The sequence below is a fragment of the Arthrobacter sp. KKT183 genome, assembly GCF_055657625.1.
The window spans coordinates 3,365,182-3,480,524 of record NZ_CM145770.1; the positions used below are offsets into that span (position 1 = coordinate 3,365,182).

The following is a 115,343-nucleotide window of genomic DNA, read 5'->3' on the forward strand; positions in this document are numbered from 1 at the left end:
GATCTTCGGCAACCTGTGCGCTGATGACTGCCTCGCCGCGCTCCAAGCCCGCGGGCGCGAGCTCTCCCTCGGGATCGGCAGCGAAAACTGCCACGTTGGCGGTCCCGCCGGACTCCAGCCGGGTCTGCGTGATGCCAAGCGGTTCTGCATGGCTCACTCCGTCAGCCTGCACCCATGCGTTCACCTGCTCGGAGGTGACCTGTGATTCGGTGTAGGAAGCCTTGGGTTCGTTACCGGACGGGGCGCCGAACGCGATGGTCGTAGCGTTCAGCTGCTCAATGCCCGACGTCGACTGGTTGGCCAGCCCTGCCGTGAGACCGGAGAGCATCACCAGCAACAGGCTGATCAGCGCCACCACCGATCCCATCAGGGCGAACCTGCCCTTGGCAAAGCGGATATCCCGCAGAGCTAGATACATCCCGTATCACTTCTTCCGATCTGGTTTCGAGTTGCAGTTTCGGCATTTGTTGCCTCTTCAACTCTCGGCCAGTTCGGGTGTGCTTACATCGGGAGGCCGGTTGATTCGCGGCTTGTCCGTCGGTTGATGTGCAGATCAACCGAATGGTTGATGCCTGCCCGATCGGCAGCGCTATCCGGACAGGTGGCTCGGAAGGCTGCTCCCCGGCGCCCGGCCCCGGATTTCGAGCAGTTCACGGGCGTGCGCAGCGAGTCGCTTGTCCTCGTCCGAGACCGGAATCCATTGCGGAACGGGGACGGCGGTGCCCGTCTCATCCCGGGCCACCATTACCGTGAGGCAGTAGGTGGTCAGCTGCATGTCCCGTCCCGTGGGCTTGCCGGAGCGGACGTGCACCGCAATGTGCATGCCCTTGTTTCCCGTGTACACGAGGCGTGCTTCCACCTCGACCAGGTCTCCGATCAACAGCGGCCGGTAGAATCGCACGCCGCCGGAGAAGACCGCCACCGTGTCCTGGCCGCAGTAGCGCGTGGCGCAGACGTAGGCCGCTTCGTCGATCCAGTCCATGACGGTTCCGCCGTGAACCTTGCCGCCCCAGTTCACGTCCGTCGGCGCCGCAAGGAAACGCAGCGTGACGCGCTCGGCGGTTCCGGCGTCGGTATATTGCTGCCCGCTCATGGCGGCGACGATCGAATCCCGTACTTCTATCCGGGCAACCGCCTGGTCACGAAGCTCTGTTTCCACAGCTGTTACGGGCACAAACTGTTGCACCGGTACAGGCTTGCCGTCCGGCCCCACGGCAACAAAAATCACGAGGCACTGGCTGCGCATCGTTGCCGCGCCGCCCTTGACCTCGCCCGAGGAGACGACGGTCCGGATGTGCAGCGAGGACCTACCGGTGTAGACGATTGTCGCTTCGACCTCGACCATGTCGCCGATGTTCACCGGGTCCGCGAAGTGGATGTTCCCCACGTACGCCGTCACGCAGTAGCTCTTGGCCCAGCCGACGGCCGCCGCATAGGCCGCTTTGTCCACCCACTCCAGCACAGTGCCTGCGTCCACGGAGCCGCTGTGCCCAAGGTCCGTCGGTGCGGCCAGGAACCGCAGCGTCACTGAATGCGGGTTGGGGCGGGCGGTCGCGTCGACGCGTCCTTGCGTCTCGTTGTCCATGGTTGTTCACGCTAGCTGAACCCGGAACTTTTGCGCATTTATGGCGACTTCACGACGCCCTCGACCCACCGGACCTGCACAAAACTTCCGGGTGGAGAAGGGCGGAAACTCCAACGCAATTCTCAGGTTACGGGTGTAGCGTGGCGCGCAGGACCGCATCCCAGAACCACCACCAGAACGAGGAAGTTCGCAATGACTCGTACAGGGCGAAAATCATGGCGTCAGTGGACGCCGGCAGTCGTTGCCGCCGGGGCGGTGGGCGCCGCAGCGCTCGTGGCCCCCTTCACCGCCAACGCGGCGGTTGATCTTCCTGACAAGACCGCCGCCGAAGTCCTCGCGCTGCTCCAGGAGAAAGACGCTGACGCCTTCTCCGGCACCGTGGAACAAAGCTCAAACCTCGGCCTTCCGGACCTCTCCGCTCTCGGCGCGATGAGTCCTGGCGGCGGGACAACAGGCGGAACAACTAACGACGACGGCGGCGAACCCTCCCCGGCCAGCGCCGCCATGGGGCTCATCAACGGATCCCACACCGCCCAGGTTTTCGTCAATGGTCCTGATCAGGCCCGCCTTCAGGTGCTCGATCCGCTTGAAGAACGCAACGTCGTCCGCAACGGAGATGACCTCTGGTACTACGACTCGGATGAGAACGAGGCCATTCACGCGACGCTTGATGACCATGAAAAGCCCGACGGCGCCACGTCCGCCCCGAACGACGTCGCCGCCCACTTCCTCGAGAAGATCGACCCGTCCACCGAGGTCACCGTCGGCTCGGACCGCATGGTCGCCGGGCGTGCCGTCTACGATCTCGTGCTGACTCCGCGCTCCACCGAGACCCTCGTGGGTTCGGTCAGCATCGCAGTCGACGGCGAAACCGGCCTTGCCCTCGGGGTCACCGTCGCTGCCGCCGGCTCCACCGACCCGGCGTACAGCTCCACGTTCACCGAAATCAGCTACGAGGAACCGTCAGCAGAACTGTTCGCCTTCACCCCGCCGGAAGGCGCAACGGTCACCGAGGTGGATCCAGGCGATCACAAAGCCGAGCACCAGCGCGAGCACGCTGACAAGGAAGCTGCAGAAAAGCCGACAGTGGTAGGCGAAGGATGGGACGCCGTCGTCGTTGTTCCTGCCGGTCAGCAGGAGATTCCAGCGGAACTGATGCAGCTCAGCACAGCAGTCGACGGCGGTCAGCTCCTGTCCACCGCGCTGGTGAACGTCCTCATCACTGACGACGGCCGCATCCTCGCCGGCTCCGTCACCGTTGAACGCCTGCAGGCAGTAGCTTCCGGACAGTGAGCGGGGCCGCCGACCTCGTCATCGAGACAGCAGGCCTGACCAAGCGGTTGGGCGGCCGGGACGTGGTCAACGGCATCGATCTCGCGGTGCCGCGCGGATCAGTGTTCGGTTTCCTCGGCCCCAACGGTTCCGGAAAGACCACCACTATCCGCATCCTGCTCGGCCTCGCGTCAGCAACGTCCGGGGAGGTCCGGGTACTCGGGCAAGACATCCCGCGAGCTCTGCAGGAGGTACTCCCCCGGGTCGGCGCGCTCGTGGAGGGCCCGGGTTTCTACCCCTTCCTCTCCGGTACCGCGAACCTCCTCCGCCTCGACGCCGCTGACCGCTACGTCTCCCCCTCCACACGCCGGCAACGTGTTGAGACCGCACTCGAACGGGTGGGGCTTTCGCAGGCCGCCGGCAAAAAGGTAGGCCGCTACTCGCTCGGGATGAAGCAGCGTCTCGGCATCGCCAACGCGCTCCTCACGCACCGCGACCTGATCGTCCTGGACGAGCCCACCAACGGCCTTGACCCGCAGGGCACCCGCGAAGTCCGGCACCTCGTGCGCTCCCTCACCGAGGAAGGCACTACCGTTTTCGTGTCAAGCCACCTGCTGACGGAGGTCGAGCAGATCTGCTCCCACGCCGCGGTGCTCAGCGCCGGCTCGCTCGTGGCGCAGGGCAGCCTCGATGAACTGCGCCGCTCCGGCGAGCCGCGCATCCGTGTGAACACGCCCGATGTGACCCAGACTTCCGCTGTGCTCCGCCGGTTGGGAACAACACCCAACGACGACGGCGCCTCCTCCGGCGCGCATAGCGTCACCGCGCTGCTTCCCGCGGGGCTGGCACCGGACCGGGTGGTGCGCGAGCTGGTCGAGGCGGACGTGCGGGTGAACGGGTTCAGCGTGGACCAGGCCGGGCTCGAGGATCTGTTTGTTGCGCTCACCGGGGAGGGGTTCGACGTTGTCCAGTAGTACAGCTGTTTCAGCACCCCGCAAGAGTGCCGGGGGACGTTTCCTGGCGTCCGAACTGTCCGTTTTGTTCCGCCGCCGCCGCACCTGGGCGCTGCTGGCTGCACTCGCGGCCATACCGGTGCTGATCGCCGTTGCCGTGAGGTTGTCCTCCGGTCCGTCACCCGGGCGAGGGCCCGCATTCCTCGATCAGGTGAGCCAGAACGGGCTCTTCGTTGCCGTCGTCGCGACCATCGTTGCGATCCCGCTGTTCCTGCCGCTGACCGTCGGAGTGGTTGCGGGTGACACCGTCGCGGGTGAAGCAAGCACGGGCACCCTGCGGTACCTGCTCATGTCTCCCGTGGCACGGGGGCGGTTGTTGGCAGTGAAGTATGTGGGCGCCGTCGTCTTCTGTCTGGCTGCGACCTTCACGGTAGCGATAGTCGGCACCCTCATGGGAGCGCTGCTGTTTCCGATCGGGCCGGTGACCCTGCTCTCCGGCACCAGCATCGGCGTGCCGGAAGCGCTGCTGCGCATTGCGCTGGTGTGCCTCTACGTGACGCTGTCGCTGCTCGGACTGTGCGCCGTAGGGCTCTTCATGTCCACGCTCACCGACGTTCCGGTGGGCGCGATGGCCGCGACCGTCGTGGCGTCCGTCGTCAGCCAGGTGATGGGGCAGCTTCCGCAGCTCGAGTGGATTCACCCGTGGCTGCTGACGCAGTACTGGCTGGGCTTCGCGGACCTGCTGCGGGATCCGATTGTGTGGGACTCGTTCGCCGCGAACGCCCTGCTTCAGATTGGTTACGTGGTGGTGTTCGGCGCCCTGGCCTACGGCCGGTTCAGCACCAAGGACGTTCTGGCCTGAGCGTCATGCAAACAGGCTAAGGCCGCTCAGCCCGCCACGCCTCTATCTCGGCAAGAAGCTCCCTGCGCCGCGCGTCTGTGATGAACGCGGACCGCACGGAATTCGCGGCAAGCTGCGCGAGCTGGTCGTCGTCGAAACTGAAGACTGACTGCAGCTGGATGAAGTTGTCGTCCACATATCCGCCGAAGTAGGCGGGATCATCCGAGTTCACCGAGACGTTCAGCCCCCGCTCAAGCATGCGGGGCAGCGGGTGATCGGCGAGGGTATCGACAGCGCGCAGGCGCACGTTCGACAGCGGGCAGACCGTCAGCGGTGTCTGCTCGGCGGCAAGCCTCTGCACCAGTTCCTCGTCCTCCATGCACCGGATGCCGTGATCGATCCGCGCCACCTTCAACAGATCGAGCGCCTCCCGGATGTACTCCGGCGGTCCTTCCTCTCCCGCGTGCGCGATGCACTTCAGCCCCGCCTCATGTGCCCGCTCATAGAGGGCAACGAAGTCGCGCGGAGGATGCCCCACCTCCGCGGAATCCAGCCCGATCCCGATGATCGGAGCCTCCATCGCCAGCAACTGTTCGAGCACGGCGAGCGCTTCCTCCGCGGGTTCATCACGAAGGAACGCGGCAATGAGTTCGGTGCTGATGCCGAACTCCTCCTCGCTGCCCGCAAGCGCCGACGCGACACCGTTGACGCAGGTGGCCAGCGAAATGCCGCGGGATAGGTGCGCCTGCGGATCCATCATGATTTCGGCGTGCCGAACGCCCGCTGCCTGAGCGCGGGCGAGGTACGCCCGCGTCATGTCCGCGAAGTCCTGCTCCGTCTGCAGGACAGCCATGTTGCCGTAGTAAAGGTTGAGGAAGGACTGCAGATCCGCAAACTGGTACTGCCGGCGCAACTCCTCAACGTCCGAATAGGGCAGCTCAATACCGTTGCGCCCGGCGAGTGCGAAGATCAACTCCGGCTCGAGCGTCCCTTCAATGTGCAGATGCAATTCGGCCGTGGGCAGCACAGACATGACAGCTCTCTTTCCGGTGTGTAGGCGGATACTCAAGCATCCATGTGCCGGAGTACGGCTACGCTAGCGCGCCCACCGCAAGGGTGAAAGGATCGCCCTCATGACGGACAACACCACTGACGGTACCCAAGCGCACGACGACGACCGCCGCGAGGCGGTCCTGGAACCTGATCCGCGCGCAGGAGACGCTGAAAACATCCGCGAGGAGCAGGGAACGCACGCGGCCGGCGCTGTCCCTGCGGCCTTCGTCGGCGGCGACCAACCCGGAGACAAACCGGAAGAAGCCGCCGACAACTCAGGCCACTGGGACGAAATGGGCCGGGAGAACCCGGCCCGCGAGCCCGGCGACGAGGAAAGCTAGAGCCTGAGGAGAGCTAGACCAGCGCGCCGTCCAGGACGGTCACTTCCACGTCCTTTGAGCGGTGGTCGTAGCGGAAGGTGACCACACCGCCGTCGTGCTGCAGTACGTGGTTTGCTCCATTGCTGATGCCGAACGCACCGTAGTTCTCTTCCCAGGAGCGGTCGATGGCGACCTTGAACTCGTAAGTGCCAGCGGGCAGCTGCGCGGTCAGTTCCCAGCTCTGGGATACGGGGCTGTACGCCATCTGCACCTGGTCGGCTGCGGGTGCCCAGTCCTCGGCACCCAGTCGGTGGCCGAAGTTACCGGCGAGCGCCACGGCGCCCGGCGCGGCTGCATAGCGGGAGCCCTCTTCGGTGATGGTCCATCCGGTGCGGCCCTTCAGGATCAGGCCTTCCTTGACCAGCGTGGCTGTCGCTGCGGACAGACGCTTCACGCCGCGTGCAACGCCGCCGCTGAGGACTTCGCTTTCCCACGCGCTGAGCGGCATCCGGGCAACCGCGGCTGCCAGCACATCGCTACCCTTCACCGGGGTGCCGGGCTCTTCCGCCAGGACCTGGACGATGGCCTTCAGGCGGGCTGCTGTGTTGTCTTGGGCACTCATGTGTGGACCTCTCAAATTTGCTGTACTTCCGAGAAAATTTTGACAGCCGATTGCTCCCGAACCGGGGAGCCCGGGCGCCCTGCGGCATGTCGTGTCGGAATGTGACCCAGCATTGGGAGAGTAATTCCGCTGGATGAAAAGAAAGTTTCATCGAAACTATGGCCCAAGTCACATTAGACTGCTAACGTCGTACAACGAAGCCAACGGCGGGCTCCAATCGGAGCTATCTACCAGGTGGACCTGCAAATCCCCATACCCCGCAGCAGTCTGGTCGCAGAACACCGCTGAATCGTTGGCGCCCGTGGACTCGAGTGATTGCTGCCCCACGTTCGGGAGAATCACCGTGACTACCACCACCAAAGAAGAGCAGTTCCTCTCCAGGGCAATTTCCCTGGCCACTGATAACGTCCACAACTCCGGCGGCCCGTTCGGTGCGCTCATCGTGACGCTCGACGGTCGGGCCTTCGAAGGAGCCAACCGGGTTACCGCCACCAACGATCCAACGGCGCACGCGGAAGTGATGGCTATCCGCAACGCCTGCACAGCGCTAGAAACCTTCGACCTATCCGGCAGCACCCTCTACACAAGCTGCGAGCCGTGCCCGCTTTGCCTTTCGGCCGCGCTCTGGGCACGGGTGGAGGCCGTCGTATTCGCAGCCGACCGCAACGACGCCGCCAAGGCCGGATTCGACGACGCCGTGTTCTACGACTACTTCGCCACCCCGGTCGAGAAGCGATCAATGCCGGTGCGTCAATACCTAATGACTCCCTCGGCGACTGTCACAGCTTCCTCACCGTTCGACGCGTGGAGCACTCTCGCCGCGCGCGTGGATTACTAGGGAGAACGCCATGGCAATCCTCACCGAGACCGGCGGCCACCCTGAACCCAGAGGTTCCCGCCCCGTCCGCCGGCCCGTACAACCCGGGACTCTCAGTCCGCTCGACAAGTTCTTCAAGATCTCCGAACGCGGTTCGACGAACAGCCGCGAGGTCCGTGGCGGCTTTGTCACGTTCTTCACCATGGCGTACATCGTTATCCTGAATCCGCTGATTCTCGGCGGCTTCAGCCCGGACGCCGCTGCACTCGACGTGGAAGGCGGCTGGCTTCAAGCCACACAGATTGCCGCCGTCACCGGGCTGACCGCCGGCGTCATGACCATCCTCTTCGGTGTGGTCGCGAATTTGCCCTTCGGCATCGCCGCCGGGCTGGGAATCAACTCGTTCCTCGCCGTCTCGGTGGTCGGTGATGTCACCTGGCCCGAAGCCATGGGGCTGGTGGTCATCAACGGCCTACTGATAGTCCTACTCGCTGTCACCGGTGCGCGAACTGCCATCTTCAACGCCGTCCCACGGCAACTCAAGGCCGCGATCACCGTGGGCATCGGTCTGTTCATCGCCTTCATCGGCTTCGTGGACTCCGGCTTCGTCACCCGTACCGAGGGCGGCCCGCCGGTTCAAATGGGCGACGGCGGCTCCATCACCACCGTGCCGACACTCGTCTTCATCATCGGCCTCGTGACCATGGGCATCCTGATCGCCCGGAAGGTCCAGGGCGGGTTGTTGATCGGCATCGTCGTCACGACCGTTATCGCGATCATCGTCGAGATGTCGCTGCGGCTGGGCGCCGGCGGTCCGGACAACCCGGCCGGGTGGCACCTCAACGCCCCGGTCATCCCTTCGAACATCGTTTCCCTGCCGGACTTCAGCCTGGTGGGAGCGTTCGATCTCTTCGGAGCCTTCGACCGCATCGGCATCCTCGCTGCGACCATGCTGGTGTTCACGCTCGTGTTTACGAACTTCTTCGACGCGATGGGCACCATGACCGGGCTGGCCAAGCAGGCGGGCCTGACGGACAAGCGCGGCAACTTCCCGCGCCTGAAGTCCGCCCTGGTGATCGAGGGCGTGGGTGCGGTTGCCGGCGGCGCGACGTCGGCCTCGTCCAATACCGTGTTCATCGACTCCGCTTCCGGCATCGGTGAAGGTGCACGGACCGGCCTTGCCTCAGTGGTGACGGGAGCTCTCTTCCTGGCCGCCATGTTCTTCACTCCTTTGACGGCAGTGGTGCCGCTGGAGGTAGCGGCGGCAGCTCTCGTCGTCGTCGGTGCCATGATGGTGGCGCAGATCCGCGAGATCGACTTCCGGAACTTCTCCATCGCGCTGCCCGCGTTCCTCACCATCGTGACCATGCCGCTGACCTACTCGATCGCCAACGGCATCGGCGCCGGCTTCATCAGCTGGGTCATCATCCGGGCGTCCTCCGGGAAGGCCCGCAAGATCCATCCGCTCCTCTGGGTGGTGGCAGCCGGGTTCCTCGTCTACTTTGCGCGCGGCCCGATCACGATCTGGATGGGCGGGTAACCCTTCCCACCGCTTGAACCGGTTTAGGCTTGCCCCGTGGAGCTGAGCTTCGAGGGCGAGATCTGGTACTGGAGGGGTCCGGCACCGTATCACTTTGTGACGGTGCCGGACCTCCAGTGCGTGGAGATCCGGGCGGTGTCGAAGATCGTCAGCTACGGCTGGGGGATGATCCCGGCGTCGGTGACGATCGGCGGCACCACCTGGACCACGTCCCTGTTTCCCAAGAACGGCGGCTACATTGTGCCGATCAAGGACTTCGTGAGGAAAGACGAACGGATTGACGACGGCGACAGGGTGACGGTTGCGCTGTCGATTGATGCTTGACCGCTTGAGACCGAGTGCGAGGAGTGGGCTGAGCGCACGGCTGCCAGGAGAGCCATGCTGGACAGCGCGTGATTGAGCGCGTGCGCCGGGACTGGCATGCCGTGCCGAACAGAAAATCCATGACACGTTATAAGCGGCTGTGGGATCCCATGTCCTGTGGGTGTCTTATTGTGGACGGGACCAGTGAGGGGGCCATTCTGCATGGCATGTAACGGCTGCGCGCCATCATCGAAACTCGACTTTGACTTCAGCATGGCCTTCCAACCCATCTATGATGCGGTTGAGCATCGCGTGTGGGGATATGAGGCGCTCGTCAGAGGCGTATCGGGCGAGGGCGCCTTCGACGTCCTGTCCAGGGTTTCCGCAGAGCAGAAGTACCGCTTCGACCAGGACTGCCGGGTCAAGGCAATCGAACTGGCATCGCGGCTGTTTCCTGCTGGCGAAAATCTGAAGCTGTCCATCAACTTCATGCCGAATGCGGTCTACGAACCCGCCGCTTGCCTCCGGGCGACCCTCCTGGCGGCAGAGCGATACAGCTTCCCGACGTCGTCAATCATGTTCGAGTTCACGGAGAACGAGGAGGTTGTGGACACCGCTCACCTCACCAACATCGTCACCGAATACCGCAAGCACGGCTTCACCACCGCCATCGATGACTTCGGTGCCGGACACGCCGGGTTGGGGCTACTGGTCGAGTTTCAGCCTGACCTCATCAAGATAGACATGAAGCTCGTCCGGGGCATCGACAGCAGTCCGTCCCGCCAAGCCGTGGTGACCGGCATTCTGGCAATGGCTCGGGCGCTCGGCATGACGGTTCTTGCAGAAGGCGTCGAGACGGAGGCGGAGTTCAGGCACCTGGCGGCCGGGGGCATCCGCTTGTTCCAGGGCTACTGGTTTGCGAAGCCCCTATTCGAGCAGCTTCCGCGAGTGCAGGTTGTCCCCGCCTGAACATCCGCTACCGTGAGCCCGGCGGCCGGAATCCGGCGGAGACAGCCGCCGCAGTTGCGGCCCGCCATCATCTGCCGCACCCGGTCCCGTATCACTTCGGGACGCTGCGGGACCTTCAGTGCGTGGAGCCTCCAGGCATCGAAAATTGTCAGCCCAAATTAGCCGAACTTCAGGCTAGAATAGGAGAATGAAAACGGTGCCGCTGAGTGAAGCAAAAGACAAACTCTCGTCTTTGGTCGATGAAGCGGACAGGACGCACGAGATCATCCAAATCACTAGGCACGGGCATCCGTCGGCCGTCCTGATGTCCGCTGACGATCTGGAATCTCTGCAGGAAACCATCTTCTGGCTCTCGCAGCCGGGCATAAGAGAAGATCTGGAGCAGGCCAGACGGGACATCGCGGAAAGCAACACAGTCAGCGGCGACGAACTGCGCCGTGAGTTAGGGCTGCCACCCGGTGAGTGAGGCACCATCGAACGGTCCCGGCCGATGGAAAATCGAAGTCACCAGTCCCGCATTGAAGGGGTTTCGTCAGCTGCCGGAAAAGGCTGCCGCCGCAATCGTCGAATTCGTCACCCGAGTCCTGGCCGATAATCCTCACAGGCTGAGCAAACCCCTCACGAATGAACTCCTAGGTATGCGTACCTCACGCCGTGGTGACTACCGTGTGCTGATCACCCTCGATGTCGAAGAGCACATCTTGTACGTTCATCGCATCGAACATCGGTCCAGCGTTTACAAGCCCCGGTGAATCGGCCTGAAGTTGACAACGCGCCGGGCTGCACCATCTAATTTGGTTGAGTCGATGAAGGCCCAGAAAGCCGCTTCAGCAGGTCCGCCGCCGCGCTCACGGCGATGACCGCCGGTGCTTTCCCAGTGACATCCGGCAGCCCGATCGGGCACTGAATCCGCCCGATCTCCTGCTCGCCATACCCCTCCGCCGCCAGCTTCTGCCGGAACCGCGACCACTTCGCCTTCGAGCCGATCAGCCCGACGCTCCCAAGATCCCCCCGCCGCAACGCGGCATCGCACAGCAGAAAATCCTCGGAGTGATCGTGGCTCATGATGAACACGTGCGCACCGGCCGGCAACTCACCCAGGAACGAGTCCGGCACCGGCGTATGCACCGGGTGCACGGTCGCCACACCAGAAGTCACATCCGCAAGTCGCTCGGGCAGCAACTGCTCGGCGCGGCTGTCCACCAGGTACAGGTTCATCGGCAGCCGCGAGAGCACCCTCCCGAGCTCATACCCCACATGCCCGACGCCGAACACCGCCACCGTGGGCAACGACAGGAACGGCTCCAGCAGCACCCGAACCTTCCCGCCGCAGCACTGCCTCCCGTGCTGCGTCACCGCGTGCTCGCTGAGCGAAAACTCGACGTTCTCGGCAGTTGAAACGCCGCCCGCCATCATCTCCCGCGCCCGATCGATCACGGTCGCCTCAAGGTTCCCACCGCCGATGGTCCCCCAACTCGACGACGACCCCACTAGCATCTTCGCCCCGGCTTCCCGGGGCGAATGCCCACGCACTTCGGACACGGTCGCCAGCACACCTGGCTGTCCCGTTGACCTCAGGCGTTGCAAAGCCTCCAGCCAGTCCATGTCACTGCGCTGAACTCGTGGACGTGACAAGGTCACCGGAACCCGAGGAAGAAGAGGACGACGACGGCGCGGACACCCGCTCGATCGCCCAGAACACCGCTTCCGGGGTGGCCGGGCTTGCGAGCTCCACTTCGACATCACCGGGCCCGAAGGCGGCGACCGCCTCCCGAAGAGCCTCCCGCACGCTGAATGCCAACATCAGCGGCGGTTCACCGACGGCCTTCGAGCCATAGACCACACCGCTCTCGGTCGCCCGCTCGAACAGGTGCACGTTGAACTCCTCGGGCATCTCGGAGAAACTCGGCAACTTGTAGGTGCTGGCGGACTGCGTGGTGATCCGGCCGCGGTTGGCGCCGTCGGATGCATCCCAGCGCAGATCCTCGAGCGTCAGCCAGCCCGCGCCCTGCACAAAACCGCCCTCAATCTGCCCAACGTCGATCATCGGAGAGAGGCTGTCGCCGACGTCGTGCACTATGTCTGTGCGCAACTGGCGGTAAGCACCCGTGAAGCGATCCACTTCCACCTCGGCGAGCGCCGCGCCGTAACTGAAGTACTTGAACGGTTCGCCCTGCATGCGGGCGCTGTCCCAGTGCAGTCCTTCCGTCCGGTAATACCCGGCCGCCCACAGGGAAACTCGCTGGAAGTACGCGTCACGTGCCAACTCCGCGAAGGTCATCGCCGAATCATGGAAGCCGATGCCGGTGACCTTTCCGTCATCGAACCGGACATCGTCGGGGTGGATGTTCAGCTTCCGCGCGGCCACTTCCGCCAGCCGTTCGCTGATCTGCTCGCACGCATTCTTGATCGCACCGCCGTTGAGGTCCGCTCCGGAGCTGGCCGCCGTCGCCGACGTATTGGGCACCTTGTCCGTCCGCGTTGGCGCGAGCCGGACGGAGGACAGCGGCACCCCCAGCGCAGTCGCCGCAACCTGCCGCATCTTGGTATGCAGGCCCTGGCCCATCTCCGTGCCGCCGTGGTTGATGAGCACCGACCCGTCCTTATACACGTGCACCAGCGCGCCGGCCTGGTTGAACGCGGTCAGGTTAAAGGAGATGCCGAACTTCACCGGGGTCAAGCCTAGCGCCCGCTTCACATTCGGGTGCGAGGCGTTGAACTTCGCGATCTCCTCGCGGCGCCGGGCAACGTCCGCACGGTCCGAGAGTGACTGCCAGATCGCCTGAAGGCGTTCGGCGTGCCGCACCGGCTGCCCGTACGGCGTGCTCTGCCCGGGCTCATAGAAATTACGATGACGAAGCTCACTCGGATCCAGCCCCAGCAACGGCGCGCACCGGCCAAGTAGATCCTCGATCACGAGCATCCCCTGCGGACCGCCGAAGCCTCGGAACGCCGTCTGCGACGTCTTATTGGTTTTCGCGATCCGGCCGTTCACCTCGATGTTCGGGATGTAGTAGGCATTGTCGATGTGGCACAACGCCCGCTGCAGCACAGGTTCGGAGAGGTCGAGGCTCCAACCGCCGTCGCTCGTGAGGGTGGCTTTCAGCGCCTGGAGGCGACCGTCGTCGTCGAACCCTGCCTCCCACGTGGCGTGGAAGGGGTGGCGCTTGCCGGACATGGTGATGTCCTGGGTGCGGTTCAGCCGCAGCCGGACGGGCCTGCCGGTAAGCGTGGCGCCGAGCGCCGCGATGGCCGCGAAGCCGTGCGGCTGCATCTCCTTGCCGCCGAATCCGCCGCCCATGCGGAGGCACTGCACTGTGACGTCGTGACTGGATAGGTTCAGCACGTGCGCCACGATTTCCTGCGTCTCGGAGGGGTGCTGGGTGCTGCACTGGATGAACACCTGCCCGGACTCGTCGATGTAGGCGAACGATGCGTGCGTTTCCAGGTAGAAGTGCTCCTGCCCGCTGAACTGGAACTCGCCACTGAACCGGTGCGCTGCATCCTCGAGCGCCTTGTCCGGCTCGCCGCGAGCAACCGTCGGGCGGTTCCCCTGGAAGCTCTCGGCCGCGATGGCTTCCTCAACAGTGATCAACGACGGCAACGGCTCGTAATCGACCTCCACCGCCTCCGCGCCGAGGCGCGCGGCTTCTAGCGACTCCCCCAGCACCCAGCACACGGCGTGGCCGTAGAACATCACTTCGCTGGGGAAGAGCGGTTCGTCATGCTTGATCCCGGCGTCGTTCACGCCTGGAACGTCCGTCGCCGTTAGTACCCTGACGACGCCCGGAACCTCCAGCGCGGGCTCGGTGCGCAGGCCAGCTATGCGGGCGTGAGCATGCGCCGACTGAACCGGCCAGGCATGCAGCGCGTTCGAGCTGCGGACAACCAGGTCATCCGTATACAGAGCCGTACCGGTGACGTGGGCTGCGGCGCTTTCGTGGGATACGGGGACACCGACCACGGGGTTTACTGGGCGATCCGACAGCGACTTCACTTGGCCACCTCCAGATCTTCAGCGTTCTCAGCATGGAATCTCAGCAGCGCCTGTCTCAGCATCGCCGAGCGGTACAGCGAGCTGGCCCGCATGTCATCGATCGGCGTTCCTTCACCCGCCATGACGACGGCGGCGGCGGCCACCGTGTCCGACGTCCAGGGTTGACCGACGAGCGCCTCTTCCGTCGCGAGAGCGCGGATTGGCGTCGCTGCCACACCGCCGAGTCCGATGCGCACGGAGGTTACGACGCCGCCGCTGAGTTGCAGTGCGATGGCCACGGACACACTTGAGATGTCGTCGAAGCGCCGCTTCGCGATCTTGTAAAACGCGGTGCTTTCGGCGAGCGGCAACGGGATGCGAATAGCGCGGAGCATTTCGTGCGGCTGACGAACACTCTGGCGGTAGCCGGTGTAGTACTCGGACAACGGAACTTCGCGCTCTCCGTCTGTGGAGGAGAGGACAATTCTTGCGTCGAGCGCCAGGAAAACCGGCGCGGAGTCGCCGATGGGCGAACCCGTGGAGAGGTTCCCACCGAAGGTCGCGGCGTTACGGATCAGCCGGGAGGCGAACTGCGGGAAAAGGTAACCCAACAGCGGGACGCGGCCGTCGAGTGCCCGCTCGACTTCAGAGAGTGTCAGCGCGGCGCCGATCTCGATGGAATCGGCGTCGAACGTCAGCGCCCGGAGTTCCTCCAGCCGATCAATCGCGAGGACCAGCGGCGGGCGGGAATGCCGCAGATTAACCTCAACGCCGAGGTCGGTCGCTCCCGCAACCAGCTTCACGTCCGAGTTCTCGCGCAATGTCTGGTGGACCTCATCGAGCGACTGCGGACGGATAAACTCCGATTCACCGCTGACACGGGTGTGCTGCGGCGCGGGGGCGGGCCGGTTCTGCCGTTCGAGCAGCGGATCCGAGCCCGAAGGTGTTTCGAGCGCGTAAGCAGCGTCGCGGATCGGCCGGTAGCCGGTGCAGCGGCACAGGTTCCCGCTGAGCGCATGGAGGTCAAACCCGTTGGGGCCGCATTCGTGGTCAGTTGCGTGCTCTTCACCGACGACGGCGGTTCCCGTTTCCTTGTCTTCCTGCGCGGGCGAGCGCTCCGGTCGGTAATATTCAGCAGCCATCGAGCAGACAAATCCCGGGGTGCAGTAGCCACACTGCGAGCCGCCGCGCTCCGCCATCTCGCGCTGCACGGGGTGGAGGTCCTCCGGCGTGCACGCATCAGAGACGTTCCCGAGACCCTCAGCGGTGACGATTTCCTGGCCGTCGAAGGCCACTGCCGGCGGGAGACACGCATTGACCGAGGTCCATCGGCTGCGATCGGATCCGTCCGGGCGGGCTACGAGGACGGCGCAGGCACCGCATTCCCCTTCAGCGCAGCCTTCCTTCGAGCCCGTAAGCCCTTCATCCCGCAACCAGTCGAGTAATCGAATGTGGGGGTTTGTTCCGCTGCAGTCCCGGACTTTGCCATTGACGGTTACCTTGATTCCGTCCATCATTCACGCTCCCGTACTAACCGGACCGACGCGCCAACCGAACTGCCTGAAGCGTGTCAAACTGTTCGTTACGTAGTTTCGGTGTGACCTAGCGTACACCCACCGAGCGGAACTTCGTTTCCACCATGCGATAGAAAGGAGCAAAGTTTTGAGCACAACAAGTCCTGCTGCCGAGGAAGAGCGGCGACTTCGGTTGTTGAAGTTCAGGGAGGCAGTGGATGCGGCATCGAGCGCTAGTGCCGCTGGCCATCGATACGAGACTGCCCTCTGGGAGCGTACAGAACTGGCTGACGTAGAGAAGTCACTGAACTAGACGGACCCAGTCGTACAGGAGTTGCGTGAAGACTCAACCAACCGGTAGTCTGTGAATCGCGTCACCTGTCAGTGACGCACGCTTTCGATCCGCGGCGGGAGAGTCCTGCCGGTACGTTCAGCAGGCGCCGTAGGAGCAAATCCTCCCCAGGAATCTCTCAGGCCCACGTACCGCCGCGGCGAGGCAACTCTGGAAAGCAGTCCGGGAAACCGGGCTCACCGACGGTGCAAGTGGATCCTGAGAACATCAGGAAAAACGGAAACTCTCAGGTCCAATACAGAGCGGGGAGGAACCCAAGTCATCGTGGTGTTTTGCGCCACCTGAGTTATGGAGTTCCTCATATGACAGTCCAGTCATTCGTCCCCACGTTCGCAGACCGCCACATCGGTGCGCGCCGCCAGGACCACATCGACACGATGCTCAAGGCTGTTGGCTATGACACCGTCGACGGCCTCGTTGACAGTGCGGTTCCCGACTCCATTCGTCAGGAAAGCCCGCTCGGGCTGGACAACGCGCTCAGCGAAGTCCAGGTGCTGGCCGAGCTGCGAAGGCTTGCCGGCAGGAACAAGACCGCCGTCCAGATGATCGGTCAGGGCTACTACGACACCGTCACGCCGGCAGTGATCCGCCGCAATATCCTCGAGGCGCCCGCCTGGTACACGGCCTACACGCCCTACCAGCCCGAAATCTCGCAGGGCCGGCTCGAGGCGCTGCTCAACTTCCAGACCATGGTGCAGGATCTCACTGCCCTACCGGTGGCCAACGCTTCCCTTCTCGATGAAGCCACCGCGGTGGCCGAAGCCGTGCTGCTCATGCGCCGGGCCAACAAGAACAAGGCCGTCAAGGACGGCAAAACGGTTCTCGACGCGGGCTGCCTCCCCCAGACCATTGCCATCGTCCTCGGCCGCGCAGAGGCGCTCGGATTCGAGGTTGAGGTCGCTGACCTCTCGCAGGGACTCCCGGAAGGCGACATCAACGGCGTCGTCCTCCAGCAGCCGGGCGTCTCCGGCCGTGTCTGGGACCAGACCTCCGTCATCGCAGAAGCGAAGGAGCGCGGTGCGCTGGTCACGGTCGCCGCTGACCTCCTCGCACTGACGCTCATCACCCCTCCGGGTGAGCAGGGAGCGGATGTCGCCGTCGGTTCCACCCAGCGCCTCGGTGTTCCGCTGTTCTTCGGCGGACCGCACGCCGCGTACATGGCCGTGCGCGACGGCATGGAACGCACCCTCCCAGGCCGCATCGTCGGCGTCTCGAAGGACAACGCCGGTGCTACCGCCTACCGCCTGGCCCTCCAGACCCGCGAGCAGCACATCCGCCGCGAAAAGGCCACGTCGAACATCTGCACCGCGCAGGCACTGCTGGCCATCGTGTCTTCCTTCTACGCCGTCTACCACGGCCCGGACGGACTGAAAGCCATTGCGCAGAACGTCCACAGCAACACCCGTGCGCTCGCCACCACCCTGAAGGCCGCCGGCTGGGAACTGACGAGCGACTCCTTCTTCGACACCCTCACCGTCCGCGTACCGCGCGACGCCGCCAAGGTAGTCTCCGCTGCCGAATCCCGCGGCATCAACCTGCGCCTCGTCAACGCCGACACCGTCGGCATCTCGGTCGATGAAACGACGACGCCGGAAATCCTCTCCGCCGTGTCCGCCGCCTTCGGTGCCGGTCAGGTAAGGGAAGCCGCGGGCTTCGAGCTGCCCGCCGCCGCGGTGCGCACCTCGGAATACCTTCAGCACCCGGTCTTCAACACGCACCGCTCGGAGACCCAGCTGCTGCGCTACATCCGCAGGCTTTCGGACCGCGACCTCGCGCTGGACCGAACCATGATCCCGCTGGGCTCCTGCACGATGAAGTTGAACGCCACCGCTGAAATGGAGGCCATCTCCTGGCCGGAGTTCGCTTCCATCCACCCCTTTGCCCCGGATTCCCAGACCGAAGGCTGGCGCGAGCTGATCGACGGACTCGAAGCCGACCTCGCTGAGATCACCGGGTACGATCAGGTCTCGATCCAGCCCAACGCCGGTTCACAGGGTGAGCTCGCCGGGTTGCTTGCTATTCGCGGTTACCACGCTTCCCGCGGCGAGGGCCAGCGCAACGTCTGCCTGATTCCTGCGTCCGCGCACGGCACGAACGCTGCTTCCGCCGTTCTCGCGGGTATGAAGGTCGTTGTGGTGGCCACGGCTTCGGACGGCACCATCGACCACGGGGACCTCCGGGCGAAGATCGAAGCCCACCGGGATGCACTCTCCGCGATCATGATCACCTATCCGTCCACCCACGGCGTGTACGACGCCGACGTCCGCGAAGTTTGCGATGCGGTGCACGAGGCCGGTGGACAGGTCTACGTCGACGGCGCAAACCTGAACGCGCTCGTCGGCCTCGCCCAGCCAGGCAAGTTCGGCGGCGACGTCTCCCACCTGAACCTGCACAAGACCTTCTGCATCCCGCACGGCGGCGGCGGTCCCGGTGTGGGCCCGGTGGCTGCAAAGGCGCACCTTGCGCCGTTCATGCCGGGCGACGCGAACAAGTCTGCGCATGAAGCCGGACACGGCGTTGCGATTTCCGCATCCCGCTTCGGTTCCGCGGGCGTCCTGCCGATCTCCTGGGCGTACGTGAAGCTGATGGGCGGCCAGGGCCTCACCGAAGCCACCAAGTCCGCCCTCCTGGCAGCGAACTACATTGCCGCCCGGTTGAACGAGCACTTCCCGGTCCTCTACACCGGCGAAAGCGGACTCGTTGCGCACGAGTGCATCCTGGACCTGCGCGAACTCACAGACCGCACGGGAGTCACGGCCGAGGACGTTGCCAAGCGCCTCATCGACTTCGGGTTCCACGCCCCCACGCTGTCCTTCCCCGTGGCGGGAACGCTCATGGTGGAACCGACCGAGTCAGAGGACCTCGCGGAAATCGACCGCTTCATCGAAGCAATGGTGACCATCCGCAAGGAAATGGAGCAGGTCGCCAGCGGCGATTTCACTATCGGGGAATCGCCCCTGCGCAATGCACCGCACACCGCTGCCGCCGTCGTCACCTCCGAGTGGGAGCGCCGGTACCCGCGCGAGCAGGGCGCTTTCCCCGTGCACTCACCCCGACAGGACAAGTACTTCCCGCCGGTCGGCCGCATCGACGGCGCCGCTGGAGACCGTAACCTGGTCTGCTCCTGCCCTCCCCTCACCGCTTTCGAAGACTAAGGATTCCGCGATGACTGAGAAGTACACAGCACTCTACGACCAGCACAAGCTGGCCGGCGCCTCATTCACCGACTTCGGCGGCTGGCAGATGCCCCTGAAGTACAGCTCCGAACTCGCCGAGCACCACGCAGTGCGCAAAGCGGCCGGGCTGTTTGACCTCTCCCACATGGGAGAAGTCTGGGTCACCGGCCCGGACGCCGCGGCCTTCCTTGACTACGCACTGGCCGGGAAGCTCTCAGCAGTGGCAGTCGGAAAAGCCAAGTACTCGCTGATCTGCCAGGAAGACGGCGGCATCATCGACGACCTGATTTCCTACCGCCGCGGGGAGGAGAAGTACCTGGTGGTGCCGAACGCCGGCAACGCGCCCGTGGTCGCCTCGGAATTGCTTGAAAGGGCCGCCAACTTCGATGTGACCATCGACGACGTCTCTGCCCAGACGTCACTGATCGCTGTCCAGGGACCCAAAGCCGAGGAAATCCTGCTCACGCTGGTGCCCGCCGAACAGCATTCACTCGTCACCGACCTCAAGTACTACGCGGCGGTCGAGGTTGAGATTCAGGGTGAGCAGTTGCTCCTTGCCCGCACCGGGTACACCGGCGAGGACGGCTTCGAGATCTACGTGCCGAACGAGGGTGCCCCGGGTCTGTGGGAAGCATTGCTGGAGACCGGGACCGGGCATGGCCTCATCCCCGCCGGCCTCGCGTCCCGCGACTCCCTGCGCCTTGAGGCAGGCATGCCGCTGTACGGAAACGAGCTCTCCCGCGAGGGCAACCCCTACGCCGCAGGTCTTGGCCCGGTCGTCTCGCTGGCCAAGGAATCCGACTTCATCGGCAAGACCGCGCTGGCTGACCTCAAGGCAGCCGGCGCCGGCTCCACCACCGGACGCAAGCTCGTAGGCCTCAAGGGCCTCGGACGCCGCGCAGGCCGCAGCCACTATCCCGTGCTGAAAGACGGCAACGTGGTGGGCGAAGTGACCTCCGGCCAGCCCTCCCCCACCCTGGGTTACCCGATCGCCATGGCCTACGTCGACGTCGAGCACGCTGAACCGGGCACGGCGCTGGATATCGACCTCCGCGGCAAGCCCGAGCCGTTCGAAGTGGTCGCGCTGCCGTTCTACAAGCGTTCGAAGTAGTCCTGCGGCACCTCCGCCAGAGTCGGCATTTTCACGCGTGCTGCTTCGCTTAACCCACGCTTTCGAAAATGCCGGCCCTGCCGGAGCCACCCAACCCACAGATTTCTCGTTGTAAAGGAAAAACACATGAGCAAGGTTATTGCCGACCTGAAATACTCCGCCGAGCACGAGTGGATTGCCGGCGACGGCTCCGGACCCGTCTCGATCGGCATCACCGCCGTGGCCACTGACGCCCTCGGCGACATCGTGTACGTGGACCTTCCCGAGGTCGGGGACACCGTCACTGCCGGTGAGACGTGCGGCGAGGTGGAATCCACCAAGTCCGTCTCAGACCTCTACGCGCCGGTCTCCGGCGAGGTCACCGAAACCAATGCCGACGTCGTCGACAATCCGGAACTGATCAACAGCGATCCGTACGGCAACGGCTGGCTGTTCAAGGTGGCCGTCACCGAAGAAGGCCCGCTGATGTCAGCTGAAGAGTACGCAGCAGCCAATGGCGGCGAGCTGTGAGCCCGGCAGGCACGAGCGGGGCCACGGTCGCTTTCGAGCAGGTTGTCTCACCGTCGCTCAACGCACAGCTGTCCGATCTGGACCCGGAGATCGCCGCCAAGATCGACGACGAACTGAACCGCCAGCGCACCGGTCTGGAAATGATCGCGTCTGAGAACCACACCGCGGCTGCCGTGATGCAGGCACAGGGTTCCGTCCTGACCAACAAGTACGCCGAGGGCTATCCCGGCAAGCGGTACTACGGCGGCTGCGAACATGTGGACGTCATCGAGCAGCTGGCGATCGACCGCCTGAAGGCCCTGTTCGGCGCCGAGTACGCCAACGTGCAGCCGCACTCCGGCGCCCAGGCAAACGCCTCGGTGATGCACGCGCTGATCAAGCCCGGCGACACCATCATGGGCCTGAACCTGGCCCACGGCGGGCACCTGACGCACGGCATGCGCATCAACTTCTCCGGCAAGCTGTACAACGTCATTCCGTACCAGGTCCGCGAGGATGACCACCGGATCGACATGGCGGAAGTGGAGCGGCTCGCACAGGAACACAAGCCGCAGCTCATCGTTGCCGGCTGGTCCGCGTACGCCCGCCAGCTGGACTTCGCCGAGTTCCGGCGGATTGCCGACTCGGTGGGCGCCTACCTGATGGTGGACATGGCGCACTTCGCCGGCCTCGTCGCCGCCGGGCTGCACCCGTCCCCCGTACCGCACGCGCACGTCACCACCTCCACCACGCACAAGACCCTCGCCGGTCCGCGCGGCGGCATCATCCTGAGCAACGACGCCGACATCGCCAAGAAGATCAACTCCGCGGTGTTCCCGGGCCAGCAGGGCGGACCTTTGGAGCATGTCATCGCGGGCAAGGCAGTTGCCTTCAAGATCGCAGCCTCGCCGGAGTTCAAGGAACGCCAGGAGCGCGTCCTTGCGGGCGCCCGGATCCTGGCCGTACGCCTGGTCCAGCCCGACGTCACTGCGAAGGGCATCAGCGTCATCTCCGGCGGAACCGATGTGCACCTCGTCCTGGTGGACCTGCGCAACTGCGAGCTCAATGGCCAGCAGGCCGAGGACCGCCTGGCGGAAATTGACATCACCGTGAACCGCAACGCGGTGCCTTTTGATCCCCGTCCCCCGATGGTGACCTCCGGTCTGCGCATCGGCACGCCTGCACTGGCTACCCGCGGCTTCGGCGCAGAAGCCTTCGCGGAGGTCGCGGACATCATTGCCGAGGCCTTGATTGCCGACGCCGGCGCTGATCTCTCCGGCCTGCGCTCCCGTGTGGAAGCACTCGCCGCCGCGCACCCCCTCTACCCCGACGTTGCCGACCTCGCCTGACCTCTGAACTTTTGTCCAGGTAACGAGAGTTCGGAGACGTTTAGGTCTCCATATCTGGACAAAAGTTCTGACCTTCCAAGCAGTAAGGAATGACCAATGGCTGTTGGAGTCTTTGACCTCTTTTCCATCGGGATCGGGCCCTCAAGCTCGCACACCGTCGGCCCCATGAGGGCTGCCGCCGTCTTCGCGGAGGAGCTCAAGGCCTCCGGCAGACTGGCGGAAGTGGCGTCACTGCGGGTGGACCTCTACGGGTCCCTCGCAGCGACGGGCCGCGGACACGGCACCATGACCGCCGTCCTCCTCGGGCTCGAAGGCTTCCACCCCGAGCTGATCCTGCCGGACGAAGTGGAGGAACGGCTGGCTGCCATCGCCGACACCGGCATGCTGCAGTTGGCCGGTGGCACTTCCCTGCCCTACGGCGTCGAAGACATGGTCCTGCGTCCGCTGACCGTACTGCCCCGCCACACCAACGGCATGACCTTCCAAGTGAAAAACGACGACGGCGAGGTACTCCACGAGGCAACGTTCTTTTCGGTGGGCGGCGGCTTCATCGTGCGGGAAGGCGAGGAAGATGCCGCTGCGGAACAGCTCGAGGAGTCGAAGGAACAACTGCCCTACCCCTTCCGCACTGCGGCAGAACTGCTGGAGCACTGCCGCAACACCGGCCTGGGGATCAGCGACATCATGCTCCTCAACGAGAAGACAACGCACTCCGAGGAGGAAATCCGCGACGGCCTGCTGCACATCTGGCAGGTGATGGAGGAGTGCAAGAACTCCGCGATCAAGCGAGAAGGCTTGCTTCCCGGCGGTCTGAAGGTCCGCCGTCGTGCTCCGGATTGGCATGAGCGGCTGCTCAAGGAGGACAAGGACCGGGATCCGAAGTACTGGCAAGAGTGGGTCAACCTCGTTGCCCTCGCCGTCAACGAGGAGAACGCGTCAGGCGGCAGGGTGGTCACCGCGCCCACCAACGGAGCCGCCGGCATCATTCCCGCCGTGCTCTACTACGCGCTGCACTTCGCGCCCGGCATGGAGAACGCGACGCAGGAGGACCGGGACGACGTCGTTATCAAGTTCCTGCTGACAGCCGCCGCGATCGGCGTGCTGTACAAGGAGCAAGCTTCCATTTCCGGCGCGGAGGTGGGCTGCCAGGGCGAGGTCGGGTCGGCGTCGTCCATGGCAGCGGCCGGCCTCGCCGAGGTGATGGGCGGCTCTCCTTCCCACGTTGAGAACGCGGCGGAAATCGCCATGGAACACAACCTCGGCCTGACGTGCGATCCCATCGGAGGACTGGTTCAGGTGCCGTGCATCGAGCGCAACGCGATTGCTGCCGCGAAGGCAATCAATGCTGCCAAGATGGCTCTTTGGGGAGATGGCTCGCACCGGGTATCTCTGGATGAAGTCATCGTGACCATGCGGGAAACCGGCAAGGACATGAGCTCCAAATACAAGGAAACGGCACTCGGCGGCCTTGCCGTGAACGTCGTCGAATGCTGAATCGGAAGTCGAAGGAAGAGAACCCATGACTCTGGCACCAGAAGGCCGCAAGCTGCTCCGCGTAGAACAGCGCAACTCTGCAGTACCGGTGGAACGCAAGCCGGACTGGATCAAGGCAAAAGTCCAGATGGGTCCGGAGTACGTCCAGCTCAAGAACCTCGTGAAGAAGGAAGGCCTCCACACCGTGTGCGAGGAGGCCGGCTGCCCCAACATCTTCGAGTGCTGGGAGGACAAGGAAGCGACGTTCCTCATCGGCGGTTCCGAGTGCACCCGGCGCTGCGACTTCTGCCAGATCGACACGGGCAAGCCCTCCCCGGTGGACCGGTTCGAGCCCACCAAGGTGGCTCGCTCGGTCAAGGCCATGCAGCTGCGCTACGCCACTGTGACCGGCGTGGCCCGTGACGACCTCGAGGATGAGGGCGTGTGGCTCTACGCGGAGACCGTCCGCAAGATCCACGAACTCAACCCGGGCACCGGCGTCGAGCTCCTGATTCCGGACTTCTCCGGCAAGCCGGAAAACATCCAGGCGATCTGCGATTCCAAGCCCGAGGTCTTTGCCCACAACGTCGAGACCGTGCCGCGCATCTTCAAGCGGATCCGGCCGGCGTTCCGTTATGAGCGCTCTCTCGACGTGCTCACGCAGGGTCGGGATCTCGGCATGGTCACCAAATCCAACCTCATTCTGGGCATGGGCGAAACCCGGGAGGAAATTTCGCAGGCGCTCTCCGACCTGCACCAGGCCGGCTGCGACCTGATCACCATCACGCAGTACCTGCGTCCGAGCGAACGCCACCTGCCGGTGGACCGCTGGGTCAAGCCCCAGGAGTTCGTCGACATCCAGCAGGAAGCGGACGAGATCGGCTTCCTCGGGGTCATGAGCGGGCCGTTGGTGCGCTCTTCGTACCGCGCCGGCCGGCTCTGGGCCACCGCGATGCGCAAGAAGGGGTGGGAGATCCCCGCCGAACTCGCGCACATTGAAAGCTCCGGCAGTACCCGCCAGGAAGCCAGCACCCTGCTGGCTGCACACGGCTGAGTTCCAGCCGGATCCTGATGCACTGAGAGGACCAATGATGTTCCCCACCAGAATTGAAATAATCCCTTCCGAGGGAATTGTTGAGCGGGTTGCCGCTGCGGTGGCCCCGAGTACCCCGATCACCGTGACCTGTCTTCCGCATCACGGCGTTGGACGGACGGTTCGCACCGCGACGCAGCTGGCTGGTCTCGGGTACACGGCGATCCCGCACCTCGCCGCGCGAAGCGTTCAGAGCAGGGCGGAGCTCACCGGGATCCTGCGGAACTGCAGCGACGCCGGTATCGGGGAAGTGTTTGTCATCGGCGGGGACCGGAAACATCCTGCCGGCCCGTATGACTCGGCGCTGCCACTGCTGGAAGACATCGAGCAGTATTCAAGCGGCCTGATCCGGGCGGGAATCGCGGGTTATCCTGAGGGCCACCCCTTCCTCGATCCGGGGGCGGGCGTGGATGCCCTGCTGGCCAAGCAGCACCTTGCGTCCCACGTAGTCACGCAGATGTGCTTCTCAGCTCCGCGGATCCTTGACTATGTCGCACTGCTGCGCCGGGTAGGAGTGCAGCTGCCCGTCTGGGCCGGCGTGGCAGGAGCGGTTCCGCGAACCCGCCTGGTGTCGCTGGCGGCGCAGATCGGCGTCGGGAGCTCCCTGAAGTTCCTCAGCCGCAAAGGGCCGCTGGCCCGCAAGCTGCTGGTCGGTGACCATTATGCGCCGGAGAGCCTGATAGCCGAGCTGAAAAGCCAGTCCGCGAGGCTCGCCGGTATCCATCTCTACAGCTTCAACAGCCTTGACCCGACGCCCTCCGGCACTGACCATGGGTCAGACATCAAAGGAGCATCCCGTGCTAACTGAAACCCCGCCGTCCCAGGAAGAGCATGTCCTCACGGTCGATTGCGTCGAGTCCCCCGGCATCGTCCACGCCATTTCGGGATTCCTGTTCGAGCACGGCTGCGACATCCTCGACATCAAGCAGTACGGGGACAAAGCGCAGCGGCACTTCTTCATGCGCGTCCACTTCTCCTTCGGGTCCTCTGGATCCCAAACTGACGCAGTCGCCACGGACCCCTTCACCACGGAGGACCTGCGCCGCGATTTCGCGCCGGTGGCCGAACAGTGGCAGCTGAACTGGCAGCTTGAGCCGCAGGGCCGCAAACGCCGTGTCCTGGTCATGGTGTCAAAGATGGGCCACTGCCTCAATGACCTGCTCTACCGCACCCGCACGGGCGAGCTCCCGGTAGAGATTGTCGCCGTCGTCTCCAACCACCGTGACCAGGAAGGACTGGTCGAATGGCATGGAATTCCGTTCTTCCATGTGCCCGTCACAAGGGACACCAAGCCGGAGGCCGAGGCAAGGCTCCTGGACATCGTCGACCAGTTCGATGTCGAGCTGGTGGTCCTTGCCCGCTACATGCAGGTCCTCAGCGATGAGCTCTCCAACAGGATGGCGGGCAGGGTCATCAACATTCACCACTCCTTCCTGCCGAGTTTCAAGGGCGCCAAGCCGTACCACCAGGCCTACGAGCGGGGCGTAAAGACCGTCGGGGCCACCGCCCACTACGTCAATGCGGAACTGGACGAGGGCCCGATCATTTCCCAGCAGGTTATCGAGGTGGACCACACCTACGGGCCGGAGGACCTGGTTGCCGTGGGCCGCGACGCCGAATGCGCCGCGCTGCGCAATGCGGTGCGCTGGCACTGTGAGGGAAGGATCGTGCTGCTCGGCAACCGCACGGTCGTTCTGCGGTAGCAGCGCCACTGGTGAACAAGTACTTTCCAAATCGTTAAGTGCTTGCTACCGTGGTGCCATGGCACGTCATGGGGAAGAGCCGAAGAGCACTGAGGCCGCGGAGGCGCGGCGGATGCTGCACGCCGCCGACGCCGGGTCCACACGTCTGCGCGCCACTTCCACGCGTGCCGAAGGTTTCTGGACCGTCCTGTGGGGAATCCTTCTCGGGCTTGGTCTCTTCACAGTGCTCCAGCGATTTGCCTGGTGGGAAGGTGCGGCAGGAATAGCGCTCTTGATCGCGTTCTACGTAGTGGTAGGAATAGTGAACTGGAGGCGATCAGCCGCCCGGACCGTCAGACCAAAATACTTTTCGCAGATGTGGCGAGCCGCGGGGATCTGGGCAGGCGTGATGTTGGTGGCCTCACTTTTCCTGACGCATGAAAGCGACGGGCAGGTAAATCTGTGGTGGTCGATTCTCTTGGCGGTACTGTGCGCGGCGCCGACTATCGCCTGCGGCATCTGGTTGGTGGCACGCGGGCGATGAGCCTCTCAGAATCGCGGGCCAAACTCGACGATGTGGTTCACTCACCGCTTCGGTTCTCCATCCTCGCCGCGCTGGCAAGCGTCGACAGCGCAAACTACCAAACACTGAAGGAAGCGCTGGACGTCAGTTACCCCCTGTTGAGCAAGCATGCCTCCGTTCTCGAAGAAGCCGGCTATATCAGCGTGGAGAAGTCATTCGTCGGCAAGAGGGCGCAAACGGTCTTTCAGCTCACCCGCGAGGGTGAAGCCGCTTTCAGGAAGCACCTCAGCGCGCTGCAGGAAATCGCGAACGGGCTGACGTAGCTGCAGCATCAGTTGCGCCCACTGTGATCCACGTCCCATTCGGAATAGTTGCCGGGGCAACTGCGCTTTCACAGTGAAAGCTTCCGCGAAAGGACTCCCCCCATGCTGTTCTCCCCGATCACCGTAGGCGAACTGAAACTGCCCAACCGCTTGGTAATGGCTCCGCTCACCCGCTGCCGTTCCGGCCAGGACGGCATTCCGGGGCCTATCGTCGTCGAGCATTATCGCCAGCGCGCGTCGCTCGGCTTGATCGTCAGCGAGGGAACTTATCCGAGCCACGCCGGCCAAGGCTTCCCAGGTCAGCCAGGGCTCGTGACGGACGAGCAGATCGAAGGCTGGACCAAGGTCACTGATGCCGTCCATGCCGAGGGCGGTCGCATCTTTGCCCAGGTCATGCATGCCGGGCGGGTTACACACGAGGACACCAACGGAGGCCGCACGGTCGTTGGACCGAGCGCCATCGCGATCGACGGCATGACCCGCACCTACAAGGGAAAGCAGCCCTATCCGGTCCCCCACGCGCTTACGGAAGACGAGCTTCCCGGAGTTATTGAGGAGTTTGTTCAGGGCTCACTGAATGCGATCAGGGCAGGGTTCGACGGCGTTGAACTCCACGGCGCCAATGGTTACCTGTTGCACGAATTCCTGTCTCCCGCGGCAAACCAGCGCGAGGACCAGTACGGCGGCTCACCGGAGAACCGCGCGCGGTTCGTCGTTGAGGTGGTCAAAGCCGTCGCTAAGGCAGTCGGAGCCGAGAAGGTGGGCATCCGCGTTTCACCCGAGCACAATGTCCAGGGCGCAACAGAGCTGGACCGCGAGGATCTCCGCCGGACCTACTCCGCCCTGACCCAGGCCATCTCACCGCTGGGACTGGCGTACCTCAGCGTCCTTCATAACGAGCCTGCCGGTGAATTGGTCCGGGAACTGCGTGAGCAGTTTGACGGTCCATTCCTCCTGAACACCGGCTTCAGCGTCATGACTACCCGGGATGAGGCCATCTCACTGGTCGAGAATGACCTGGCTGACGCCGTCGTCGTCGGCCGTGCGGCCATTGCCAATCCGGATCTGGTGTACCGCTGGAAGGAGGGTCTGCCGGAGAATGAGCCGAACATGGCTACGTTTTACACCAGCGGCGCTGAAGGCTATACGGACTATCCCGTCTATCAGCCGGCATGATGCCGTAGGGGCTGCTGGCATGGAGGCCCCACTGCGCGATCACGACCTCGTCCTCGTCCTCGGGGAAACCTGAAGGTAAGCGGGTGTCTGTACTGGCGGCACGCATTCGATTCTCATATCGATCAGTAACATGTGGAAATGGCGATCGGAACCGAGCGGGCATCTGGAACGCTGACTTCGTGGAACGACGATCGCGGTTTCGGGTTCATCTCCCGAACGGACACTTCCCAGAAGACGTTCGTGCACATCTCAGCGTTCCCGCCTCGGGCGCGTCGACCTCAGCTTGGTGAGGCATTCACATTTGAGGTTGGGCTCTCCCGTGACGGAAAACGGCGCGCAACGCGCGTGCAGCCGGTTGTTCATCCGCCAGCGCTAACGTCGTCGATGAGGCGAACGCCCAGAGCGGGAATACGGCGCAGATCGGGCAGGCTGACTTATCTGCCAATCCTCGGCCTCGTCATCGCATACTTGCTTGTCAACGCCATATGGCCCATCCCGCTGCGGGTGCCAGCACTGTATCTGTTGGCAAGCTGCCTCTGCTTTCTCCTGTACGCGGCCGATAAGGCCGCCGCCGTCTCCGGGGGGTGGCGGACTTCGGAGAGGGCGCTGCTCCTGTTAGGTGTCGTCGGTGGGTGGCCGGGCGGTATCGTCGCGCAGCAGGCGCTTCGCCACAAGACGCGCAAGGCGAGTTTTCGCTTTGCTTTTTGGAACAGCGTTGTCGTGAATCTGCTCGCCTTCGCCCTGTTCACTACGCCGCTATTCACGGTGTTTGCTCGATGGGGCAGCGCAATATTCGGGTAGATCGTCTGCTGAGTAACATCGACGATATTGCACTTAGTCGCTGCCCCCACGCTGACCCCTGAACTCATGGAGAAGCTTCCGCCACGACACCACTACCGGATTACGTGACTGACGATCTGAGCGCTCGTGATCTGTCCAAAGCGCAGAGCCGAGACTTCGCCTTGCGCAACCTCCCAGCACCGGACATACAGAACTGACACAATTCGAGCGGCCAGGTACAAAATAACGCTCCAGAAATGCCCTTGCTGAAGTGATGAATGAGGCACCCTCATTTGTAATTTGGGAGTTTTCAGCGATCGTGCCTAGCTCAACTTCGCGGTGATTCCACGCGGGATCACCGACTCACAGATTTCCGCTGCATGCATTCAACCGACGCCGGCGGCCTTCTGAATTGGACTACATGAATGCACCTGATGTCTTGCAACCCTAGGGTTGCAACACACTAGAAGGAGACAACCCCACTCCCCCGCCACTACTACTCCCTCTATGTCTTGCTACCATGTATCCTAAGTAGGGGTATCCATTCGTGACTGAGAAGTAGGTTGCGAGACGATTATGGGACGAATCGACATAGAGGAGCCGCATGGGCAAGCTGATCGGGTACGCGCGGGTATCAACTCGCCTCCAGGGCACCGACCGGCAAGTCGCCGATCTACTCGCCGCCGGCGTCCGCCGCGATGACCTGTACATCGACCACGGCGTCAGCGGTGCTCATGCGCGGCGTCCCCAGTTCGACAAAGCCCTCGACGCACTGCATGAAGGTGACACCCTGGTCGTCGCCACCCTCGATCGTCTCGGTCGTTCCACTTCCAACATGCTCGCGCTGGCCGATGAACTTCGAGCTCAAAAGGTGAATCTGCGAGTATTGAACCTCGGCGGCGGGAACGTCGACACCGGCACACCGATGGGATCCATGGTCTTCACCGTCATGGCTGCCCTCGCGCAGATGGAGCTCGAGATCAAACGCGAACGCGTCAACGACTCCAACACCAAACGCCGCGCCTTCGGCTTAGACCTTGGCGGACGACGGCCGATCTTCAGCGACAGCCAGATCGCCAATGCCCGCCGGCTCATCGAACAAGGACAACCGGCCTCCCATGTCGCCCGCGACCTCGGCATGTCCAGAGCCACCCTGTACCGCCGCATCGCCAACATTGAGGCCCGACAGTGGATTGCTACCCACCCAGATTCCACGAACGTCTAGGTTCCAGTTGAGGCCTGGCGGAGCCGTGGCTGGATACGGCCAGCCACGGCAAACTGATCTTCGATATGTTCATCCACAAGCGTCTTGATGCAGCCCGACCTGAATCCGTTACGGCTTAGAGATGAGACTGAGGAAAGGCTTACGAGCAATGGACGCAGAGCCAGCAATGCCCGAAATAGAGGGGCACCGCGCATACGTCGGCACGACCTCTGACGGGGAAGCCGCTGTGGGTCGCATAGCTATCTGGGCCGCGAGCGTGGAACAGAACCTTGTGGACCTGTGCGCCCGATTGATCAACAGCGACTCCGAAGTTGGCCATGCCGTGACTGCAAACATGAGTGCGTCATCGGTGATCCAGCTTGTAAGGAAATTGGTCACTGACTCAAAGACAGTCAGCGAAAAGGACAAGGCGGAAGTCCTGGAAATGCTCGCGGAAGCGAGAGCAGCCCTAGAGCAACGCAACAAGATCCTGCATGCGAGCGTGGGAGAACTTATGTTTGAAGGCAAAACGCTCTTCTTTCAACGGCGAAAAAGGGGAACCGTGCCGGTTGGGCAGGGTCCGGTCTGGGAATCCACTTTGCATGGATTAGAAGAGCTTGATGAGATCGGCGCACGGCTTTTCAAGGTCTCGGAGGACCTTTGGGGGTACGTCCATTTGCCGCCTGATTAGCCCGGTTTGGGCCCAGCTTGTCGCTACAGGGGCCTGGCCCATCGATCAGCGGGGTGAGTGCCCGGTCGAACTGCGGCCGAGGCTCGAGCGCCGGACACACCGTGATCAATATGAAGTCATAGCGACGTACTTCTGCGGCAGGAGATCCACCTGCTGCTGCTTTGATACGCGTGCTAGCCCGATGAGTTTCGTCATGCCTGCCTTCTGGACGCACGAACGCATCGCGAACCTGCTGGTACTGCCCGGTGCGTATGGGTGTACCCCACAGCAACACTCTCTGTCAGGAGCCCGACGAGGACTGCTGAAGTAACGAGCAACGCGGGCACCGGCAGGGTAGCTCACCTAGATCAGCTCCTCATTCACCGTTCCATCGACACTGAGGCTGGTGTCCACATTTCTTACCACGTTTTTGATTCGCCATAGGGAGCATCTTGAACGTGGTGCTGAAGAGCTTCAACAATCGCTCCTCAACGCATTCAGGATCAGCTCCTGGCGTGGTGGACCAACCGACCAGGAGTTGATTAGCAGCATCCTCGATCTGCCAAATTGCCCGTCCTCCACGGTGGGTGGTGTTCTCGCCTGCCCCATAGCGACGGTACAAATCCAACCTGTCCCGTAGGGCTGTTCCTCCGGCGATACCGCCAGCCTTCCCGAAGTACAACACGGGAGTGGGTAGCTCCCACCTTTGCCTGAGCTTGATGAGCGGATATGCAGGGTTCCTTTCTCGATGCCAGAAGCCGGTACTGCTGTCGCTGAGTAAGAGCGCCGAAGGCTCGGGACGGAGCACCACGTAAACGCCCGTCGACCATAACGCCGAGCCATATCGTTCTAGATCCGTAAACGGGACAAAGCCCCTAAAGCCGGCAGAGCGCAGTCCAGCCAGTGTGAATTCCATCCTGCTCCTTCCCCAAACGCCCCCGTCGCTAGGTCTACTGCTTGGCGAAGAAGCGCATGAGCGGTGCAGATCCCGCCTAATGCCCAACAAGCCGTGCAAGCGCTTCGTACTTGCTTACCGACCCTACTGATTCCCCTCGACATGTGGCGATAGATCGAGGTGGCAAATTCGGTCCTTTTTGCACGGCATCAATTCGAACGGCAGCGAACGCGCAAGGGTCGCCACCGGCGAGCTTTGACTGGGCTGATGTAGGGTCGAGGCCAAGGGGAGGTCGAGGATGACGACTGCAAGTTTCAAGGCACTCGTACAGGCCGTGCTCGGTAAATCAGAATCAAACACTTGGGACACTGCCGTCCTCGAATGGAAAGTCGTTGACTTAGAGGAAGATCCCGCGGGCCAGGGCGAGTGCGTTTGCGGTCAACCGCACTTGGTCCAAATGTTCACCATTAGGAATCTGCGCAACGGCGAGTCGCTGTACCCGATCGGCAATGTTTGCGTCAGGAAGTTCGGCCGCCAGGACCTGGACCTAGAGGTGGATCTTTTCAGCAGCATGCATGCCCTCCGAAAAGCGATAAACGCAGGCGAAGCTGAGTTCACGTCCAAGTACTTCTCACGCACTCTGCTAGAGCATCTTCACTCCGCTGGAGCGTTCACTCCTGACGAGTGGAATCACTACGACGGCGAAGAGGACTACAGCTTCCTACTGGATATGTTCAACAAGCGGAACAAAGATGCCCTGACCGCGAAACAACATCGCAAGATCAGTGTCCTGTTGAACAAGAAAGTCTTCCCTTTCATTTTGGCGACCAGTCAACCCAATATCTAGAGGGGAAAGGAACAACCGACGGATTAGGCGGGCGGCCGACGTTCCAAAACTTACCATCGACGCACAGCCCAGCTAAGCGCTTCATTACGTATGGTGGTAAGCATGCAGTCAGCCGTCAACAATTCTTTCCACCCAAGTGCATCTTTGGAAGCGGCACTCGTTAACCTAGCGAGGGCCGGTGCGAAAGGTAACCCCAGCACTGTGCGCAAGGTGGCGAACCAGTTAATTCGAAGGGTTCCGGATGGCGTCGCGGATGTGGAGAACTTCCGTAGCGCTCTTCACGAGGCAATTAGCACACCCCGTGATACCCAACTCACTTTCTCAACAAGCTCGCTGCCCATGGAAACTGGCGGAGCTGGCCCACTGGTGGAGCTCGTTGAGACACCCGACGGAACGACTTTGATCTTACCCGAGGTAGTTCAAGCTGAACTTGACGAGATTGTGCTCGAAAGACGGCAGATCAATTTGCTCGCTTCCAAGGGTCTGGAGCCCTCCCGATCCGCCCTGTTTTCCGGAGCGCCCGGGGTCGGGAAGACCCTCGCCAGTCACTGGGTAGCAGGTCAAATAGGTCTCCCTTTGGTTAGCCTCGATCTTGCTGCCGTGCTCTCGAGCTATTTGGGAAGCTCGGGGAGGAACATCAGAGCCGTACTTGAATTCGCAAAAGCAACGCCCTGCGTACTGCTACTGGACGAGTTTGATGCCCTAGCTAAAGCTCGTGATGATGACAGCGACGTCGGTGAGCTAAAGCGGATCGTGAACGTCTTGCTAGTCGAACTGGACCGATGGGACAGCCGAAGCTTTTTGATAGCAGCTACCAACCATGTGCAGTTGCTCGACCCCGCGATTGGCCGCAGATTTGATCGCATTGTTGACTTCCCGCTGCCTGGATTGAGGGAACGAGAAGCTCTCATTAACACGGTCGCTAACGGCAATCTAGAGGCCCCGATCGCGCGGGCCGTTGCCGAGCTAACCGATGGAAGTTCACCCTCCGATCTAACCCGGCTTCTGGAGAGAGCCGGCCGGCGGAGCATCCTGCGCAGCACCTCCTTCGAACGCGTCTTGTTGACTGAACTTCTTTCCATGCCTCTCGGACATGGAAAGTCGAGGAACCTGATCTGGAAGAGATTGCATAGGGAGTTTGGGTTATCGCTGCGCGCAATTGCAGACTTAGCTGGGGTCAGTCACCCGACTGTCTCCAACGCGGTACGCCGCATAGAAACAACTCAGGGGGAATAGATGGCCGAGTTTGGAGATGCTCAGCGCCCGTTTCTGTACAAGGGTGAAGCCCTGCGTACTGAAGCGGAGAAGCCACCAACCGGTGGCGGCGACAAGTATGAGCCACAATCCGCCGTTGAAGCCCGAGAAGCCCTTCTACCGCAGATAAGGTCCCTGCGTCAGGAGGTGTCAACGCTCTCTTCCGAGATGAAAATACCGGGGCATACGTTCATCGAAGCTAAGCTTCTTCCCAACTACCTGGCAGCGTCCTCATTCCCCGGCCAACTACTCAACCAGCTGGGCGCGATGCCCGTCGGTTCCAGGGCCGAGGAAGGCCTCTATGTGACCGCTTCGGCTTCCAAACGTGCCATAACGCGCCGCCTTGTACTCTCGGTTCCCGACGGTTCTTTAGCTGACCTGGAAAGTCTTATCGAGACGCAAGGGCGAGGTCGCAGTGAACGCGCCGCCTTCGAAGAAATCCGGAAACTGGATGAACTATCGCTCCCTACACAAGCTGTCACGCGCGCCCTGCAGGAGGTGGAAAGTGACGGAGACGATGTCATTCTTTGGGAAACGGTACTGAATCCTATCGGGCTCCAAGGAGAGAGCCTCATAGCGGCGGACGACGCTGTCGTAGATCATTGGCGTGCAGCAGTGGAGGCTGAGGGTGGCAGCATCGAAGCAAGCTTCGTGCGACGCGTCGGTGGCCTAACCTTCGTACCAGTACGGGCTGCAAAAAGCGCGTTAGAGAACCTTGCAGCGTTTAACGTCTTGAGGATCGTCCGACCTATGCCGGCGATCCCACCCCGGCCCATATTCGGTACAAGAGCAGCGACAGCGTGGCATGGGCCGACCTCGGAGGCCACACGGGATGACTCCTTCAAAGTAGCCGTCTTCGACGGCGGCTTAGACGAGGCCGCAAACTCCAACCGTCACATGGTCGCCGAATCTATCGATCTAACAGGCGAAACAGCACACGATGGTTCACTCATGCATGGAACAGCAGTTACAGGCGCCGCACTCTACGGCCTCGTACGGCCCGGTGGCCAAGCGGTAGTCCCACCCCTACCACTCGATAGCTTCCGTGTGTTGCCACCACCCGCCATCCCCGGTGACATGCACGGCTACTGGGTTCTGGATCGAATCAAAGAAGTTGTGTCACGTGACGAACACAAAATAATCAACCTGAGCCTGGGCCCAACCCTGCCAGTGAAAGACGACTCAGAGCCCAACCGATGGACAAGCGAACTCGACACCCTGGCGTGGGAACGAGATGTCATGTTCATCGTCGCCGCCGGCAATGATGGACACCTCGATTCACATTCCGGCAGGAACAGGGTGCAAGTCCCGGCTGACATGGTGAACGGCTTCAGCGTCGGTGCCTGCGATGTTTCCGCCCCAGGCGCACCTTGGAAGCGCTCCTCATACTCCTCAGTCGGCCCCGGAAGATGGGGCGGGCGGGTTCAACCCCTAGGCGTTCAATTTGGTGGATCCGACGCAGAGAAATTTCCCCTTCTGGCGGCAGACGGCACTTTCTTAGAGGCAACGGGCACGAGCTTCGCCGCACCCTTGGTCACGCACGCCATGTCTGAGCTAGCGATCAACATGCCAACGGTGAACACGAACGTCTTGCGGGCCTTCGGGGTCCACTTCGCTGAGCGTCCATCCAGCAGCCATAAGAAGCTGCAACCTGAAATAGGGTACGGGCGGATACCCTCGGATTTCCTCAGCACGCTCAACTGTTCTCCTGATGAAACCCACGTACTTTACAAAGATTCTGCCGAGCGCGGGGAACTGTCCGCCTATAGCCTCCCGATTCCTCGAGGGCTGGGGGGCAGGCTGAACATCCGGGTTACGCTCGCATACACATCACCTGTTGAACCTACGGAATCAACCGAGTACACCCGCGCCTCGCTCGACCTAGCTCTACGACCGCACGCGTTTATGCACAGGTTCACAAACCCGCAAAACAACCGGGACTCGAAAATTGTGGACCGCAGGAGCAACGACGCCTTCCAGCTCATACAACGAGGGTGGCGTGAAAGCCAAGAGCCAGTCACGAAACCATTAGGCTCCTCAAACGGGAAGAATGAGGCGAGCCTGCGTGAAGGCGGCAAATGGGAAACCCTACGCCACTACCGCTTCAGCCTCGATCCCAGCGAGATCGAGAATCCACGGATGGAGATGACCTACCTAACCAGGGGACGCGGTCAACTCGACAAATCACCGAGCAAACTACCATTCGCTCTCCTCATCTCAATCTCTGACACGTCCGGCGAGGGAAAACTGTACGACAGTGCAGTATCACAGTTCCGAGCACTCCAGCCTGCAACTCGAGCACGCACCAGGCTAGGGTTGCGCTCAGAAAGAACGCCTATCTGGGAAGAATAAATTGCCGATAACGGCCCATACGTCATCCTGCCGGGGACACGGAATGGTTGGCAACGATGTGGGGCGCACCATATCCGCAGGCATATGGGAAACGCCGGTCACGAGACCCGTCCAGGCGTTGTCTCGTGACCGGGCACGCGTTAGCGATCCTGAAGCACGGCGAGCCGCCCCTCTCCCAGCTGCCGGTGAGGAGCTATTTGGACATGTCCGCAGTGGACGTCGCCTTCTCGTCGACCTCGGATTCCTCGTCCCGGTCGTGTGGGTCGGCGGTGATCACCGGTTCGCCGTGGACCAGCCCGCGGGCGTTCTTGTTTCGGTCGCCGCGGGTCTTGAGCAGACTCGCGGCGGTCGCGACGACGATGGTGGCGGCGATGAAGAGCAGGGAGAGCCAGATGGGGATCTCGGGCACCCAGAGGAGCGGTTCGCCGCCGTTGATGAAGGGGAGCTCGTTGACGTGCAGGGCGTGGAAGACAAGTTTTACGCCGATGAAGCCGAGGATGACGGCCAGCCCCTGGGCGAGGTAGACCAGACGCTCGAGCAGTCCTCCGATGAGGAAGAACAACTGGCGCAGGCCCATCAGCGCGAACGCGTTGGCGGTGAAGACGATGTAGGCCTCGTTGGTCAGCCCGTAGATCGCCGGGATGGAGTCGACGGCGAAGATGAGGTCCACGAAGCCGATCGCGATGATGGTGAGCAGCATCGGTGTGACGAAGCGCTTCCCGCCCTGGATCACGGTGAGTTTGTCCTGGTGGTACTCGTTGGTGACGGGCAGGACCCGGCGCACGAGTGTCATGAACTTACCGTCAGCCGGGTTGGACTCGTGGCTGCTGAAGGCCTGCTTGTAGGCGAGGACGAGGAGCAGGGCGCCGAAGATGTAGAAGACCCAGGAGAAGTTTTCGATCAGGGCCGCTCCGATGGCGATGAAGCCGCCGCGCAGGATCAGGGCGATGATGATCCCGATCATCAGCACCTTCTGCTGGTACTTCTTCGGAACCGCAAACCCGGCCATCACAATGAGGAAGACGAACAGGTTATCGATCGACAGTGCCTTCTCGGTGAGGTAGCCGGCAAAGTACTCGCCTCCGAACTTCCATCCCGACACCATGCCGATTCCCACACCGAACAGCAGTGCGAGTCCGATGTAGAACGCCGACCAGCGCGCCGATTCCGCGATGGATGGCTCGTGGGGTTTACGCACGTGGGCGAAGAACTCGTAGACGAAGAACAGGATCGTCACAGCGATGGTGATGAGCCAGATCATAGGTGTGACCTGCATAAGGGTGGCTCCCAAGGGGTAGGCGTTGAACGGATACGCCAAGGTCTCCTCCGCCCGGACGAAACCGGAACCGACGACCCGAGATGCTTCAGTGCATCCGTAATGACGGGCCGATCACAGACGGGAGTACTCCCCTTGATGAGTAAATTCTAACCTATGCAAAACCGTCGTCCTAACCGACACGATCATGCCAGGGAGCATGCCGCATCGTATGACCGTGCGATGTTATTACTACCGTCGAACCCCACGGACGGCGGAGATTAGATCAAATATTTAGGTCTTTTTGATGAGGTTGGACTGGCCCACCGTAGGTATTGGAGCCGCCCGGCCCGGGCGACCGAAGCACGGAGGATCCCTGATGACAACGCATGTAGCAGAGTGCAGCGTAACCAACTGTTCGTTCAACGACCACTCTGCCTGCAATGCCGCCGCAATTACCGTCGGTGGCAGACAAGACCATGCCTCCTGCTCCACCTTTATCGGCACCGGCACACACGGTGGCCTGCCCAAGGTCCTAGCCGGTGTCGGGGCATGCCAGCGAGCCGAATGCGCGTCCACAACGGTCATTTGATGTGCACCGCGGCCGAAGTCCACGTCGGACCTGGTCCGGACAACGCCGACTGCCTCACTTACGCGCAAAATTAGGCCAGAAGCTGCACGACGAAAGAAAACTTCAGTTGGAGGATCCTGCTGCTCGTCTGGCTGCCAAACATTCGGTGATACCGAAGGGACTCCGCCGTCTGACAGTGGGCTGCTGGAGTGGCACCCCGCCCCCCCTTGACGCATGTCTGGTGCACTGGGTCGGCTAACCACCCCTGTTCCAAGTACTGTCCGCGTGACAGCTTCACTCGGCACAGGAATAACATGATGCGTTCTGGCGTGCGCCTGTTGGCTGCGGATAAGTGCCTGTGACTATTAACTTCGAATGGCGGCTTTTCATGACTTAGTTCAGCGGTCCCAGTCGTGATCGAATTTCTACTACGCTGTGTAGAAGAAATCACCAACAGCGTAAGGAGCGGCATGGCTCGCATCACCATTGCACTCGGCGTCGTTCTCATCGCCCTCGGCGTCACCGCTTACATCATCGCCGCCTTCGCCAGCTGGACGGCGCTGATCCCGGCCGTCCTGGGAGGTGTCATACTGATCTCCGGCCTCATCGGCCTGAAGAATCAGAAGATCGGCATCCACATCGCCCTAGTTGTGGCAGTGCTCGGCGTCCTCGGCACCACGATGAACGTCCTGCAGCTCGGCGCTCTCTTCGCCGGGGAGGCTGACCGTCCTGCCGCGGTGATCACCAGCACGATCACTTTCGTCCTGCTCATCATCTATGTGGTGCTCGGCATCCGCTCATTCATCGCCGCCCGCCGCCGGAAATCAGCAGCGGCTTGACCTCCGGTTCCGCCGCAGGCGGGATCAGATTACGGGCTCTTCGCAGAGGAAAAACGCTTCACGTATCAGGGTCAAGAATCGGCTTGCGGGGCAACGATCTGATACCCCTGCAACGTTCAGTCAGCTATCCCCAGTAGACGACACCCGGGACTGCCCCCGGTCTTGTTGGACTCCACAGTGGGTTGACCGGTTGCTACCCACCATGATTTTCGGCATCAGGGGGTGGAGTTGTTGCGGGCACCGGTCGCAGGATTGGGCTGTGCTCCGTACACTCCTACCCATGGATGCACTTGACGTGGGACGGATCGTGGCTGGGCTGGTGTTGCTGGTGCTGGGTGGGGAATTCCTGGTGCGGGGGGCTTCAGCGCTGGCCCGTCGCGTGGGGATTTCCTCGCTGGTGGTCGGGCTCACCGTGGTCTCGGCAGCCACATCAGCACCGGAGCTCGCCGTGACCATCGGCGCTGTCCTGCGCGACGAACCCGGGCTCGCTGTGGGCAACGTGGTCGGCAGCAACATCGTCAACGTCCTGCTCATCCTCGGACTTTCCGCACTGGTTGTTCCGCTTGCTGTGAAGCAGCGGTTGGTGCGCTTTGACCTGCCCCTGATGGTCGCCCTTTCAGTCGGGGTGCTCCTCGTGTCCCTGGACGGGAGGATCAGTGCCGTGGATGGGTTGGTTCTCTTCTGCGTCGTGGTGGTGCACACTGTGATGACCGTCGTTATCGGCCGCCGCGACGCGAAGATCCCCACGACGCCGGACCCGGCCGGGGGTTCGCCTACCGCCGATTCAGCTACCGCCGATTCGGCCGGAGAGAAAGAGGCGGCGCCTGCGGACTCTTTCGTCAAATCGCTCCTGCTCGTGCTGCTGGGGATCGCCTTACTGGTGGCCGGTGCCACACTGCTCGTGGAAGGCGCGGTGAGCATTGCCGCCACACTGGGCGTGAGCAGTCTCGTGGTCGGTCTGACTGTAGTGGCAGTCGGGACGTCGCTGCCCGAACTGGCGACATCCATCATTGCGGTGCGCCGCGGTGAACGAGACCTGGCCGTGGGTAACGTGGTCGGCAGCAACATCTTCAACATTGGGGTGGTGCTCGGACTGCCCGCCCTGATCTCTCTTGAGGGCATTCCCGTATCCGCTGCTGCGGTGGCCTTCGATATACCGGTGATGCTGGCAGCCGCGGTGGCACTGCTGCCCGTCGCGTTCACCGGCTTCGCGATCGCGCGTTGGGAGGGCATCCTGTTCGTGGGGCTGTACCTGGCCTACACCGGATATGTCGTTCTGACCGCTACCGCACACGATGCCCTGGAAGGGTTCACCGCAGCCATGGCCTGGTTCGTACTACCATTGATCGCAGCCACCCTCATCTCCTTCACAGCCTACGAAATCGGGCTCCACAAGGGCCGCCGGAACCCGGACCAGACCCGAACCTCGCCCTAGTCCGGAGTTGCTGGCCATTGCCAGCCGGCGGTGAACCGGACAAGGGGTGGCTGTCGGTCGAGGCGGTCCGTACGTAGACTGTCGATCTGGTGAGCTAAGGAAATCTAGTCGGCATGAGCACATTCGACGAACCCGCAGACCAAGGAGCCGCCCATGTCCAGCCACGACGACCCCACCACTGGCCCGGAGGATCACAGCCACGATAGCCTCCACCGTGGCAGCTACCGCGAGGTGCTCCGTGTCGGGGAGATCCTGCGTAAAGAGACCGTCGGGGGCATACTGCTGGTCGTTGCAGCACTGGCCGCCATCGTGTGGGCGAACTCTCCTGCCGCGGATAGTTACTTCGCCTTGCGTGACTACGAGATCGGTTACGAGCCCTGGAGCCTGCGGCTCAGCCTCAGCAAATGGGCGGCCGACGGGTTGCTGGCCATCTTCTTCTTCCTCGTGGGTCTGGAGCTGAAGCGGGAGTTCGTGGCCGGTGACCTGCGCCAGTTCAGCAAGGCCGTGGTCCCGGTCGCCGCAGCCGTCGGTGGGGTTGCTGTTCCGGCGCTCGTCTACGTTGCATTCAACGCTGTGAACCCGGAGACGGTCAGCGGGTGGGCTATTCCCACAGCCACCGATATCGCTTTCGCCGTGGCGGTGCTGGCCATCATCGGCTCCCACCTACCTCCCGCGTTGCGGTTGTTCCTGCTGACTCTTGCGGTGGTGGATGACCTGTTGGCTATAACAATCATCGCCGTCTTCTATACCGATGACGTAGCGCTCACGCCCTTGCTGCTCGCATTGGTCCCGCTGGCAGTCTTCGCCTTCTTCACGCATCGCTTCTCCCGGTTCTTCAGCCGGCACGCCTGGGCATTCTGGATCATCCTGCTGCCCCTGGCACTGGTGGTCTGGGTGCTGGTTCACGAGGCCGGCGTCCACGCCACCGTTGCCGGCGTTTTGCTCGGTTTCGCGGTCCCGGTGATGCGCAGCAAGGCCAGCGGCGGACCTGAGGCCGGCCCGGGTTTGGCTGAGGAATTCGAACACCGCTTCCGCCCCATCTCTGCCGGGTTCGCAGTGCCAGTGTTCGCCTTCTTTTCTGCCGGTGTGGCAGTGGGTGGCTGGGAAGGACTCACCACAGCCCTGACCGCCCCCGTCGCTGTGGGTATCATCGCCGGGCTCATCATGGGCAAACCGATCGGGATCGTCGGTGCCACCTGGCTCACCACCAAGATCACCCGCCGGCGCCTGGACCCGTCCTTCCAATGGATAGACCTGGTGGGCGTGTCCTTGCTGGCAGGGATTGGCTTCACCGTCTCCCTACTCATCGCCGAGCTGAGCTTCGCTGCAGGCAGTGTCAACACCGACTACGCCAAGGTCGCGGTCCTCACCGGCTCTGTGGCAGCGGCTCTGCTGGCCGGAGCGTTGCTGCAGGCCCGCAACCGCCACTACCGGGCTATCGAGAATCTCGAGTCCATCGACACCGACCACGACGGCGTCCCCGACATCTACCAGAACGATGAAGCCAGGGACGGGCGCCCGTAGGAGCGGCACTCAACACCTGATCCTCGACCGGAACGATCCCTGCACTCTCGGTTCCGGACCGCCCCCAGGGTTTTCACGATTCCCGGATTCGATAGGTCTCAGGCCGTAGAGTGCCGCGATTAAGTGTGGCTGATCGCTGGCCTCAGGGGGCTCCAGCCCGCCCTTCTCGCAGTTTTCGACCGTTCCCGGAGTTGTTGCTCCTCCGGCGCTCCGCCCATCATTGACCGGCGTGCTTCTCCTGGGTGAGTTCTGGGGAAGGACCCGGCACAGGACGTCGGAAAGGGTAACCACCCCGACGAAACGCCCGTGGTGCATGACGGCGGCGAGTTGCTCCCCGGCTGCCCGGATCTGGGCAAGGGCCTCGTAGACCGGTGTTCCGGCGTCGAGCGTGAACGCGGGGCGGGTCAGCTCACTAACCGGCCTTTCCAGCGATTCGAGCAGTGTGTCGCGGACGTGAACGACTCCGGGGATGCCCCCGTCCAGGTCCTCCACGAGGATGCGTAGGTGGCCCGAGCGGGCGGCGGCTTCCTGCACATGGGAGGCCGTGGCTGTGGCCGGCACCATGGTCGGCACGCCGCCCGGTGCGATCAGCGCTTGGATAGTGAGCTTCTCGAGCTCAAGGACACCGGAGAGCTGGGTGCGGAAGGAGGCGTCGAGGGCACCGACGGACGCAGAGTGCTCAACGAGGTGTCGGATCGTGTCGACGTCCTGGCCGCCGACGACCGCACGGTCCAACGGAGTTACTCCGCTGGCTGCGACCAGCCGGTTGGCGATCTCGTTGACCCAGCTCAGCAACGGTCGCACCAACCAGATGAAGCCGCGCGCGGGCACACCGATGAGCTTGGCCGAGGTTTCCGGGTGCGCGATCGCCCAGGACTTGGGCGCCATCTCGCCCACGACTAGATGCAGGAATGTCACGAACAGCAGCGAGAGGGCGAAAGCGGCGCCGCCGGCAAACTGTTCCGGAGTCCCCCAGGACGCGAGCACGGGGCCCAGCCATGCGTCGATGGCCGGTTTGGTAACCGCGCCGAGGGCGAAAGTGGCTGCGGTGATACCCAGTTGTGCACCGGCGAGCATGATCGTCAGCTCGTTGATGCCGCGCAGCGCCGCACGGGCAGACCGGTTCGTCGCAGCTTCGGGCTCCAGCCGGTGGCGGCGGGCACCGAGCAGTGAGAACTCGATAATGACAAAGAACGCGCTCAGTACGATGAGCAGCACGGTCACGGCGGTCACGATCAGCGGATCACTCATCGATCCTCCTCGGTCTCGGCCTCGGTGCCGATCGCGGTCTCATCCGTGCAGCCTGCGCCGTCAGCGGCGGTCCGGACAAGCCGCACGAGCAGTTCGCTGGGGACGTGCCGGGAAAGTTCCAGCACTTCAACCTCGAGCACACGGTGGACAGGTCGATCCAACACCAGATCACGAGGGTCGTCGGGCAGCTCGACCCGCAGCACCTCGCCGGTGACCGGCAGTTCACCGCGGTGGGCAATGAGCAGACCCGAGATGGTCTCGTAGTCACCGGCGGGCAACTCGTAGCCGACGGCGCGTTCGACTTCGTCGACGTGGATATCACCGCTCATCCGCCAGGTGTTCTCCTGCTCGGGCGTGATGACAGCGGGCGGATCGTCGTCATGCTCGTCAGTGAGTTCCCCGACCAGTTCCTCGGACAGGTCCTCGACCGTCAGGACACCCGCGAAGCCACCGTATTCGTCGATGATGCAGGCAAGCTCGTTGCGCGACCGCGTGAGCTTGGCCAGCGCGTCAGGCAGCGACATGAGCGTTGGCAGTACGAGCGGGGGCACCATGATGGAAGACACCGGGGCCTCCTCGGGCGCGCGGCTGCGGAGTAGGTCCGTGAGCTGGACGACTCCGAGCGGCTCCTCCGTCTCGGAGATCACCGGGTAGCGGGTGTGCTCCTGCGCCATGAGAGCGCGCAGCTGGCCCATGGTCGTGTCCGGTGTAACGGTGCCGACCTGTGAGCGCGGGATCATGGCGTGTTCAACGTTCCGGTCGGGGAAGTCGAGGATGCGATCAATGAGCACCGACAGCTCCTCGGGCAGGTCACCGCTCTCCCGGGAGTCAGCGACAATGCGTTCAAGATCTTCGGCTGTCGCGCTCGTGTCAACGTCGTGCACCGGTTCGACACGCACGGCACGCAAGAGAGCGTTAGCCGCGTGGTCGAACACCGTGATCAGCCACCCGAACAGCGCGAGATAAATCGTCGTCGACCGGGCAAGAGCGCGGGCGAGAGGTTCGGCGTTGGCGATCGCCAGGTTCTTCGGGTACAGCTCACCGAAAATCATCTGCACAACAGCGGCCACGACGAGCGCGCTCACCGTGCCCACCGATATGCTCAGCGCCGCCGGCACCCCGGCACCACCCAGCAGTACACCCAGGGACTCGCCCACCAGCGGCTCGGCGACATAGCCGATGAGCAGTCCGGTGACAGTGATGCCCAACTGTGCGCCGGAGAGCATGAACGAGGTGCGGCGCGTGACTTTCAGCGCGCGTTGCGCAGCCTTGTCGCCGGCCGCGGCGCGCGCTCCGAGGCTGGCGCGGTCCACCGACATGTAGGCGAACTCCTGCGCCACGAAATAACCGTTGGCCGCGATGATTGCAAGAATCACAATAATCCCGAGAAGGAGCGTCAATACCGCTTCGATCATCGGGTATTTTCCCCTACCCCAGGGAGGCCTGACCGGCGCCTGCGGCCGTTCTCAGATATCGCGGAAGTGGAACAACTATCGCCGGGGTCGTCGGACGACCCGTCTCTGGCGGCTGATCGACCCATGCTACTGCTCTACACTCTCCAAAAATTGACGGGTACGCTCCATGCTAAACCATTCCTACCGAGGTGATCCCGGCAGGAATGAGCGCGCGGTCCCGGCGAGACAGCTGCGGGAGCGGCCGCAACCGAATCCTGATGCGCCATGCACCAACCCGTGGGTCGTTCCTCGACGGCGCAACGACCACCGGTGTGCAGACGCTGTTCTATGTTACGAAGGGAAGCCCAACAAGGTGCCCCGTACGGCGTGCGTGGAAGGGCTACTGCCCCTGAGCCGAAATAGGACGGCTATCTTCACTGCACAACGCGTGGGAAGGACTGGATGCCGGCAACACGTCGTGTTCAATGATGTCGAGTTCTAGGAACGAACGGCACGGGAGGCGAGAAGGTTCGCCTCGGCCCCTTTCTGGAGCAGCTCCAGCTTCTTGCTTTGGCCGATAGTTATGGGCAATTGCTTCTGCCGTGCCGGCGCGTGGGGGGCTTGCTGCAGAAACGACCCGATAGGATCGGCGTCGAATGAGTCGTCGTCGGTGCCTGACAATGCACCTGAGTCACAGACGGAACTAAACGGACCCGGTCCGGGGAACTTGGGGGCACCTTCTATGATCGCGCTGCTGATCGCTGCGGCTGTGGCGTTGATACTGGCTTTATTTGGCACGCCGGTGCTCGCTCGCTTTCTGGTCCGGAAGGAATACGGGCAGTTCATCCGCGACGATGGCCCAACCTCTCACCACACCAAGCGTGGAACACCCACGATGGGCGGCGCGTGGATCATCGGATCGGTGATCATCGCCTACTTTGCAACGCACAGCATCATGATGTTGGCCGGCGCCTCCGATGGACCAACCGCTTCAGGCCTGTTGCTGCTATTGGTTACCGTAGGGATGGGCATCGTTGGCTTTTTCGACGATTACATCAAAATTTCGAGACAGCGCAGTCTTGGACTCACTGCCCGCGCGAAGATCGTCGGTCAGACGGTTGTCGGGGTGACATTCGCGGTCCTCGCACTCAACTTCCCCGACGCGGACGGACGTACTCCAGCCTCCACCGCAATCTCTTTTGTCCGCGACACGTCCGTGGACCTGGCCTTCGCAGGGTCCCTGATCGGCGCCATCTTGTTCATCCTCTGGTCGAACCTGATTCTCACCGCGACCTCCAACGGTGTGAACGTCACCGACGAGCTGGACGGTCTTGCCACCGGCGCGTCAATCTTTGTGTTCGGCGCATACATGCTGATGGGTTTCTGGCAGTACAACCAGCGGTGCAGCAACCCGGGTGTGCCCGCGAACATCTGCTACGAGGTACGAGACCCATTGGACCTGTCCCTGATCGCAGCCGCGCTGTGCGGCTCATTGGTCGGATTTCTCTGGTGGAACACGTCGCCCGCAAAGATCATCATGGGAGACACCGGGTCCCTAGCCCTTGGAGGCGCAATCGCCGGATTCGCTATCCTGTCCCGCACTCAACTTCTGCTGATCGTCCTGGCGGGACTGTTTGTCATGATTACCTTGTCCGTCATCATCCAGGTGAGCTACTTCAAACTTTCGGGGGGCAAAAGAGTCTTCCGCATGACCCCGCTGCACCATCACTTCGAGCTCAAGGGCTGGGAACAGGTAACCGTGGTGGCCCGCTTCTGGATCATCGCCGGTCTGTTCGTCGCCTTAGGACTGGGCATCTTCTACGCCGAATGGGTTGTACTGCTGTGACTGATCACTCCCGGCGACGCGTGGCTGCCAATATTGCCTGTCGACCGGGACTGAGGCGCATCTCTAGCCCTATAGTCGCCGTAGGCTTCGGTCCATGATCGACGAATCTGCAAAAGCACACCTTCATGAGCGCCACCAAAATGCCCGTGAACAGTTCGTAGAAAAACTCAATGGGCTAAACGAGTATGACGTGCGCCGGCCCATGACTCCCACCGGCACGAATCTCTTAGGCTTGATCAAACACCTGTCACTTTACGAGGCAGCCTATTTCGGTCACGCGTTCGGCCGCCCGTATCCGGAACAGCCCGTTCCCTCCCTCGATGGACAGTTCCGCAATCGTGACTTCATGTGGGCTACAGAAAACGAAACCCGCGATGAAATTATGACCGCTTACCAGCGCGCATGTCGGCACGCCGATACCACCATTGAGTCCTTACCCATCGACGCGATCGGACATGTTTCGTGGTGGCACTCGGACGTCACCCTCTTCGCCGTGCTGGTACATATGCTCACCGAGACCTCACAACATCTGGGCCACGCAGATATTATCCGTGAAACCCTCGATGGAGTTGCAGGCGAAGATGTCGAGTGGACAACTCATCGGGCAAGAATTGAAACTGCGGCTCGAAAAGCAGCGAAGATCTCGGGGTGAGTGCTCATAGCAAGTAGGAAACCTCCCTTTGGGAGCTTCATTCGACATCCGTGAGCAACCATGATGCTCGCCTGTCAGGGTGCCACAGCGTGTGTCCATCGGCCTCGCCCAGGCAGACACATCAGTGATTGCGTTGGAGTGCGGCGTAACGGGCAAAGTTGGATCCGGCCAGTTCTGCGTGACGCATGGCTGTGGCGGAGCTTAACCCGAGTAGTTCCGCGAGGACGCTTGGTGGTGCTTCTCTTACCATGTGTCGCCACGCCGCCGTGCGACCGAGCTGGGCTGGGATTCCACTTTCCTTAAGTCTCTCCGAAATGAGGGCTGCGGGAAGATGCTGGCCAGGGGCAGGACTAGGGAAGAGCCACCGGCTGTTGGCGTTGTGGGCTGCGGTTTGCAGGTTGGTTCGGTTGGCTGTCCACGTCCGCAGCAGCGATGCGAACGGCTCGGTGACTGGCAGCCATTCGGAGGTGAAGCAGAGCTCCACGCCCGCGCTGGAGATCCGTATCCGGTCAGTGGTTAGACTCGCAATCCGGTTCAGCGGCTGTCCGTAAAGAAGCACGAGCCCTGCGGCGATTCTCACCGCAGGTGAAAGCTTGTCTTCAGTCAGAATCGTCCGGATAGCAGTGATTCTTTCCCCGTGACCGAATACCTCAGTGCTGGCCGCTTTTCGGCGGGGTAGGTCCACTTTTCTGATGTGTTTGTGGGTCATCGCCCAATAGAGAAACACTTCCGCCAGGGCGTTAGTGGACGGGCCGGAAGCATACCAGCGGTCAACGATTCTCTGATCGACGTCGGCAAGGGTCCTGCCCTGCGCGGTCAGGCCATTGAGGAACTTCACGGCCACCGTGGTGCTCTGTTTGACACTGAGGAACAGGGCGCGGCTGACCGAACCTTTCGTAGCTGCTTCTTTGCGGAGACGTTTGAGCTGGTGCCAGCGGATGAATCGCTCGGCGACCGACCGGTGAGCCGGGTCGGTTACTGTCGTAAGTTTCGCCGCTGACCAGGTGCGGAACTTTGCCAGATAGATGTCCCGGGGAGGCAGTATCTCGTGTTCGACCAGGAGACCGCGGATGTACTCGGGTGTGCGTGAGTACGGAAGCGAATCCAGCGCTTCATGGGTAAGGTCGATGCGACCGGCGGCAAGGGATTGCAGCAACGTTGAAACATGCTTCTGCCTGATCCAGATCATCCCGCTATTTGGTCGGCGCATGCTAATAAGGGCCTCGGCCAAGGGGACAAGTTTGGTGGGAATTGAACCGTCCGAACCGGCAAGTGTTTGGCGGACTTGATCCTCCAGAGCGCACGCCCAGCACCGTCCGCCGGAATAGAGTTCACCTTCGGCGCCGCAGCGCCGGCAGTCCACGTTCAGGGTAATACCGGCGCAGGACCGGCACAGCGGCCCGGTCGGACTGACCCCCGGCAGGACGCCTTCATGCCCGCACTGCTCGCATGTTCCCCGGGTTCGTTTGGCCGCCATGTAGCAGTAGCCGCAGATTGTTCCATCAGGCCAGTTCGCGGCAGGTTCATAGGCGAGACGGCATCGGGCGCATGGAGGGTAAGTATCCGGTTGCGGGGCTTTACGGGGTCGGCTCACTGCTCATCGTCGATGATCCTGGCACGGCGTGGACGGAGCTGGGCATTGAGCTCAACCACCTTCGCGTTCCCGGTGGCTTCCTTGCGGGGGGCCGCCTCGACATAGGGTTCGATCAGGTCATTGGGTGTGCAGTCGAAGATGTCACACAGCGCGGCCAGTGTCCGCAGGGACAACCGTTCGGGTTCCTCGGCCACGAGGCGATAGATCTGGGCCGGCGAAAGGCTGATGCCCCGCTCTTTCAGGAGTGGCGCCAGATCCGGGGTCTTCCACATGTTGTGGGCGGCCATCAGCTGGCGCAGGTGCCATTTATAACCGATGCGTCGTCTGGTCATTGTGATCCTCGCTTGTTCAGTGCTTCCGCTATCCCGGCATCCAGCACCTTACGCAGGGTGCGTGTCTTGAAATCCGAGGAAACAGATGTGTATATCGCGGTGGTCGAGGCATGGGAGTGCCCAACCTGCTGCTGCACGAACAACGGGTCGAATCCGTCCTCGATCAGATGGGTGACATAGGAATGGCGCAGGCAGTGCAATCCGATCTCCTCAGGCAGCCCCACAGCATCCCGGTAGCGAGTGAACCTCCGGCCAAGCGACTCTGTGGTTACCCGGGCGCCGCGCTCACTGGGCCATAACGCTGAGCTGCGAGGTCCCGTATCAAAGAGCGCACGGTACGTATTGACCCATTCATCCAGAACCCCCACCGACCACGGAAACACCGTCAGGACCGAGCGGCGCCGCGGAGTGCCGCCCTTTGTGGCTTTGCCCCACCGAACGTAGACAACGCCGTGGCCGCCGAACTCGGGCGCGTGTGGATTGGGGCCGAAATCCTCCAGGTCCAGCATGGCCAGCTCCCGGCGTCTGAGCCCGTAGGCGTAGGCGGTCTTGAAAGCCGCCGCGTCCCGAAGCGCCGGCAGCCATCCTTTGCTGCCCGCCTTGCGCAGCCGCACGACTTCATCATCCATATGGTCGAACAGCTCCTGCAGCTCAGACTTGGTCAGAGCGCGGCGCTGCGGTCTGCCTTCGTAATCCGACGTATGCACGGCAGTGTTCCAGTCAAAGCAGATCTGCACCGGATGGGACGCAAACAGCCGTTCGCAGGTGGGCACCCATTGGTAGCGCGGATCGCAGATATAGTCGCAGAACAGCCGGATCGCCGATTGATACGCGCGCAAGGTGCTCATCGCAATCTGATGATCGCGGGTACGCAGCTCGGAGGTGAATTCCTCGACATCCGGTGCGGTCCAAGCCCACGGATAGTCGTTGGTGAACGCCTGGAACCGCGTAACCATACGGATCCGCGGTGCGATAGTGGACTGGTTCAGACCACGCGCCAGCTGTTGATCCCGCCACCCATCAACCATTGCGGTGAAGACCTGCTCCTCCGGCCGAAGAAGCACCGAATCATCGGCCCGCAAGAGCGCCGGAACGAAACCAGAAACAGATCCCCGACTCGACACATGGCTCCTTCACCACCGATTACCAGATGCCCAAATCATTCATTAGATGAATGATCAAATGCAAACGCGCAGGTCAAAGCGCTTCTCTTTCATCCATGAAGCTCGTGACATCGCCGCCCGCCCGGCTCCTTCAAGGCTGATAATCGCCGGAAACCATACGCGATCTCAGGCGGTGTCGTGTTCTCGCATCGGATGCAACTCGACATCCTTAAACGCCGATAACGGGGTGATATGTCACCCGGACACACCTGGCTCCGGTGAGAACTAGGCGGGCGCACTGGTGATTTGCTGATCGGTGCTATATCTTCTGCGGTAGAACGTGCGACTGCGGATCGGTCCCACGCTGATCAGGGGACACGCACACAGTGAATAATTCTTCTATCCTGCCCGGACGCTCGAGGCGGGTAATTGCTGCCTTCTGCGCCGTTTTAACGACGCTCGTTTTCTTTTCGTCGGCCGCTCCAGCTGTCGCCACGACCGCGGACCCTCCGGCGGCCAGCGACACCGCCGCATCGCCGCCGATGAGGTTCGAGGGCGAGGCCGTGGTCGGACGGACCCTGAATTTCGTCGCGGACATCGACCGGAGCAGGCGCTGGGAGCGGATCAGCTACGAATGGCTGGCGGACGGTCAGTTCTACGCCCACGCCGGCGCTTCGATGACAGTGTCGGAGTCGCAGTTCGGGCGTCGTATCTCGGTTCGTATGACGATGAAGGAGTTCGGCGCCGACCCGGTTGTGTACGTGTCCGAGGAAACACCTCCCGTCCGCGGATCCTTCTACGCCTCACGGGGTTACGCGGCTGAACCCGTGCTGGGTCAAACCCTATCCGCCAGCCTTATCCAGATGATTCCACAACCTGCTCTTGCCACCGGGCCGGAACGATCCTACGTGTGGTCCCGGAACGGAGTTCCAATCCCGGGAGCGGTTTCAGAGTCGTACACCGTCACCGAAGAGGACTTGGGGGCAGAACTCACCAGCACGGTTACCTTGTCGGCGCCGGAATACCTGACCTGGAGCCGAACGGAATCACACGGCACCGGGTTCCGCGGATATCTGGAACTGGCATCAGATCCAACGATCAGCTGGAACCGCACAGCCGAATCCAACAATGTTCCCACCGGCACCGTGCTGCGGGCCTCCGCCCCGCCGGTCACCGGTACCGCGCCAGCTGACCTGACCTACGCGTACCAGTGGTTTGCCTTGGGCGACTGGACGAGCGAAGCGATTCCCGGCGCGACCGGTGCGACGTACACTACTGCCCCCGAGTACATCGGCAAGACCATCACCGTCGGCGTCACACCAGTCGCTGCTCATTACAAGGGCCGGGTAAGGGGCGTCGCATCAAACCTGCGACCGTACATTTGGGGCAAGTTCACCGGCCTCACCGCCCCGACCATCACGGGCACGGCCCTGCCCGGTGAGGTCCTCACCGCCATCCCCGCTACTCCAACCCCTGCCGCTGAGACCGTCATGTACGAGTGGTACCGCGGCGCACAGAAGCTCACCAATTGGAGTACCGACCCGACCTATACGGTCACGCAGGATGACCGCGGACATAGGATCTCGGTGCGGGCTCTATACCAGCGCACCCACTACTACTACAGCACGACGGCCTTGTCCAAGCCGGTAGCACCTGCCTTCGACACCCGGGCTTTCATGGACTTCACCGGCGACGATAAGTCCGACGTCTTGGCACGCGACAAGGCCGGTGTTCTGTGGGTCTACCCTGGCAACGGGGCCGGCGGATGGAAGCCCCGCTACCAGGTCCAGAACGGGCACGAGGGCTACCTCGGCCTCATCAGACCGGGCGATTTCAACAGTGACGGCCTCCCCGACTACCTTGCCCAGGACGCCTGGGGGAAGTTGTGGATGTCCGACGGGCCTTCCGGAGCATTAGTCGGAACCGGCTGGAACGGGTTCACCCTCATCGCCCCTGATGACTTCAACGGCGATGTCGAACCCGACGTCATGGCGCGGGACAAGACCGGCGTCCTCTACCTGTACCCGGGCAACGGGGCCAACGGCTTCAAGCCCCGTGTGAAGATCGGCTCAGGCTGGCAGAACTTCACAACTATCCTTGGCCCAGGGGATTTCAACGGCGACCGGACGGCCGACGTGATGGCCCGCGACGCATACGGCGGGCTGTACCTGTACCCGGGCAACGGAACCGGCGGCTGGAAACCACGAGTGAAAATCGGCTCGGGCTGGCAGAATTTCACCAGCATCAGCGCCGCAGGCGACTTCAACGGCGACGGGAAGGTCGACGTCATGGCCCGCGACAAGGCCGGTGCCCTCTACCTATATCCGGGCAACGGAACCGGCGGCTGGAAACCACGAGTGAAGATCGGTTCCGGCTGGAACGGCATCACCTACATCTTCTAACTCAGTCCGTCCAACTGCAGGGCAGGGCTCCATGTGGTGATGCCGCTTAGGAAACTGCAGCAGGCTCCTTCCATCGTGCCTGGAGATGAGTGCACAGACCACGGATATGGGTGTAGCGCCTTCTCCCCACCTGTGCACGGCACAAGCTCCCTTCGCTTCGCTGCTTGTCCCGCACACACGTGGACAGCAGGGACCAGCGTGACCGCCTGCACACACCCACCACGTCACCGACGCTGGGAGTCTCACGTCGAGTTAGCGGTGGGCGTGCACAGCCTAGTTCCGGCGCATTAATGGGTCGATGAAGAGCGCACCGCTCAAGGCCGGCCCCCCGGTTTGCGTTGGCTTTGGCCAGGGCGGGGCATAAGATCCCTGCACCGGACGCGCTGCCGGGCGGCTGTGTTTACGAGCCGAAGTGGGACGGCTGCCTTCACTGCATCATGCGTGCCGAGGACTATGAGGCCGCCGATAACGGCCCATACGTACCTATAATCCAGGTCAGGGCTGACGTTGAACGCGCGGACCGGGTGCGGGGGGCGGATAGCGCCTTCTCTTGTTTCCAGTCGGCCAAGGGCACCGACCGTCAGCTGTGGTGATCGCTCGGGCTACATCATGATGACACCGCGATGTTACGACGGTGGCACCCTCTCTCGACGGACATTAGGTCATACAACTGGGTCTTTTTGATATCGGCGGCTCCCAAGACCATGCCTCCTGCTCCACCTTCATCGACACCGGCACACACGGTGGCCTGCCCAAGGTCCTGGCCGGCGTGGGGGCATGCCAGCGCTCCGAATGCGTCCACAACGATCATTTGATGTGCAGCGCACCCGAAGTTCACGTCGGACCCGGCGCGGATAATGCCGACTGCCTCACCTACGCTCAACAGTAGCCCACCGCTCCGCGACCACGGAGAAACCTTCCAGCCCAGCATCCTGCTGGGTTGGAGACTTTCCCGACTCCTACGGCCTAGGCCCAGCCCTCCACGTATTACTTAGCCCACTGGGCGGCTCACAGGGCGCCCTTCTGCTATGTTCCGGCCCAGCGTCTAAGCGTGCTGTTGATGAGCCCGATAAGAATGGCCGTTCACCAGCATGATTGGGAAATACTCCGGGCGATGAACAGTCGAAGCTGTAGCCGCCGAGCTATTGCTTGAAGCTGGTTGGCGGTGGCTGCGCCAGCAGCTGTTGCATGAGCGGTGCTATAGCGAGACCGTTGAGCATTAGCAGCAGAACGGCTCCAAGCTTGATGGCCGTGACGAGGTTTCCCAGGTCGGGGTGGATAAGGGCCCCCGATAGCAGAAGCAGGACGAGCACACCCAGATCAGTGGCTTCGAGGAGGTCTCGAGCCGTCCCAGTTCGTGGGCTCTTCTGCGCCCCACAAGCCAAGGAAACCAAGCCAATCGAGGACCAGAATCGCGCCGAAGGACAGAACGAGGGCAACGATATGTACAGCCAGGCCGAATCGGTGCACCTGAGAGCCGAAATCCACGTGGGGACTGGCAAGGACGGCGGCGAGCCAGCCAAGCGCGCACGCTCCGCCGAGCAGGGCGGCCCTTCTTGACGGCGAGCCCGCGGCTGGCGCTAATGCCTGATTTGCTGACATTGACTGCTATATCGAGGGTGCTTACATGCGCCACTTATGTTGTCTTTGAGGACCACCTTACATAGCGGGGACAGTGCCCCGACTGAAGGCAATCACGCCGTCACGAGCAGCCCGGTTGCGAACATCACGGCGGTGCCGAGGATGATTCCGGTGACGGTTAGTGGTGTGAGGATTCGGCCGGTGCTGCTTTGAGCATAGGAAGGAGTTTAATGGCCGCTTGGCCGACGGCACCGATGCCGTCGAGGCAAGCGGCCAGGGTGGGCGGGTAAACGGTGCGCCAATCAGGGTTCCGAGCACGGCCGGCACCCCGGCAGTGAGGCCTAGTATTGCCAGGCGACCAAGTCCTGGCCTTTCCTAGGCTAGGGGTGTGACGATGGCCAGGCCTTCGGTGGTGTTGTGGAGGGCGAAACCGATGATGAGGGATGCGCCGAGGGCGAGCGATCCGACGGCGTAGGCGGAGCCGATGGCCAGCCCCTCACAAGGTTATGCAGTCCGATGCCGATCGCGATCAGCAGGGCCAGCCTTGCAGGGGGCAGGGCAGTCTTTTGGCGCGTCCGGGAAGGTCAGGGGATCTGATCGGCTCCTACCTTTTGACCCGTCGGGGCATGGTCCGCGCGATGTAGGCAGCCGCACCACCGGCCACGATGATGGACACGGCCACTGCTATAAGCATGGCGTAGAGCCCGAGCAGCGCGGACATCGGATCCGTGGGACGTTGAAGGAAGGCCAACCCGCCGACCATTCCGATAACCCAGAAGAGGGCGCAGGAAAGAAACGCCACTGCCGCTGCAACAACAGCGGGTTGGCGTCGGTAAGACTTCCACTCGCTCATGAATCCATGATGCGACCATCACGCGGAGGCCGGCGTGATTGTTTAGCGCTGTGTCGCTCACAAGCAGTGGGAGCAGTCTCCCCCACCCTAGTTCGGAGTTGTCTTTGCTTCAGCAGTGGCCGCTCATGGAGCATCGCCGGTGCCGCGCAGTCAGGAACAGCGAGGCACAACAAGAAGCTCTGGAAGGGCTTCTTGGCGCACATATGCCCATCGTGGGAACAGCAGATGCTATAGGCGCATCACGCCACGTTGTCTGCAAATTGGTCATTGAGTCAGACGGCTTCGAGTGGCGCTTAGGTCGAAACCTGGAGCGGGCCGAAGCTGGTATGACCCGCTAAGGATTAGCGCAACCGATTACTTGTAGACAACACTTCCCTACGCTGGCTTGCTTTACTTGGATGCCGCGAACCTGAAGGCTACCGTTCCCCACGAGAGATTAAGCGACCAGAGCCGTGAATTGTCGGGAATGCTTGGCCGCCGCCGTCGTTGTGTTCGGCCACCAGTTAAGCCTGTCCAGGAACTGTCAGGGCCCGCTGGGTACGATGATCCGGTGAGCCGAACCACCATACCTGCCGCCCTCCGCGAGGAGTCCGGGCTGCGGTGGGTCGTTTCGGCGCGAACGGCTTTTTCCGAGGTGGTTCTACGTCGGAGGCTACTGGGTGAGCAGCTCCCGTTCGGGGTCTGGGGCTGGCTGTTGCCGGTACTGGTGGCGGTGGTTGGGGGGGTGCTGCGGTTCGTCCGGTTGGATGAGCCTGTCTCCCTGGTTTTTGACGAGACGTATTATGTTAAGGACGCCTACTCGTATCTGCAGTCGGGTTATGAGCGTGAGTGGCCTGAGAACGCGGATGAGTCCTTCAACGCTGGAAATCCCGGGGTGATCCTGGAGAGCCCTGATTATGTGGTTCATCCGCCGGTCGGGAAGTGGATGATTGCGTTCGGGATGCTGCTGTTCGGGCCGTCGAATCCGTTTGGTTGGCGGTTCACGGCGGCGGTGGTCGGTACGTTGTCCATTCTCATCCTGGCTCTGGTGGCGCAGCGGTTGTTCGGGTCGGTTGTGCTCGGCGGTATTGCCGGGTTGCTTCTGGCGGTCGATGGCCATCATCTGGTGCACTCCCGGACGTCGCTGCTGGACGTCTTCCTGATGTTCTGGGTATTGGTTGCCTTTGCGCTGCTGGTGCTGGACCGGAACTGGGCACGACGGCGGTTGGCCGCTTTGATGGCCGGTTACGCTCGGGAGCGCGGGCAGCCGACGCCCCAGCAGCTGCTGTACGGACCGTGGCTGGGGCTTCGCCCGTGGCGGATTGCGGCGGGTGTGGCGCTCGGGCTGGCGCTGGGCACCAAGTGGTCCGCGCTGCCCTACATTGCGGTGTTCGGGCTGATGACCGTGCTCTGGGATATGGCAGCGCGGCGCACGGTGGGCGTTCGGCGCTGGGTGCACGGCGCCGTCGTACGTGACGGTCTGCAGGCTTTCGTGTCTGTTGTGCCGATGGCGCTGCTGACCTACGTTGCGTCGTGGGCGGGCTGGTTTTTGTCATCCGACGCGTACAACAGGCAGTGGGCCGCCACGAACCCCGACCCGATATGGGACTGGGTGCCCGCTCCCCTGCGTTCGCTGGCCGAGTACCACCGCAGTGCATACGCGTTCCATGAGGGGCTCACCTCCGAGCACCCGTATGAAGCGACGGCGTGGTCCTGGCTCGTGATGGGCAGGCCGACGTCCTTCCATTACCAGTCGGAGGGTCTGACGTGCGGCGCCGACTCGTGCTCGCAGGCGGTCAGTGTGGTGGGCAACCCGCTGATCTGGTGGGCCGCCGCGCTGTCGCTGCTTGTGGTGCTGTTGTTCTGGATCGGCCGGCGCGACTGGCGGGCCGGTACCATCCTCGCGGGTGTGGCAGCCGGCTACCTGCCGTGGTTCCTGTTCCCCGACCGCACCATGTTCTTCTTCTACGCGATCGTGTTCGAGCCGTACCTCATCCTTGCACTGGTCTACGTGCTGGGGCTGATTCTGGGCCGCGCAAGCGACCCACCGTGGCGGCGCCGGAGCGGTATTGTGCTCGTGGGGGGATTCGTTGTGCTCGCAGTGTTGGTATCCGCGTTCTTCCTCCCCATCTGGACGGCCGAAACCATCCCCTACAACCAGTGGCGTCTGCGCATGTGGATGCCAAGCTGGATCTGACCAAAGCGCCACCGCCTGCAGGCGGCAGGCCGCCGTCGTATCCCGACTACCGCCGCCGTCGTACCCTGACTGCCGCGGCCGTCGTCGTGCCTGACTGCCGCCGTCGTCGTGCGTTAGATGCCGCTGTTCGCGCGCCGCGCTTCGTAGGCGCGGGCGGACTTTTCCCGTCGTGCCCTGGTTGGCCAGGTCAGCACGAGGGTCAGCACCGAACCGATCAGGACGATGGCGCCGACTGTTGCGGCGGCGTCGATCCAGAACTGGCCCGGGAAGAGTCGGATGAGGGTGTCGTCGAGACGGAAGGTCCAGGTGCCGTCGGCGAAGAAGAGTGCGTGAACCAGGGTGAAAAACGTTTCCCAGGCAAGGATCCCCGCGACGGCGAGTGCTATCGCGAGGACGAGCGTTGCAACAGCGCCTGCGAACAGTGCCCGGCGAATGCCGCCGGGGTACTGGCGTGCGAGGTAGACGCACGCTGCAATCGCGAGCAGTGCGAGGACGGCCGCGACGACGAAGCCCGTTGACAGTACGCCCTTCACGTCAGCCATATGGCCGACTTCGCTGTCGAGGAAGAGTTGATCACCGTCGATATCGACGAGGCCCCCGAGATATCGGGCGGGCGCCCAGTTGAGGATGTAATCCATTGTGTATGAGCCGTACGTCATCCGGTCCTCGGTGCTGAACCCGTAGCTGTCGGCCGGGAAGCCGGGTCGGTTGTATTCGATCCAGAGGAACAGTGGTGTGGTGACGGCGCGAACGGCTGAGGCGAGCAGGATCACCGGGAAGAACACAGCGACCATCACCTGCAGGACGCGTGGGAGGAGCGGCTTTGCGGCGGCAGCCTCGTCGCGCTGGCTCGCGCGGCGACTGACGTCCTCTACCGCGGGTCGGATGGAGAGGCTGGAGGTGTCCGCGGCGGGGTCACCGTCGTTGTTCACGCGGCTTGAGCGGGATTGTGTTGAGTGGGATTGTGTCGCACCTGCTGGTGTGATGCTGGCCGCGGTTGAGCGGGCTGGTGTCGAGTCGGCCGGCGTCACGGCAATCTGGTTGGTTGCAGGCGAGGACGGGTCTGCTGTGGTTGATCCGGCAGCGGGCGCTGCGGTGATCTGCTGGATAGCCGGTGAGGAGGAGTCCGTGGCGGAACGGTCCTCTGTGCCCCCGCCGTGGAGCTCTCCCTGGCCCGCCGTCTGGCCCGTGCCGGCGACGACCTGGTTGTCCGCGTCGGTCGGCGCTTCTGAGGCCTCATTCTCGGCGGGCTCACTGGCTACAATCGGGGCCCCCGCTTCTATTGGCTCGTGGGACCGGGCGTAGTTTCTGCCTCGCTCGGAAGAACTATCGCTCCGGCTATGCATCAACGCCGCCGGTGCAGGGTGCGCCCGGTTCGGGGGTTTGAGGGCCCTGCACGTACTTGGTCAGGAATGTCTGCAGGCGTGGGTCTTCGGCGTCCTCGACGGTCAGTTGGGTTCCCCACGCGGTGGCCGTCACCGCGTTCTCCTGGCCATCCTGTGGGCTGAGCAGCACATGACTTCGGTCACCGACCAGCTCCGTCAACGATTGGACTGCTTCCGGGTCCAGGTTTGAGCCGTAACTGATCCACACGGCACCGTGTTCGAGGGCATGAACGGCGAGGGTCTCGTTCACGGGCTCTGTGTAGACGCCGCAGTTAATCCACACCGGTGCGTGATCACCACCGGCTCCGGGGATCTGCGGGTAGTCCACTGGTGATTCGGTGTGATTACGCGAGAGATCCTCAAAGGTCTGAACTCCTTCGATCGGTGCCTCCGCGGCCGCCGTCAACGCGGCGTCCTGACGCACTTCGTCGACGATGACGAACGTGACGGCCGCTGCGACCGCAGCAGCGAGCAGGAGCACCGTGCCGTACACCGTAACGTTCTTGCGCCGTTCCGCCGCCTTCTGCTGTGCCTGGAGGGCCTGAAGCCGACTCCGGCGATCACGGTTTTCTTGTCTGTTCCGTTTGTTCATGGTTGCTCTTTCAGCGGGTTTACGACTTGTTGACGGGAGGGATGACGATCAGCCCCCTCCCGAGGGGGTCACAAAGTGGGTCAGGGGAAATGAGCAGAAGCAGGAGGATCACCGGAGACCAGACAAAAAACTGGGGTGTGTAGCTATCCGCCGGTGAACGTGCCGGCCCCTCAGATCCGGGGTATCTCAGTTTCGGCGGCATGCTCCGGTGTAGGTTCTGATGTTCCTGTTCGAGATGGGGGGCGTGAACGGAACCGCATAAACACCGCTGCAGCGGCCAGGAACATGATCGCTGAGGCCCAGGTATTCACTCGTAGCCCCAGAATGAGGTTGGCGTAGTCAGAGCGCATGAGTTCGAAGAAGAACCTGCCCGCCGTGTAGATGACAACATACGCGGCGAAGACCGCGCCGGCACCCAGACGTACTCTTCTGTCGATCATGAGCAGCACTGCGGCGCCGATCAGGCACCAGATCGATTCGTAGAGGAAGGTGGGGTGGAAGTAGCCCAGGACGACTGGGTTTCCAGATGCGTCCAGCACTGCCCGCCCGGCGGAAAGGTCCATCTCATGGACTTGAAGTTTCCACGGCAGGTCTGTCGGGCCACCGTAGAGTTCGTTGTTGAACCAGTTTCCCCAGCGGCCCAGCCCCTGCGCGATGAGTATTCCCGGTGCAGCGGAGTCAGCGAAAGCCGCGAAGTTCACTTTGTGACGGCGGCACCCGATGTAAGCACCTACCGCCCCGAGGGCTATTGCTCCCCAGATCCCCAATCCGCCGTCCCAGATCCGGAGCGCGTTCCACGGATTCATCCCAGGGGCGAAGTACAGCTGGTTATCTGTAATCACGTGGTAGAGCCGCCCACCCACTATTCCAAACGGCACCGCCCACACAATGACGTCCAGTGTTTGCCCCGGTTCACCTCCCCGCGCAACGAGGCGCCGGTCCGTGAGCCAGGTGGCCACCACAATGCCCGCAAGGATGCAGACTGCATAGAAAGCAATCGACAGAGGTCCCACCTGCAGCGCACTGACGGTTGGGGAGGGAATGTAAAGATCCACTGATGGGCTCGTCTTCATGATCGGGGCTTCAAAAGATGCTGGCGGCGTGGACTGCGGGGACAACCCTGAGGGTAGAACCCCGGGATCATCACCCTCCGCCAAGGACACCGACCCCTAAAACCGAACGCCCCCATCCCCATGAAAGTTCCGCTGGCCTGATCTAGCTCCTTCGCGCTGCGAACGAGACAGATGAGTGAGTCTCATCAGGCGGCGCCGTGCCGACGCTACACAGCCGCAACCGAATGGTGGGAGAACCCGCCGACACTCGCGCCGCCGTCAGTAACCAGGAAACTCTTCACAATATATGCGGCCGGAGTCAACGCCCATGATTTCTAGTGCGCTCTGGACAGATCCGACCATGGAAGGCGGGCCGGCGATGTACCAGAGACACTGGTCCTTGTTCTTTACGCTCTTGAAGAGGAACTCGTCATCCATGATGCCGAACTTCGTTCTCACGGTCAGGCGAGCATCCTTCTTTTCGATGTGCCTGAGCTCCTCCAGGTAAGCCGCACTCCCCTGACTCCGGTTGACGTACAGGAGAGTGATCTGGGGACGGGCCTCCTCGTCGCGCTCGGCGTTAAGCCGCAGCATGCTCATGAACGGGGTGATGCCGATTCCGCCGGCGACAAGGACGACCCGTCTGGCCGGTTGCCGAGGCAAAAGATGAAAGCCGTGCGGCCCTTCGATCATGACTTCAGAGCCGATCTGTGACTCGCGAAGTGTCTGTTTGAACCCGCTGCCGGTGTCACGATAGGCAACGATGATCCTCTCCTTGTCCGTAGGGGAGGAGGCGATGGAAAGTACCCGTGACGCGCCTTTCCGGTCACGATAGAGGAGCTTGGGCAGCCGGAGCTGAAGGTATTGACCGGCGTGAAACGCGAATTTCTCCGGCCGTTCGAGTGCGAGCTCCAGGGTCCCTTCCGCTACTTTCCTTCGTCCGAGCAAGGTCGTCGTAAACACTCCGCGCCCTCGCACTAGGTCTACCGGACCATACTTCGTCGCTGGTGAACCGTCTTTACGAAAGCGGCGATCTGTGCCATGAAGACTGACAGCAGCATGCCGAGATAGACGAACCGCAGAACATTCTCCGGATACTCGGTCGGTAGGCCCATGAGGACCCGGTGCGGGGCCGGTGTGTAGTGCATAAACGCGAAGTACAGCGAGTGCAGCGCCACCACGTAGAAGATTACGTAGGTGAAGCTGTGCAACCACTTCCACGACGAAGGGCCGAGGAAGCTAACTGCTCCGTCGAAGGAGGTTGCCGCGAGAATGAGAGCGAAAAAGAGGGCCATGAGGCCCATGAGATTCGCCAAACCGAATCCCGGCTCGAAACGCAGATACGCATCGAGCTCCGCCACGTACTGATACCCCAGCAGTTCCCGGACGTCCCAGCGCGCCCAGCCATCCCAGACGAGATAGAAGTGTACGAGCGTCACCACCGCGAACCAGATGCCGGACTCTCGGCGCCAAGAAATGATCCGCACCAGCGGCGCCCATAACCTTGTGGCCGGACCGATGAGCGCAACGAACCAGATGAGGAAGGCACCGGCTACACCAAATGATTTCCACAAGCGCATCTCCGGGTCCCACCCCGAGTGCACCTGCCAGCCCAGGTACACAAGTAGTGTGGAAATTCCCCCGGCCAGTAGATGACGCAACAGGATTTCCCTCTTGTGCCTGACTCCTAACAACATGTTCGGTTCTCACCCTCAAATACTTTGCGGACATCAGGCTTCGCACGCCGTTCCAGCAACCCAGCACCAGTAGCGTGAATTGACGTTACACAGCTTGCTCGCAATGCTATCTCAGCCCCCTCTCCTGGGCCCGGGTCGGCCGCCCTGCGAGTGCTTCCTTGGACTCAGTCCGCCTTCTGTAACCGAAAGTTCTATCTGACTGGTCTGACTGGAACGGGTGACGCAGGGAGTAGGGCAGGAGTTGCGCCTTGAGCCGTGTGGTGGGTTTAGCGGCACTACGCAGCGCACCGATGACTGTCTGCACGTCCTCCCAAGTGTGGAGGGTTCCGGCAGCTTGGCGCGGAGATCCGGTTGTTTGAGCAAATTCCTCGATCTCGTAAGCATGCTGCAGCCTCGACAGTGAAACCGCGGCCTGCCCCTCCAGTGCGGCCTTGAATCTGAGGCGCTCAGCGAATGTACGGGGGGTATCCGCTGGAACCACTGGATACCCATAGTCACTTGCTATTTCGGCTGTTTCAGCCCAGGCCATCCTGGCCGGATTATGGGTACCGGAGGTGAGCAGCCGACGGCGGCGGGAGGACCGTGCTTCACGTCTGAGGAACGGTGTAATCGAAATCAGGGCGAGCAGCAGTAGCGTTCCGGCCATCAGAACCCCCATTTGCCCTAAACGGGAGCGGTCAGTCTGAGCATCGGATGGGATCGGTGCGGCGTCGGGTGTGGACGGAGGTTGAGCGCCAGGCAGCGGCACATCCTGCGGTGTGAGGTTATCCTCGACGAGAACCTCAGATGGGAGCGGTTGGGTTTGCGCATAGTCAGGGACCACACCCCGGCCTGGGGTGGGTTCGAACTTCACCCAGCCGACGTCCCTGAAGTAGAGTTCGGGCCATGCGTGAGCGTCCCGTGAATCGACGGCGAACTCCGTGAGCTCCTCCCCATGCGGCCCGCGAATTGTGTTCCCAGTGGGAGTGCCCGGGACATAGCCGACCGCGACCCGGCTTGGGATCCCGACCAGTCTCGCCATCACGGCCATGGTGCCAGCAAACTGCACGCAATACCCGGCCTTGACGTCCAGGAAACGCTCGATCACGCCCATACTGTTGCCGTCATAACCGCCCTCCACCGGGGCTTCCAGGGAGTACGTGAACTCCTCCCCCCTCAGATAATTCTGGATCGCCATGGCCTTGTAGAAAGGGTTGACCGTTTCAGCCGTCAGGGCACGCGCCGTTGTCTCAACGGCAGCTGGAATGTCGTCGGGCAGTGTCATAAAGTCCGGGGAAACTTCGCCGTCCGGAACGGGTCCTATGCCTGCAAGAAGTTCCCTCGTGAGTTCAGGGGTTGAACTTCGCACCTGATACGTTTGCTGCGCTGTTGATCCGCCGTCAGAGGCTAGGATGGTGAGGTTCTGCGGGTCCCACGTCCACATACCTTCCACATTCGTGATGCTTGTCGGCGCGTACGGCGCCAGCAGCCATGGGCTGGTGAAGCTTCCTGTGGTAATCGTGGTCACTATGGGGCTGCCAGTGCGATTATTTCCCCCCATTGCCCTGATTCCCGTGCGTCGGGAATCTAGCCGCTGGTCCGGCTCCCACCGTTGGCCGGAGAAATCTTCCAAAGTTGACGACCGTAGATACAGCGGCTCGTCCGCGTTGGTGGCATAGGTGATGCGCCCGAAACTGGTCGGATTGCGCAGGTCATTGCCCAGTGTCACGCTCGGGTTCAATCCGGTTGCAGTGCCCCAGGGATTCAGGCGGGACCCCTGTGGAAACGCGCCTGAATTGAATCCCGGGATCATCAAGGGCAGGACAAGGGCGGTGGTGAGTGCTACCGCGCCTATGGAAACTGCGCGAGTGAAGAACCCGTCGGAGGTCCTGCCGGTGCTGGCCGTCTTTCTGGGCTTCTCCCGCCATTGCCCAGCGGCGAGAAGGAGCAGGTAGCCGGTCGCAGCAGCGACGAACGCGGGTATACCCACGCCGTCGGGTTTGATGATCGCTGGAGGTATGAGGATCACCAAGAGAACGATTCCGCTGACAGCCGGCATCCTGAGTGTGATGGCCAAAGTATCCATCAATACCGCCATCAGCCCCGTTGTGGCACTGATGATGAGGAGAATTCCCACACCGGGTAGCACTGGGGCCAGCTGGGAGACCACGGTGTCTTCTGCATCCTTGAGCAGAAATGTCAGGCGTTCAGGGAACTCCGGTCCGGGAATCGCGCCCAGGATGCTCTGGGCGGAAAAGTATTGCCAATTCAGGGTGCCGATCAGGACGAGCAGGCCGGTCACAAAGATCAGCGGGTCAGGGAAGTGCAGTCTTCGCGCGACGGCCATGCCGGTGAACACACTTCCGACCGTTAGAGCGACGGAGGGCAACCAGAGCCAGCCCTGAATCACGCCGTTGAGGCTCAGCGATGCGAGAATCACCGCTGCCATCGAGACGAGCGAAAGCACGAAGTGCCGTTGATCGTGTGGAGTGCGGGGCTGCTGAGCCGGACGCTGCACAGGTCTAGATGGTGCCGGCAGCAGCGTGGTCGTCATCGTCGTCCCTGCCCCCTTAGGGTGATCTGAGTCCGTTCGGGCTGATGTGCCCGGTTAATGCTTTGCCGCAGCCACAGCGGGTCACACATGTTGATGAGTTCCGAACCTCTCGTGGGCCCTGCACGGGACACGCGGACGGCGTCGGCATCGGCGTCCAGGGTAGGCCGCAAAGGTCCGATTATGGTTATCCATGGGTCTCATAGCAACGCAGGGTGAGTGGGTTACTGTGTCAACTTGCTGCAGTGATCAAAAGTTCCACGCGGTGGGCGCCCGCCGCGACGGTTCTGGACAGAACCGATACACTGCCCGACCTTGACCAGGAGCACGAAGAACTTCGCCGGTTTCTCTTCTTCGATGTTCCCTGGCTTCCGGGTTAGGTAATTAGCAACGAATGGAGAACCTGTGGATGTTGTTTCCCGGCTGCTGTCAGCGGGCAGGATCTCAGTTGGGGCCAGGACCGTTACAGGTACTTCGATGGTGCTAGTCATGGCACTGGTCCTGGGTAGCAGTGGACCGGTTTTCGCCGACGAGCTGGACGAGCGCAAGAACGCCCTTGAAAGCCAGATCGCCGAAGTGCAGCAATCGATGGACTTTCTGGATGCCGACATCATCGAAACGGTGGCTCAGCTGCGGGTCTACCAGGATGAGCTTCCGGCAGCGCAGCAGTCTCTGGTTGATGCGCAGGGCCGAGTTGCGGTCGCCGCCAATGAAGTGGCCGTACTGGCTCAGCGGGTGGACCTTGCGCAGGACACAAAGAACACTCTCACCGAGCAGCTTGAGCGGGACCGGGAGGAGATGGCGGCGAACCGTGTGGTGATCGGCCAGATCGCCAGTCAGGCTTATAAAAGCGGTGGTATACCTTCCGGTATTTCATTGTTGCTCGGTGCTGAAAGCCCCGAAAGTCTCACCTACTCCATGGACATGGTGCATCAGGCGCTGCGCAGTCAAAACGCCGCCATCGAGCAGCTGTCCCAACAGAACGCCATCAACGTGAACTCGGAGGAGCGGCTCATATCGGTTGAGGAGGAAATCCGTGATCTCAAGTACCAGGCCGAAGAGGCCCTTGCCGCTGAACAGAGGGCGCGCGATGAGGCTGAGGTCGAGAAGGCGAAGGTCGATGGCCTGATTGCTGAGACCACCGCCCTGTCTGAAGAACTCCAGGCGCAGAAACCGGTCATCGAAACCCGGTTGGCCAAGATCGAAGCGGAGCAGCGACAGGTGGTCGCGGACATCGCTGAGCGGCAGCGCAGGCTGCTGGAGGAGGCCCGCAAGCGTGAGCAAGCACGGCTGAAGGCAGAAGCCGAAGAACGCGCACGGATCGAAAACGAGCGGCGGGCCGCAGAGGCCGCCGCCGCGAACCGTCCTGCTCCAGTTCCGGTACCCGTCCCGCCGCCGGCACCACCTGCCGTCGGGAGCCCGTCGACATTCGGGTTGAATCCGCCCCTCAACGGCCCAATCACCTCAACATTTGGTTACCGCCCCACACCGGCTGGGACCATCGACTGGAGTGGCACCGGAGGTTATGCGCATACAGGAATCGATTATGGTGTCGGCTGCGGGACTCCGATCTACGCACCCGCCGCAGGCGAGGTCTGGTTTGCCGATTCCGGTGTCCTCAGCGGTGCAGGAGTGCGCGTGGTGTTGAACCACGGGGTCGTTCAGGGAAACGCCCTGGTCACCAACTACTACCACCTGGAAAGTTTTGCGGTCTCCCCCGGCCAGCAGGTCAAAGCCGGGCAGCTCATCGCCTACGTAGGCACCTCCGGCAACTCAAGCGGCTGCCACCTGCACTTCGAAACCCAACTCAACGGTTCCCTCGTCGACCCGCTGGGACTGTTATAGGACTCAATAGAAGCCACCGAGTCCGTGCACCAGCATGATGCCCCCCCATATTGGGATCCACCAGGTGGGCGGTGGTGAGGACGCGTCTGATGGGGATGTGTGACTCCGACGAAGGCGGCTGTGAACCTTGTGCGCCTAGCCGGCGGAAGGGCATCAGTGTTAGTCGCGTCGGCCTGAACCGCGTGGGTCAGCGTTCCGGACCGCTTCTGCGCGGCTCAGCTTGTGAAGCAGGGGGCGATCGCGGAACCGAAACGTTCAAGTTCTATCAGCCGGGGCGCGTTGTGGCTGGTCTCTCAGCCGATGATCGGCCTTTCTTCCGGGTAGTGGTAGAGCGTACCGCGCTGACGCAGTGCCAGCGCGGAAGCAACGGTAATTGTTCCGAGGCGGCCGGCGAACATCAGGGCCGACAGTACGTACTTACCTTCGGGTGGGAGTTCGGCGCTGAGGTTGGTGCTCAGGCCGCAGGTTGCGAACGCGGAGATCACTTCGAAGAGCACACGGCTGAGTTCCTCCCCGGAGATCCAGAGAATGAGGCCGGTCCCGACGAGGACAATGGTCGCACCCGTGAAAATGACGGAGATAGCCACCCGCATGGCGCCTTGCGGGATTTTCCTGCCGTAGACGCTGACGTCGGAATCACCGCGGGCTTCGGCGAGGATGGCCAGGAACATCACGGCGATGGTTGTGACCTTGATACCGCCAGCTGTCGACGCCGAGCCGCCGCCGGCGAACATGAGGGCATCGGTCAGGAGCATCGTGGTCGGTTCCATCTGAGCCTGGTCAACCAGGTTGAATCCGCCGGAGCGGGTCATGACCGAGGCGAAGAGCGCGTTAATGATCTTGTCGCTTGCGCTCAAGCCTCCGATGGTTTCGGAATTAGACCACTCCATCAACCCCCACAGCACCATCCCGGCGAAGAGCAGGATGAGCGAGACGTTGATGGTGAGCTTGGTGTGCAGGCTCCACTTCCGGACGTGGTGGCGGTATTGAACGAGGATGAGGATGACCGGAAAGCCGAGGCTGCCGACGAACACTCCGACCATCAGCGGTACGAGGATCCACAAATCGGTTTCATAGGGGACGAGGCCGTCGGAGTGCGGGGTGAATCCGGCGTTGTTGAAGGCCGAAATCGAGTAGAAAACACCGTGCCAAACCGCGAGCCAGAAGGGCTCGCCGAGAATCATGAACCGAGGGATCAGGGCCAGGGCCAGCACCAGTTCCACCGCCACGGAAGTGGTGATGACAATGCGCAGCAGGGTGCCCACCTCACCGAGGCGGCTCGCGTTGTTGAGGGCGGACTGGGCGAGGAGCTTGCCCCGGACGCCCAGCCGCTTGCTCACCACCAGAGCCAGGAGGGAGGCAAGGGTCAGGGTACCCAGACCTCCCACAAAAATGCCGATAAGAATAATCAGCTGGCCGAAGAAAGACCAGTAGTCGGCAGTGGACACAACGGTCAGCCCGACGACACACACCGCGGAAACGGCTGTGAACAGAGCGTCGTGGAGAGGCGCTGACTGCCCTGAACGCGTGGCGAAAGGCAAGCTGAGTAGTGCAGTGAAGATCAGCACGACCACGAAGAAGACGAGTAAGACCACCCGTGCCGGTGAACTATTGACGATGCCGTCGATGAAGTTACGCGCCCTGCCCAGCAGTCGCAGGCGGTCCTCCCCTTCCAACCACGAGGGGTGTGCTCGTACCATCCGTGCTGTTCCGCTCCGCCTCGGGTGGGGCTGCCGTTAGCAGCCCTTCGAGTAGTAAATCACTTTCGACCAAGGACTTGCGGGCCGGACCTCTCACCTCAGCACCTGCTCGTTTACCAATCCAGAGCGCACTGGAAGTGACGGGCATTGATTCCAGTGCACCTATCGTGACGAGTTCTCCGGATACTGAGAGTACGAGTGCCGGACGGGGCGATCGCGTCACACAGCTGTGTTCAGTGCCCGCACCGGATCGAAGGCACCGGGATCCTACATTGCGGGGACTGCCGGATTGACCAGCGGACGCTTCCATTTGATGCTGCAGATGTGATTCTCGCCCTCTAGGTACGTCCGTCCCCCCGGACCTCACCTTTCTCGTACACATCGGGAACGCCGTCACGGTCGGCGTCGACAGAATCGAGTTCCTCAATCTCCCGGTAACGGCGGTTGCGGACCCGCAACAGCACGCTGGCCAGCAGAGAGGCCAGGACGGAGGCGCTCAGAACGGCAACCTTGGCCTGATCGGCCGCGCTGCTGGCCGGGTCGAAGCTCAGCTCGGCGACCAGCAGCGAAACGGTGAAGCCGATACCTGCCAGCAGCGCCACGCCCACCAGGTCTATCCATCGAAAGGAGGGATCCAGGTGACGGCGGGTGATCTTGGTGGTCAGCCAGGTGGTGCCGAGTATCCCGATGGGCTTGCCCAGTACCAGGCCGACGACGATGCCGAGTGTCACTGGTGCGGTCATCGCGGTTGTTATTCCTTCCCAACCCCCCACAGCAACCCCTGCGGAAAAGAACGCGAACACGGGCACGGCGAAGCCTGCCGAGATTGGGCGGAAACGGTGCTCGAATTCCTCGGCGAGGCCACGCCCAGCCTCGGGACCCTCGCTGGCTTGGCCCTGCTTAACTGGGACCGCAAACCCGAGCAGGACCCCCGCCACCGTGGCGTGGACACCGGCTTCGTGGACCAACGCCCAAACCACCAGCCCCAGAGGCAGGAGGATCACCCAGGCAGCCCAGGCATGAAGCCCGAAGAACCGGCTGTAACGCTGGGCGAGGAAAGTAAAGACACCCAGTGGAACCAGGGCCAGCAGCAGCGGGGTGAAGGCCACCTCTTCGGTGTAGAACACGGCGATGATCGTAATGGCCATCAGGTCATCGACCACCGCCAGGGTCAGGAGGAACAGCCGCAGGGCAGGGGGCAGGTGGGATCCGATGATGGCCAGCACCGCCACCGCAAAGGCGATGTCTGTAGCGGTTGGGATGGCCCAGCCGCCGGCGGTTTCGGGGTTGGAGGCGTTGAATGCGGTGTACAACAGGGCTGGGACGATGACCCCGCCCGCAGCGGCCGCTACAGGCACAATGGCCTTACTGAATTGACGCAGGTCCCCGGCTACGAACTCGCGTTTGAGCTCGAGGCCCACAAGGAAGAAAAATATGGCCAGCAACCCGTCGGCGGCCCACGTGCCGAGGCTAAGCCGAAGGTGCCCGGGCTCGTAACCGACCTCATAGTCGCGCAGGGCGAAGTAGCTTTCCGCGAACGGAGAATTCGCCCAGACGATTGCGACCAGCGCCGCGGCCACCAGTAGCATCCCGCCAACGGTCTCCTTGCGCAGGATCTCTGCAACCCGCAACACCTCACGGTAGCTGCCCCGACCGAGGGTGTCGTGGCTGTGATCCTCCGGACCTGGTGCCCGGTCGTGGCTGGACATCGCGGCGACTCCTTGTGGTGTGTTTCGAGCGTACGCGGGACAACCAAAGTCCCGGCTCACTGGAGCGTTAGTCTACGTAGAATTATTGGCGCGACCGACAGCCAGGCCCTCAACGAGGCGCTGCTTGCGGTAATATCGGCCTGCCATAGGGAACGCACTGAGTGCTGTGTCCTCGGCGGGGCCGCAATTGCGGCTTTCTCTTAGACCTTAATCATTTTCGTTGTCTGTGCCGTCGGAGGCCTTGTAGTGAAAGCAACTGCGGTGATCTTATTCGCCACACGTGCAAAGGCAGGAGTACTGCTGGTGACCCTGCTGTGCCTGTTCTGGCTCGCTGTCTCCTTTCAACGAAGTGTCCTTCTCCTCGGCGACCCAGCCCCCGCGGCACAAGTGTTCGGAATCGCTTACCTACTCCTGCCCCTAATAGGGGTGTGGGCCGTCTTCCACGAAATTGTGTTCGGTATCAGGGCACAGCGGATGGGTCGCATTCTGGAGAGCGAGGGGTCGCTACCGGTGGATGATCTGCCGCGCTCCCCTGCGGGAAGGATCATCCTTGCTGCAGCCGATGAACGATTCCCCCGGTTCAAGGCAGACGTTGAGAAAACACCTCAGGATTGGAGGAGCTGGTATCGGCTTTCCTGCGCCTATGATGCTGCAGGTGACCGGAAACGGGCCAGGTGGGCGCTGCGCGAAGCAGCTAAAATTCATGGCATTGATACCCGTTCCCCTTCCCTGTCGGTTCCGTAACTACCACACCCTGGTAACACCACCGTTACCCGCAGGTAACTCGGCTCGGCACGGTAAACAGAAACGAAGTGATTGATGAATCCCTGGCTGGCGGCCCTCATCCCCGTTGCATTGGTTGTTCTCCTGGGAGGGATCGCCTTCGCTGCCGGCCGCAGGTCAACATCATTGCCCTCGCCGCCCCGGGGGTACCGAACCGTCACCGGGAATCCGGAAGCAGGGAAAGCCAGCGTTGGGCCCGACCTGCTTCATGTAACCCTGAGGCAGACGTTGAGCGATAGCGGCCGATTGCTGTTCCGCGCTCCAGATGAGCGCACGATGTTGATTCAGTACCTTGACGTCGGTGGGCCAAATTCCGGGTCCATCTACTCTTATTTGCGCGTGCTGGAACGCGATTTCGGCGAGTATCTGTCCTTTGCGGTCAGGCACCTGCCCTCAACGGAGGACGCCTGGACGGCAGCGGTCGCTCTGGAGGCGGCAGATAAACAAGGCAGATTCCGGGACTTCCTTGCCGCTCTGGAAGATAACCGCTCGGATCCGGTTACTACCGGAAGCCGTGAGAACACGTCGGTCCACCAGCGACATCGAGAAATCGCCCGGGATCTTGGACTGGACTTGGCAAGGTTCGATGCCGACGTGGCAGACCCCCGAACGATGCAGCAGGTTGAAGCCGACCGAACCGAGGCTCAGAAGGCAGGGGTAGAGAGAGGTTCGACGTTCTTCCTGCTGGACGGGAAGTCACGCCAGGCCACATCCTTCGACGGGTTCCGCGAACAAGTAGCCGACGCGGTGCACCGGACACCAAATGGGGCCACCCCGCGTCCCGTCGAAGAGGGCAGGCCGCAGCGTTAGCGGAAACTGAACCCGGATCTCGGGAGCAGTGGAGCGTTGTCAGGACGTCGCGAACTAACCTCCGCCGGGAATCCTCTGTTGAAGGCCAAGAAGTTGATGGCAGAACATGCTAGCGCGTTGGAGAAGACGCGATGTGCGTTCTGAGTTCCTGGAGAACCCCGTCGAGATCTTTCAGGTCCTGCACTGCCGCAGACAGTAGCTGCTGCTGAACAGTCCACCCCTCGTCCGGTAAATCATGATCAGGACGGTGACCATCGCCTGCCGCTTCACAGGCGTCCCGTATCTCCAGAACGGTACGAACCAGGGCGGTTCGAATAACTTCAAGCTGCGCTAACCGATCCCCGGACGGCGCTCGACCTGTAATTGCGGACACTCCTCTCACAGCGGGGTGTCCGTTGCGAGAGCTCACAGCCTATCCAACGCCCGAGACAGAGGCTACGTTCCTCTACGTCCGCGGCGGCTGGCTGGTCATCCGGTGATAGACAAAAACCTTTCTTTTCGTTCCAGCTCCAATGTCGCCCGAAGCTTCCTCAGGCGGTTCCCTTCAGCCCCTGCCCAGAATCCATCGGTACGCTGGACTGCGCACCGCCCCTGTCGGTGCGACGAGGGCTATCAGAGCGGGCCCTCAGTGCCGGTAGCCGCCGCCCCTGCTGTGCGGTTACCGGCACGCCCATCTTGTTGGGTGTTGTGGATGCGTTCGATCCCGGGAATGACAAAGAGGAAGGGGAGGACAACCCGTGTGGGTTGGCCTCCCCTTCCTCTTATGAGTGTTGGTTGCGTTATGCGCTGACGCGGACGTAGGAGGATCCTGCCAGGTCCGAAAGCGGGTGTAGCAGGGTTGCGTTGACGCCGTTCATTCCGCTGCTGATGACCTGACCATTACCGACGTAGATGCCGATATGTCCAGGACGGATAACAAGATCACCAGGTGCGGGGGTGCTGACCACGGTGCCGTACTGGTAGAACTGGGTCGGACCGAGGTCCCCAACGGACTTGCCGATGGAGCGCAACGCAACCTCAACAAGGATGGTGCAGTCCTGGGTGGCGCCGAGCTGCCCGTAAGCAGAAGCAACCAGCGCCGCACCAACACCGCTGGCCGCCACAGTCGATGCCTGGGCAGGAGCACGCTCAATGGTGCTCGACGCTGTGGTGATGCCCATGGTGCTGGTTTCAACCTGCGCAGGTACTGCCGGTGCCGGAGCTACCGGCGCTGGAGCAGCTGGAGTTGCTGCACCGTTCGGGTGGCTGGCGCCGCCGCCTGCCAGGGCGATGACATCGCCAGGGTAGATGATGGACTCCCATCCGAGGCCGTTGGCCGCGAAGATTGTTTCGAGGCTGACCCCGTAGGAAGCCGCGATCTTCCCAAGCGTGTCCCCCGGCTGGACAGTGTGCGTAGCAGCCCCGGGTGCTGCTACTGCAGCTGGTGAGGCGACACTAACTGCTGCGGTGGCCGCGGTGTCCACCGCTTGCTGCGCTGCGGTGGACGGGGTGGAGGTCGCTCCGGCGGTGGCTGGCAGTGTCGACCCGAGCATCAGGCCGGACACGGCAACAACTACAGCTGCCGGGCGTCCCATTGTTGTAACCCCGGAGGAAGCCGCTTTGGCAACATTGTGCAGGGGGTTGGCGGGGACGGCACGGTGACGTGCGATATGACGGTTCTTGGACATGGTTAGCCTCTCCCAATGCCTGCGAGGTTAGCTGTCGGATTCGGATGGGAGTCACCCGGGCATACAGCAGCACTGAAATGAGTGCGGCTTACGCCTTAACCCCTAGGATTTCTTTCGAAACCCGCTTACCGGTTCCCCCGCCTCTGCCGTGATTCGTTTCGGAACGGACCTCCGCAGCGACAGAGTTAAGCAATCTGCTGGAGGGGTGTCACCCATATCTAGGCCCTGACACCGCGAGAATCATATCTGTAGTCACACTGAAAGTCACAATCACATAACGGCAACGCCGGATGGTGCTCGATAGTCCAAGGAAAGACAACTGAGGGAGTTGGTTGTGAATGTCTCCCAGCCCTCCGCATACGGTAATCGGCGGCGATGTCTTCACCCAAGATGAGACAGAGGAGGCGGTGTGTCCTCGTGCTCCCTAAATGGGTTTCAACTCCGATTCTCTGACGAAGTTTCCCGGCCAGCGGCTAGAGCAGGTGTGGTGTGTGGTACTTCGCGTTCGGCGGCGGCTTGCGCTTCCCGTTCGGCCCTGTCAGCACCGAAGATGGCCCGCATCGTGAAGTAGAAGATGGTACCTACGGCCGCTGAGGGCAAGAGGACGGAGATGTATTCCATGGCGGCAGTCTACGTTGGCAGCCATCCTCCTGGCTTCCCGCGAAACCATCCGAGGGGAGCCGCCAGGCCATTAAGTTTCCGGTTTGGTGCAGCCGTCACAGTAACCGGGTGGCGCTCCGCTGTGCCGGCAACAATGCTCCGGGATAACAGAACCGGTGCATCGATGTGTAGGGGGACGTTGGGCTCTATGAGAACATCTGCAAATGCACACCAAGCTTCTCCCACGGCGGCTGACCGGCATTGACGCTGCCCGGGGAGTGGCGCTCTTCGGGATGATGAGCACCCACGTTTTTCCGCTCTACTCCTCAGGCACCGGCGAAGCAACGTGGACAGCGCTGGCCTTTTCCGGCCGGGCCTCAGGTCTTTTCGCCGTCGTCGCAGGCATCGGACTTACCCTCCTCACGGGCGGAAACTCGCCGCACCGTGGTGGTGTCCTTGCTGCAGACCGCAGGGGCATCGCTATCCGCGCCCTGATCATCGCACTAATCGGGCTGGCACTTGGCTCAGTGGAGACGAACATCGCGATCATCCTGTTCCACTACAGCATCCTGTTTCTCGTCGCCCTGCCCTTCATCGGGCTGCCGTTCAAGGCCCTGGCTGGGTGGGCTGGTATGTGGATGCTGCTATCACCGGTTGCGGCGTACCTGCTACGACCGTTGGTGCTGCAGAAGGTGGATCCGCCGTCCTTAGGTGCTAACCCGCTCTTCGGGCACTTCATCACACCTCAAACGCTTTTCGCCGACATCTTCCTAACGGGTTATTACCCCGTGTTGCAATGGATCACTTTCGTCTTGGTAGGTATGGCCATCGGTCGCCTCAACCTCGAGCGTCTTGGCGCCCAACTGGGACTGCTCGGTGTTGGCCTCACAGCGGCCGTCATGGCGAAGCTGCTCAGTTGGCAGCTGCTCGGGCCAGGAGGCGGACTGAAGGCCCTCTCGGAAACACTTGAGGGAAGCACCTACCCCCTTGAAGCGATGCTCCAGGTCGGGCTCGCCGGGATCGACCAGTACGGGACGTGGTGGTGGCTCGCGGTGAGTGCCCCGCACTCGGGTGCCCCCCCTGGACCTTCTGCACGTAGCTGGGTCAGCGGCGGCGACGATCGGTTTGTGTTTACTGTTGACGCGCAGGTATCGGAATCTTCTCCTGCCATTATCAGCGCCCGGGGCCATGACGCTGTCGTTGTACGCGCTGCATATATGCGTCATGAGCGTGGTTCAGCAACTCAATCCGATACCCCACCCGGTACAACTGTTCTGGGTGCAGGCGGTGATAGCGGTGGTGCTCGGCCTCATCTTCCACCATCTGAAATCCCGGGGCCCGCTCGAATCTCTCATTTCCCAAGGGGCAGGTGCAGCCCGGAGCAGTCGCAGCCGCCTGCGTATCTGAGAGCTACTGCACCAGCCGGAGGAATATTGGCCAGCGCTACGTCAGCATGCGGCAAGGAATCCGAGTGATTGTTCCTGGAGCCGACAGGCTGCCTGGGCCGCAGGAGAGCGGGTATTGGCTGGGCTACTCCCCGTCCCAGAAGGCTGGGGCAGCCTTCATCGGGTCGTTGAGGTCCACGTCGCCGGGTTTCAGGCCGACGCTGAACTGGGTCATCATGTCGTGGTCCTCGTGAGGGAGGTTGTGGCAGTGGATCATGTACTTTCCGCGGTGTGGACCGAATTTCATGAGGAGACGAACGGTTTCTCCTTCACCCACGTACACCACGTCCTTGGGTCCCATCTCATAGGAGAATGGAGGCCGGCCGTTACGGCTGAGGATCTGGAAGTCCACGAGGTGAATGTGGATCGGGTGGAACCAGCCACCCGAACTGTTTTCAAATTCCCAGATTTCCGTGGCGCCCAAGTCCGGGTCAGCGATGACCCGCCGGAATCCGCTGGCGATGATGTCCTCCCAGGAGTCCTCCCCGATGACCCAGACATCGTTATCGCGCTTCACCCGGAACTTGCGCACCCGGGTGTCGCGGGCCGGACGCAGGTCCATCACTTCACTGGAAGCCAATGTCTGCGAGATGGTCTTCCACGTGTGATCGGAGGTGTCCACGGGCTGGTCCGTGACATCGAAGGCCATGATCCGGTCGGTGAAGTCGTAGTCGACGTTGTTCTTGTTCGAAAGGTTCCGCAGTTCAATCCGCTGCCCGGGCTGGTACCCAGAGAAATCAATCAGCACTTCGTACCGCTCGGCGCCGGCGTGGCGCCATGAGTCGACTGACTGCGTCCTAGGCATGAGTCCCCCGTCGGTGGCCACCACATGCACCGGCTCACCGGTGCTGAGCGTCGGCCGGAGGGAGCGCGAGATAGACGCGTTGAGGATACGGAAGCGGTACACGCGCCGCTGGACCTTCATCACCGGCCAGGGCTTTCCGTTCACAAGGATCACATCTCCCCACAACCCGGAGAAGGAATTGTCGTCATAGGCGAGGTTGCCGTCCGCGGCGAACATGACGTCCGAGAGCGTGAGAGAAACATCGAACTCGCCCTGAGGCAGCAGGGCCCGCTCGGCCGGATCATGCAGCCGGAACTGTGCTGACAATCCGGAATACGCGTTCTTCGCGGTGGTGTGCACGTTGTGGTCGTGGTACCAGAGGCTGCGTGCAGCCTGGAAGTTGGGGTACTCGTAGTTCTTCGCGAACCCAGGAGGAGTCACATCACTGGCAATAACCGTCAAACTGCGGCAACGACGCAGAACCATGCAAATGCGTCGAAGTCGATATCCGATAACCGAATACCGGATGTGTCGGCGGAAGCTGGTTCCGAACCTTGAGCACAGCCCGCGTCCCCTGAACCAGATCAATCGTGGGGCCAGGGAAGATCCCGTTGTAACCAAGAATCTGAGTGGACAGGCGCGGAAGGATTCTGGCGGTACCGGCCTTCTGCGTGACGCTGTAGTAATGCACTTTCGCGCCGTCAGGAGCACGCCCCACCGCGTAGGGTTCCAGCACCGGAGCCTGGGTAAGCGCAACGCGATACGGTACGGGCATATCCCCATCTGCCAGGCTGCTCGCTGACTTGGCACTGATGGAGCTGAACGGGACAGCCAGCGCACCGACCCCCAGTACCCCCAGTCCCCCGTACGTGAGGACCTGCCGCCGAGAAACAGACATCGGTTTTCCTTCCTACCTGCACGGAAAGGATGCACCGTCCTCCTTGGAGAAAAGTAGGACTCACTAAACGAAATCCGCTGGCCGGTTAGTGCTTCCAGTCCCCTCTTCGCCCACGGCGCCCGCGCATCTTAGATGTAGGCCAAATAGAGCCAGCGTTAGCGGCAACGTCTGTGCGAAAAGTTGCTGACTGCGGTGATGCGGGAAGCGACAGATCCGGGCAACTCCGTTCCCCTTCTACACCCGGGCGCCCGGGATTAGCTGTCGGCCAAGAGCTCACATCCCAGTTCGGGTTACAGTCATCAATTGGAGCTCGCCGATTCGATGTGTGAATGATTCAGGAGAACTAACGTATGGCTCAGCGTGTACAGGTGCAGTTAATCGATGACCTCACCGGTGATGAAGCACAGGAAACCGTCCGATTCGCCCTGGACGGCACCAAGTATGAAATCGACCTGACAACCGCGAACGCGAAGAAGCTGCGCTCGACCTTGTCCGGATACATTCAAAACGGTAGGAAAGCCAGCATCATGCGTACAAGCCGAGGCACACTACGGTCTGCACCGGCAGAGCAGTCCAACCGCGAAGACACTCAACAGATCCGTCAATGGGCACGCCAAAACGGTTACAACCCCAGCTCTAAGGGCCGCATTACCCAGTCAATCCTCGACGCCTACTACGCGGCCATCAAATAGGGACAACCGCCTCCAGACCACCACAACACTCCCCTGCCAGCACCCTACGTGTCAGGCTGGAGCGGTACCACGGTGACAGAGCAAGTCAGCTTAATCGCGTGGGGCGAGAACCAGGAAACCGATCATTATGTCTAATCTAGTTTTGGCCAAGGTAGGCCAAGATGGATCCATGAGTAGTTCCGGACCGCGTGCCGGTGGCCCGACCCCTCGAAGGTCTTTTACCCCAGCGCAGAAGCTTGAGTTTTTAGCGCAGTACGAGGATGCCTGCACCCGTCAGGAGGGCGGTGCGTTCCTGCGTGAGCATGGGCTGTATTCCTCTCAGATCGCTGAGTGGCGCAAGCTGCGTGATGGCGGTGTCCTTGCTGGCAAGAAAGCCGGGGAGACGATCGGGAAGCTGTCCCGGGAGCAGGCCGAGATCGCACGTCTGCGCCGCCAGTTGGAGGTGAGCGAGAGCCGGTTGAACAAGACCGAGGCAGCCTTGGAGGTCATGGGAAAACTCTCGGCGTTCTTCGAGAACGCCATCGCGGAATCGCCGGACGAGCCGAAGTCCAAGAAGAGATGACCAGCGCCTACCGGCAGTTGGTGAACGCTGCCGTTCCGACGCGGCAGGCCGCTGCCTTGGTCGGGCTTTCACGGACCACGATCTACCGCAAGCCTGCCGTACCGGTGGACCAGGAACCGGCGGTGCCGCCGAACAAGCTCAGCACCGCGGAGCGGGCCGAGATCCTGGCGGCCTTGAACTCGCCGGAGTTCGTGGACCTGGCACCGCTGCAGGTCTACGCGAAGCTGCTGGATGCGGGGACCTACCTGGGTTCGGTCTCCACGTTCTACCGGGTACTGGAGGAGAATAAGCAGGTCAAGGAACGCCGCCGGCTGGCCAAGCATCCGGCCCGGGCCATCCCGGAACTGGTTGCCACCGCCCCTGGACAAGTGCTCAGCTGGGATATCACCAAGCTCGCCGGCTCGGTCAAGGGCAAGTACTTCGACTGCTACCTGATGGTGGACATCTATTCGAGGTTCATCGTCGGGGCGCATGTGCACGCCACCGAATCAGGGATCCTGGCCGTGGAGATGATGCGGGAGATCTTCGGCGTCCATGGCATCCCGGAGGTGGTTCACGCCGACCGCGGGACGTCGATGACGTCGATGACGTGTGGCCGCGCTGCTCTCTGACCTGGAGATCACCCGATCCCATTCCCGACCCCGGGTGAGCAACGATAATCCATACTCAGAGTCGCTTTTCAAGTCCATGAAATACGGGCCGACATTCCCCGAACGCTTCGCCTCACTCGGCGATGCGCGGGCCTTCATCAACGAATTCGTGGACTGGTACAACCACCATCACCAGCACTCCGGCATCGGGTTCCACACCCCGGCCAACGTGCACTACGGCTTCGCCGACGCAGTGGCCATAAAGCGCTCACAAACCCTGGCCGCGGCCAGGAACAAGCACCCCCACCGATTCAGCACCGCTACCGATCCCAAGATCCTCGCTCTACCCGGACCGGCATGGATCAACCAACCGACCGAAACCGCCGGAGAAACGGCGGCCTAACCTCCGTCTAACTCACCTTGGTACCGCTTGACTTGAAAAATTCCGACTGCCAGTCATAGTGGGCTGGCGGTCTTCACGATTAACCCCGGGATCCCGAAAGGGGCAACACAATCCGGAAATGGCTCGGATGGACGAACTGATGATGGATGCACCCAGGTGTGATGCTGGCATGCACGCGTCGTTGCCCCACTACAGGGTCGGCTCGGAGCATGGCCGGTAGCGCTGAAGGCGCACTGCGATGAGCGCTGCGCTGTTTGCACTGGCGTTGGTGGTCGGCCGAATTGGTATGAGGCTGATTCTGCCCGGCGAGAAAGAGCTAAACCGCGCTCCCTACACCGGGGTGAGAAAGGTACCGGCCAGGTTCTGGAGCTGGTAAATCCATAGCGTCCAGATTCCGGAAACCATCAGCAGGCCCACGAGCACCAGCAGGAGACCTCCGGCCAGATTGAAGATACGCATGTGCCGGCGCACGAAGGCGAGTGTCCGGGAGACCCATTCAACACCGAGTGCCACCAGCACAAATGGGATCCCCAGCCCCAGGCAGTACACGAATCCCAGCAACGCTCCACGCCACGCGGTCCCGGTTGTGGATGTTGGGATCCGACTCGCTGCGCCCAGGTCGTAGCTCCAAATACCAGCTCATGTAAGTTCGTGCGCCGCGTACAATTTCGCAATGGGTCACCTCTCCCAGTGGAATTTCATTGAAGTTCGACCTTCCGATAGTCAAGCTCTGGGGGAAGGCACCCCGCCCACGAAGTGAAACCTGAATTTGGCGCCCTTCGTGCGGACAGAGCATCTCCCGGAACGGAGCCGCCCGAGGGAGCGGGCGCCGGCTCCGCCCGAGGGAAACGGCACCACGATGCCGGTTCCGCGGGAAGGAGCGGCGGAGTGGTCAGACACCGCACACTTCCCGCCTGCAATGCTGCTCCCCTGTCCTTAGGATTTCCTTGCAGGATGCAGGTTTCGTGTACAGCCATAGTGCCGCCCGGGACGAGGACGCAGCGGTGCCGCCGACCCGTTGACTCCTCCTGTGCCGAAGAAGGCGTTCTGCAGGTCAGACACACCCTGCCACTGGGCTTGCCTGGTGATTTGGGCCCCTGTTCTTCATGAACAGCGATTGCAGTATTTCGCTTGAGGAGCGCGACGGCGGCGGGGCGTTGGCCTGTCAGGACGCGCCCCGGTTCAAGCTCGTCGATGAGTACTTTAGGTATCTAACGGACAGGAAATACTCGCTGAAACGGTGCGTTCCTACTGGAATAACCTGCTGGCGTTCTGCCGGTGAATTTTGATTGCCAAGCATCCCGCTGGCCGATGAGCGCAGCGGGATGCTTGCCCCGCACACCGGTTCCACTTCGCGTAGCGGCGCTTCCGGCGCCCTGTACTGGCTGGCGTCGACAGGATCATCCGGTACCGTCGCCCTCCGGTCGGGATTCGTGGTGCAGGCGGGCGAATCGACCGCTTCAGCGCGGCGACCGAGCCCCCAGCTCAGGGGCCGCAGATATCGGTGAGCGGCCGGCGGAGATCACCGAGTTGAAGCCATCGGCCTTACGCGGGCTGTGTGCGTAGGCTGCTCCCGGCATAACCCCAAGCTTTCTCCAATGGGCCGGCAACACCATGGTGGTGCTAGATCCTTCCAGAGGCGGGTAGGCCATGAAATCCTTTAATCGATTCTTCGAAAACATTCCGTTCGGCCCAGGCGCCGATGGCCGGCCCAAACGTTCTCCACAGCGAGGTGGTGCAACGGACCATCCGCCGCGTTCACGCGTGGTGGCTGCGGGTCTCGTGCTGCTCCTGCCGCTGGCGATGGTTCTGCCCGTGGCAGGGGGCGCTAACGCTGTGGTCGCGCCGACGGGGCAGGGTTTCGTTGTGACCCCCTCGGATCTGGCGTTCATTTTGAAGCAAATCAAGATTTCTGAAGCCCATGTCGCGAATACCACCTCTGAAACCGGTCCGTGCGGGGCTCTGGTGGGAGATGGACCGAACCAGATTCCAAGCCCGCTTGTGTCCCTCGGGATACGGACAGTCGACGGATCGTGCAACAACCTTCAGCCCGGACAGGAAACTTACGGCGCTGCCGGCGAAGTTTTTCCACGCCTGGCCGCATCCTCGTATGATGCGGCGGAGCCTGGGTCCCTGGGCGGCCCACCGGCGCCGAGCAGCTATGGGCAGAAGTCCGGAAACGTCTTTGATTCTCAGCCGCGGGTGATCAGCAACCTTATTGTGGACCAGACCGCCACGAACCCTGCGGCGGTGGCAGCGGCCGGTTTCCCGGTGAGGTCGCAAGGCAACGAGGGTGTCGTGCCATGCACCACGGACCCGGACGAATTGGCTGTCCCGCCGGTTGCCGGTGTTCCTGCTGGCTGCGTTCCCAGCGGCGAGACCCTGTTCATCCCGAACGTAACCACTGATGTCGGTCTCTCCCCGCCCTTCAACTCGCTGTTCACCTTGTTTGGGCAGTTCTTCGATCATGGGATAGACCAGACGGTCAAGGGTGGCAGCGGCACTGTGTTCGTGCCGCTCAAGAACGATGACCCTCTCGTCCTTGGCCCGGACGGGACTCTGAACACGGGGGACGACCTGGACCCGAACCTGCGCTTCATGGTACTTACCCGCGGCCAGAACCAGCCCGGCCCGGATGGCGTCCTGGGCAACGCCGACGATGTGCAGGACGCACTGAACACCGACACACCCTGGGTGGACCAGAGTCAAACCTACGCGTCCAATCCATCGCATCAGGTCTTCCTGCGGGAGTATGTGAACAACAGTGCCGGACGGCCGGTCAGCACAGGCACCCTCCTCGGGGGGGCCGCCGGTCCGACAGCTGAGGGTATGTCCACCTGGGCGACCGTTAAGGATCAGGCTGCAAGTCTCCTCGGACTGCGGCTCGAAGATCAGGACGTATTCGACGTACCGATGATCGCCGTTGATCCGTACGGAAAGTTCATCCCCGGCCCGGCACGGGGTTTGCCGCAGTATGTCACGGCCGGTGGACTGGTCGAGGGCAATACCGCCAGCCCTGTGCCCGTTCCGGCGGATGTGAGGACCATCAACATTCCGTTCCTCACCGATATTGCGAACAACGCCGCCCCGAATCCGGGCTTCACACCCGATCCGGACAGTGTGGTCACCCCGTCGTTGACCCCGTGCGCTCGGCCAGGCTTCCCCGCAGGGTGCGTCAACCAGTACGACGACGAGATCCTTGACATGCATTTCACGGCCGGTGATGGTCGCGTCAACGAAAACGTTGGTTTGACCGCTGTGCACCAGGTTTTTCACTCCGAGCACAACCGTCTGGTGGAAGATATCAAGAACGTCCTCACCAATGACACCTCGGCTGCCGGCGTGAAGGCCCTGGCCGAATGGAAGTCAGCCCTCGGGGCCGACGGCTGGAACGGTGAACGCATCTTCCAGGCAGCACGGTTCATCACCGAGATGGAGTACCAGCATCTGGTGTTCGAGGAGTTTGCCCGCAAGGTGCAGCCAGCCATCAACCCCTTCGTGCCGACCGCTTTCACCATGTCGGACGTCGACCCTGCAGTAACTGCCGAATTCGCCCACGCGGTCTACCGCTTCGGGCATTCGATGCTGACCGAAACGATCTCCCGAAGGAACGAAGACCAACCGGGACCAGATACTGTATTCGGCACATCCGATGACATACCCGGAAGCCAGAACGACATCTCGCTGCTGAATGGTTTCCTGAATCCGCCTGCCTACACCGACGGCGGGCCCGCAGGACCGCTTACGGCGAAGGAGGCCGCGGGCAGCGTATTCATGGGCATGGCGGATCAGACCGGTAACGAAATCGATGAGTTTGTCACTGACACGCTTCGGAATAACCTGCTCGGGCTGCCGTTGGATTTGGCGACCATTAACATCACCCGTGCCCGGTCCGAAGGCATGCCGCGGTTGAACGAATTCCGCCGGGAGCTATTCGGTGCGACGAATGATCCTCAGCTGACGCCCTACGTGAACTGGATCGACTTCGGCGAGAACCTCAAGAACCCTGCGTCGATCATCAATTTCATCGCCGCTTACGGGAAGCACCCAAGCATCACGGGCGCTACGACGCTTGAAGCCAAGCGAACAGCCGCCCGGCTGATCGTCAGCCCCAACCTGGGCGAAACTCCTCCGGATGACGCCGGCGCATTCATGAACAGTACGGACGCCTGGGCAAATGATGGCACCGGCTCACGCACGGGTCTTGACGATGTGGACCTCTGGATCGGTGGACTTGCTGAGAAGACGAATCTGTTCGGTGGCCTGTTGGGCAGCACGTTCAATTTTGTCTTCGAGTCCCAGATGACCGACCTCCAGAATGGTGACCGCCTGTACTATCTGGCACGTACGCCCGGCATGAACCTCAGGACGCAGCTTGAGGGCAACTCCTTCTCCGAACTGGTCATGCGCAACACCAACGCCAAGGCCTTCAAAGCCGATCCCTTCGCAACGTCGGACTGCAAGTTTGAGCTGAAGAACCTGGCCGGCACACCCGAAGGCTTCACCGCGTCCGGCAACACCGTTACCGACGATCCGGCGTCCGAGTGTGACGAAACGGCGCTGCTGCTGCGGCAGCCCGACGGAACCATCAAGTACCGCGCACGGAACACCGTTGATCCTGCCGGCATCAACGGTCAAAGCGTCTTCAATGGCACCGCAGCCCCGGACCGCGTCTATGGAGGCGCTGATAACGACACCTTCTGGGGAAACGAGGGCAACGACGTCATCGAAGGCGGGGACGGCGGCGACGTCGTCCTGGGCGGCGAGGGCAACGATAGAATCGCTGACCTCAGCGGCGACGACGTCCTGAAGGGCGGTCCCGGTAATGACGCGATGGATGGAGGAAACGGTCTCGATCTGTTGATGGGCGGTGAAGGAAACGACTTCACCAACGGTGGAGCCAATGGAAACATCACCTTCGCAGGCGGCGGTGACGACTTCATGATTCTGGGTGAGGGCACCGACAACGGGATCGGTGACAGCGGCGATGACTGGATCGAGGGCGCGGGCCAAGGCGACGGCCTACGCGGAGATAGCGCCAGCCAGTTCTTCACCGACGACAACAAACCCGGCAATGACATCATGATCGGCCAAAGTGGTGATGACGATTACGACGGGGAAGGCGGAGATGACATCGGGGTTGCCGGCCCTGGAATCGAGAAGTACGCCGGCGCTGCAGGCTTTGACTGGTTGACAGGCGTCGGTGACCCTCAACGGCAGAATGCCGATCTGACCCTCGTCATTCCACCGTTGGACATCCTGACAACCGAGGTTCGCGACCGGTTCGACGAGGTCGAGGCCCTGTCGGGTTGGAGGTATGACGATGTCCTCCGTGGTGATGACGTGATCCCCAGCACGCTTGGTGGGGATGGTGCGATCGGGTGTGACGCTCTCGACCAGCCTGGCCTGGACCGTGTCTCCGGCCTGGACACCCTGGTGCCCGCCTTGGCCACCCCGGTCGGGCCGGTCATCGACGCATCGTTGGCAAGCGAATGCCCGCTGGTCGGCCCGAACGTCTGGGGTGAGGGCAACATCCTCCTCGGAGGTGCCGGAAGCGACTTGCTGGAGGGGCGCGGTGCGGACGACATCCTCGACGGCGACGCCTACCTCAACGTCCGGCTGAGCGTACGCACCGACGCCGCTGACCCCGCCACCGAAATCGGCAGCGCCAGTGGAATGAACGAGCCCTACCTCGCCGGAGAATTGACCACCCTGCAGCAAGCGGTCTTCGCCGGAACGGTTGATCCCGGCACCATCGTCGCAGTCCGGGAGGTTCTCACACCGGCAAACGAAACATCTGTTGACACCGCTCAGTTCTCCGATCTTGAGGAAAACTACGATGTGACCACTGTTGGCGGCGCCATGGGCTCCCCCGGAGCGGTGACGACGGTGGTGCACGCACGCGGAACCCTCGCGGACGGCACCGACACCCTGCGCAACGTGGAGCGGCTCACCTTCTCCGACTCTGTCATTCCTGGCGCTCCAACCATCGGCACGGCCACCGCAGGCGATACCACGGCGACTGTGAACTGGGTCCAACCCGTGGGAACCGTGACCGGATACTCGGTGCGGGTAGTCGACGCAGCGGGAACACAGGTAGGGGCACTGCGGCCGGCCGCCGCTAACGCTACGAGCCTGGCGGTGACCGGGCTGACCAACGGCCAGGCCTACCGGTTCCAGGTTCAGGCAACCAACAATGTCGGAACCGGCGCCTTCTCAGCACTATCCAACGCAGTAACCCCGGCCGTACCAACGGCCGTGCCGGGTGCACCAACTATCGGTGCAGCCACGGCAGGTAATGCCACCGCAACGGCGAACTGGACCGCACCGGCGTCGAACGGCGGATCGGCCATCACCGGATACTCGGTGCGGGTGGTCGACGCAGCGGGAACACAGGTAGGGGCACTGCGGCCGGCCGCCGCTAACGCTACGAGCCTGGCGGTGACCGGGCTGACCAACGGCCAGGCCTACCGGTTCCAGGTTCAGGCAACCAACAATGTCGGAACCGGCGCCTTCTCAGCACTATCCAACGCAGTAACCCCGGCCGTACCAACGGCCGTGCCGGGTGCACCAACTATCGGTGCAGCCACGGCAGGTAATGCCACCGCAACGGCGAACTGGACCGCACCGGCGTCGAACGGCGGATCGGCCATCACCGGATACTCGGTGCGGGTGGTCGACGCAGCGGGAACACAGGTAGGGGCACTGCGGCCGGCCGCCGCTAACGCTACGAGCCTGGCGGTGACCGGGCTGACCAACGGCCAGGCCTACCGGTTCCAGGTTCAGGCAACCAACAATGTCGGAACCGGCGCCTTCTCAGCACTATCCAACGCAGTAACCCCGGCCGTACCAACGGCCGTGCCGGGTGCACCAACTATCGGTGCAGCCACGGCAGGTAATGCCACCGCAACGGCGAACTGGACCGCACCGGCGTCGAACGGCGGATCGGCCATCACCGGATACTCGGTGCGGGTGGTCGACGCAGCGGGAACACAGGTAGGGGCACTGCGGCCGGCCGCCGCTAACGCTACGAGCCTGGCGGTGACCGGGCTGACCAACGGCCAGGCCTACCGGTTCCAGGTTCAGGCAACCAACAATGTCGGAACCGGCGCCTTCTCAGCACTATCCAACGCAGTAACCCCGGCCGTACCAACGGCCGTGCCGGGTGCACCAACTATCGGTGCAGCCACGGCAGGTAATGCCACCGCAACGGCGAACTGGACCGCACCGGCGTCGAACGGCGGATCGGCCATCACCGGATACTCGGTGCGGGTGGTCGACGCAGCGGGAACACAGGTAGGGGCACTGCGGCCGGCCGCCGCTAACGCTACGAGCCTGGCGGTGACCGGGCTGACCAACGGCCAGGCCTACCGGTTCCAGGTTCAGGCAACCAACAATGTCGGAACCGGCGCCTTCTCAGCACTATCCAACGCAGTAACCCCGGCCGCACCAACGGCCGTGCCGGGTGCACCAACTATCGGTGCAGCCACGGCAGGTAATGCCACCGCAACGGCGAACTGGACCGCACCGGCGTCGAACGGCGGATCGGCCATCACCGGATACTCGGTGCGGGTGGTCGACGCAGCGGGAACACAGGTAGGGGCACTGCGGCCGGCCGCCGCTAACGCTACGAGCCTGGCGGTGACCGGGCTGACCAACGGCCAGGCCTACCGGTTCCAGGTTCAGGCAACCAACAATGTCGGAACCGGCGCCTTCTCAGCACTATCCAACGCAGTAACCCCGGCCAGCCCGGTTGCGCCTGTGACGGTGCAGAAGGACCTGAACGGTGACGCCAATCCGGATGTGGTGGTGCGCAACTCCGCCGGTCAACTGCTGCTCTACCCGGGCAATGGAACCGGCGGGTTCCAGGCGAGCCGGGTGATCGGCAGCGGCTGGAACTCCATGAACGCCATCCTGATGCCCGGTGACTTCAGCGGCGATGGAAGGTCCGACGTCGTTGCCCGGGACACCAGCGGGCGGCTGTGGTTGTACGCGGGCACCGGGACAGGTGCCCTCACGAGGGGTGTTCAGATCGGGCAGGGCTGGAGCGGTCTGACGATCGTTACCCCCGGTGATTTCGACGGCGACGGCAACGTGGACCTGATGGCCCGCTTCGACAATGGAACGCTGCAGCTCTACCCCGGCAATGGTTCAGGCGGTTTCCTGCCGCGCGAACAGATCGGATCCGGCTGGAACGGCTTCACCATTGTGGGTCCCGGCGACTTCAGCGGCGACGGAAACGCCGACTTGCTGGCACGTGACTCCGCAGGGCGGCTCTTCCTCTACCCGGGCAACGGAACGGGCGGCTTCGGCACCCGCACCCAGCCGGGCACCGGCTGGAACGGCTTCACCCTCGTTGCCCCCGGCGACTTCGACGGGGACAGCAACGCGGACCTGCTGGCACGCGACTCCGCAGGGCGGCTCTTCCTCTACTCGGGCAACGGTTCCGGCGGGTTCGCCGGCCGAGTCCAGAACGGCACCGGCTGGGGAGGATTCACCTTGATGGTCCAGTAACACCAGCGACACCTCACAATGAAAGCCCGGCCCGTTTCCTCCGACGGCCGGGCTTTCATTGTGATGTTCCGACGATGTGCTGCCTGAACCCGTGTGAGCCTAAATTTTGGTCCACCGATCAGCAAGGTTGTCGGCAGCTGTGCAGGCTCGCTGCCGCCACCTCGCTGCTCCACCTGCCGCGGTCCGCACGCAAGGCGCTGCCCTATATGCACCCCGGGCGCGTGGACGTGATCGGTGCTGGCGCCCTCATCTGGCGCACTATTGTCCGGCGGGTCGCGGAAGCCACGGAGCCCCGCAGTTTCTTCGGGCGACCGTTGAACGGCATGTTCAAGAGGCTAAGGCGAAAAGGGTAGTTTACGAGGAAGAGATAGTGGTGTCCTTTACCCGACTTCATGGACGCCCTCGGTTACGGCAGGCAGTGCGAGACGGCTCGGCCAGGGTGTTCTTACCCGGCGCACCGACCTGTTCTGGGTCGCTAGCCCGGTTTCTCAGGCCGGGATGCTCACCGCGGGAGGAGAACACGCCTCGGACTCGGACGGGTTCTACGACGCAACCAGGCCCTGGCTGGGAGAAGAACCTCGTGAGCACCGATAGTGCCAGGGCCTGACGGAAGTTTCCTCTGGCAGCCTGCATAACCTGCGCGCAGTTCTTCTCCAGCTACCCTCCCGGTTCGGCAAGGCACACATATGGTCCACTAGAGCACCGACGGTTAGGCCCTTTGACTGTGACAGGTTTAGATGGCCCCGGTACGGAATTTTTCAAGTCAAGCGGTACCAAGGTGAGTTAGACGGAGGTTAGGCCGCCGTTTCTCCGGCGGTTTCGGTCGGTTGGTTGATCCATGCCGGTCCGGGTAGAGCGAGGATCTTGGGATCGGTAGCGGTGCTGAATCGGTGGGGGTGCTTGTTCCTGGCCGCGGCCAGGGTTTGTGAGCGCTTTATGGCCACTGCGTCGGCGAAGCCGTAGTGCACGTTGGCCGGGGTGTGGAACCCGATGCCGGAGTGCTGGTGATGGTGGTTGTACCAGTCCACGAATTCGTTGATGAAGGCCCGCGCATCGCCGAGTGAGGCGAAGCGTTCGGGGAATGTCGGCCCGTATTTCATGGACTTGAAAAGCGACTCTGAGTATGGATTATCGTTGCTCACCCGGGGTCGGGAATGGGATCGGGTGATCTCCAGGTCAGAGAGCAGCGCGGCCACAGTCTTCGACGTCATCGACGTCCCGCGGTCGGCGTGAACCACCTCCGGGATGCCATGGACGCCGAAGATCTCCCGCATCATCTCCACGGCCAGGATCCCTGATTCGGTGGCGTGCACATGCGCCCCGACGATGAACCTCGAATAGATGTCCACCATCAGGTAGCAGTCGAAGTACTTGCCCTTGACCGAGCCGGCGAGCTTGGTGATATCCCAGCTGAGCACTTGTCCAGGGGCGGTGGCAACCAGTTCCGGGATGGCCCGGGCCGGATGCTTGGCCAGCCGGCGGCGTTCCTTGACCTGCTTATTCTCCTCCAGTACCCGGTAGAACGTGGAGACCGAACCCAGGTAGGTCCCCGCATCCAGCAGCTTCGCGTAGACCTGCAGCGGTGCCAGGTCCACGAACTCCGGCGAGTTCAAGGCCGCCAGGATCTCGGCCCGCTCCGCGGTGCTGAGCTTGTTCGGCGGCACCGCCGGTTCCTGGTCCACCGGTACGGCAGGCTTGCGGTAGATCGTGGTCCGTGAAAGCCCGACCAAGGCAGCGGCCTGCCGCGTCGGAACGGCAGCGTTCACCAACTGCCGGTAGGCGCTGGTCATCTCTTCTTGGACTTCGGCTCGTCCGGCGATTCCGCGATGGCGTTCTCGAAGAACGCCGAGAGTTTTCCCATGACCTCCAAGGCTGCCTCGGTCTTGTTCAACCGGCTCTCGCTCACCTCCAACTGGCGGCGCAGACGTGCGATCTCGGCCTGCTCCCGGGACAGCTTCCCGATCGTCTCCCCGGCTTTCTTGCCAGCAAGGACACCGCCATCACGCAGCTTGCGCCACTCAGCGATCTGAGAGGAATACAGCCCATGCTCACGCAGGAACGCACCGCCCTCCTGACGGGTGCAGGCATCCTCGTACTGCGCTAAAAACTCAAGCTTCTGCGCTGGGGTAAAAGACCTTCGAGGGGTCGGGCCACCGGCACGCGGTCCGGAACTACTCATGGATCCATCTTGGCCTACCTTGGCCAAAACTAGATTAGACATAATGATCGGTTTCCTGGTTCTCGCCCCACGCGATTAAGCTGACTTGCTCTGTCACCGTGGTACCGCTCCAGCCTGACACGTAGGGGTAGGACGCTTATATCTGGCCCCACTTTATGACTCGCCGGGTTGTTGTGACGGTTATATGTGGCCCCACCGCCACCGTTGGACTCATCAAATTGATGAGTGCGATGGAGGGCTGGTCTGGATGGAGTCGAGAGTGGAGATATTCGCACGGATACGAAGGGATGCCCGGGTTGAGGGCCTCTCGGTTCGTGCGCTGGCAACCCGATATGGGGTTCACCGGAGGACAGTCCGGCAAGCCCTTGCCTCAGCATCACCGCCAGAGCGAAAGCCAAGACAAGGCGTGTCCTGGAGGTTGGATCCCTTCAAGGCTGCCATCGACACGATGCTCATCGAGGACACGACTGCGCCCAGGAAGCAACGCCATACCGCGCGCAGAATCCTCGCCCGGCTTATCGAAGAACACGCGGCTGAGCAATTGTCGTATTCAACCGTCCGCGATTACGTGCGGGTTCGTCGGGCGCAGATCGATGTCGAGGCCGGCCGACGGGTAGAGGTCTTCATTCCCCAGGAACATGCCCCGGGCGCTGAAGCCGAGGTCGACTTCGGAGAGGTGTGGGTGGTGCTCAACGGGGTGAAGACGAAATGTCACATGTTCGTCCTGCGGCTCTCCCACTCCGGCAAGGCTATCCACCGCGTTTATCCGACGCAGGCCCAGGAAGCCTTCCTCGAAGGCCATATTGATGCCCTCACTGTGCTGGGTGGTATCCCGACCAAACACATCCGCTATGACAACTTGACCAGTGCGGTCACTGCCGTGGTGTTCGGGCAAGGACGCCAACGTAAAGAGAACGACCGATGGGTACTGTTCCGCTCCCACTACGGTTTCGATGCGTTCTACTGCCAACCCGGGATCACCGGGGCGCACGAGAAGGGCGGGGTTGAGGGTGAAGTGGGATGGTTCCGCCGCAACCGACTCTCACCAATGCCTGCCGTCGAATCGTTGGATGAGCTCAATGACCGCATCCGACTCTGGGAGGCCCAGGACGACCGCCGGCGAATCAACGACCGGATCCGCACCATCGGTCAGGACTTCAACACCGAGCGAACATTCCTCGCAGCATTACCCGCAGAATCCTTCGATCCCGGGTTGGTACTGCATCCCAGGGTGGACCGGTCAGCGATGATCACCGTCCGAACGGTGAAGTACTCCGTCCCAGCCCGGTTCATCGGTAGAAACGTGCGGGTCTCTTTGCGGGCCTCCGAGGTCTTGGTCCTCGACGGACGGATGGTGGTTGCCAGGCATCAACGGATCATCGTCAAGCACGGCCAATCCGTGCAGCTGGATCACTACCTCGAGGTCCTCAAAACCAAACCCGGTGCCCTTCCCGGTTCCACCGCACTGGCCCGGGCCCGCGATGCCGGGACATTCACCAGCGCCCATGACGCGTTCTGGGCTGCCTCCCGCCGAGTCAACGGAGACGCGGACGGCACCCGGGAACTCATCGACGTCCTCCTGCTCCACCGTTTCATGGGGCGCCGAAGACATCGAAGCTGGGATCTCCGCAGCGCTGAGTGTGGGCGCGGTCAGCGCCGACGTCGTGGCGGTTGAAGCACGCCGCCATGTAGCGAGGACTTATGCAACGGGAGATGGCTCGCAGGCTTCTGGGGATGGAGCCACTTTGGACCGTCAGTCCATCGCCTACCGTGGTGCTCAGAATGAGAAGAAAGTGCACCGGGTTGTCAGTTTAACTCAGCGCCGCCTGATGGAACCGGCCGCTGTGATCGCTGGCCTGCCGTCAGACAGCCGACCGGTCCCATCGGTGAGCGTGTATGACGAACTGCTTGCAAAACGCAGTCACACAGCCGCCGCCAGCGCGTCGAAGGAGAACATCTCATGAGCCCTAACGCCCCCACCACTGTCACCCCGACCTTGCGGCGGCGCCGAGGGCTCACTGAACAGGCCGCTGTCGCGGCCGTCGATCAGGCCTGCCGAAGGCTGCGTCTACCCACGGTCCGGGCAGTTATTGACGAAGCGCTGAGCGTCGCCGGGAAAGAGCAGCTGTCTTATCAGGGTTTCCTAGCCGAGCTACTGCTGGCCGAATGCGATGACCGGGACAGACGCTCATCAATCCGTCGGGTCAAAGCCGCGAACTTCCCACGGGATAAATGGCTGGGGGACTTCGACTTCGACGCGAACCCCAACATCAACCCCGCCACCATCCACACTCTTACCACCGGGGAGTGGATCCGGAAAGGATCACCGCTCTGCCTCATCGGGGACTCCGGCACCGGCAAATCCCACCTGCTCATCGGGCTAGGTACCGCAGCAGCAGAGAAGGGCTACCGGGTCAGATACACCCTCGCCACCCGGCTCGTGAACGAACTCGTCGAAGCCGCCGACGAGAAAGTGCTCGCCAAAACCATCGCTCGCTACGGGAGAGTGGACCTGCTCTGCATCGACGAACTCGGTTATATGGAGTTGGACCGTCGCGGCGCTGAGTTGCTTTTCCAGGTTTTGACTGAACGTGAGGAGAAGAACTCCATCGCGATCGCCTCCAACGAGTCTTTCTCCGGCTGGACCAAAACTTTCACCGATCCCAGGCTCTGCGCCGCTATCGTCGACCGGCTCACCTTCAACGGCTCAATCATTGAAACCGGCACCGATTCTTACCGGCTTGCCCACACCAAGGCGCAACAGTTGGTCAAGGAGTAGCGACTTTAGGGGGCAGATTGGAAGAAGCAGCAAAAGGGGGACGTTACCTCTACACGGTGATAACGTCCCCCTCTATTGTGCGTCGGCCTTATTCGTTGCTGAGTCTTTCGGTTTCGGCGATAACCGCGGAGACATCCTTGGATGTACCGATGTCGGTCAGTGTGGATGCCGGCAGAGGGAGTGCTTTGCCTTCGGCAACGGTCATTCGTCCAGTTGGACCGCTCAGGGTTGCATAGCCGGCCGGAACTTTCTGGAGGTAGAAGATACCGCGCTCTCCTACCTCTAATAGCGGGTTGTCCTTATCCAGGAAGGCTACGCCGTCGAGGGTGCCCCCAGTTTGGTGGATGGTGACTTGGTTACCTTCCGCGCCGCCCTTCACCCATTTCTCAACCTCCACCAGAGCATTGGTAAATGGAAGTCCGTCCACAGGTGGAGCATCGACGGATGCGGTCACCGTTCCCACGACCACTGCATCGGCGGCCTTAGTCAGACCAGGAACAGTCGTGAACAGTTCTGCGTAGCTTGGGGTAAGGCTCATTACCTTGTTCGCTTCGCTACTCTGTCCGGTACTACACCCTGTCAGCATCAATCCCGCGACCAGCAGTATGCCAACTATTTTTGTCTTGTTCATCGTCCTTATCCCCCTCAGTAGAGCCTGTTAATTCCGGTGATTTCGTCGTTGGTGGGGTAGTAGATCCCTCCACGGAGTGGCGTATTTCCGGCCATAAGCGTCTGGTAGTTCACATCAGCCAGCCCGATGGTGTGGCCGATCTCGTGTGCGGCGACTCCCCGGGTCTTGATGTTCGTGTACCCGTTCGTGTACCTGGTGTTCAGGTATGCATTAGCTGGTGATAGGAAGACGCCGCCGGACCTGGATGTGTAAGCGATGCCGTCCCAGGTGACGTTGGCATTGTAGGTTTCATTCAAGGTGATGTTGCTTCCTGGAGAACCCGCATACAGGTTTACATCGGTCGCTTGGGACCAGTTATCTCGAGCAGCGGTCCATGCTGACACGCTTTTCGACGACATGGGGTACATGTAGACAGTGATGTTTGCAGACCCCCATTTTCCTCCGTTGTAAACGTACGCATTAGCACCAGACGCGGAGAGCAGAATCATGAGCGTGGCAATCATCGTGATCACCGTAGCTTTAAGAGACTTTCGAGCTTCTAACACAGATCCCCCTTATTCACAAAAGTAGTAAGTGAGTTGAACGTAAGGTTCTCCGGCTACAACCGCAAGGGGGCGGCAGTCGCGATGGCCAAATCGTTACACGTGACACGTTGAAACTCTCGGTATCCATCCCAGCCCGCTGCATCGACAGAGTTCGGCCGCTTCACAGTGGTCGCTGCTGTCCGCGAAACAGTAGACCAAGGTGGGGCCAGAAATAACCGTCCTACCGGGGCCAGTTTTACTTGACACACTCACCCTTAATGGCCCGTTAGGGGTATCCCTATTTTTAAGCAGCCCCGACCGGCGCAATTGTCATCGACAATCACCTTGCGAGAAGTATGCGGTGGGGCGACAGATGCCAGAGGTTCACAGGCGCCGCTCATTTCGTTGGTCCGAGTGGGTTAGCTGGCCTCGATGGGGACGGTGCGTGTTCCGACTACCACTCCGGTGATCCAGTCTTCCCATTCGACGCGCATGTAGTAACGGCCGGGTGCCGGCGGGTGCAGCAGCATGTCGTAGCGCTCGGCGGCACCGTAGGCGAGCCTGCTGGTCATCAACGGGTATCCTGCGTCCCTGCAGCTGATAGCGGGGGCCCCTGGTACTGAGGTGTCTCGGTACGGGCGGCCATCATGGCAGATGATTTCAGCTAGCTTCACTTCCTCCCCTGCGGCGTTGGTGAAGGTAACCATATTGGGCAGATAGTTGGCATTCACTGTCCTCAACAGTGTTGGTTTTTTTGGGCCGCCCACCACATTGGCGCGCAGACCGGACAGGCTCCACACACGCTCCCTGCCCGCCGGGCGCCGTACCAGTTCTCCACCTAACAGGTAGAAGTGTTTGGGCTCGAATCGGTTGAGGCCGGCGTCCTCCCCTGATAGGCCCTCAGCGTGGCCCATCTCATGCCAGCGGGGGTCAAGGCAGTACGGAGCGAAGAGTGCCTCGGTGTCGATGTCGTACTCGGGGCCGTCAACGAAGGCGCGACGGGCGCCGGGAGTCACCGGGTAGTCCGGGTGTACTACCGGGTCGATGACCAGTGGGCCGAACATTCCCATCTGGACATGCAGTGGCGTGTTGACGTGGCAGTGATAGAAGTAGGTTCCTGCTGCCCCGTAATTGGGGTCGCCGGGGCGGCCTGGCTCGGGCTGGTACTGGTAGGTGTACTCTCCGTCGACTTCGAAGGAGGTGTGTCCCACGCCGTCGTTGCGCGGATCGGGTTCCATCCCGTGCCAGTGAATCGTGTGTGGGCCCATGCTCGGGCTGACGGCGCCGTGAAAGATTTTGCCTTCCTGCAACCTGAGCGTGGGGCCGGGGAAACCCCGTTCGTACGTCTCATCCTCGAAGCTCCACATCTCAAACGTAGCGCCGTCATCCATCCGGAGTTCGCGGTTGTGGACGTCCAGCTGGACCGATTGCGCCGGAGTCTGTCGGAATTCGGTGACCGGGTTCTCCACCTCCAGCTGGTCTGAGCTGAAGTCCACCTGGCTCTGGAACCGGTGGTGCAGAGTCTCCTCGGCTCCCGGCGTGGGCGCCGGCGTCGGTGAAGGCGAGGCTGATGCTGTTGGTGTCGCTGTCGCCGTCGGCGCCACGGTTGCCGTGGGTGCCACGGTTGCCGTGGGTGCCACGGTTGCTGTCGGTGCCGTTGTCGCCGTGGGTGCCACTGTTGCCGTGGGTTTGGTTGTTGCGCTGGGCTGTGCTGTGGCGGTTGGTTGTGCTGTCGCGGTTGGTTTGGTCGTTGTGGACGGTTTGGGAGTGGCCTTAGCTGTGGTGGGTCGCGGGCTCGGCGACGGTTTGCGAGTGGTGGGTTTGGGAGTGGGTTTCGGGGTCGGGGTGGGCTTCGGTGCGGGTTTAACACGCTTCGCCCGTTGGCGTTGTGCTTCCGCGCGTTTGCGTGCTTCCTCCTGCCGTTTGCGTTCGGCGAGTTCCTGCGCTCTCTCGATTGCACGGACCGAGCGTCGGCTCGTGCGTGTTTCGTTGCGTTTGCGGCTGAAGATGCTCACGGTGTGGCTCCTGGGTTCGGGCCCTTGAGGGTCCAGTGGGCGACGAGGCCGCCGGGGTATAGGCCGCCGGCTGCTGTTTGTGATGGTTCGGCGTGGCAGTGCATCGGGTAGACCCAGTCACCGGTCCGGGCGAACCAGACCGGATCGATCGCGTCCGGTGGCCGCTTGATCGGGATGATGATGTCCTTGCGGTCCATCGTTTCGAGTTCGACGACGTCTTCCCACTGCTGCAGGACATGACAGCCTTCGTACTGCCGGAGTCCAGTACCCCGACCCGGGCCGCTGCCATACCCAGCGGGACCATCACCACGAGGAACGCACCATAAACGGGGATAACCGACAGCAGGGAACCGATCTCGTTTCCGACGCCGACGATCTGCGAGCCGATGACGACGGCCAGCGTGATCATCATCAGAGGAACCATCAGCGCTTCCATAATTGACATCACGGACCGGCCGGCGGATGTCCGTTTAGCCCAGTATTGGGTGAGCGCCGCGGGAGCAAGCGGAGTGATGATCAGCAGGACAAGCGCCTCGATGAAAGGCCCGGGTTCAATCGCTGACACCAGATCCGGACCGACGAAACCAGCAGATACAGGGGCAACAGCAGCATCTGCGTCAGCATCAGCAGCGGCGCAGCAGCAAGCAGCCGGTCACTCGAACCGCCGGCCAAACCGGAAAACACAATTACATGATCCATGCAGGGGGTCAGCAGCACCATCATCACCCCGATCAGCAGAGCCTGATCACCTGCAACGAAACGTGACAGGCCGAAGACAATGCCCGGGACTATCACAAAATTCAGCCCAAGAACGGTCGCCATGAACCGGACATCACGCAGCGCCGATTGAGGCGAAAGGGATGCCCAGGGACGTCCCAAACAGCAGCACCTCCAGCACAGGATAGATCGCCTACTCGAGAGGGTATGGACGCTGCCGGAACCAACCAACCAAACACCGCACCTGCGATCATGGCCATCAGGTACAGGCCAATCTGGCGGCGCTCCATGACTGTGACCAGAGGTAGCATTCCCATCCGCCAGACTTAACGATGAAAACAGTCATCTACGCTATGATCGTCATATGACGATCAACCTTGCGGGCGGGGCTGCTTGTGCCCGGCTCAACCCTGCTGCCGCCCTGTTCCACTCCCTCAGTGACCAGACGCGGCTGAGCATTGTGAAGCGGATGGCTGGCGGTGAAGTCCGGGTCAGCGACCTTACCGGGGAACTGGGTCTGGCCCAGTCCACGGTCTCGGCCCACGTGGCGTGCCTGCGTGACTGCGGCCTGGTCGAGGGCCGGGTGCAGGGGCGCAGTGTCTTCTACTCGTTGACCCGCCCGGAACTGATGGACATGCTCGCGGCCGCCGAGGTCCTTCTGGCTGCCACCGGCAACGCGGTCAGCCTATGCCCGAACTACGGTACCGCTGACGAGATCGCACCGTTGACGAAGGAGAATGTTTGATGAGCGACGCATGCGGCTGCAGCGATGACAAGCCTGGGGCGGTCGAGGCCGAGGAGCAGCCCGGTGGGTTCTGGCAGGTGTCGGAAGTCCGCGCAGCCGCTGCGGCCGGCGCACTGCTGCTGGTGGCATGGATAGCGGCGAACGTCGGCGCGCAGCCGTGGCTGAGTCTGGCGTTGGAGATCGTTGCGCTGCTGGTCGCTGGCTGGACCTTCGTACCCTCCACACTGAGGCGCCTGGCTAGAGGCAAGATCGGGGTCGGCACGCTGATGACCATCGCCGCGGTCGGTGCAGTCGCCCTCGGTGAAGTTCAGGAAGCGGCCATGCTCGCCTTCCTTTACTCGATTTCCGAAGGACTGGAGGAGTACTCGCTGGCGAAGGCCCGCCGGGGCCTTCGGGCGCTCCTGGACCTTGTTCCTGCCGAGGCGAGGGTGCTGCGCGACGGCGCCGAGACCACCGTCACTCCGTCCGAACTCGTCCCAGGGGACGTGATGGTGGTCCGTCCCGGCGAGCGGCTGGCCACCGACGGGACGATCATCACCGGGCGCACCTCCCTGGATACCTCTGCCCTGACCGGGGAGTCCGTGCCCGTCGAGGCAGGGCCCGGAGCTGAAGTCTATGCCGGGTCCATCAACGGCACCGGCCCCCTCGAGGTCGAGGTCACCAGCAGTGCCGAGGATAATTCCCTGGCCCGGATCGTGCACATCGTCGAGGCTGAGCAGTCCCGCAAGGGCCCGGGCCAGCGCCTCGCCGATGGCATCGCCAAAAAGCTCGTTCCGGGCATCCTCATCGCCGCTGCCCTGATCACCGCTTACGGGTTCATCGTCGGGGAACCGCTGCTGTGGTTCGAACGCGCCCTTGTGGTACTCGTCGCCGCATCGCCCTGCGCGCTGGCCATCTCCGTCCCGGTCACCGTCGTCGCGTCCGTGGGCGCCGCGAGCCGTATCGGTGTCCTCATCAAGGGCGGCGGCGCGTTGGAGACGCTGGGGAAAATCCGCACGATCGCCCTGGACAAGACCGGCACGCTCACCCGGAACCAGCCGGCCGTGATCGATGTCGCCACCACAGGAAACGCGACCCGCGAACACGTACTTGCCCTCGCGGCCGGACTGGAAGCGCGTAGCGAACACCCACTGGCCCGGGCGATCCTCGCCGCCACGGACCACCGGGCCGACGTCACGGACATGGACACCGTCCCCGGCGCAGGTCTTGAAGGAAGACTCGGCGGCAACCCTGTCCGCCTCGGCCGACCCGGATGGATCGATCCCGGCCCGCTCGAAGCCCACGTCGAGCGGATGCAGAAGGCCGGCGCGACCGCGGTCATCATCGAAGAAGCAGGACAGGTCATCGGCGCGATCGCCGTACGCGATGAACTACGCCCCGAAGCCCGCGCCGTCATCGCCCGCCTTAACCGGTCCGGGTACACCACTGCCATGCTCACCGGTGACAACACCATCACAGCCAATGCCCTCGGTGCGGCCGCCGGAATCAGCGAGGTACACGCTGACCTGCGCCCCGAAGACAAAGCAGAGATCATCCGCACGCTCAAAGCCAGACAGCCCACCGCCATGGTCGGCGACGGCGTCAACGACGCACCGGCGCTGGCCACCGCCGACACGGGCATAGCGATGGGCGCCATGGGAACCGACGTGGCCATCGAAACCGCCGACATCGCCTTGATGGGTGAGGACTTGAACCACCTGCCCCAGGTGCTCGACCACGCCCGCCGGACCCGGGGCATCATGCTCCAGAACGTGGGCCTGTCACTGCTGCTGATCACCATACTGATCCCACTTGCACTCTTCGGGATCCTTGGCCTTGCCGCCGTGGTACTGGTACACGAACTGGCCGAAATCGTCGTCATCGCCAACGGCGTCCGGGCCGGCCGGATCAGCCGCAAAAACTCCACCACCTCCACGCTGCCGGCCCCGGCGCTGGAACCGGCCGCGTGAGCGCCGAGAGAGCCGACCACAGGGCCGGGACGTCCTCCCTCCCGGTCCGGCGCTTCAGAGTGGTGCTGCTGGTCTGGGCGGCTGTCCTGGCGGCCGCCGACCTGGCCACCAAGGCGCTAGCTGAAGCCCTGCTTGCAGGCGGGGAGACGATCGACCTGTGGTTGCTGAACCTCGAATTGCACTACAACCCTGGCGTTGCCTTCAGTATGGGCAGTGACCTTCCATCCTGGGTCATCATCACCGGGACCGGCCTGATCATCACCGCCCTGGCCTGGTACCTCCTCCAATCCGCGCCCACCATGACCAGAGTCTCGCGGGCAGGTGGGGCGCTGCTCCTTGGTGGTGCCGTAGGAAACTTCATCGACCGGCTCGACGGGCGCGGTGTCGTGGACTACCTCCACAGCGGCTGGTTCCCCACGTTCAACCTCGCAGACGTCTTCGTGACCACAGGAGTAACCATTTTCATCCTGGGCACGTTATGGCGGTCGCCAAAGGTCGAACGGGACTAAACCCACAACCACGTTTACGAGTGCTAAACGGCCAAGGACCAAAAGGGACCAGCCGCGACCGACTGCCGCACTGACTGGCCCTGGGACGACATTGAACAGCCCCGCTGGCCCGAAAGGACACTATGGAGCTCCTCCCCGCCGCTTTGCAGGCGATAGGGCTTTTCCTGGCCACCAACATCGATGACATCATCGTCCTGTCCCTGTTCTTCGCCCGCGGCGCAGGCGTCCGTGGAACCACCACAAGAATTGGGGTCGGCCAGTACCTGGGTTTCGGGGGCATCATTGCGGCCTCCATTCTGGTAGCCCTCGGCGCCGGGACTTTCCTGCCCCCCGAGGTCATCCCCTACTTCGGGTTGATTCCCCTCGGGCTAGGGCTCTACGCGGCGTGGAAGGCCTGGCGGGACAAAGAGGAAGAGGAAGAGCAAGAGGACGAGAACAGCACGGGCGAGAAGGTCGGCGTGTGGACTGTCGCCGCCGTAACCTTCGCCAACGGCGGGGACAATATCGGGGTCTACGTCCCCGTGTTCGTCACCGTCGGGCCCGCCGCCGTTGCCGCCTACTCAGTGGTTTTCCTGCTCCTGGTCGCCGTACTCGTCGCCGCCGCCAAGTACGTCGCTACACGCAAACCCATCGCCGCAATCCTGGAACGATGGGAAAGCGTCCTCTTCCCCATCGTGCTCATCGGTCTGGGCATCATCATCCTCATCGAAGGAGGAGCTTTTGGACTCTAACCACTCTTGCCTGCAGCCCAACCGAAGCCGACAGGCAGATGAAACTCCTCCTCCTGGCGCAGGCGGTGACCGATGAGTTCCAAGACCAAGACCGTCGCTGAGCCGGCTTTGGGGTTTCGGGGTGGGTTGCGTTGGGCGTGGCGGCAGTTGACCAGTATGCGCACGGCGTTGCAGTTGCTGCTCCTGCTGGCGGTGGCGGCTGTTCCGGGTTCCCTGTTTCCGCAGCGCCCCGCGAATCCGGCCGTGGTCACTCAGTATCTGGAAGACAATCCCGAAACCGGGCCGTGGATGGACCGGTTTCAACTATTCGATGTCTATTCTTCTGTCTGGTTTTCGGCGATCTACCTGCTGTTGTTTATCTCGTTGATTGGCTGCGTGATTCCCCGGGCAGCGGTGTACTGGAAACACATGAGGTCCCAGCCGCCGATCACCCCGCGTAGGCTCTCCCGGATGCCGCAGTACGGGACGCTGCTCCTACCGTCCAGTGACATCGACCCGGAGGTTGCGGTGCAGGACGCAGCGGTCCTTCTGCGCCGTCGAGGGTACCGGGTGCAGCTGCGCGACATCGGGACGGCGAGTCCTTCTGTAGCCGCCGAACGGGGGTATCTGAAGGAAGCAGGGAACCTGCTGTTCCATGTTTCCCTGATCGGGGTACTCATCGCTGTGGCCGTCGGAGGGCTGTTCGGGTACCGGGGACAAAAGCTCGTCATCGAGGACGAGGGGTTCACCAACACCGAAATCGCTTACGATTCCTTCTTCCCAGGCACGAACTTCGACACTGACTGGCTGGTGCCGTTCTCCCTTACCTTGGAAGACTTCGACGTCACGTTCGACCGCAGGGAAACCAACTACGGCAATCCGGTGGACTTCACCGGCTCCGTGACCGTTCAGGAGCGTCCCGGAGTTGAACCCCGTGACGAGACGTTGCGGGTGAACGAACCGATCAATTTCGGCGGCACTAACGTGTACCTCATTGGTAACGGTTATGCCCCGGTGGTCACGGTCCGCGACGGTAACGGGAACATCGCCTACCAGGGACCGGTGCCAGCCCTGCCGCAGGATGCCACCTATAACTCCACCATCGTTATCAAAGCCCCGGACGCGCAACCCGACCAGCTCGGTTTCGTCGGGTTCTTCCTACCCACAGCGGTGATCGACGAAAAGGGCGTGGCATTCGGATCCGATCCCGACCCGTTCAACCCCCAGCTAAACCTGAACTCCTACTACGGGGATCTCGGGCTCAACGGCGGCACACCGCGGAACGTGTACCAGCTGGACACCACCAACCTCACCCAGCTCAACGGGCGAAACACCTCCGACGGGGGCATCGTGCTGGGCGCCTACCAAACCTACGACCTCCCCCAGGGCAAAGGATCGATCACCTTTGACGGCCTCAAGCGCTACGTAGCACTGGATATCATCTTCGATCCGGGCAAAACCATGGCGCTCATCTCCACCTCGCTGGCACTCATAGGTCTGGTGGCAACCCTATGCATCCCCCGGCGTAGGGCCTGGATACGTGCCACCGAAAACGCCGACGGGCAGACCCTGGTCGAGTACGGGCTGCTCGCCAGGGGCAAGGACCACGGCCTGGACAAGGAAGCACTCAAAATCGGCGGCCTCCTCTCCACCCACTGGAGCGCCAAATACGACAGGAACCAACCAGAGAAGGCAGGCAGCAGACAATGACCCCGATCAATGAAGCGCTCGGCGATTACAGCGAACTGTTCATGCTGCTCGCCGCACTGACCTACACCATCGCCTTCCTCGCCTTCACAGCCGACCTCATGCGGGCACGGAAACTCCCGGCCGTAGCAACAGCGCCAACCCGCACTCCCGAACCCACGGCCGTCGCCGCCGGCACCGGCACCGGCGCACCAAGGATCAGGTGGTCCCATGGTGGCGCCGACTCCAACGAAACCGACCCGAAAACAGCGGACCACACCGGCATCGGATACGCTCCCCTCCGGCGGCCCGCCGCCCGGATAGCGGTCGCCGTAAGTATCCTCGGGCTGATCATCCACCTGGTGGGCGTCATCACCCGGGGCATGGCCGCAGCCCGGGTCCCCTGGGGCAACATGTACGAATTCACCACCACCGGTGCAATGCTCGTCATGGCGGTGTTCCTCATGAGCCTCATCTTCCAGGACCTGCGCTTCCTGGGAACCCTGATCACCGGGCTGGCCCTCATCATGCTGATGGCCGGAGCGGTCGCCTACCCCACGCCCGTAACCCAGCTGATCCCCGCGCTGCAAAGCTACTGGCTGATCATCCACGTCTCTATTGCCGTACTCGCATCAGCCGTCTTCACCCTCACGTTCTGCCTGTCCATACTGCAACTGATCAAAACCAGACACCACAAAGCAGCCCAGGCCGGCCCCACCGGGTTCCTTCGCCTCGTACCCGCTCCTGTGGCCCTGGAGCAACTGGCCTACCGACTCAATGGCATCGGATTCATCCTCTGGACCTTCACACTCATGGCCGGCGCAATCTGGGCAGAAGCCGCTTGGGGCCGGTACTGGGGATGGGACACCAAAGAAGTGTGGACCTTCGTCATCTGGGTCATCTACGCCGGGTACCTCCACGCCAGAGCAACCCGCGGCTGGGAAGGAACCCGTGCGGCCTGGCTTTCCATCACCGGTTACCTCTGCATCATCTTCAACTTCACCGTCGTCAACGTCTACTTCTCCGGACTCCACTCCTATTCAGGGCTGTAAGCGGCGTAAACGAGTATAAATTTCGGCGGTTGCTGCGCCCATTACACTCCTGGTCGATATCCCAAGGCCGTTCATAAGGCGGAACGGCGGGCAAGAGCTGGCCGACCGGACTTCCTGGGTAGGTGAGGGTCAAGGCCAGCAGGCACCCTGACCAGGTGCCATAACGAATCGCCACCACTGCCAGTCATAGTGGGCTGGCGGTCTTCACGATTAACCCCGGGATCCCGAAAGGGGCAACACAATCCGGAAATGGCTCGGATGGACGAACTGATGATGGATGCACCCAGGTGTGATGCTGGCATGCACGCGTCGTTGCCCCACTACAGGGTCGGCTCGGAGCATGGCCGGTAGCGCTGAAGGCGCACTGCGATGAGCGCTGCGCTGTTTGCACTGGCGTTGGTGGTCGGCCGAATTGGTATGAGGCTGATTCTGCCCGGCGAGAAAGAGCTAAACCGCGCTCCCTACACCGGGGTGAGAAAGGTACCGGCCAGGTTCTGGAGCTGGTAAATCCATAGCGTCCAGATTCCGGAAACCATCAGCAGGCCCACGAGCACCAGCAGGAGACCTCCGGCCAGATTGAAGATACGCATGTGCCGGCGCACGAAGGCGAGTGTCCGGGAGACCCATTCAACACCGAGTGCCACCAGCACAAATGGGATCCCCAGCCCCAGGCAGTACACGAATCCCAGCAACGCTCCACGCCACGCGGTCCCGGTTGTGGTGCTGAGTGCGAGCACGGCACTGAGGGTCGGGCCCATGCAAGGTGTCCAGCCCAAACCGAACACCACTCCGAGCAGGGGAGAGCCGGCAACGCCGCTGCGCGGACGCCAGGATAGCTTTTGGCTTCCCTGCAGGAACGGCAGCCATCCCACCAGCACCAGGCCCATGACGATCACAAAGATCCCCAGGACCCTGATGAGCAGGTCCTGCCAGCGCAGCATCCACCCGCCGATAAGACCGAACGCCGCACCGTAGAGGGTGAAAACCGCGGCAAAGCCCAGGATGAACAGGCCCACGCCGGCCAACACCTTGCGCCGGTTATCAGGGCGGGCGGGATCGGTCAAGCCCGAAACGTAGCCAAGATAGCCCGGAACTAGCGGCAGGATGCACGGCGAGATGAAGGACACGACGCCGGCAATCATGGCCAACGGAATCGCCACCAGGAGCGCACCGGACTGAACCGTGTCGGCGAAGAATTCGCCAATAGTCATCGGGCTGGACACAGGGGCGGACCGCCCTGCGGCGCGCCGGTCAGTGGGTCAGTCATGAGTACTAGTTCTCGCCTGCCTCGACCAAAGTCGAAAAACTGGCACCGGAGTCGTCCGAGAATTCCACGCCCTCCGCCGTCGCGATCCATATCCGTACGTCCTCATCCCCGGGCGCGGCAGTGATAGCGCCAGGCTCCGTTGCTGTCCCCCCGGTGGCTTCCCACGAGAGGCCCGCATCGCGGCTGATGTGCACTTCGCCGTCCGGGGCCACCCCGACGGCCGTGTTCGCGTTGGCGAAGGCGGTCATCAACAGCACCGGCGCATCCTTGGGTAGCGCCCAGGTGTAGCCGCCGTCCTCCGAGCGCTGGACGCCTTCTTGCGTTGTGCCGAGTACCACCTGACTGTCCGGCAGCGCGGCAAGGTTGGCGGGCTGGATCTGGTCACCGGCCTCGGTCCATTCCTGACCGTCGGCACTGATCCGCAACGTGCCGTCGAAGCCGATGACGCCTTCCTCGGAAACAGCCATCGCGTGGAAGTCCGACTCACCCTGGCGGGACAGTTCCTGCCACGTCTTGCCGCCGTCGTTCGATTCGATCAGGCCCACCGGGTTGGGCAGGTCCGAGCCTGGCCCGGGGTGACCGGAAGCGTAGTAGCGGCCTTCGCTGTCGGCGGCGAAACCCATCAGATCGTTCACCGGCCCGACCTGTTCGACGGTTCCCTCTTCCACTGTGAACAGACCGTTGTGCGTAGCTACCAGCAGCTGGTCTGTCTCTGGATCGACGGCCATGCCGTGCACATGGGCGAAGGAGCTTTCCTGCACGGGGCTTTCATCCGAAGCGTTCTGGTTTTCTTGCGGCGCGCAAGCGGTCACCAGCAACAGGCCGGCGGCGCCAAAGGCCATCCTGGGGGAACGGTGGGTTTTAGTCGCCGAAATGAGGTGTTGGGTCACGGTGTCGCTTTCCTCCAGCGCCGAGGGATGATTACTAAGCTAAATAGTAGAGCAACGGTGTGCGGCAGGCCAAAAGCACCGCCAACTATCGTCGTAGCGGAACAACCCCTATGCACAGAGGCCGTGGCAGTTCGCCAGCCCGATGTTGATACGGCGTCTAAATCTGCGCTCCTACGACCGATTCGTTAGTGGGAAGCAACTCATCCATCCAAGGGAAGACGACCTGCATCAGCAGGAGCACTGCAACCGCCAAGAGTAGGGTAGATAGCGCGATTCGTAACCACATCGGGCCGGGAAGGCGTCTGAATAACCGTCCGTACACTAGATCATCACCTCCTGCTGATCTCTGCGATTCGGTCCGCGATCGCCGCGGGTGGGCCTGCTTCAAGCGGGCGCCAGGACGTCATCACCGCATATGCGATAACCCGTTTTTCATCTCCGTATCGGGGCCAGCAGGTAGTCAACGTCAACAACCGTTCTGAGGGTTCCACGCCGGGGCGCGCCGGTACGGGCAGCAGAACATCGGTGCGCTGTGGCAGTACGATCTCCTGGTCGCGGTACTCATAGGTGTAGTAACCGTCTGCGGTGTGGACGTAAAGTTCATCGCCGGGAACCAGGGTATGAATCAGGTCCAACACTTTCCCGTTCGACTGGCGGTGACCCGCCAGAGCGAAATTACCGATTTCACCCGGCAGTCCCGTTTCGGGATAGTGCCCGAGGCCGAGCTTGTCCAGGACGTCCAGCCCGACGCCCGAGGCAATCGGCACGGAATAATCCTCACCAAAGCGGGTAATATACATGATTCCCATGGCCTCACCGTATGCAACCGGGTCCATGACCGGCGGCTCGCCACCGTCGTCCTGGCGCGCCGCTTGGGCATCGCGCTCCTGGGCGGCGGTCCCGTCAGGCGCAGAGCTGACATACGAATCGGCCAATGACGATACGACGTCGTCGTGGTGCGCGCCGGCCTCGACGTTGGTCCACCACAGCTGCCAGGCGATGTATAGCAGGACGACCACTCCGGCGGTGATCAGGAGCTCGCCGCCAACCTGCACAGTGGCGCGCAGCGGACTGTGCCTTACAGCGACTCTGCGGGAAGGCAAACGCGCCTTCGTCGACGCATGCCTGTTCACCAATTCCTGCCGATCATGTTCTGCTCTTTCCTACTCTCGTTCAAGCGTTCCCTGCCTTCGCCACAGCAGCTACCGATTCCACTTCCCCGCTCGCCCTGTTTCGCCGGCTTCCGACGTCGCCCGGCGTTCTAACCACCGCAATAGCCAGGATCGACAACTGGATTAGCCCCAGGCCAAGGATGTACCAGCCCCCGGACTGCTGGTCCTCCAACGGGTCGATACCCCAGGGGCTTTCCATCGCCGCGTACCAGTCGGCAGAAAGTAGCGATCCGGAGTTGATGATCCCTAGCCCGAGAAGGACATAGAACATGGATGGGACGATCAGTCCCGCCAGCAGCAGCCGAGACCTTGGTTCCTGACGCATCCGGCTGCTGCGAAGCACCGAGTTAACGAAGAGGCAGCCGACCGCCAGGAAATACGCGACCATCCACTGGTGGCCCAAGAGCTCCATGGCCGCCCATTCCAGCAGCGGTGATGCATAGAACACGCCCACCGAAACGATGAGGAGGGCGGTCGTCGCATAGGCGTTGGTGAGCAGCCGTGCCGGGCTTGAGCGGCTTATGGCCCGGACCCACTCCCCCGGCCCCATCGCGCCGTCGGCGCGTGCATTCGTTGCGGCGAGGAGGAGTGCCAAAGGGCGCCCCAGCACGAGTAGGAGTGGAATTACGGTCATCAGTGCCATTTGGGCAAGAATCTGCGCACTGACCAGAAAATTCTGATAGTCGTTCAATCCGCCGTTGGTGACGTAAAACAACATCAGTACCCCACCAGACCATGAAGCGGTCCGCATGAAAGGCCACTTTACGTCCCTCGAACGTAGCCGTATCAGGCCGAAGAAGTATAAGGCGAGGGCTGCCGCTGACAGCGTGAACCACAGCGGGTCAAAGGCCGTCTCGGTGAGGAAGGTCGAAACGCTCGGCACGGGTGGGAGTGGCTGGTCGGCCATGCTCTCGGCCAGCACACGGTAGTCGACACGCGGGTCATCTGGTATCGGTTCGTCTAAGCGCAGCAGAATAACGGCCAGGACGGACGCCACGCCCATGATGATCAGTTCCAGGCTGACCAGTAGCCAGAAATAGGGCGCCCGAGCGGAAGTATCACGGTCGATCCTCGATAGTACCCAGCGCCGCTGGACAAGACCGACCAGGCCAAGGGCAACAGCCGCTGTGATCTTGACGAGAACGAGGAAACCGAAGGGGGAAAGGAAGTTTCCGGGACTACCAACTGTGGCCATGAATCTAAGGAATCCCGAGAACGTCAATACGGCGAAAGCGAGCAACGCCAAGGTCGAATAGCGCTTAACAACGAGTCTTAGCTGCGCTTGTTCCAGGACGGGGCGGAGCACGACAATCGTGATGAGCCCGCCTAACCACACTGCGGCCGAAATGATGTGGAGTGCGACGGCGAGGATTCCGGCTTCGTGACCTTCACCGTAGTTCGGGTGACCGTTCAGTGTCAGGGGCACTAAAGCTGCGATGGCAGCAGTCGCGGTGAGCGCCACCAGCCCTATGTGCCTCACCGCGAAGCAGAGCATGGTGACGACGGCGACCATAGCTGTGGTGGTAAGCGAGGTTTGCCCCAGCCCGACACTGGTTAGAAACAGGCCGAGTCTCTGACCGAACCCCTCTGTGAAAGTGAGCGGCTCACCCCATGAGTCCAGATAGTTCAGAACCGAACCCGCGACTGAGGCGAGCGTCCATATGACCGCCGAGCCACCCGCAAAGTTCAACGCACGCCCATACTCGCGGCTGCCGGGCCTCAAGGCGATACATGCCAGTATCAATGACCCAACAACAGCAGAGGCGGAAACGTTGAAGAAGAACTTCACCACCGGCAAAGCCCACAAGACAAAGTCTTCCGCGCCCTCCGGTATGGTGGGGTCGCCATGCAGCGGAAGGAAGGCGTTGACCGCTGTACCAGCCCACTGCAACGGTTGCATCGGCAATTCAGATCTCCTGTAGAAGCAGGCTCAAGGGACGATTTCGGCCACATACAAACGTGGGCGACTGGCAAATACTCAAACCTTCGGTACGATCCCGGGCCGGCGCCGGATATCTGACGGGCAACGGAGTCAAGACGATTCGCCGCTGAAACCGGAATCCGCCGCCGACCGAAGAGTCGCCAGTTCCTCACGCAGGCGGGACAGCACGGCGCGATCGTTTCGTACCTGCATGCCCTGCCCCGCCCTCGGACTGCTCCCGCCCGTCATGCACCGCCCCTGCTAGCAAGCGGGGCCAGCACGTACAGGGTTTCGCTCATCAGCCTTCTCCGTTGCTTCGCCGGGGCGGCGACCCCCGCACCCAAACGCTATATACTATCTGAAATAGTAGTTTCCTGCACCAGGGTGGACGTGTATGGCGAACCGACATCCATCGGACAGGCTGGGTCTCTCAGTCGAGCTCGAGGACCGACCCCCCCCCCCAGCCCATCCCAGCCCCCTGAGGATGCAGGGGGCGGTAGGGGCGTAAGTGCAGTGGACCTCGACTTGGGACAAAGAGTCGCAGCCATCGAAATCTAGATACTAACCAAGTTAGTACTTCTGCTACTATGAACCATAGTAGCTACGTTGACGATGGAAGGAAGCCATTCATGCGGTTAAGAAAGTGGATAACAGTGGCAGCGGGCACGGGCGTTATGTCCTTGGCAGCGGCCATGCCGGCAGCAGCTGCGGGCACCATGCCGATTACGGGCGTTGGGGCAGGTTCCGAGAACCACCGGCATGTCGACGCTGACGGCCAGAACCCCGGCATGATGCGCATGCACGAACTGATGAAAGACGGCAATCCGGGCATGATGCGGATGCACGAAAACATGATGGGCACCGCACCGATGATGTCGACTAAGACCGTTGCGGGAAGCACTGAAGGGGAACTGCGATGAGCGAAACACTGTATGCACTCGCATTGCTGGCCTGCCCCGTCGGCATGGGCGCGATGATGTGGTTCATGATGCGCGGCAGTAAAAGCTCCCCGGCCCAGGTGAAGCCGACGGAAGAAGCGGAACTGGCTAAATTGCGCGCAGAGGTCGACCAGCTCCGCGCGGGTCAGAGGGACGTAAGTGGTGAGCCCTCCACTCCTCAATCCAGGGCAACGTTCTGATGAGCGAGCTGGTCCTGCCGGTAGTGGTCTTGCTGGCGTCGCTGGCGCTGACATACTTTTTCTGCCTCCGACCCATGCAGCGCGGGCAGTGCGCCCTCGGCCGGAAAGCGCGGCCGGCCGCAGAGCAAGTACCGTCCACGCAGGCGGCGGAGCTGGCACAACTGCGTCAGCAGGTGGAGGCCCTCAAGGCAGGCCAGCGCCAATCTTCCCGCCTCTGACGATCCGTCAGATGTACTTGTCTACCATCAGCGGGTCGAAAGGGTAAGGCGGGGTCTGAGGAGGATCGGTACGAAATTTCACGTTAGGCGTCAGGCGCCCTTTTACGCGTCCTGTTTGGAGACTTGACCGGGCGCTTTCTTGGGAAGGGCGAACGCGACATCGACGGAGGAATTGGAGGTGAACAGGCTGTTAGTTTCAGAAGTCGTCTGCACTTGAATGTCCGAAGTCGTCTGCACGGGTTGTACGGGGCTACGCAGAGATCGTGTTTTGTGCCTTGTCCGGCGCGGAGCGCGCGTCCGGAGAGCCACCTAATTTAGAGCCTGGCGTAGGCCCAGCCGTCCCATTGGCGCTGGGCCAGGTGGGAGATGGCCGCGGGAACCATGTCAATGCCGGGAGCGAGGCCTTTTTCTTCCAGGCCTGCTGAGCGCATGCTGTTGCCGCAGGCAAGGATGCTCACGTCCAGGTGCCGGGCGCTATTGACGGCCTCCGTGGCGGGTGAGTTTGTGGCGAGGAGTTTGACGCCGGGGCCCTGGACCACCACTTCGATGCCAGTTCCCGGGGTGAGTGCGGCACGGGCGTTGGAGGCGCGGCGGAGGATGCCGGCAAGGGCGTCCTGCTCAAGCGGCCCAGCGGAGTGAATGAGCAAGCCCCTGCCGTGTCCATCTTTCACGGTTTCTGCCGGCGTCCTGTTTATGGACCTTTACTTTGTTGCATCACTCAGCCCGGCGAGGGCTGTACGGAGTCGGGTGCCGGCGTCGTCTGCCACTTCTTTCACGGCCGGCGTGTCGCTGAGCTGGACCATGGTCTGCGGGTCAATGGCCTCGATGATGGTCACGGCTGCGTCCTCGCTCCGCCGCACCACCACGTTGCACGGCAGCAGTGCACCGATTTCGGGCTCTGCGGCGAGGGCACGGCTGGCCAGGGCCGGGTTGCAGGCGCCGAGGATGACGTAATCCCCGACGGCATCCGCAGCTTCGGCGCCAAGCTTGGCTTCGAAGGTGGACCGGACGTTGATTTCGGTCAGGATTCCGAACCCCTGCGCGGCCAGGGCCCCGCGGGTGCGTTCCAGCGCTTCCGCCCAGGGAAGGGAGACGGTGGTGGCCAGGGTGTACGTCATGATGCTCCTCGAAGTTGCTCGGCGGTCCGCTGTTTAGGCGAGGGAGAGGAAAAGCTTTTCCAGGTCTTTCCGGTCCATGGTCGCGTCCTTCTGGACAATGCACTGCTCCAGGCCGGTGGCAATGATGGCGAAGCCGGCACGGTCAAGGGCTTTGGACACGGCCGCCAGCTGGGTGACGACGTCCTTGCAGTCCCGGCCTTCTTCAAGCATCCGGGTGACGGCGGCAAGCTGGCCCTGTGCGCGCTTGAGGCGGTTGATCACTGGTGTGAGTTCGGTTGGGTTTAGTTCCATGGGGGTCTCCATCGATGGGGGTGCTGCCCTCAACTATATACCCCTATGGGTGTTTTGACTACCCCCGGGGGTATGTGCAATACTCCGTGGGGTATCCACCCGACCCCTTCCGAGAGGCCACCCATGACGTCCCCTTCCACGGCAACAGCCGTTACCGCACTCGCCCCCGGAACCCTCCAGTCCTGGTTCAAAGAGCACCAGGACCTCGTGGTGATCGACGTGCGTTCCGCCGCCGAATTCGAGTCCATGCACATCCGCGGCTCCTATAATGTGCCGCTGCCGCTGCTCTCCGAGCACACGGATGAGCTGGCGGCCCGGCTGGGCAGCCGCGTTGTGCTGGTCTGCCAGTCCGGCGTCCGGGCCGAGCAGGCACGGCAGCGCCTGGGCGGTGCCGGCATCGGCACCGCTTACGTCCTGACCGGCGGTGTCCCGGGGTTCGCGGCCGCCGGCGGCGACGTGGTCCGCGGCAAGGACCGCTGGGACCTGGAGCGCCAGGTACGCCTGGCTGCCGGCTCACTGGTGATGCTGGGCCTGGTGGGCGGCAAGTTCGTTTCCCCGAAGATCCGGATGCTTGCCGGCGCCATTGGCACGGGTCTGACCTTCTCCGCCGCGACGAACACCTGCGCGATGGGCCAGGCGATCTCGGCCATGCCGTGGAACAAGGCCGCCAAGGAGCCTACCCGCGAAAGCGCCATCCTGCAGTTCCCGGTCGGCCCGGCCGTAGAAGCCGAGGCCAAAGCGTCGTGACCGTGACCCTGTTCCTTGTCCTTGCCCTGTCCGTGGTCATCGGGCTCTCGCTCGGTGTCCTGGGCGGCGGTGGCTCCATCCTTACTGTCCCGATCCTGGTCTATGTGGCCGGATTCGAGGCCAAGGAAGCGATCGCGGCGTCCCTGTTCGTGGTCGGCGTCACCTCCGCGGTGAGCGTGATCAGCCATGCCCGCGGCGGAAGGGTGATGTGGCGGACCGGTTTGATCTTCGGCGCCGCCGGCATGGCGGGCGCCTTCGTCGGCGGGCTGCTCGGCGGCCGGATCCCGGGTCAGGTCCTGCTGATCGCCTTCGCCCTGATGATGGTGGCCACCTCTGTCGCGATGCTCCGCGGCAGGAAAAAGGCCGGCGGGGCTGACGGCGCCGAACCCGTGAAGCACGAACTTCCCCTGGGCCGGGTGCTGCTGGACGGCGCCGTCGTGGGTCTGGTCACCGGCCTGGTAGGCGCCGGCGGCGGGTTCCTCGTCGTTCCCGCCCTGGCACTGCTGGGCGGCCTGCCGATGTCCGTGGCCGTCGGAACCTCACTGGTGGTCATCGCCATGAAGTCCTTCGCCGGGCTCGCCGGCTACCTCACCACGGTGCACCTGGACTGGGGCCTGACCCTGGCCGTCACGGCAGCCGCGATAGTGGGTACCCTGGTGGGCTCCAAACTGGCGGGCCGTATCCCGGAAACAGCCCTGCGGAAAGCATTCGGCTGGTTCGTCCTGGCGATGGGCACCTTTGTCCTGACCCAACAGGCGCCGGAGGACCTGCGCTGGATCATCGTCGCCGGTGTTGCTGCCCTGGCCGTGACTGCTGCCGGAATCTGCTGGTTTTTCGTCAACTCCTGCCCGTTGCGCAAGAACGACAGGAACAGCGCCCACCGAAGCGGCCAGCACTCTCCGGCGTGACCGGCAGCCGAGCCAGTACCGCTGCCGCCCCGCCGGGGCGCCACTTGATCAATACGAAAGGAATGAACGTCATGGGACTCATCAGCTCCCTGAAGAAGGCATTCAGCAAACCCTACAAAACCGTCTCCGTAGCCGAGGCCAAGGACCTTCTTTCCTCCGGCGCTACCTTGATCGATGTCCGCTCTGCCCAGGAATGGCGCACCGGCCGGGCGCCCCAGGCCAAACACGTCGCCCTGGACCGGCTGCAGACCAGCACCGCCGGCATCCAGAAAACCCGGCCGGTGATCGCGATGTGCGCCTCCGGGGTCCGCTCGGCCTCCGCAGCCCGGCTCCTCGCCGCCCAGGGCTACGAAGCCTACTCCCTCCGCGGCGGCATAGGCGCCTGGCGCCAGGCCGGCGAAACCGTCCGCTAACCACACCACCCCGCTTTTGACCCGGAACTTTCGAAGGAGAACCCCATGGCTGAAATCACCGTCACCGAAACCGACCAGCGTCGCGACCAGGCCCGGATCCTTGATGTCCGCGAAGACTTCGAAGTCGCCGACGGCATGATCCCCGGCGCCCTGCACATCCCCATGGGACAGCTGCAGACCCGCCTGTCCGAACTGGACCCCAACGTCCCGGTCATCGCCGTCTGCCGCAGCGGGAACCGGTCCGCCCAGGTCGCTGACGCGCTCAACGGTGCAGGCTACACCGCGGACACCATGGCCGGCGGCATGACAGCCTGGACCCGCGCAGGCCTCCCCACCACCTGACCCCGTCATCTGAGCTCCCTTCAGGGCTCCACATCCTCCAAGCGCTTCGGACGACACCGGAAGGACACGAACGGATCATGGCAACCATCAACGTCACCCAAGAGAGCCTCGCTGAAACCCTGGAGAACAACGGGATCGTCCTCGTGGATTTCTGGGCAGCCTGGTGCGGTCCGTGCCGCATGTTCGCCCCCACCTACGAGACAGCCTCCGTAAAGCACCCGGACATTGTCTTCGCCAAGGTGGACACCGAAGCTGAGCAGGCCCTCGCCGCAGCGGCCGGCATCATCTCCATCCCCACCCTGATGGCCTTCCGCGACAAAACCCTGGTCTTCTCCCAGCCCGGCGCCCTGAACGCCCGAGGACTGGAGCGGGTCATTCAGGCCGTGAAAGATCTGGACATGGACAAAGTCCACGCCGAAACCGCCCGGCAACAGGCCTGAAAAGGAACCACCACATGGCAGCCACGCGGACCATCACGGCCGATGAACTCGCCGCCACCTGGCCCGCAGCCGTGGTGGTCGACGTCCGCAGCCGTGAGGAATACGCCATCGCCCACATACCGGGCAGCCTCAACATCCCGCTGGATGACATATCCTCCCGGCTGAAGGACCTGCCGAACACCACGCTGCACCTGCTGTGCGGCTCAGGCAAGCGCAGCAGCCAGGCCGCACAAATCCTCGCGGACCACGGTTACGAGACCGTGAACGTCGCCGGCGGGATCACCGAGTGGTACCGCAACGGCCGCCCCGTTACCTACGCCGCGGCCCCGGCCGACAACCCTCCTCCTGACCGGCGGCGCTCCCTCGGTTCCCTCCGGCACCGCCTCTTGAGGCGGGCGGCGCGGACCTCCTGACCCTCAGGACCAAGACCAGCTCTGGCCTTGCGTTATACCCCCTAGGGTATTATTATTGTTATCAGAACAACGGGGAACGCTCCCCACCACTTCCGCGAAGGAGAGCACCACATGCTTATCGAGCGTATTTACGATGAAGACCTCGCCCAGGCCAGCTACCTGATCGGCTGCCAGGCCAACGGCACGGCTGTCGTGGTCGACGGCCGCCGCGACATCGCGGTCTACCAGGACCTGGCCGCGAAGAACGGCATGAAGATCATTGCCGTCACCGAAACCCACATCCACGCCGACTACCTCTCCGGTACCCGCGAACTTGCCGCCGCCACGGGCGCGAAGATTTACGTCTCGGGTGAGGGCGGGCCGGACTGGCAGTACGAATTCGACGGTGAACGGCTCTACGACGGCGACGCGATCACCGTAGGCAACATCAGCATCCAGGCCGTCCACACCCCCGGGCACACCCCCGAACACCTGTCGTTCCTCGTGACCGACGGTGCATTCAGCGACCAGCCCGGCTACCTGCTCTCCGGCGACTTCGTGTTCTCCGGCGACCTGGGCCGGCCGGACCTGCTGGACGAGGCAGCCGGCGGGATCGACACCCGGTTCGAGGGCGCCAAGCAGCTGTTCGCGAGCCTGCGGGATAAGTTCCTGACGCTGCCGGACTACGTCCAGGTCCACCCCGCCCACGGCGCCGGCAGCGGCTGCGGCAAGGCCCTGGGCGCCGTCCCCTCCTCCACCGTCGGCTACGAACGCCTCTACTCCTGGTGGGGACCTTACCTGGCCGCGAACGACGAGGCCGGTTTCATCACCGAGCTCCTCGACGGCCAGCCCGACGCCCACGCCTACTTCGGCCGGATGAAGCGTGAAAACCGTCAAGGACCGGCCGTCATGGGCGAACGCGCCCCGCTGCCCGAACTTACCACCGGGATCGTTGCCGCGGGCCTGGCAGAAGACACGCTGACCTTCATCGACACCCGCCCCAACAGCGA

The 115,343-nt window shown here is 62.4% G+C and carries 95 protein-coding genes, 7 pseudogenes and 2 riboswitches (2 of these 104 only partly in view); of the genes and pseudogenes, 62 read left to right on the forward strand and 40 right to left on the reverse strand.

All coding sequences use genetic code 11. From position 1 onward, the window contains the following. Together ACZ2GY_RS15910 and ACZ2GY_RS15915 are read right to left on the reverse strand one after the other, a co-directional pair. Nucleotides 1-418, reverse strand: partial view of an ABC transporter permease gene (locus tag ACZ2GY_RS15910; RefSeq protein WP_471672438.1) — the start only. The gene continues 662 nt to the left of window position 1, outside the view; only the first 418 of its 1,080 coding nucleotides appear in the window; it begins with the start codon at nt 416-418; the stop codon falls past the left edge of the window. Nucleotides 419-589: 171 nt separating this feature from the next. After that, on the reverse strand, nt 590-1,585 hold the full coding sequence (locus ACZ2GY_RS15915) for an acyl-CoA thioesterase (protein ID WP_471672439.1): 996 nt from the start codon (nt 1,583-1,585) through the stop codon (nt 590-592). A 192-nt stretch (nt 1,586-1,777) separates the two neighbouring features. Between ACZ2GY_RS15915 and ACZ2GY_RS15920 the strand changes: the two genes are divergently transcribed. The 3 genes from ACZ2GY_RS15920 to ACZ2GY_RS15930 are packed head-to-tail and all read left to right on the forward strand — an operon-like array spanning nt 1,778 to nt 4,672. Continuing rightward, nucleotides 1,778-2,878 (forward strand): LolA family protein, encoded by a 1,101-nt coding sequence (locus tag ACZ2GY_RS15920; protein WP_471672440.1) that lies wholly within the window; start codon nt 1,778-1,780, stop codon nt 2,876-2,878. Continuing rightward, entirely contained in the window at nt 2,875-3,831 is a 957-nt protein-coding gene (locus ACZ2GY_RS15925; protein WP_471672441.1) for an ABC transporter ATP-binding protein, read from the forward strand. The genes ACZ2GY_RS15920 and ACZ2GY_RS15925 overlap by 4 nt, the downstream gene beginning before the upstream one ends. Further along, on the forward strand, nt 3,821-4,672 hold the full coding sequence (locus ACZ2GY_RS15930; protein WP_471672442.1) for an ABC transporter permease: 852 nt from the start codon (nt 3,821-3,823) through the stop codon (nt 4,670-4,672). The genes ACZ2GY_RS15925 and ACZ2GY_RS15930 overlap by 11 nt, the downstream gene beginning before the upstream one ends. Nucleotides 4,673-4,688: 16 nt before the next feature. On the opposite strand, the gene ACZ2GY_RS15935 is transcribed toward ACZ2GY_RS15930, so the two are convergent. Then, nucleotides 4,689-5,684 (reverse strand): adenosine deaminase, encoded by a 996-nt coding sequence (locus tag ACZ2GY_RS15935; protein ID WP_471672443.1) that lies wholly within the window; start codon nt 5,682-5,684, stop codon nt 4,689-4,691. 100 nt (nt 5,685-5,784) lie between these two features. Between ACZ2GY_RS15935 and ACZ2GY_RS15940 the strand changes: the two genes are divergently transcribed. Next, complete coding sequence (locus tag ACZ2GY_RS15940; protein ID WP_277357531.1) at nt 5,785-6,045, forward strand: hypothetical protein; 261 nt, start codon at nt 5,785-5,787, stop codon at nt 6,043-6,045. A 13-nt stretch (nt 6,046-6,058) separates the two neighbouring features. On the opposite strand, the gene ACZ2GY_RS15945 is transcribed toward ACZ2GY_RS15940, so the two are convergent. After that, nucleotides 6,059-6,646 carry a pullulanase X25 domain-containing protein gene (locus ACZ2GY_RS15945; RefSeq protein WP_471672444.1) on the reverse strand — a complete coding sequence of 196 codons (588 nt, stop codon included), beginning with the start codon at nt 6,644-6,646 and terminating at the stop codon, nt 6,059-6,061. A 343-nt stretch (nt 6,647-6,989) separates the two neighbouring features. On the opposite strand from ACZ2GY_RS15945, the gene ACZ2GY_RS15950 reads away from it, so the two are divergent. From ACZ2GY_RS15950 to ACZ2GY_RS15975, 6 genes are all read left to right on the forward strand, one after another. Then, entirely contained in the window at nt 6,990-7,484 is a 495-nt protein-coding gene (locus tag ACZ2GY_RS15950; protein ID WP_471672445.1) for a nucleoside deaminase, read from the forward strand. A 10-nt stretch (nt 7,485-7,494) separates the two neighbouring features. Then, complete coding sequence (locus tag ACZ2GY_RS15955) at nt 7,495-9,003, forward strand: NCS2 family permease (protein ID WP_471672446.1); 1,509 nt, start codon at nt 7,495-7,497, stop codon at nt 9,001-9,003. A 36-nt stretch (nt 9,004-9,039) separates the two neighbouring features. Next, nucleotides 9,040-9,327 (forward strand): DUF1905 domain-containing protein, encoded by a 288-nt coding sequence (locus tag ACZ2GY_RS15960; RefSeq protein WP_471672447.1) that lies wholly within the window; start codon nt 9,040-9,042, stop codon nt 9,325-9,327. A gap of 252 nt (nt 9,328-9,579) precedes the next feature. After that, nucleotides 9,580-10,275 carry an EAL domain-containing protein gene (locus ACZ2GY_RS15965; RefSeq protein WP_471672448.1) on the forward strand — a complete coding sequence of 232 codons (696 nt, stop codon included), beginning with the start codon at nt 9,580-9,582 and terminating at the stop codon, nt 10,273-10,275. A gap of 187 nt (nt 10,276-10,462) precedes the next feature. Further along, nucleotides 10,463-10,741: a type II toxin-antitoxin system Phd/YefM family antitoxin gene (locus tag ACZ2GY_RS15970; RefSeq protein WP_277357537.1), complete on the forward strand. Its 279-nt coding sequence runs from the start codon at nt 10,463-10,465 to the stop codon at nt 10,739-10,741. After that, nucleotides 10,734-11,027: a type II toxin-antitoxin system RelE family toxin gene (locus tag ACZ2GY_RS15975; protein WP_471672449.1), complete on the forward strand. Its 294-nt coding sequence runs from the start codon at nt 10,734-10,736 to the stop codon at nt 11,025-11,027. Before ACZ2GY_RS15970 ends, ACZ2GY_RS15975 begins: the two co-directional genes overlap by 8 nt. A gap of 37 nt (nt 11,028-11,064) precedes the next feature. Here ACZ2GY_RS15975 and xdhC read toward each other — a convergent pair whose 3' ends face one another. The 3 genes from xdhC to ACZ2GY_RS15990 are packed head-to-tail and all read right to left on the reverse strand — an operon-like array spanning nt 11,065 to nt 15,765. Further along, complete coding sequence (xdhC, locus tag ACZ2GY_RS15980) at nt 11,065-11,880, reverse strand: xanthine dehydrogenase accessory protein XdhC (protein ID WP_471672450.1); 816 nt, start codon at nt 11,878-11,880, stop codon at nt 11,065-11,067. Nucleotide 11,881: 1 nt separating this feature from the next. Then, nucleotides 11,882-14,272 carry a xanthine dehydrogenase molybdopterin binding subunit gene (gene xdhB / locus ACZ2GY_RS15985; RefSeq protein WP_471672451.1) on the reverse strand — a complete coding sequence of 797 codons (2,391 nt, stop codon included), beginning with the start codon at nt 14,270-14,272 and terminating at the stop codon, nt 11,882-11,884. Continuing rightward, nucleotides 14,269-15,765, reverse strand: coding sequence for a xanthine dehydrogenase small subunit (locus tag ACZ2GY_RS15990; RefSeq protein WP_471673609.1), 1,497 nt, complete (start codon nt 15,763-15,765; stop codon nt 14,269-14,271). The genes xdhB and ACZ2GY_RS15990 overlap by 4 nt, the downstream gene beginning before the upstream one ends. 398 nt (nt 15,766-16,163) lie before the next feature. Further along, nucleotides 16,164-16,261: riboswitch (glycine riboswitch) on the forward strand. 158 nt (nt 16,262-16,419) lie between these two features. Here ACZ2GY_RS15990 and gcvP point away from each other — a divergent pair. From gcvP to ACZ2GY_RS16075, 17 genes are all read left to right on the forward strand, one after another. Beyond that, nucleotides 16,420-19,272 (forward strand): aminomethyl-transferring glycine dehydrogenase, encoded by a 2,853-nt coding sequence (gcvP, locus tag ACZ2GY_RS15995; protein ID WP_471672452.1) that lies wholly within the window; start codon nt 16,420-16,422, stop codon nt 19,270-19,272. A 10-nt stretch (nt 19,273-19,282) separates the two neighbouring features. Further along, a complete protein-coding gene (gcvT, locus tag ACZ2GY_RS16000) occupies nt 19,283-20,404 on the forward strand; it encodes a glycine cleavage system aminomethyltransferase GcvT (RefSeq protein WP_471672453.1) in 1,122 nt (373 codons plus the stop codon). A gap of 126 nt (nt 20,405-20,530) precedes the next feature. After that, nucleotides 20,531-20,914: a glycine cleavage system protein GcvH gene (gcvH, locus tag ACZ2GY_RS16005; protein WP_277357544.1), complete on the forward strand. Its 384-nt coding sequence runs from the start codon at nt 20,531-20,533 to the stop codon at nt 20,912-20,914. Beyond that, nucleotides 20,911-22,242: a serine hydroxymethyltransferase gene (gene glyA / locus ACZ2GY_RS16010; protein ID WP_471672454.1), complete on the forward strand. Its 1,332-nt coding sequence runs from the start codon at nt 20,911-20,913 to the stop codon at nt 22,240-22,242. Before gcvH ends, glyA begins: the two co-directional genes overlap by 4 nt. Nucleotides 22,243-22,338: 96 nt before the next feature. Further along, entirely contained in the window at nt 22,339-23,736 is a 1,398-nt protein-coding gene (locus ACZ2GY_RS16015) for an L-serine ammonia-lyase (protein ID WP_471672455.1), read from the forward strand. Between the two features lie 25 nt (nt 23,737-23,761). Then, nucleotides 23,762-24,769 (forward strand): lipoyl synthase, encoded by a 1,008-nt coding sequence (gene lipA / locus ACZ2GY_RS16020; protein ID WP_346027715.1) that lies wholly within the window; start codon nt 23,762-23,764, stop codon nt 24,767-24,769. A 34-nt stretch (nt 24,770-24,803) separates the two neighbouring features. After that, entirely contained in the window at nt 24,804-25,616 is an 813-nt protein-coding gene (locus ACZ2GY_RS16025) for a methylenetetrahydrofolate reductase (protein ID WP_471672456.1), read from the forward strand. Then, on the forward strand, nt 25,579-26,511 hold the full coding sequence (gene purU, locus ACZ2GY_RS16030) for a formyltetrahydrofolate deformylase (protein ID WP_471672457.1): 933 nt from the start codon (nt 25,579-25,581) through the stop codon (nt 26,509-26,511). Before ACZ2GY_RS16025 ends, purU begins: the two co-directional genes overlap by 38 nt. A 58-nt stretch (nt 26,512-26,569) precedes the next feature. Then, entirely contained in the window at nt 26,570-27,034 is a 465-nt protein-coding gene (locus tag ACZ2GY_RS16035; RefSeq protein ID WP_471672458.1) for a hypothetical protein, read from the forward strand. Next, a complete protein-coding gene (locus ACZ2GY_RS16040; RefSeq protein ID WP_277357551.1) occupies nt 27,031-27,336 on the forward strand; it encodes a winged helix-turn-helix domain-containing protein in 306 nt (101 codons plus the stop codon). Before ACZ2GY_RS16035 ends, ACZ2GY_RS16040 begins: the two co-directional genes overlap by 4 nt. Before the next feature lie 102 nt (nt 27,337-27,438). Then, nucleotides 27,439-28,512 carry an alkene reductase gene (locus ACZ2GY_RS16045; protein WP_346027718.1) on the forward strand — a complete coding sequence of 358 codons (1,074 nt, stop codon included), beginning with the start codon at nt 27,439-27,441 and terminating at the stop codon, nt 28,510-28,512. A gap of 138 nt (nt 28,513-28,650) precedes the next feature. Next, nucleotides 28,651-29,313, forward strand: a complete 663-nt coding sequence (locus ACZ2GY_RS16050; protein WP_471672459.1) for a DUF1294 domain-containing protein — start codon at nt 28,651-28,653, stop codon at nt 29,311-29,313. 583 nt (nt 29,314-29,896) lie between these two features. Beyond that, the gene (locus ACZ2GY_RS16055) at nt 29,897-30,517 is read left to right on the forward strand and encodes a recombinase family protein (protein ID WP_471672460.1); all 621 of its coding nucleotides are present in this window, start codon (nt 29,897-29,899) and stop codon (nt 30,515-30,517) included. Between the two features lie 148 nt (nt 30,518-30,665). After that, the gene (locus tag ACZ2GY_RS16060; RefSeq protein ID WP_471672461.1) at nt 30,666-31,187 is read left to right on the forward strand and encodes a hypothetical protein; all 522 of its coding nucleotides are present in this window, start codon (nt 30,666-30,668) and stop codon (nt 31,185-31,187) included. A gap of 1,172 nt (nt 31,188-32,359) precedes the next feature. Beyond that, the gene (locus ACZ2GY_RS16065; protein ID WP_471672462.1) at nt 32,360-32,908 is read left to right on the forward strand and encodes a hypothetical protein; all 549 of its coding nucleotides are present in this window, start codon (nt 32,360-32,362) and stop codon (nt 32,906-32,908) included. A gap of 102 nt (nt 32,909-33,010) precedes the next feature. Further along, entirely contained in the window at nt 33,011-34,144 is a 1,134-nt protein-coding gene (locus ACZ2GY_RS16070) for an AAA family ATPase (protein ID WP_471672463.1), read from the forward strand. After that, nucleotides 34,145-36,514 carry a S8 family peptidase gene (locus tag ACZ2GY_RS16075; RefSeq protein WP_471672464.1) on the forward strand — a complete coding sequence of 790 codons (2,370 nt, stop codon included), beginning with the start codon at nt 34,145-34,147 and terminating at the stop codon, nt 36,512-36,514. Between the two features lie 193 nt (nt 36,515-36,707). Here the strand turns inward: ACZ2GY_RS16075 and ACZ2GY_RS16080 are convergent, their stop codons facing one another. Further along, entirely contained in the window at nt 36,708-37,790 is a 1,083-nt protein-coding gene (locus ACZ2GY_RS16080) for a TerC family protein (RefSeq protein WP_471672465.1), read from the reverse strand. A gap of 358 nt (nt 37,791-38,148) precedes the next feature. Here ACZ2GY_RS16080 and ACZ2GY_RS16085 point away from each other — a divergent pair. From ACZ2GY_RS16085 to nhaA (ACZ2GY_RS16100), 4 genes and pseudogenes are all read left to right on the forward strand, one after another. After that, a pseudogene (locus tag ACZ2GY_RS16085) lies at nt 38,149-38,435 on the forward strand (DUF1540 domain-containing protein). A 375-nt stretch (nt 38,436-38,810) separates the two neighbouring features. Further along, nucleotides 38,811-39,179 (forward strand): hypothetical protein, encoded by a 369-nt coding sequence (locus tag ACZ2GY_RS16090; RefSeq protein ID WP_471672467.1) that lies wholly within the window; start codon nt 38,811-38,813, stop codon nt 39,177-39,179. 280 nt (nt 39,180-39,459) lie between these two features. Further along, nucleotides 39,460-40,614 (forward strand): calcium/sodium antiporter, encoded by a 1,155-nt coding sequence (locus ACZ2GY_RS16095; RefSeq protein WP_471672468.1) that lies wholly within the window; start codon nt 39,460-39,462, stop codon nt 40,612-40,614. A 153-nt stretch (nt 40,615-40,767) separates the two neighbouring features. Further along, nucleotides 40,768-42,138 (forward strand): Na+/H+ antiporter NhaA, encoded by a 1,371-nt coding sequence (gene nhaA, locus ACZ2GY_RS16100; RefSeq protein ID WP_471672469.1) that lies wholly within the window; start codon nt 40,768-40,770, stop codon nt 42,136-42,138. Between the two features lie 249 nt (nt 42,139-42,387). On the opposite strand, the pseudogene ACZ2GY_RS16105 reads toward nhaA (ACZ2GY_RS16100), so the two are convergent. Together ACZ2GY_RS16105 and ACZ2GY_RS16110 are read right to left on the reverse strand one after the other, a co-directional pair. After that, nucleotides 42,388-43,389 (reverse strand): annotated as a pseudogene (locus ACZ2GY_RS16105) (CNNM domain-containing protein); the annotation flags it as partial. After that, a complete protein-coding gene (locus tag ACZ2GY_RS16110; RefSeq protein WP_471672470.1) occupies nt 43,386-44,804 on the reverse strand; it encodes a hemolysin family protein in 1,419 nt (472 codons plus the stop codon). The pseudogene ACZ2GY_RS16105 and the gene ACZ2GY_RS16110, both read right to left, overlap by 4 nt. A gap of 721 nt (nt 44,805-45,525) precedes the next feature. Between ACZ2GY_RS16110 and mraY the strand changes: the two genes are divergently transcribed. Then, nucleotides 45,526-46,629, forward strand: coding sequence for a phospho-N-acetylmuramoyl-pentapeptide-transferase (gene mraY, locus ACZ2GY_RS16115; RefSeq protein ID WP_471672471.1), 1,104 nt, complete (start codon nt 45,526-45,528; stop codon nt 46,627-46,629). Nucleotides 46,630-46,723: 94 nt separating this feature from the next. Continuing rightward, on the forward strand, nt 46,724-47,281 hold the full coding sequence (locus tag ACZ2GY_RS16120; protein ID WP_400586495.1) for a DinB family protein: 558 nt from the start codon (nt 46,724-46,726) through the stop codon (nt 47,279-47,281). Between the two features lie 121 nt (nt 47,282-47,402). Here ACZ2GY_RS16120 and ACZ2GY_RS16125 read toward each other — a convergent pair whose 3' ends face one another. The 3 genes from ACZ2GY_RS16125 to ACZ2GY_RS16135 form a co-directional block, all read right to left on the reverse strand. Further along, nucleotides 47,403-48,470, reverse strand: coding sequence for a hypothetical protein (locus ACZ2GY_RS16125; protein ID WP_471672472.1), 1,068 nt, complete (start codon nt 48,468-48,470; stop codon nt 47,403-47,405). A gap of 401 nt (nt 48,471-48,871) precedes the next feature. Further along, a complete protein-coding gene (locus tag ACZ2GY_RS16130) occupies nt 48,872-49,207 on the reverse strand; it encodes a helix-turn-helix domain-containing protein (protein WP_471672473.1) in 336 nt (111 codons plus the stop codon). Then, nucleotides 49,204-50,331, reverse strand: coding sequence for a tyrosine-type recombinase/integrase (locus ACZ2GY_RS16135; RefSeq protein ID WP_471672474.1), 1,128 nt, complete (start codon nt 50,329-50,331; stop codon nt 49,204-49,206). The genes ACZ2GY_RS16130 and ACZ2GY_RS16135 overlap by 4 nt, the downstream gene beginning before the upstream one ends. A gap of 365 nt (nt 50,332-50,696) precedes the next feature. On the opposite strand from ACZ2GY_RS16135, the gene ACZ2GY_RS16140 reads away from it, so the two are divergent. Further along, a complete protein-coding gene (locus tag ACZ2GY_RS16140) occupies nt 50,697-52,712 on the forward strand; it encodes an FG-GAP-like repeat-containing protein (protein ID WP_471672475.1) in 2,016 nt (671 codons plus the stop codon). Between the two features lie 685 nt (nt 52,713-53,397). Further along, nucleotides 53,398-53,601, forward strand: a pseudogene (locus ACZ2GY_RS16145) (DUF1540 domain-containing protein); the annotation flags it as partial. Between the two features lie 431 nt (nt 53,602-54,032). Here the strand turns inward: ACZ2GY_RS16145 and ACZ2GY_RS16150 are convergent. Next, nucleotides 54,033-54,314, reverse strand: coding sequence for a hypothetical protein (locus tag ACZ2GY_RS16150; RefSeq protein ID WP_471672476.1), 282 nt, complete (start codon nt 54,312-54,314; stop codon nt 54,033-54,035). Between the two features lie 583 nt (nt 54,315-54,897). Beyond that, nucleotides 54,898-55,146, reverse strand: a complete 249-nt coding sequence (locus tag ACZ2GY_RS16155) for a hypothetical protein (RefSeq protein ID WP_471672477.1) — start codon at nt 55,144-55,146, stop codon at nt 54,898-54,900. Between the two features lie 466 nt (nt 55,147-55,612). Here ACZ2GY_RS16155 and ACZ2GY_RS16160 point away from each other — a divergent pair, with 466 nt between their 5' ends. Next, a complete protein-coding gene (locus ACZ2GY_RS16160; RefSeq protein ID WP_471672478.1) occupies nt 55,613-57,322 on the forward strand; it encodes a dolichyl-phosphate-mannose--protein mannosyltransferase in 1,710 nt (569 codons plus the stop codon). Nucleotides 57,323-57,435: 113 nt separating this feature from the next. On the opposite strand, the gene ACZ2GY_RS16165 is transcribed toward ACZ2GY_RS16160, so the two are convergent. The 6 genes from ACZ2GY_RS16165 to ACZ2GY_RS16190 form a co-directional block, all read right to left on the reverse strand. Beyond that, entirely contained in the window at nt 57,436-58,668 is a 1,233-nt protein-coding gene (locus ACZ2GY_RS16165; RefSeq protein ID WP_471672479.1) for a DUF1461 domain-containing protein, read from the reverse strand. After that, nucleotides 58,661-59,299: a DUF3105 domain-containing protein gene (locus tag ACZ2GY_RS16170; RefSeq protein ID WP_471672480.1), complete on the reverse strand. Its 639-nt coding sequence runs from the start codon at nt 59,297-59,299 to the stop codon at nt 58,661-58,663. The genes ACZ2GY_RS16165 and ACZ2GY_RS16170 overlap by 8 nt, the downstream gene beginning before the upstream one ends. A 170-nt stretch (nt 59,300-59,469) precedes the next feature. Then, entirely contained in the window at nt 59,470-60,372 is a 903-nt protein-coding gene (lgt, locus tag ACZ2GY_RS16175) for a prolipoprotein diacylglyceryl transferase (RefSeq protein WP_471672481.1), read from the reverse strand. Nucleotides 60,373-60,630: 258 nt separating this feature from the next. Continuing rightward, the gene (locus ACZ2GY_RS16180; RefSeq protein WP_471672482.1) at nt 60,631-61,314 is read right to left on the reverse strand and encodes an FAD-dependent oxidoreductase; all 684 of its coding nucleotides are present in this window, start codon (nt 61,312-61,314) and stop codon (nt 60,631-60,633) included. Nucleotides 61,315-61,334: 20 nt separating this feature from the next. After that, nucleotides 61,335-62,048: a hypothetical protein gene (locus ACZ2GY_RS16185; protein WP_471672483.1), complete on the reverse strand. Its 714-nt coding sequence runs from the start codon at nt 62,046-62,048 to the stop codon at nt 61,335-61,337. Between the two features lie 106 nt (nt 62,049-62,154). Beyond that, nucleotides 62,155-64,494 carry a transglutaminase TgpA family protein gene (locus tag ACZ2GY_RS16190; protein WP_471672484.1) on the reverse strand — a complete coding sequence of 780 codons (2,340 nt, stop codon included), beginning with the start codon at nt 64,492-64,494 and terminating at the stop codon, nt 62,155-62,157. 573 nt (nt 64,495-65,067) lie between these two features. Between ACZ2GY_RS16190 and ACZ2GY_RS16195 the strand changes: the two genes are divergently transcribed. Next, the gene (locus tag ACZ2GY_RS16195; protein WP_471672485.1) at nt 65,068-66,423 is read left to right on the forward strand and encodes a peptidoglycan DD-metalloendopeptidase family protein; all 1,356 of its coding nucleotides are present in this window, start codon (nt 65,068-65,070) and stop codon (nt 66,421-66,423) included. Nucleotides 66,424-66,716: 293 nt separating this feature from the next. Here ACZ2GY_RS16195 and ACZ2GY_RS16200 read toward each other — a convergent pair whose 3' ends face one another. Continuing rightward, nucleotides 66,717-68,123 (reverse strand): TrkH family potassium uptake protein, encoded by a 1,407-nt coding sequence (locus ACZ2GY_RS16200; RefSeq protein ID WP_471672486.1) that lies wholly within the window; start codon nt 68,121-68,123, stop codon nt 66,717-66,719. A gap of 338 nt (nt 68,124-68,461) precedes the next feature. Next, on the reverse strand, nt 68,462-69,832 hold the full coding sequence (nhaA, locus tag ACZ2GY_RS16205; RefSeq protein ID WP_471672487.1) for a Na+/H+ antiporter NhaA: 1,371 nt from the start codon (nt 69,830-69,832) through the stop codon (nt 68,462-68,464). 261 nt (nt 69,833-70,093) lie between these two features. Between nhaA (ACZ2GY_RS16205) and ACZ2GY_RS16210 the strand changes: the two genes are divergently transcribed. Both ACZ2GY_RS16210 and ACZ2GY_RS16215 read left to right on the forward strand, forming a co-directional pair. Continuing rightward, entirely contained in the window at nt 70,094-70,576 is a 483-nt protein-coding gene (locus ACZ2GY_RS16210) for a hypothetical protein (protein WP_471672488.1), read from the forward strand. A gap of 75 nt (nt 70,577-70,651) precedes the next feature. Next, nucleotides 70,652-71,425 (forward strand): DsbA family protein, encoded by a 774-nt coding sequence (locus tag ACZ2GY_RS16215; protein ID WP_471672489.1) that lies wholly within the window; start codon nt 70,652-70,654, stop codon nt 71,423-71,425. 779 nt (nt 71,426-72,204) lie between these two features. Here ACZ2GY_RS16215 and ACZ2GY_RS16220 read toward each other — a convergent pair. Continuing rightward, a complete protein-coding gene (locus tag ACZ2GY_RS16220; RefSeq protein WP_471672490.1) occupies nt 72,205-73,092 on the reverse strand; it encodes a C40 family peptidase in 888 nt (295 codons plus the stop codon). A 2-nt stretch (nt 73,093-73,094) separates the two neighbouring features. Beyond that, nucleotides 73,095-73,278, reverse strand: a riboswitch (cyclic di-AMP (ydaO/yuaA leader). Nucleotides 73,279-73,916: 638 nt separating this feature from the next. Between ACZ2GY_RS16220 and ACZ2GY_RS16225 the strand changes: the two genes are divergently transcribed. Further along, complete coding sequence (locus ACZ2GY_RS16225; RefSeq protein ID WP_471672491.1) at nt 73,917-75,167, forward strand: heparan-alpha-glucosaminide N-acetyltransferase domain-containing protein; 1,251 nt, start codon at nt 73,917-73,919, stop codon at nt 75,165-75,167. A 55-nt stretch (nt 75,168-75,222) separates the two neighbouring features. Here ACZ2GY_RS16225 and ACZ2GY_RS16230 read toward each other — a convergent pair whose 3' ends face one another. Continuing rightward, nucleotides 75,223-76,362, reverse strand: a complete 1,140-nt coding sequence (locus tag ACZ2GY_RS16230) for a multicopper oxidase family protein (protein ID WP_471672492.1) — start codon at nt 76,360-76,362, stop codon at nt 75,223-75,225. 1 nt (nt 76,363) lies between these two features. Continuing rightward, nucleotides 76,364-76,819: a multicopper oxidase domain-containing protein gene (locus ACZ2GY_RS16235; RefSeq protein WP_471672493.1), complete on the reverse strand. Its 456-nt coding sequence runs from the start codon at nt 76,817-76,819 to the stop codon at nt 76,364-76,366. Nucleotides 76,820-77,187: 368 nt separating this feature from the next. Between ACZ2GY_RS16235 and ACZ2GY_RS16240 the strand changes: the two genes are divergently transcribed. Together ACZ2GY_RS16240 and ACZ2GY_RS16245 are read left to right on the forward strand one after the other, a co-directional pair. Beyond that, a complete protein-coding gene (locus tag ACZ2GY_RS16240; RefSeq protein ID WP_471672494.1) occupies nt 77,188-77,511 on the forward strand; it encodes a histone-like nucleoid-structuring protein Lsr2 in 324 nt (107 codons plus the stop codon). Between the two features lie 169 nt (nt 77,512-77,680). Further along, nucleotides 77,681-79,066, forward strand: a pseudogene (locus ACZ2GY_RS16245) (IS3 family transposase). A gap of 330 nt (nt 79,067-79,396) precedes the next feature. Here ACZ2GY_RS16245 and ACZ2GY_RS16250 read toward each other — a convergent pair. Next, a pseudogene (locus ACZ2GY_RS16250) lies at nt 79,397-79,660 on the reverse strand (cytochrome c biogenesis CcdA family protein); the annotation flags it as partial. A 1,056-nt stretch (nt 79,661-80,716) separates the two neighbouring features. On the opposite strand from ACZ2GY_RS16250, the gene ACZ2GY_RS16255 reads away from it, so the two are divergent. Continuing rightward, nucleotides 80,717-87,580 (forward strand): fibronectin type III domain-containing protein, encoded by a 6,864-nt coding sequence (locus ACZ2GY_RS16255; RefSeq protein WP_471672495.1) that lies wholly within the window; start codon nt 80,717-80,719, stop codon nt 87,578-87,580. 149 nt (nt 87,581-87,729) lie between these two features. Continuing rightward, nucleotides 87,730-87,933: pseudogene (locus ACZ2GY_RS16260) on the forward strand (hypothetical protein); the annotation flags it as partial. 441 nt (nt 87,934-88,374) lie between these two features. Here ACZ2GY_RS16260 and ACZ2GY_RS16265 read toward each other — a convergent pair. Beyond that, nucleotides 88,375-89,759, reverse strand: a protein-coding gene (locus ACZ2GY_RS16265; RefSeq protein ID WP_471672496.1) for an IS3 family transposase whose coding sequence is annotated in 2 segments (ribosomal slippage) — nt 88,375-89,441 and nt 89,441-89,759 — 1,386 coding nt in all. Because the reading frame shifts where the segments join, the coding sequence is not laid out codon by codon here. Nucleotides 89,760-90,006: 247 nt separating this feature from the next. Between ACZ2GY_RS16265 and istA the strand changes: the two are divergent. After that, nucleotides 90,007-91,723, forward strand: a pseudogene (istA, locus tag ACZ2GY_RS16270) (IS21 family transposase). After that, nucleotides 91,720-92,538 (forward strand): IS21-like element helper ATPase IstB, encoded by an 819-nt coding sequence (istB, locus tag ACZ2GY_RS16275; protein ID WP_471672497.1) that lies wholly within the window; start codon nt 91,720-91,722, stop codon nt 92,536-92,538. Before istA ends, istB begins: the two are co-directional and overlap by 4 nt. Nucleotides 92,539-92,626: 88 nt before the next feature. Here istB and ACZ2GY_RS16280 read toward each other — a convergent pair whose 3' ends face one another. The 5 genes from ACZ2GY_RS16280 to ACZ2GY_RS16300 form a co-directional block, all read right to left on the reverse strand. Next, nucleotides 92,627-93,169, reverse strand: a complete 543-nt coding sequence (locus ACZ2GY_RS16280; protein ID WP_471672498.1) for a hypothetical protein — start codon at nt 93,167-93,169, stop codon at nt 92,627-92,629. A 14-nt stretch (nt 93,170-93,183) separates the two neighbouring features. After that, nucleotides 93,184-93,465 carry a matrixin family metalloprotease gene (locus ACZ2GY_RS16285; protein ID WP_471672499.1) on the reverse strand — a complete coding sequence of 94 codons (282 nt, stop codon included), beginning with the start codon at nt 93,463-93,465 and terminating at the stop codon, nt 93,184-93,186. 647 nt (nt 93,466-94,112) lie between these two features. Then, nucleotides 94,113-95,708, reverse strand: coding sequence for a multicopper oxidase domain-containing protein (locus ACZ2GY_RS16290; RefSeq protein ID WP_471672500.1), 1,596 nt, complete (start codon nt 95,706-95,708; stop codon nt 94,113-94,115). After that, on the reverse strand, nt 95,705-95,905 hold the full coding sequence (locus tag ACZ2GY_RS16295) for a hypothetical protein (RefSeq protein ID WP_471672501.1): 201 nt from the start codon (nt 95,903-95,905) through the stop codon (nt 95,705-95,707). Before ACZ2GY_RS16295 ends, ACZ2GY_RS16290 begins: the two co-directional genes overlap by 4 nt. Nucleotides 95,906-96,224: 319 nt before the next feature. Beyond that, complete coding sequence (locus tag ACZ2GY_RS16300; RefSeq protein ID WP_471672502.1) at nt 96,225-96,587, reverse strand: bile acid:sodium symporter; 363 nt, start codon at nt 96,585-96,587, stop codon at nt 96,225-96,227. A gap of 202 nt (nt 96,588-96,789) precedes the next feature. Here ACZ2GY_RS16300 and ACZ2GY_RS16305 point away from each other — a divergent pair, with 202 nt between their 5' ends. The 6 genes from ACZ2GY_RS16305 to ccsB all read left to right on the forward strand — a co-directional run bounded on the left by ACZ2GY_RS16305 (nt 96,790) and on the right by ccsB (nt 103,076). After that, the gene (locus ACZ2GY_RS16305) at nt 96,790-97,170 is read left to right on the forward strand and encodes an ArsR/SmtB family transcription factor (protein ID WP_471672503.1); all 381 of its coding nucleotides are present in this window, start codon (nt 96,790-96,792) and stop codon (nt 97,168-97,170) included. Further along, the gene (locus tag ACZ2GY_RS16310; protein ID WP_471672504.1) at nt 97,170-99,119 is read left to right on the forward strand and encodes a heavy metal translocating P-type ATPase; all 1,950 of its coding nucleotides are present in this window, start codon (nt 97,170-97,172) and stop codon (nt 99,117-99,119) included. The genes ACZ2GY_RS16305 and ACZ2GY_RS16310 overlap by 1 nt, the downstream gene beginning before the upstream one ends. Then, nucleotides 99,116-99,628: a signal peptidase II gene (gene lspA / locus ACZ2GY_RS16315; protein WP_471672505.1), complete on the forward strand. Its 513-nt coding sequence runs from the start codon at nt 99,116-99,118 to the stop codon at nt 99,626-99,628. The genes ACZ2GY_RS16310 and lspA overlap by 4 nt, the downstream gene beginning before the upstream one ends. Nucleotides 99,629-99,750: 122 nt before the next feature. Beyond that, entirely contained in the window at nt 99,751-100,359 is a 609-nt protein-coding gene (locus tag ACZ2GY_RS16320; RefSeq protein WP_471672506.1) for a cadmium resistance transporter, read from the forward strand. A gap of 72 nt (nt 100,360-100,431) precedes the next feature. Further along, nucleotides 100,432-102,048, forward strand: a complete 1,617-nt coding sequence (resB, locus tag ACZ2GY_RS16325) for a cytochrome c biogenesis protein ResB (protein ID WP_471672507.1) — start codon at nt 100,432-100,434, stop codon at nt 102,046-102,048. Beyond that, nucleotides 102,045-103,076: a c-type cytochrome biogenesis protein CcsB gene (gene ccsB / locus ACZ2GY_RS16330; RefSeq protein WP_471672508.1), complete on the forward strand. Its 1,032-nt coding sequence runs from the start codon at nt 102,045-102,047 to the stop codon at nt 103,074-103,076. The genes resB and ccsB overlap by 4 nt, the downstream gene beginning before the upstream one ends. Before the next feature lie 461 nt (nt 103,077-103,537). Here the strand turns inward: ccsB and ACZ2GY_RS16335 are convergent, their stop codons facing one another. The 4 genes from ACZ2GY_RS16335 to ACZ2GY_RS16350 form a co-directional block, all read right to left on the reverse strand. After that, a complete protein-coding gene (locus ACZ2GY_RS16335; RefSeq protein WP_471672509.1) occupies nt 103,538-104,287 on the reverse strand; it encodes a cytochrome c biogenesis CcdA family protein in 750 nt (249 codons plus the stop codon). Between the two features lie 61 nt (nt 104,288-104,348). Continuing rightward, on the reverse strand, nt 104,349-105,233 hold the full coding sequence (locus ACZ2GY_RS16340) for a F510_1955 family glycosylhydrolase (RefSeq protein WP_471672510.1): 885 nt from the start codon (nt 105,231-105,233) through the stop codon (nt 104,349-104,351). Nucleotides 105,234-105,562: 329 nt separating this feature from the next. Next, nucleotides 105,563-106,336, reverse strand: coding sequence for a class E sortase (locus tag ACZ2GY_RS16345; RefSeq protein WP_471672511.1), 774 nt, complete (start codon nt 106,334-106,336; stop codon nt 105,563-105,565). Between the two features lie 70 nt (nt 106,337-106,406). Beyond that, entirely contained in the window at nt 106,407-108,305 is a 1,899-nt protein-coding gene (locus ACZ2GY_RS16350; RefSeq protein ID WP_471673610.1) for a bifunctional copper resistance protein CopD/cytochrome c oxidase assembly protein, read from the reverse strand. Nucleotides 108,306-108,955: 650 nt separating this feature from the next. Here ACZ2GY_RS16350 and ACZ2GY_RS16355 point away from each other — a divergent pair. The 3 genes from ACZ2GY_RS16355 to ACZ2GY_RS16365 are packed head-to-tail and all read left to right on the forward strand — an operon-like array spanning nt 108,956 to nt 109,682. After that, nucleotides 108,956-109,246 carry a hypothetical protein gene (locus ACZ2GY_RS16355; protein WP_139186323.1) on the forward strand — a complete coding sequence of 97 codons (291 nt, stop codon included), beginning with the start codon at nt 108,956-108,958 and terminating at the stop codon, nt 109,244-109,246. Continuing rightward, complete coding sequence (locus ACZ2GY_RS16360) at nt 109,243-109,464, forward strand: hypothetical protein (RefSeq protein ID WP_471672512.1); 222 nt, start codon at nt 109,243-109,245, stop codon at nt 109,462-109,464. The genes ACZ2GY_RS16355 and ACZ2GY_RS16360 overlap by 4 nt, the downstream gene beginning before the upstream one ends. Next, nucleotides 109,464-109,682 carry a hypothetical protein gene (locus ACZ2GY_RS16365; RefSeq protein WP_090588463.1) on the forward strand — a complete coding sequence of 73 codons (219 nt, stop codon included), beginning with the start codon at nt 109,464-109,466 and terminating at the stop codon, nt 109,680-109,682. The genes ACZ2GY_RS16360 and ACZ2GY_RS16365 overlap by 1 nt, the downstream gene beginning before the upstream one ends. A gap of 314 nt (nt 109,683-109,996) precedes the next feature. Here ACZ2GY_RS16365 and ACZ2GY_RS16370 read toward each other — a convergent pair whose 3' ends face one another. From ACZ2GY_RS16370 to ACZ2GY_RS16380, 3 genes are read right to left on the reverse strand one after another with little or no spacing between them, the layout of a single operon-like run. Further along, complete coding sequence (locus ACZ2GY_RS16370) at nt 109,997-110,353, reverse strand: DsrE family protein (RefSeq protein ID WP_471672513.1); 357 nt, start codon at nt 110,351-110,353, stop codon at nt 109,997-109,999. A 30-nt stretch (nt 110,354-110,383) separates the two neighbouring features. After that, on the reverse strand, nt 110,384-110,800 hold the full coding sequence (locus tag ACZ2GY_RS16375) for a DUF302 domain-containing protein (protein ID WP_171586600.1): 417 nt from the start codon (nt 110,798-110,800) through the stop codon (nt 110,384-110,386). 33 nt (nt 110,801-110,833) lie between these two features. Then, the gene (locus ACZ2GY_RS16380; protein WP_142117514.1) at nt 110,834-111,091 is read right to left on the reverse strand and encodes a metal-sensitive transcriptional regulator; all 258 of its coding nucleotides are present in this window, start codon (nt 111,089-111,091) and stop codon (nt 110,834-110,836) included. A 123-nt stretch (nt 111,092-111,214) separates the two neighbouring features. Here ACZ2GY_RS16380 and ACZ2GY_RS16385 point away from each other — a divergent pair, with 123 nt between their 5' ends. From ACZ2GY_RS16385 to ACZ2GY_RS16415, 7 genes are all read left to right on the forward strand, one after another. Then, nucleotides 111,215-111,838: a rhodanese-like domain-containing protein gene (locus ACZ2GY_RS16385; protein WP_171586601.1), complete on the forward strand. Its 624-nt coding sequence runs from the start codon at nt 111,215-111,217 to the stop codon at nt 111,836-111,838. Beyond that, nucleotides 111,835-112,746 carry a sulfite exporter TauE/SafE family protein gene (locus ACZ2GY_RS16390; protein ID WP_171586602.1) on the forward strand — a complete coding sequence of 304 codons (912 nt, stop codon included), beginning with the start codon at nt 111,835-111,837 and terminating at the stop codon, nt 112,744-112,746. Before ACZ2GY_RS16385 ends, ACZ2GY_RS16390 begins: the two co-directional genes overlap by 4 nt. A 71-nt stretch (nt 112,747-112,817) precedes the next feature. Next, nucleotides 112,818-113,159, forward strand: a complete 342-nt coding sequence (locus ACZ2GY_RS16395; protein WP_171586603.1) for a rhodanese-like domain-containing protein — start codon at nt 112,818-112,820, stop codon at nt 113,157-113,159. A gap of 45 nt (nt 113,160-113,204) precedes the next feature. Further along, nucleotides 113,205-113,501 carry a rhodanese-like domain-containing protein gene (locus ACZ2GY_RS16400; protein WP_171586604.1) on the forward strand — a complete coding sequence of 99 codons (297 nt, stop codon included), beginning with the start codon at nt 113,205-113,207 and terminating at the stop codon, nt 113,499-113,501. Nucleotides 113,502-113,578: 77 nt separating this feature from the next. Beyond that, entirely contained in the window at nt 113,579-113,941 is a 363-nt protein-coding gene (locus ACZ2GY_RS16405) for a thioredoxin family protein (protein WP_192477228.1), read from the forward strand. A gap of 14 nt (nt 113,942-113,955) precedes the next feature. Continuing rightward, nucleotides 113,956-114,354 carry a rhodanese-like domain-containing protein gene (locus ACZ2GY_RS16410; RefSeq protein ID WP_171586606.1) on the forward strand — a complete coding sequence of 133 codons (399 nt, stop codon included), beginning with the start codon at nt 113,956-113,958 and terminating at the stop codon, nt 114,352-114,354. A 111-nt stretch (nt 114,355-114,465) separates the two neighbouring features. Then, nucleotides 114,466-115,343 carry the 5' portion of an MBL fold metallo-hydrolase gene (locus ACZ2GY_RS16415; protein ID WP_471672515.1) on the forward strand. Its footprint extends 529 nt past the window's final position, so only the first 878 of its 1,407 coding nucleotides appear in the window; its start codon is at nt 114,466-114,468; the stop codon falls past the right edge of the window.

Excerpts from the sequence above, each read along its gene's own strand:
- ACZ2GY_RS15915 (WP_471672439.1), bottom strand. The coding sequence starts at position 1,585 with ATGGACAACGAGACGCAAGGACGCGTCGACGCGACCGCCCGCCCCAAC.
- ACZ2GY_RS15920 (WP_471672440.1), top strand. The coding sequence starts at position 1,778 with ATGACTCGTACAGGGCGAAAATCATGGCGTCAGTGGACGCCGGCAGTC.
- ACZ2GY_RS15935 (WP_471672443.1), bottom strand. The coding sequence starts at position 5,684 with ATGTCTGTGCTGCCCACGGCCGAATTGCATCTGCACATTGAAGGGACG.
- ACZ2GY_RS15940 (WP_277357531.1), top strand. The coding sequence starts at position 5,785 with ATGACGGACAACACCACTGACGGTACCCAAGCGCACGACGACGACCGC.
- ACZ2GY_RS15945 (WP_471672444.1), bottom strand. The coding sequence starts at position 6,646 with ATGAGTGCCCAAGACAACACAGCAGCCCGCCTGAAGGCCATCGTCCAG.
- ACZ2GY_RS15955 (WP_471672446.1), top strand. The coding sequence starts at position 7,495 with ATGGCAATCCTCACCGAGACCGGCGGCCACCCTGAACCCAGAGGTTCC.
- ACZ2GY_RS15965 (WP_471672448.1), top strand. The coding sequence starts at position 9,580 with ATGGCCTTCCAACCCATCTATGATGCGGTTGAGCATCGCGTGTGGGGA.
- ACZ2GY_RS15970 (WP_277357537.1), top strand. The coding sequence starts at position 10,463 with ATGAAAACGGTGCCGCTGAGTGAAGCAAAAGACAAACTCTCGTCTTTG.
- xdhC (WP_471672450.1), bottom strand. The coding sequence starts at position 11,880 with ATGGACTGGCTGGAGGCTTTGCAACGCCTGAGGTCAACGGGACAGCCA.
- ACZ2GY_RS15990 (WP_471673609.1), bottom strand. The coding sequence starts at position 15,765 with ATGGACGGAATCAAGGTAACCGTCAATGGCAAAGTCCGGGACTGCAGC.
- gcvP (WP_471672452.1), top strand. The coding sequence starts at position 16,420 with ATGACAGTCCAGTCATTCGTCCCCACGTTCGCAGACCGCCACATCGGT.
- gcvT (WP_471672453.1), top strand. The coding sequence starts at position 19,283 with ATGACTGAGAAGTACACAGCACTCTACGACCAGCACAAGCTGGCCGGC.
- gcvH (WP_277357544.1), top strand. The coding sequence starts at position 20,531 with ATGAGCAAGGTTATTGCCGACCTGAAATACTCCGCCGAGCACGAGTGG.
- ACZ2GY_RS16015 (WP_471672455.1), top strand. The coding sequence starts at position 22,339 with ATGGCTGTTGGAGTCTTTGACCTCTTTTCCATCGGGATCGGGCCCTCA.
- lipA (WP_346027715.1), top strand. The coding sequence starts at position 23,762 with ATGACTCTGGCACCAGAAGGCCGCAAGCTGCTCCGCGTAGAACAGCGC.
- ACZ2GY_RS16025 (WP_471672456.1), top strand. The coding sequence starts at position 24,804 with ATGATGTTCCCCACCAGAATTGAAATAATCCCTTCCGAGGGAATTGTT.
- purU (WP_471672457.1), top strand. The coding sequence starts at position 25,579 with ATGGGTCAGACATCAAAGGAGCATCCCGTGCTAACTGAAACCCCGCCG.
- ACZ2GY_RS16035 (WP_471672458.1), top strand. The coding sequence starts at position 26,570 with ATGGCACGTCATGGGGAAGAGCCGAAGAGCACTGAGGCCGCGGAGGCG.
- ACZ2GY_RS16040 (WP_277357551.1), top strand. The coding sequence starts at position 27,031 with ATGAGCCTCTCAGAATCGCGGGCCAAACTCGACGATGTGGTTCACTCA.
- ACZ2GY_RS16045 (WP_346027718.1), top strand. The coding sequence starts at position 27,439 with ATGCTGTTCTCCCCGATCACCGTAGGCGAACTGAAACTGCCCAACCGC.
- ACZ2GY_RS16050 (WP_471672459.1), top strand. The coding sequence starts at position 28,651 with ATGGCGATCGGAACCGAGCGGGCATCTGGAACGCTGACTTCGTGGAAC.
- ACZ2GY_RS16055 (WP_471672460.1), top strand. The coding sequence starts at position 29,897 with ATGGGCAAGCTGATCGGGTACGCGCGGGTATCAACTCGCCTCCAGGGC.
- ACZ2GY_RS16060 (WP_471672461.1), top strand. The coding sequence starts at position 30,666 with ATGGACGCAGAGCCAGCAATGCCCGAAATAGAGGGGCACCGCGCATAC.
- ACZ2GY_RS16065 (WP_471672462.1), top strand. The coding sequence starts at position 32,360 with ATGACGACTGCAAGTTTCAAGGCACTCGTACAGGCCGTGCTCGGTAAA.
- ACZ2GY_RS16070 (WP_471672463.1), top strand. The coding sequence starts at position 33,011 with ATGCAGTCAGCCGTCAACAATTCTTTCCACCCAAGTGCATCTTTGGAA.
- ACZ2GY_RS16075 (WP_471672464.1), top strand. The coding sequence starts at position 34,145 with ATGGCCGAGTTTGGAGATGCTCAGCGCCCGTTTCTGTACAAGGGTGAA.
- ACZ2GY_RS16080 (WP_471672465.1), bottom strand. The coding sequence starts at position 37,790 with ATGCAGGTCACACCTATGATCTGGCTCATCACCATCGCTGTGACGATC.
- ACZ2GY_RS16090 (WP_471672467.1), top strand. The coding sequence starts at position 38,811 with ATGGCTCGCATCACCATTGCACTCGGCGTCGTTCTCATCGCCCTCGGC.
- ACZ2GY_RS16095 (WP_471672468.1), top strand. The coding sequence starts at position 39,460 with ATGGATGCACTTGACGTGGGACGGATCGTGGCTGGGCTGGTGTTGCTG.
- nhaA (WP_471672469.1), top strand. The coding sequence starts at position 40,768 with ATGTCCAGCCACGACGACCCCACCACTGGCCCGGAGGATCACAGCCAC.
- ACZ2GY_RS16110 (WP_471672470.1), bottom strand. The coding sequence starts at position 44,804 with ATGATCGAAGCGGTATTGACGCTCCTTCTCGGGATTATTGTGATTCTT.
- mraY (WP_471672471.1), top strand. The coding sequence starts at position 45,526 with ATGATCGCGCTGCTGATCGCTGCGGCTGTGGCGTTGATACTGGCTTTA.
- ACZ2GY_RS16120 (WP_400586495.1), top strand. The coding sequence starts at position 46,724 with ATGATCGACGAATCTGCAAAAGCACACCTTCATGAGCGCCACCAAAAT.
- ACZ2GY_RS16125 (WP_471672472.1), bottom strand. The coding sequence starts at position 48,470 with ATGATCTGGATCAGGCAGAAGCATGTTTCAACGTTGCTGCAATCCCTT.
- ACZ2GY_RS16130 (WP_471672473.1), bottom strand. The coding sequence starts at position 49,207 with ATGACCAGACGACGCATCGGTTATAAATGGCACCTGCGCCAGCTGATG.
- ACZ2GY_RS16150 (WP_471672476.1), bottom strand. The coding sequence starts at position 54,314 with ATGTCAGCAAATCAGGCATTAGCGCCAGCCGCGGGCTCGCCGTCAAGA.
- ACZ2GY_RS16155 (WP_471672477.1), bottom strand. The coding sequence starts at position 55,146 with ATGAGCGAGTGGAAGTCTTACCGACGCCAACCCGCTGTTGTTGCAGCG.
- ACZ2GY_RS16160 (WP_471672478.1), top strand. The coding sequence starts at position 55,613 with ATGCTTGGCCGCCGCCGTCGTTGTGTTCGGCCACCAGTTAAGCCTGTC.
- ACZ2GY_RS16165 (WP_471672479.1), bottom strand. The coding sequence starts at position 58,668 with ATGCATAGCCGGAGCGATAGTTCTTCCGAGCGAGGCAGAAACTACGCC.
- ACZ2GY_RS16170 (WP_471672480.1), bottom strand. The coding sequence starts at position 59,299 with ATGAACAAACGGAACAGACAAGAAAACCGTGATCGCCGGAGTCGGCTT.
- lgt (WP_471672481.1), bottom strand. The coding sequence starts at position 60,372 with ATGAAGACGAGCCCATCAGTGGATCTTTACATTCCCTCCCCAACCGTC.
- ACZ2GY_RS16185 (WP_471672483.1), bottom strand. The coding sequence starts at position 62,048 with ATGTTGTTAGGAGTCAGGCACAAGAGGGAAATCCTGTTGCGTCATCTA.
- ACZ2GY_RS16195 (WP_471672485.1), top strand. The coding sequence starts at position 65,068 with ATGGCACTGGTCCTGGGTAGCAGTGGACCGGTTTTCGCCGACGAGCTG.
- ACZ2GY_RS16200 (WP_471672486.1), bottom strand. The coding sequence starts at position 68,123 with ATGGTACGAGCACACCCCTCGTGGTTGGAAGGGGAGGACCGCCTGCGA.
- nhaA (WP_471672487.1), bottom strand. The coding sequence starts at position 69,832 with ATGTCCAGCCACGACCGGGCACCAGGTCCGGAGGATCACAGCCACGAC.
- ACZ2GY_RS16215 (WP_471672489.1), top strand. The coding sequence starts at position 70,652 with ATGAATCCCTGGCTGGCGGCCCTCATCCCCGTTGCATTGGTTGTTCTC.
- ACZ2GY_RS16220 (WP_471672490.1), bottom strand. The coding sequence starts at position 73,092 with ATGTCCAAGAACCGTCATATCGCACGTCACCGTGCCGTCCCCGCCAAC.
- ACZ2GY_RS16225 (WP_471672491.1), top strand. The coding sequence starts at position 73,917 with ATGCACACCAAGCTTCTCCCACGGCGGCTGACCGGCATTGACGCTGCC.
- ACZ2GY_RS16235 (WP_471672493.1), bottom strand. The coding sequence starts at position 76,819 with ATGTCTGTTTCTCGGCGGCAGGTCCTCACGTACGGGGGACTGGGGGTA.
- ACZ2GY_RS16255 (WP_471672495.1), top strand. The coding sequence starts at position 80,717 with ATGAAATCCTTTAATCGATTCTTCGAAAACATTCCGTTCGGCCCAGGC.
- istB (WP_471672497.1), top strand. The coding sequence starts at position 91,720 with ATGAGCCCTAACGCCCCCACCACTGTCACCCCGACCTTGCGGCGGCGC.
- ACZ2GY_RS16280 (WP_471672498.1), bottom strand. The coding sequence starts at position 93,169 with ATGAACAAGACAAAAATAGTTGGCATACTGCTGGTCGCGGGATTGATG.
- ACZ2GY_RS16295 (WP_471672501.1), bottom strand. The coding sequence starts at position 95,905 with ATGGACCGCAAGGACATCATCATCCCGATCAAGCGGCCACCGGACGCG.
- ACZ2GY_RS16305 (WP_471672503.1), top strand. The coding sequence starts at position 96,790 with ATGACGATCAACCTTGCGGGCGGGGCTGCTTGTGCCCGGCTCAACCCT.
- ACZ2GY_RS16310 (WP_471672504.1), top strand. The coding sequence starts at position 97,170 with ATGAGCGACGCATGCGGCTGCAGCGATGACAAGCCTGGGGCGGTCGAG.
- ACZ2GY_RS16320 (WP_471672506.1), top strand. The coding sequence starts at position 99,751 with ATGGAGCTCCTCCCCGCCGCTTTGCAGGCGATAGGGCTTTTCCTGGCC.
- resB (WP_471672507.1), top strand. The coding sequence starts at position 100,432 with ATGAGTTCCAAGACCAAGACCGTCGCTGAGCCGGCTTTGGGGTTTCGG.
- ccsB (WP_471672508.1), top strand. The coding sequence starts at position 102,045 with ATGACCCCGATCAATGAAGCGCTCGGCGATTACAGCGAACTGTTCATG.
- ACZ2GY_RS16335 (WP_471672509.1), bottom strand. The coding sequence starts at position 104,287 with ATGACTATTGGCGAATTCTTCGCCGACACGGTTCAGTCCGGTGCGCTC.
- ACZ2GY_RS16350 (WP_471673610.1), bottom strand. The coding sequence starts at position 108,305 with ATGCAACCGTTGCAGTGGGCTGGTACAGCGGTCAACGCCTTCCTTCCG.
- ACZ2GY_RS16355 (WP_139186323.1), top strand. The coding sequence starts at position 108,956 with ATGCGGTTAAGAAAGTGGATAACAGTGGCAGCGGGCACGGGCGTTATG.
- ACZ2GY_RS16360 (WP_471672512.1), top strand. The coding sequence starts at position 109,243 with ATGAGCGAAACACTGTATGCACTCGCATTGCTGGCCTGCCCCGTCGGC.
- ACZ2GY_RS16365 (WP_090588463.1), top strand. The coding sequence starts at position 109,464 with ATGAGCGAGCTGGTCCTGCCGGTAGTGGTCTTGCTGGCGTCGCTGGCG.
- ACZ2GY_RS16375 (WP_171586600.1), bottom strand. The coding sequence starts at position 110,800 with ATGACGTACACCCTGGCCACCACCGTCTCCCTTCCCTGGGCGGAAGCG.
- ACZ2GY_RS16380 (WP_142117514.1), bottom strand. The coding sequence starts at position 111,091 with ATGGAACTAAACCCAACCGAACTCACACCAGTGATCAACCGCCTCAAG.
- ACZ2GY_RS16385 (WP_171586601.1), top strand. The coding sequence starts at position 111,215 with ATGACGTCCCCTTCCACGGCAACAGCCGTTACCGCACTCGCCCCCGGA.
- ACZ2GY_RS16395 (WP_171586603.1), top strand. The coding sequence starts at position 112,818 with ATGGGACTCATCAGCTCCCTGAAGAAGGCATTCAGCAAACCCTACAAA.
- ACZ2GY_RS16400 (WP_171586604.1), top strand. The coding sequence starts at position 113,205 with ATGGCTGAAATCACCGTCACCGAAACCGACCAGCGTCGCGACCAGGCC.
- ACZ2GY_RS16405 (WP_192477228.1), top strand. The coding sequence starts at position 113,579 with ATGGCAACCATCAACGTCACCCAAGAGAGCCTCGCTGAAACCCTGGAG.
- ACZ2GY_RS16410 (WP_171586606.1), top strand. The coding sequence starts at position 113,956 with ATGGCAGCCACGCGGACCATCACGGCCGATGAACTCGCCGCCACCTGG.